107 protein-coding genes, 2 pseudogenes and 2 riboswitches (1 of these 111 cut by a window edge) are annotated in these 112,987 nt (G+C 69.4%); of the genes and pseudogenes, 65 read left to right on the top strand and 44 right to left on the bottom strand.

Annotated elements, in window-relative coordinates; genetic code table 11:
* Window positions 1-263 carry the 5' portion of a plastocyanin/azurin family copper-binding protein gene (locus tag ACFXMV_RS08860; RefSeq protein ID WP_378499630.1) on the bottom strand. It extends 85 nt beyond the left edge of the window, so the window shows 263 of its 348 coding nt (coding positions 1-263); it begins with the start codon at window positions 261-263; its stop codon lies beyond the left edge, outside the window.
* Between the two features lie 50 nt (window positions 264-313).
* Here ACFXMV_RS08860 and ACFXMV_RS08855 point away from each other — a divergent pair, with 50 nt between their 5' ends.
* The 8 genes from ACFXMV_RS08855 (at window position 314) to ACFXMV_RS08820 (ending at window position 7,309) form a co-directional block, all read left to right on the top strand.
* Complete coding sequence (locus ACFXMV_RS08855; protein ID WP_378502881.1) at window positions 314-1,780, top strand: NAD(P)H-hydrate dehydratase; 1,467 nt, start codon at window positions 314-316, stop codon at window positions 1,778-1,780.
* 94 nt (window positions 1,781-1,874) lie between these two features.
* Window positions 1,875-3,032 (top strand): alanine racemase, encoded by a 1,158-nt coding sequence (alr, locus tag ACFXMV_RS08850; protein ID WP_378500261.1) that lies wholly within the window; start codon window positions 1,875-1,877, stop codon window positions 3,030-3,032.
* On the top strand, window positions 3,029-4,102 hold the full coding sequence (locus ACFXMV_RS08845; RefSeq protein WP_378502880.1) for an alpha/beta fold hydrolase: 1,074 nt from the start codon (window positions 3,029-3,031) through the stop codon (window positions 4,100-4,102). The genes alr and ACFXMV_RS08845 overlap by 4 nt, the downstream gene beginning before the upstream one ends.
* Window positions 4,095-4,574 carry a tRNA (adenosine(37)-N6)-threonylcarbamoyltransferase complex ATPase subunit type 1 TsaE gene (gene tsaE, locus ACFXMV_RS08840; RefSeq protein ID WP_378500264.1) on the top strand — a complete coding sequence of 160 codons (480 nt, stop codon included), beginning with the start codon at window positions 4,095-4,097 and terminating at the stop codon, window positions 4,572-4,574. The genes ACFXMV_RS08845 and tsaE overlap by 8 nt, the downstream gene beginning before the upstream one ends.
* A gap of 21 nt (window positions 4,575-4,595) precedes the next feature.
* Window positions 4,596-5,240, top strand: coding sequence for a tRNA (adenosine(37)-N6)-threonylcarbamoyltransferase complex dimerization subunit type 1 TsaB (gene tsaB / locus ACFXMV_RS08835; protein WP_378500265.1), 645 nt, complete (start codon window positions 4,596-4,598; stop codon window positions 5,238-5,240).
* Entirely contained in the window at window positions 5,237-5,719 is a 483-nt protein-coding gene (gene rimI, locus ACFXMV_RS08830; protein ID WP_378500266.1) for a ribosomal protein S18-alanine N-acetyltransferase, read from the top strand. Before tsaB ends, rimI begins: the two co-directional genes overlap by 4 nt.
* Entirely contained in the window at window positions 5,716-6,768 is a 1,053-nt protein-coding gene (gene tsaD / locus ACFXMV_RS08825) for a tRNA (adenosine(37)-N6)-threonylcarbamoyltransferase complex transferase subunit TsaD (protein ID WP_378500267.1), read from the top strand. Before rimI ends, tsaD begins: the two co-directional genes overlap by 4 nt.
* Complete coding sequence (locus tag ACFXMV_RS08820) at window positions 6,758-7,309, top strand: potassium channel family protein (RefSeq protein ID WP_378500268.1); 552 nt, start codon at window positions 6,758-6,760, stop codon at window positions 7,307-7,309. The genes tsaD and ACFXMV_RS08820 overlap by 11 nt, the downstream gene beginning before the upstream one ends.
* Here the strand turns inward: ACFXMV_RS08820 and ACFXMV_RS08815 are convergent.
* The 3 genes from ACFXMV_RS08815 to ACFXMV_RS08805 form a co-directional block, all read right to left on the bottom strand.
* Window positions 7,299-7,742: an RrF2 family transcriptional regulator gene (locus tag ACFXMV_RS08815; protein ID WP_378500269.1), complete on the bottom strand. Its 444-nt coding sequence runs from the start codon at window positions 7,740-7,742 to the stop codon at window positions 7,299-7,301. The genes ACFXMV_RS08820 and ACFXMV_RS08815 overlap by 11 nt on opposite strands.
* Window positions 7,743-7,785: 43 nt before the next feature.
* On the bottom strand, window positions 7,786-9,519 hold the full coding sequence (locus ACFXMV_RS08810; protein ID WP_378502879.1) for a TIGR03767 family metallophosphoesterase: 1,734 nt from the start codon (window positions 9,517-9,519) through the stop codon (window positions 7,786-7,788).
* Window positions 9,520-9,602: 83 nt separating this feature from the next.
* Window positions 9,603-9,953, bottom strand: a complete 351-nt coding sequence (locus ACFXMV_RS08805) for a DoxX family protein (protein WP_378502391.1) — start codon at window positions 9,951-9,953, stop codon at window positions 9,603-9,605.
* A gap of 245 nt (window positions 9,954-10,198) precedes the next feature.
* Between ACFXMV_RS08805 and groES the strand changes: the two genes are divergently transcribed.
* Entirely contained in the window at window positions 10,199-10,498 is a 300-nt protein-coding gene (gene groES, locus ACFXMV_RS08800) for a co-chaperone GroES (protein ID WP_027501788.1), read from the top strand.
* An 88-nt stretch (window positions 10,499-10,586) separates the two neighbouring features.
* A complete protein-coding gene (groL, locus tag ACFXMV_RS08795) occupies window positions 10,587-12,206 on the top strand; it encodes a chaperonin GroEL (RefSeq protein WP_378502878.1) in 1,620 nt (539 codons plus the stop codon).
* A gap of 130 nt (window positions 12,207-12,336) precedes the next feature.
* On the opposite strand, the gene ACFXMV_RS08790 is transcribed toward groL, so the two are convergent.
* From ACFXMV_RS08790 to ACFXMV_RS08775, 4 genes are all read right to left on the bottom strand, one after another.
* A complete protein-coding gene (locus tag ACFXMV_RS08790; RefSeq protein WP_378502055.1) occupies window positions 12,337-13,065 on the bottom strand; it encodes an anti-sigma factor domain-containing protein in 729 nt (242 codons plus the stop codon).
* On the bottom strand, window positions 13,065-13,718 hold the full coding sequence (sigK, locus tag ACFXMV_RS08785) for an ECF RNA polymerase sigma factor SigK (RefSeq protein ID WP_378502054.1): 654 nt from the start codon (window positions 13,716-13,718) through the stop codon (window positions 13,065-13,067). Before sigK ends, ACFXMV_RS08790 begins: the two co-directional genes overlap by 1 nt.
* A 178-nt stretch (window positions 13,719-13,896) precedes the next feature.
* Window positions 13,897-14,541, bottom strand: coding sequence for a fasciclin domain-containing protein (locus tag ACFXMV_RS08780; RefSeq protein WP_378502877.1), 645 nt, complete (start codon window positions 14,539-14,541; stop codon window positions 13,897-13,899).
* A gap of 130 nt (window positions 14,542-14,671) precedes the next feature.
* Entirely contained in the window at window positions 14,672-14,965 is a 294-nt protein-coding gene (locus ACFXMV_RS08775; protein ID WP_378502876.1) for a WhiB family transcriptional regulator, read from the bottom strand.
* A gap of 474 nt (window positions 14,966-15,439) precedes the next feature.
* Here ACFXMV_RS08775 and ACFXMV_RS08770 point away from each other — a divergent pair, with 474 nt between their 5' ends.
* The 3 genes from ACFXMV_RS08770 (at window position 15,440) to ACFXMV_RS08760 (ending at window position 17,949) form a co-directional block, all read left to right on the top strand.
* Entirely contained in the window at window positions 15,440-16,264 is an 825-nt protein-coding gene (locus tag ACFXMV_RS08770; protein WP_378501918.1) for a hypothetical protein, read from the top strand.
* Between the two features lie 88 nt (window positions 16,265-16,352).
* Entirely contained in the window at window positions 16,353-16,931 is a 579-nt protein-coding gene (locus ACFXMV_RS08765) for a sigma-70 family RNA polymerase sigma factor (protein ID WP_097210408.1), read from the top strand.
* Window positions 16,924-17,949, top strand: coding sequence for an anti-sigma-D factor RsdA (locus ACFXMV_RS08760; protein WP_378501917.1), 1,026 nt, complete (start codon window positions 16,924-16,926; stop codon window positions 17,947-17,949). Before ACFXMV_RS08765 ends, ACFXMV_RS08760 begins: the two co-directional genes overlap by 8 nt.
* Window positions 17,950-18,048: 99 nt before the next feature.
* Here ACFXMV_RS08760 and ACFXMV_RS08755 read toward each other — a convergent pair whose 3' ends face one another.
* Window positions 18,049-18,453: a DUF5319 domain-containing protein gene (locus tag ACFXMV_RS08755; protein ID WP_027501780.1), complete on the bottom strand. Its 405-nt coding sequence runs from the start codon at window positions 18,451-18,453 to the stop codon at window positions 18,049-18,051.
* Between the two features lie 208 nt (window positions 18,454-18,661).
* Here ACFXMV_RS08755 and guaB point away from each other — a divergent pair, with 208 nt between their 5' ends.
* The 4 genes from guaB (at window position 18,662) to guaA (ending at window position 25,060) form a co-directional block, all read left to right on the top strand.
* Window positions 18,662-20,185: an IMP dehydrogenase gene (gene guaB, locus ACFXMV_RS08750; protein WP_378502875.1), complete on the top strand. Its 1,524-nt coding sequence runs from the start codon at window positions 18,662-18,664 to the stop codon at window positions 20,183-20,185.
* Window positions 20,186-20,214: 29 nt separating this feature from the next.
* The gene (locus ACFXMV_RS08745) at window positions 20,215-21,354 is read left to right on the top strand and encodes a GuaB3 family IMP dehydrogenase-related protein (RefSeq protein WP_378502874.1); all 1,140 of its coding nucleotides are present in this window, start codon (window positions 20,215-20,217) and stop codon (window positions 21,352-21,354) included.
* A 208-nt stretch (window positions 21,355-21,562) separates the two neighbouring features.
* Window positions 21,563-23,353 (top strand): FAD-dependent oxidoreductase, encoded by a 1,791-nt coding sequence (locus ACFXMV_RS08740; RefSeq protein WP_378502873.1) that lies wholly within the window; start codon window positions 21,563-21,565, stop codon window positions 23,351-23,353.
* Window positions 23,354-23,473: 120 nt separating this feature from the next.
* A complete protein-coding gene (gene guaA, locus ACFXMV_RS08735; RefSeq protein WP_378502872.1) occupies window positions 23,474-25,060 on the top strand; it encodes a glutamine-hydrolyzing GMP synthase in 1,587 nt (528 codons plus the stop codon).
* Between the two features lie 7 nt (window positions 25,061-25,067).
* Here the strand turns inward: guaA and ACFXMV_RS08730 are convergent, their stop codons facing one another.
* From ACFXMV_RS08730 to ACFXMV_RS08715, 4 genes are all read right to left on the bottom strand, one after another.
* Window positions 25,068-25,481 (bottom strand): PspC domain-containing protein, encoded by a 414-nt coding sequence (locus ACFXMV_RS08730; protein ID WP_378499863.1) that lies wholly within the window; start codon window positions 25,479-25,481, stop codon window positions 25,068-25,070.
* A 113-nt stretch (window positions 25,482-25,594) separates the two neighbouring features.
* On the bottom strand, window positions 25,595-26,527 hold the full coding sequence (locus ACFXMV_RS08725) for an aminoglycoside phosphotransferase family protein (protein ID WP_378499864.1): 933 nt from the start codon (window positions 26,525-26,527) through the stop codon (window positions 25,595-25,597).
* A gap of 10 nt (window positions 26,528-26,537) precedes the next feature.
* On the bottom strand, window positions 26,538-26,756 hold the full coding sequence (locus ACFXMV_RS08720) for a hypothetical protein (RefSeq protein WP_378499865.1): 219 nt from the start codon (window positions 26,754-26,756) through the stop codon (window positions 26,538-26,540).
* Complete coding sequence (locus ACFXMV_RS08715; protein ID WP_378499866.1) at window positions 26,749-28,152, bottom strand: PspC domain-containing protein; 1,404 nt, start codon at window positions 28,150-28,152, stop codon at window positions 26,749-26,751. The genes ACFXMV_RS08720 and ACFXMV_RS08715 overlap by 8 nt, the downstream gene beginning before the upstream one ends.
* Window positions 28,153-28,294: 142 nt before the next feature.
* On the opposite strand from ACFXMV_RS08715, the gene ACFXMV_RS08710 reads away from it, so the two are divergent.
* Window positions 28,295-29,662 (top strand): PspC domain-containing protein, encoded by a 1,368-nt coding sequence (locus ACFXMV_RS08710; RefSeq protein WP_378499867.1) that lies wholly within the window; start codon window positions 28,295-28,297, stop codon window positions 29,660-29,662.
* The gene (locus ACFXMV_RS08705) at window positions 29,659-30,315 is read left to right on the top strand and encodes a response regulator (RefSeq protein WP_378499868.1); all 657 of its coding nucleotides are present in this window, start codon (window positions 29,659-29,661) and stop codon (window positions 30,313-30,315) included. The genes ACFXMV_RS08710 and ACFXMV_RS08705 overlap by 4 nt, the downstream gene beginning before the upstream one ends.
* Before the next feature lie 13 nt (window positions 30,316-30,328).
* Here ACFXMV_RS08705 and ACFXMV_RS08700 read toward each other — a convergent pair whose 3' ends face one another.
* Complete coding sequence (locus ACFXMV_RS08700) at window positions 30,329-31,531, bottom strand: serine/threonine-protein kinase (protein WP_378499869.1); 1,203 nt, start codon at window positions 31,529-31,531, stop codon at window positions 30,329-30,331.
* A 208-nt stretch (window positions 31,532-31,739) separates the two neighbouring features.
* Here ACFXMV_RS08700 and ACFXMV_RS08695 point away from each other — a divergent pair, with 208 nt between their 5' ends.
* The 4 genes from ACFXMV_RS08695 to ACFXMV_RS08680 all read left to right on the top strand — a co-directional run bounded on the left by ACFXMV_RS08695 (window position 31,740) and on the right by ACFXMV_RS08680 (window position 37,159).
* Window positions 31,740-32,564 carry a hypothetical protein gene (locus tag ACFXMV_RS08695; protein WP_378499870.1) on the top strand — a complete coding sequence of 275 codons (825 nt, stop codon included), beginning with the start codon at window positions 31,740-31,742 and terminating at the stop codon, window positions 32,562-32,564.
* Window positions 32,561-34,129, top strand: coding sequence for a DNA polymerase Y family protein (locus tag ACFXMV_RS08690; RefSeq protein ID WP_378502871.1), 1,569 nt, complete (start codon window positions 32,561-32,563; stop codon window positions 34,127-34,129). The genes ACFXMV_RS08695 and ACFXMV_RS08690 overlap by 4 nt, the downstream gene beginning before the upstream one ends.
* Window positions 34,130-34,266: 137 nt before the next feature.
* Window positions 34,267-36,360, top strand: a complete 2,094-nt coding sequence (locus tag ACFXMV_RS08685) for a heavy metal translocating P-type ATPase (RefSeq protein ID WP_378502957.1) — start codon at window positions 34,267-34,269, stop codon at window positions 36,358-36,360.
* 46 nt (window positions 36,361-36,406) lie between these two features.
* Window positions 36,407-37,159 (top strand): alpha/beta fold hydrolase, encoded by a 753-nt coding sequence (locus ACFXMV_RS08680; RefSeq protein WP_378500445.1) that lies wholly within the window; start codon window positions 36,407-36,409, stop codon window positions 37,157-37,159.
* Window positions 37,160-37,192: 33 nt separating this feature from the next.
* On the opposite strand, the gene ACFXMV_RS08675 is transcribed toward ACFXMV_RS08680, so the two are convergent.
* Window positions 37,193-38,017: a DUF6597 domain-containing transcriptional factor gene (locus ACFXMV_RS08675; protein ID WP_378500444.1), complete on the bottom strand. Its 825-nt coding sequence runs from the start codon at window positions 38,015-38,017 to the stop codon at window positions 37,193-37,195.
* A 24-nt stretch (window positions 38,018-38,041) separates the two neighbouring features.
* On the opposite strand from ACFXMV_RS08675, the gene ACFXMV_RS08670 reads away from it, so the two are divergent.
* Genes ACFXMV_RS08670 through ACFXMV_RS08655 form a run of 4 tightly spaced genes read left to right on the top strand, consistent with a single transcriptional unit; the run spans window position 38,042 to window position 40,298 of the window.
* Window positions 38,042-38,557, top strand: a complete 516-nt coding sequence (locus ACFXMV_RS08670) for a hypothetical protein (protein WP_378500443.1) — start codon at window positions 38,042-38,044, stop codon at window positions 38,555-38,557.
* A gap of 50 nt (window positions 38,558-38,607) precedes the next feature.
* Window positions 38,608-39,183, top strand: a complete 576-nt coding sequence (locus ACFXMV_RS08665; RefSeq protein ID WP_378500442.1) for a YdeI family protein — start codon at window positions 38,608-38,610, stop codon at window positions 39,181-39,183.
* A 21-nt stretch (window positions 39,184-39,204) separates the two neighbouring features.
* Window positions 39,205-40,092 (top strand): sucrase ferredoxin, encoded by an 888-nt coding sequence (locus tag ACFXMV_RS08660; RefSeq protein ID WP_378500441.1) that lies wholly within the window; start codon window positions 39,205-39,207, stop codon window positions 40,090-40,092.
* A 29-nt stretch (window positions 40,093-40,121) separates the two neighbouring features.
* On the top strand, window positions 40,122-40,298 hold the full coding sequence (locus ACFXMV_RS08655) for a DUF1737 domain-containing protein (protein ID WP_378500440.1): 177 nt from the start codon (window positions 40,122-40,124) through the stop codon (window positions 40,296-40,298).
* A gap of 12 nt (window positions 40,299-40,310) precedes the next feature.
* Here ACFXMV_RS08655 and ACFXMV_RS08650 read toward each other — a convergent pair whose 3' ends face one another.
* Complete coding sequence (locus ACFXMV_RS08650) at window positions 40,311-42,308, bottom strand: SDR family oxidoreductase (protein WP_378613072.1); 1,998 nt, start codon at window positions 42,306-42,308, stop codon at window positions 40,311-40,313.
* Between the two features lie 81 nt (window positions 42,309-42,389).
* On the bottom strand, window positions 42,390-44,501 hold the full coding sequence (locus ACFXMV_RS08645) for an MMPL family transporter (protein WP_378501810.1): 2,112 nt from the start codon (window positions 44,499-44,501) through the stop codon (window positions 42,390-42,392).
* Window positions 44,502-44,623: 122 nt separating this feature from the next.
* Here ACFXMV_RS08645 and ACFXMV_RS08640 point away from each other — a divergent pair, with 122 nt between their 5' ends.
* From ACFXMV_RS08640 to ACFXMV_RS08590, 11 genes are all read left to right on the top strand, one after another.
* Window positions 44,624-45,625, top strand: coding sequence for a zinc-binding alcohol dehydrogenase family protein (locus ACFXMV_RS08640; protein WP_378503131.1), 1,002 nt, complete (start codon window positions 44,624-44,626; stop codon window positions 45,623-45,625).
* 265 nt (window positions 45,626-45,890) lie between these two features.
* Entirely contained in the window at window positions 45,891-47,351 is a 1,461-nt protein-coding gene (locus tag ACFXMV_RS08635) for a class I adenylate-forming enzyme family protein (protein ID WP_378501305.1), read from the top strand.
* Window positions 47,348-47,617: an acyl carrier protein gene (locus ACFXMV_RS08630; RefSeq protein ID WP_378501306.1), complete on the top strand. Its 270-nt coding sequence runs from the start codon at window positions 47,348-47,350 to the stop codon at window positions 47,615-47,617. Before ACFXMV_RS08635 ends, ACFXMV_RS08630 begins: the two co-directional genes overlap by 4 nt.
* Window positions 47,598-48,299, top strand: coding sequence for a dihydrodipicolinate reductase C-terminal domain-containing protein (locus tag ACFXMV_RS08625; RefSeq protein WP_378503085.1), 702 nt, complete (start codon window positions 47,598-47,600; stop codon window positions 48,297-48,299). The genes ACFXMV_RS08630 and ACFXMV_RS08625 overlap by 20 nt, the downstream gene beginning before the upstream one ends.
* Complete coding sequence (locus ACFXMV_RS08620; RefSeq protein ID WP_378501308.1) at window positions 48,296-49,423, top strand: acyl-CoA dehydrogenase family protein; 1,128 nt, start codon at window positions 48,296-48,298, stop codon at window positions 49,421-49,423. Before ACFXMV_RS08625 ends, ACFXMV_RS08620 begins: the two co-directional genes overlap by 4 nt.
* A 34-nt stretch (window positions 49,424-49,457) precedes the next feature.
* Entirely contained in the window at window positions 49,458-50,171 is a 714-nt protein-coding gene (locus tag ACFXMV_RS08615; RefSeq protein WP_378501309.1) for a class II aldolase/adducin family protein, read from the top strand.
* On the top strand, window positions 50,171-51,328 hold the full coding sequence (locus ACFXMV_RS08610; protein ID WP_378503086.1) for a hypothetical protein: 1,158 nt from the start codon (window positions 50,171-50,173) through the stop codon (window positions 51,326-51,328). The genes ACFXMV_RS08615 and ACFXMV_RS08610 overlap by 1 nt, the downstream gene beginning before the upstream one ends.
* Window positions 51,329-51,360: 32 nt before the next feature.
* Window positions 51,361-51,990, top strand: coding sequence for a hypothetical protein (locus tag ACFXMV_RS08605; protein WP_378503087.1), 630 nt, complete (start codon window positions 51,361-51,363; stop codon window positions 51,988-51,990).
* Window positions 51,987-54,209, top strand: a complete 2,223-nt coding sequence (locus ACFXMV_RS08600; protein WP_378503088.1) for an MMPL family transporter — start codon at window positions 51,987-51,989, stop codon at window positions 54,207-54,209. Before ACFXMV_RS08605 ends, ACFXMV_RS08600 begins: the two co-directional genes overlap by 4 nt.
* 164 nt (window positions 54,210-54,373) lie before the next feature.
* Window positions 54,374-57,709, top strand: a complete 3,336-nt coding sequence (locus tag ACFXMV_RS08595) for an error-prone DNA polymerase (RefSeq protein ID WP_378501130.1) — start codon at window positions 54,374-54,376, stop codon at window positions 57,707-57,709.
* Between the two features lie 132 nt (window positions 57,710-57,841).
* Window positions 57,842-59,479, top strand: a complete 1,638-nt coding sequence (locus tag ACFXMV_RS08590) for an FAD-dependent oxidoreductase (RefSeq protein ID WP_378503089.1) — start codon at window positions 57,842-57,844, stop codon at window positions 59,477-59,479.
* Between the two features lie 12 nt (window positions 59,480-59,491).
* Here the strand turns inward: ACFXMV_RS08590 and ACFXMV_RS08585 are convergent, their stop codons facing one another.
* The 13 genes from ACFXMV_RS08585 to ACFXMV_RS08525 all read right to left on the bottom strand — a co-directional run bounded on the left by ACFXMV_RS08585 (window position 59,492) and on the right by ACFXMV_RS08525 (window position 70,628).
* Entirely contained in the window at window positions 59,492-59,953 is a 462-nt protein-coding gene (locus ACFXMV_RS08585) for a type II toxin-antitoxin system RatA family toxin (protein ID WP_378502182.1), read from the bottom strand.
* Window positions 59,954-59,964: 11 nt separating this feature from the next.
* A complete protein-coding gene (locus ACFXMV_RS08580; RefSeq protein WP_378502181.1) occupies window positions 59,965-61,233 on the bottom strand; it encodes an aspartate aminotransferase family protein in 1,269 nt (422 codons plus the stop codon).
* Entirely contained in the window at window positions 61,233-62,267 is a 1,035-nt protein-coding gene (locus ACFXMV_RS08575; protein ID WP_378503090.1) for an SDR family oxidoreductase, read from the bottom strand. Before ACFXMV_RS08575 ends, ACFXMV_RS08580 begins: the two co-directional genes overlap by 1 nt.
* Before the next feature lie 58 nt (window positions 62,268-62,325).
* Complete coding sequence (locus ACFXMV_RS08570) at window positions 62,326-63,453, bottom strand: acyl-CoA dehydrogenase family protein (protein WP_378503091.1); 1,128 nt, start codon at window positions 63,451-63,453, stop codon at window positions 62,326-62,328.
* Window positions 63,454-63,561: 108 nt separating this feature from the next.
* The gene (locus tag ACFXMV_RS08565) at window positions 63,562-64,350 is read right to left on the bottom strand and encodes an SDR family oxidoreductase (RefSeq protein WP_378503092.1); all 789 of its coding nucleotides are present in this window, start codon (window positions 64,348-64,350) and stop codon (window positions 63,562-63,564) included.
* A gap of 3 nt (window positions 64,351-64,353) precedes the next feature.
* Window positions 64,354-65,469, bottom strand: a complete 1,116-nt coding sequence (locus tag ACFXMV_RS08560; RefSeq protein ID WP_378500356.1) for an isochorismate synthase MenF — start codon at window positions 65,467-65,469, stop codon at window positions 64,354-64,356.
* Between the two features lie 7 nt (window positions 65,470-65,476).
* On the bottom strand, window positions 65,477-66,268 hold the full coding sequence (locus ACFXMV_RS08555; protein ID WP_378500357.1) for a thioesterase II family protein: 792 nt from the start codon (window positions 66,266-66,268) through the stop codon (window positions 65,477-65,479).
* A complete protein-coding gene (locus tag ACFXMV_RS08550) occupies window positions 66,252-66,500 on the bottom strand; it encodes a phosphopantetheine-binding protein (protein ID WP_378503093.1) in 249 nt (82 codons plus the stop codon). The genes ACFXMV_RS08555 and ACFXMV_RS08550 overlap by 17 nt, the downstream gene beginning before the upstream one ends.
* 261 nt (window positions 66,501-66,761) lie before the next feature.
* Complete coding sequence (locus ACFXMV_RS08545; RefSeq protein ID WP_378500358.1) at window positions 66,762-67,229, bottom strand: hypothetical protein; 468 nt, start codon at window positions 67,227-67,229, stop codon at window positions 66,762-66,764.
* A 110-nt stretch (window positions 67,230-67,339) separates the two neighbouring features.
* The gene (locus tag ACFXMV_RS08540; RefSeq protein ID WP_378500365.1) at window positions 67,340-68,149 is read right to left on the bottom strand and encodes an ABC transporter ATP-binding protein; all 810 of its coding nucleotides are present in this window, start codon (window positions 68,147-68,149) and stop codon (window positions 67,340-67,342) included.
* Window position 68,150: 1 nt separating this feature from the next.
* Entirely contained in the window at window positions 68,151-68,921 is a 771-nt protein-coding gene (locus ACFXMV_RS08535) for an ABC transporter permease (RefSeq protein ID WP_378500359.1), read from the bottom strand.
* A complete protein-coding gene (locus ACFXMV_RS08530; RefSeq protein ID WP_378500360.1) occupies window positions 68,899-69,921 on the bottom strand; it encodes an ABC transporter substrate-binding protein in 1,023 nt (340 codons plus the stop codon). The genes ACFXMV_RS08535 and ACFXMV_RS08530 overlap by 23 nt, the downstream gene beginning before the upstream one ends.
* Window positions 69,918-70,628 carry a TenA family protein gene (locus tag ACFXMV_RS08525; protein WP_378503094.1) on the bottom strand — a complete coding sequence of 237 codons (711 nt, stop codon included), beginning with the start codon at window positions 70,626-70,628 and terminating at the stop codon, window positions 69,918-69,920. Before ACFXMV_RS08525 ends, ACFXMV_RS08530 begins: the two co-directional genes overlap by 4 nt.
* A riboswitch (TPP riboswitch) is annotated at window positions 70,616-70,712 on the bottom strand. It overlaps the preceding gene by 13 nt.
* Before the next feature lie 110 nt (window positions 70,713-70,822).
* Here ACFXMV_RS08525 and ACFXMV_RS08520 point away from each other — a divergent pair.
* From ACFXMV_RS08520 to ACFXMV_RS08510, 3 genes are all read left to right on the top strand, one after another.
* Complete coding sequence (locus ACFXMV_RS08520) at window positions 70,823-71,092, top strand: metal-sensitive transcriptional regulator (protein ID WP_378500362.1); 270 nt, start codon at window positions 70,823-70,825, stop codon at window positions 71,090-71,092.
* Window positions 71,093-71,102: 10 nt separating this feature from the next.
* Window positions 71,103-71,690, top strand: coding sequence for a class I SAM-dependent methyltransferase (locus ACFXMV_RS08515; RefSeq protein WP_378500363.1), 588 nt, complete (start codon window positions 71,103-71,105; stop codon window positions 71,688-71,690).
* Between the two features lie 112 nt (window positions 71,691-71,802).
* Entirely contained in the window at window positions 71,803-72,936 is a 1,134-nt protein-coding gene (locus ACFXMV_RS08510) for a hypothetical protein (RefSeq protein ID WP_378500865.1), read from the top strand.
* A 21-nt stretch (window positions 72,937-72,957) separates the two neighbouring features.
* Here the strand turns inward: ACFXMV_RS08510 and ACFXMV_RS08505 are convergent, their stop codons facing one another.
* A complete protein-coding gene (locus ACFXMV_RS08505; RefSeq protein WP_378500864.1) occupies window positions 72,958-74,046 on the bottom strand; it encodes a TDT family transporter in 1,089 nt (362 codons plus the stop codon).
* Between the two features lie 91 nt (window positions 74,047-74,137).
* On the opposite strand from ACFXMV_RS08505, the gene ACFXMV_RS08500 reads away from it, so the two are divergent.
* The 3 genes from ACFXMV_RS08500 to ACFXMV_RS08490 are packed head-to-tail and all read left to right on the top strand — an operon-like array spanning window position 74,138 to window position 76,061.
* Window positions 74,138-75,025 carry a LysR family transcriptional regulator gene (locus ACFXMV_RS08500; protein WP_378500863.1) on the top strand — a complete coding sequence of 296 codons (888 nt, stop codon included), beginning with the start codon at window positions 74,138-74,140 and terminating at the stop codon, window positions 75,023-75,025.
* A 7-nt stretch (window positions 75,026-75,032) separates the two neighbouring features.
* Complete coding sequence (locus ACFXMV_RS08495; RefSeq protein ID WP_378500862.1) at window positions 75,033-75,269, top strand: DUF167 domain-containing protein; 237 nt, start codon at window positions 75,033-75,035, stop codon at window positions 75,267-75,269.
* Window positions 75,270-75,272: 3 nt separating this feature from the next.
* Window positions 75,273-76,061, top strand: coding sequence for a class I SAM-dependent methyltransferase (locus ACFXMV_RS08490; protein WP_378500861.1), 789 nt, complete (start codon window positions 75,273-75,275; stop codon window positions 76,059-76,061).
* On the opposite strand, the gene ACFXMV_RS08485 is transcribed toward ACFXMV_RS08490, so the two are convergent.
* The gene (locus tag ACFXMV_RS08485; RefSeq protein ID WP_378500860.1) at window positions 76,058-76,522 is read right to left on the bottom strand and encodes a tRNA (cytidine(34)-2'-O)-methyltransferase; all 465 of its coding nucleotides are present in this window, start codon (window positions 76,520-76,522) and stop codon (window positions 76,058-76,060) included. The two genes, ACFXMV_RS08490 and ACFXMV_RS08485, sit on opposite strands and share 4 nt — an antisense overlap.
* 50 nt (window positions 76,523-76,572) lie before the next feature.
* Entirely contained in the window at window positions 76,573-76,980 is a 408-nt protein-coding gene (locus ACFXMV_RS08480) for a RidA family protein (RefSeq protein ID WP_378503095.1), read from the bottom strand.
* A gap of 69 nt (window positions 76,981-77,049) precedes the next feature.
* On the opposite strand from ACFXMV_RS08480, the gene ACFXMV_RS08475 reads away from it, so the two are divergent.
* Window positions 77,050-77,673 carry a TetR/AcrR family transcriptional regulator gene (locus ACFXMV_RS08475; protein WP_378500858.1) on the top strand — a complete coding sequence of 208 codons (624 nt, stop codon included), beginning with the start codon at window positions 77,050-77,052 and terminating at the stop codon, window positions 77,671-77,673.
* Window positions 77,674-77,758: 85 nt separating this feature from the next.
* Window positions 77,759-78,367, top strand: a complete 609-nt coding sequence (locus tag ACFXMV_RS08470) for a pentapeptide repeat-containing protein (RefSeq protein ID WP_378503096.1) — start codon at window positions 77,759-77,761, stop codon at window positions 78,365-78,367.
* Window positions 78,368-78,429: 62 nt separating this feature from the next.
* Here the strand turns inward: ACFXMV_RS08470 and ACFXMV_RS08465 are convergent, their stop codons facing one another.
* Both ACFXMV_RS08465 and ACFXMV_RS08460 read right to left on the bottom strand, forming a co-directional pair.
* Window positions 78,430-78,951: a GNAT family N-acetyltransferase gene (locus ACFXMV_RS08465; protein WP_378502233.1), complete on the bottom strand. Its 522-nt coding sequence runs from the start codon at window positions 78,949-78,951 to the stop codon at window positions 78,430-78,432.
* 33 nt (window positions 78,952-78,984) lie between these two features.
* Window positions 78,985-80,576: pseudogene (locus ACFXMV_RS08460) on the bottom strand (HNH endonuclease signature motif containing protein).
* A gap of 131 nt (window positions 80,577-80,707) precedes the next feature.
* Between ACFXMV_RS08460 and ACFXMV_RS08455 the strand changes: the two are divergent.
* Entirely contained in the window at window positions 80,708-81,568 is an 861-nt protein-coding gene (locus ACFXMV_RS08455; RefSeq protein WP_378502540.1) for a bifunctional methylenetetrahydrofolate dehydrogenase/methenyltetrahydrofolate cyclohydrolase, read from the top strand.
* A 9-nt stretch (window positions 81,569-81,577) separates the two neighbouring features.
* A complete protein-coding gene (locus ACFXMV_RS08450; protein ID WP_378503097.1) occupies window positions 81,578-81,886 on the top strand; it encodes a DUF3017 domain-containing protein in 309 nt (102 codons plus the stop codon).
* 13 nt (window positions 81,887-81,899) lie between these two features.
* On the opposite strand, the gene ACFXMV_RS08445 is transcribed toward ACFXMV_RS08450, so the two are convergent.
* From ACFXMV_RS08445 to ACFXMV_RS08435, 3 genes are all read right to left on the bottom strand, one after another.
* Window positions 81,900-83,051, bottom strand: coding sequence for a homoserine O-acetyltransferase (locus ACFXMV_RS08445; RefSeq protein WP_378503132.1), 1,152 nt, complete (start codon window positions 83,049-83,051; stop codon window positions 81,900-81,902).
* Window positions 83,052-83,192: 141 nt separating this feature from the next.
* The gene (locus ACFXMV_RS08440; RefSeq protein WP_378500438.1) at window positions 83,193-84,287 is read right to left on the bottom strand and encodes a homoserine O-acetyltransferase; all 1,095 of its coding nucleotides are present in this window, start codon (window positions 84,285-84,287) and stop codon (window positions 83,193-83,195) included.
* Between the two features lie 89 nt (window positions 84,288-84,376).
* Entirely contained in the window at window positions 84,377-85,690 is a 1,314-nt protein-coding gene (locus ACFXMV_RS08435; protein ID WP_378500434.1) for a bifunctional o-acetylhomoserine/o-acetylserine sulfhydrylase, read from the bottom strand.
* A gap of 135 nt (window positions 85,691-85,825) precedes the next feature.
* Window positions 85,826-85,945: riboswitch (SAM riboswitch) on the bottom strand.
* Between the two features lie 174 nt (window positions 85,946-86,119).
* On the opposite strand from ACFXMV_RS08435, the gene ACFXMV_RS08430 reads away from it, so the two are divergent.
* Window positions 86,120-87,511, top strand: coding sequence for an amino acid permease (locus tag ACFXMV_RS08430; protein WP_378500435.1), 1,392 nt, complete (start codon window positions 86,120-86,122; stop codon window positions 87,509-87,511).
* 77 nt (window positions 87,512-87,588) lie between these two features.
* Window positions 87,589-89,136 carry a histidine ammonia-lyase gene (gene hutH, locus ACFXMV_RS08425; protein ID WP_378500436.1) on the top strand — a complete coding sequence of 516 codons (1,548 nt, stop codon included), beginning with the start codon at window positions 87,589-87,591 and terminating at the stop codon, window positions 89,134-89,136.
* Window positions 89,137-89,150: 14 nt separating this feature from the next.
* On the opposite strand, the gene hutG is transcribed toward hutH, so the two are convergent.
* The 3 genes from hutG to hutU are packed head-to-tail and all read right to left on the bottom strand — an operon-like array spanning window position 89,151 to window position 92,960.
* Entirely contained in the window at window positions 89,151-90,107 is a 957-nt protein-coding gene (hutG, locus tag ACFXMV_RS08420; protein WP_378503098.1) for a formimidoylglutamase, read from the bottom strand.
* On the bottom strand, window positions 90,104-91,285 hold the full coding sequence (gene hutI / locus ACFXMV_RS08415) for an imidazolonepropionase (protein WP_378498807.1): 1,182 nt from the start codon (window positions 91,283-91,285) through the stop codon (window positions 90,104-90,106). The genes hutG and hutI overlap by 4 nt, the downstream gene beginning before the upstream one ends.
* Before the next feature lie 4 nt (window positions 91,286-91,289).
* Entirely contained in the window at window positions 91,290-92,960 is a 1,671-nt protein-coding gene (gene hutU / locus ACFXMV_RS08410) for a urocanate hydratase (RefSeq protein ID WP_378503099.1), read from the bottom strand.
* A 333-nt stretch (window positions 92,961-93,293) separates the two neighbouring features.
* On the opposite strand from hutU, the gene ACFXMV_RS08405 reads away from it, so the two are divergent.
* The 14 genes from ACFXMV_RS08405 (at window position 93,294) to yhjD (ending at window position 109,327) form a co-directional block, all read left to right on the top strand.
* Window positions 93,294-94,511 (top strand): NADP-dependent isocitrate dehydrogenase, encoded by a 1,218-nt coding sequence (locus ACFXMV_RS08405; protein WP_378498805.1) that lies wholly within the window; start codon window positions 93,294-93,296, stop codon window positions 94,509-94,511.
* Window positions 94,512-94,664: 153 nt separating this feature from the next.
* Window positions 94,665-97,640, top strand: coding sequence for a non-ribosomal peptide synthetase (locus tag ACFXMV_RS08400; protein ID WP_378498804.1), 2,976 nt, complete (start codon window positions 94,665-94,667; stop codon window positions 97,638-97,640).
* Complete coding sequence (locus ACFXMV_RS08395; RefSeq protein WP_378498803.1) at window positions 97,637-98,308, top strand: formyltransferase family protein; 672 nt, start codon at window positions 97,637-97,639, stop codon at window positions 98,306-98,308. Before ACFXMV_RS08400 ends, ACFXMV_RS08395 begins: the two co-directional genes overlap by 4 nt.
* A 58-nt stretch (window positions 98,309-98,366) precedes the next feature.
* Window positions 98,367-99,416, top strand: a complete 1,050-nt coding sequence (locus ACFXMV_RS08390) for a 3-oxoacyl-ACP synthase III family protein (protein WP_378498802.1) — start codon at window positions 98,367-98,369, stop codon at window positions 99,414-99,416.
* 5 nt (window positions 99,417-99,421) lie between these two features.
* Entirely contained in the window at window positions 99,422-100,324 is a 903-nt protein-coding gene (locus tag ACFXMV_RS08385; RefSeq protein WP_378498801.1) for a hypothetical protein, read from the top strand.
* An 8-nt stretch (window positions 100,325-100,332) separates the two neighbouring features.
* Window positions 100,333-102,012, top strand: coding sequence for a fatty acid CoA ligase family protein (locus ACFXMV_RS08380; RefSeq protein WP_378498800.1), 1,680 nt, complete (start codon window positions 100,333-100,335; stop codon window positions 102,010-102,012).
* On the top strand, window positions 102,009-102,260 hold the full coding sequence (locus tag ACFXMV_RS08375; protein ID WP_378498799.1) for a hypothetical protein: 252 nt from the start codon (window positions 102,009-102,011) through the stop codon (window positions 102,258-102,260). Before ACFXMV_RS08380 ends, ACFXMV_RS08375 begins: the two co-directional genes overlap by 4 nt.
* Entirely contained in the window at window positions 102,245-103,297 is a 1,053-nt protein-coding gene (locus tag ACFXMV_RS08370; RefSeq protein ID WP_378498798.1) for an NAD-dependent epimerase/dehydratase family protein, read from the top strand. The genes ACFXMV_RS08375 and ACFXMV_RS08370 overlap by 16 nt, the downstream gene beginning before the upstream one ends.
* Window positions 103,298-103,333: 36 nt before the next feature.
* A complete protein-coding gene (locus tag ACFXMV_RS08365; RefSeq protein WP_378498797.1) occupies window positions 103,334-104,137 on the top strand; it encodes an exodeoxyribonuclease III in 804 nt (267 codons plus the stop codon).
* 31 nt (window positions 104,138-104,168) lie between these two features.
* Window positions 104,169-106,286 (top strand): MMPL family transporter, encoded by a 2,118-nt coding sequence (locus tag ACFXMV_RS08360; RefSeq protein WP_378498796.1) that lies wholly within the window; start codon window positions 104,169-104,171, stop codon window positions 106,284-106,286.
* Entirely contained in the window at window positions 106,276-106,671 is a 396-nt protein-coding gene (locus ACFXMV_RS08355; protein WP_378498795.1) for a ribonuclease domain-containing protein, read from the top strand. The genes ACFXMV_RS08360 and ACFXMV_RS08355 overlap by 11 nt, the downstream gene beginning before the upstream one ends.
* Window positions 106,671-107,150 carry a barstar family protein gene (locus tag ACFXMV_RS08350; protein ID WP_378498794.1) on the top strand — a complete coding sequence of 160 codons (480 nt, stop codon included), beginning with the start codon at window positions 106,671-106,673 and terminating at the stop codon, window positions 107,148-107,150. Before ACFXMV_RS08355 ends, ACFXMV_RS08350 begins: the two co-directional genes overlap by 1 nt.
* A 42-nt stretch (window positions 107,151-107,192) precedes the next feature.
* Window positions 107,193-108,281, top strand: a complete 1,089-nt coding sequence (trpS, locus tag ACFXMV_RS08345) for a tryptophan--tRNA ligase (protein ID WP_378503100.1) — start codon at window positions 107,193-107,195, stop codon at window positions 108,279-108,281.
* Between the two features lie 20 nt (window positions 108,282-108,301).
* Window positions 108,302-109,327, top strand: coding sequence for an inner membrane protein YhjD (gene yhjD, locus ACFXMV_RS08340; RefSeq protein WP_378501362.1), 1,026 nt, complete (start codon window positions 108,302-108,304; stop codon window positions 109,325-109,327).
* A gap of 19 nt (window positions 109,328-109,346) precedes the next feature.
* Here the strand turns inward: yhjD and ACFXMV_RS08335 are convergent, their stop codons facing one another.
* Window positions 109,347-110,636 carry a D-alanyl-D-alanine carboxypeptidase family protein gene (locus ACFXMV_RS08335; protein WP_378501363.1) on the bottom strand — a complete coding sequence of 430 codons (1,290 nt, stop codon included), beginning with the start codon at window positions 110,634-110,636 and terminating at the stop codon, window positions 109,347-109,349.
* A 103-nt stretch (window positions 110,637-110,739) separates the two neighbouring features.
* Here ACFXMV_RS08335 and ACFXMV_RS08330 point away from each other — a divergent pair, with 103 nt between their 5' ends.
* Window positions 110,740-111,054 carry a hypothetical protein gene (locus tag ACFXMV_RS08330; RefSeq protein ID WP_378501364.1) on the top strand — a complete coding sequence of 105 codons (315 nt, stop codon included), beginning with the start codon at window positions 110,740-110,742 and terminating at the stop codon, window positions 111,052-111,054.
* A 5-nt stretch (window positions 111,055-111,059) separates the two neighbouring features.
* Here ACFXMV_RS08330 and ACFXMV_RS08325 read toward each other — a convergent pair whose 3' ends face one another.
* Window positions 111,060-112,712, bottom strand: a complete 1,653-nt coding sequence (locus ACFXMV_RS08325) for a hypothetical protein (protein ID WP_378612115.1) — start codon at window positions 112,710-112,712, stop codon at window positions 111,060-111,062.
* Window positions 112,616-112,987, bottom strand: a pseudogene (locus ACFXMV_RS08320) (hypothetical protein); the annotation flags it as partial. The pseudogene ACFXMV_RS08320 and the gene ACFXMV_RS08325, both read right to left, overlap by 97 nt.

Here is a 112,987-nt window from a genome sequence, read left to right as displayed (position 1 = left end):
AAGTAGCCCTCGGACATGTCCTCGCTGGCGAAGTTCCTGCCGGACGCCGTGGCCCACCCGGTCGCGGTGACGTTGTGCTCGGTGGCACCGTCGTTGAACCACCAGGTGACGGTGTCGCCGATGAGGATCCTGGCGGTGTGCGGCCTGAAGGCCATGTTGTTGACCTCGACGGTCCTGTCCCGCGCCTGAGCGGGACTGCCGCTTCCCACGAGTACCGATGCGACAAGCAGTCCGGTTGCGATGGTGGCGCCGAGTGCGCGCATGGATACAGGGTAGCCCCGAATGGCGACGGTCGGCGAGATACGGTGATCCGATGCGCGACTACTTCACGGTCGATCAGGTGCGAGCTGCCGAGGGCCAGCTGCTCGCCGCGCTCCCCGAGGGTGCGTTGATGCGCCGAGCCGCGTACGGGCTGTCGTGTGTCGTGGCGTCCGAACTACGTTCTCGCACAGGAGGTGTGGCGGGCAGGCGGGTGACGCTGCTCGTCGGTTCCGGCGACAACGGTGGGGACGCGCTGTGGGCCGGTGCGATGCTGCGGCGGCGGGGGGCCGCGGTGCGGGCGATTCTCCTCGACCCGGCCAGGGTCCACGCCGCGGGGCTGGCGGCGCTACGGGTCGCCGGCGGGCGGATCGACTCGGGCGCCGAGGCGGATCTCGGCGAGCCCGACCTGGTGCTCGACGGAATCGTCGGGATCTCGGGTCGTGGTCCGTTGCGCCCGCCCGCGGCAGCGCTGGTGGCCCGGATCTCCGCTCCGATCATTGCGGTCGACCTGCCGAGCGGGGTGGATCCGGACACCGGGGCCACGGCGGGGCCTGCGGTGACGGCGTCGGTCACGGTCGCCTTCGGGGCGCTCAAACCCGTGCACGCCCTCGCGGCGGCGCACTGCGGGCGGGTGGACCTCGTCGACATCGGACTCGATCTGCCTGCCGCGTCGGTGCGGACGTTGGGCGCGGCCGAGATCGGCGCCCGCTGGCCGATGCCGGGGCCTGCTGACGACAAGTACAGCCAGGGGGTCGTTGGGGTGGTCGCGGGCAGTGCGCGTTATCCCGGTGCGGGCGTGCTGTGTGCGGGAGCCGCCGTCGCCGCCACCTCGGGCATGGTGCGGTACGCGGGAACCGCGGCGCCGCAGGTTCTTTCGCGCTGGCCCGAGGTCGTCGCGGTGGACGACTTCGGCGACGCAGGCAGGGTGCAGGCCTGGGTGGTCGGTCCGGGGATGGGTGTCGACGACGGGGCCATGGCGGTGCTGCGCGCTGTTCTCGGTACCGACCTGCCGGTGCTGGTGGATGCCGATGCCCTGACGCTGGTGGCCGCGGATCCCGCGCTCGTCATGGGCAGGCGGGCGCCGACGCTGCTGACTCCGCACGCGGGCGAGTTCGCCCGGCTCACCGGGCGCGGCACCGCTTCGCAGGGATTGGCGCCGGACCGGGTGGCGGCGACCCGCGCCCTGGCAGCCGAGTGGGGGATCAGCGTGCTGCTGAAGGGCCGATGCACGGTGGTGGCCGATCCGGACGGATCGGTTCTGCTGAACGAGGCGGGTGGTTCCGCCGCTGCGACAGCCGGGGCAGGGGACGTCCTGTCCGGCATGGTCGGGGCCCTGCTGTCGACCGGCCTGGCGCCGCTGACCGCCGCGGCGATGGGTGCGCGCGCACACTCGCTTGCGGCCAGCCTGGCCGCGGGGCAGGGCTCGGGAACGGCGGCGCCGATCTCAGCCGAAACCCTGTTATCCGAGGTCAGGGCGGCAGTGAGGGTGCTTCGTGCCCAAGTGGTGCCCGAAATGTGACCTCGTGAGTGATGGGAATCATTTGGGCATTCCGTGGTCAATGGCAGGATCGGGGATCGTGACCTCCGACTTGTCCGTATGGGACGATCTGCGCATGACTTCCGCGTTGGCCCCGTCCACGCCGCAGGCGGAAGCGCTGATCGACCTCGATGCCATCGCCCACAACGTCCGTCTGCTCTGTGAGTATGCGGGCGACGCCGCCGTGATGGCCGTGGTCAAGGCCGACGCCTACAACCACGGCGCGGAGCGGGTGGCGCGTGCGGCGCTCGCCGCGGGGGCGGCCGAGTTGGGCGTCACGACCGTGGACGAGGCCCTGGCGCTGCGGGCTGCGGGCATCGAGGTGCCGATCCTGTCGTGGCTGCACACCCCGGACGCGGACTTCGGCGCCGCGATCGCCGCGGGAATCGAACTGAGCATCTCCTCTCCCCGGCACCTGCGGTCGGTGGTCGCGGCCGCGCGCGAACTCGGGACCACAGCGACCGTCACGCTCAAGGTGGACACCGGGCTGGGACGCAATGGCGTCTCGCCGTTCGAACTCGAGGACACCCTCCAGGACCTGGCCCGGGCGGAGGCCGAGGGCGCGGTGTGGCTGCGCGGGATGTTCTCCCACCTGGCGCACGCCGATCAGCCGCACCATCCGGTGATCGACACCCAGGCTGCGCGCCTGGGTCACGCCGTGGCGGAGGCCGCGCGGGTGGGTCTGCGCCCGGAGGTGGTGCACCTGGCGAACTCGGCCGCCGTGCTGACCCGGCCGGACCTGCGTTTCGACATGGTCCGCCCCGGAATCGCGATCTACGGACTTTCCCCGGTGCCGGAACTCGGCGGTTTCGGGCTGCGGCCCGCCATGACGCTGCGTGCGCGGGTGGCACTGGTGAAGAGGATCGCCGCGGGTGAGGGCGTGTCGTACGGGCACACCTGGGTAGCGAAGCGCGACACGACCGTCGCCCTGCTGCCGGTCGGCTACGCCGACGGCATCCCGCGTGCCCTCGGAGGACGCTTCGACGTGCAGATCGGTGGGCGCCGTCACCCGCAGATCGGCCGGGTCTGCATGGACCAGGTGGTCGTCGACCTCGGACCGGACTCCGCGGGGGTGACGGAGGGCGATGTCGCGGTGCTGTTCGGCAGCGGCGACGACGGCGAACCGGTGGCACAGGACTGGGCCGACGCGCTCGAGACCATCCACTACGAAGTGGTGACAGGGGTACGGGGGCGGGTCGTCCGCAGCTACACCGGTGGGGAGGACCCGCGATGAGACCGTTGGGGAAGGGCCTGATCGGAGGCGCTGTCACGGCCGCCGCGCTCGGCGCGCTCGCGGGGATCACCGTCGGTCACCGGCCGTCGTCGCGCCGCGGCGGACGACGAGACCGGTACGCCAAGGAAGACTTCCGGCTGATGAGCGCCGACCGTGCCAGCATCGTCGCCGCGGAGGACGGCACCGCCCTCGCGGTCCGTGAGGTGGGCCCAGCCGACGCCCCGCTCACGGTGGTCTTCGTGCACGGCTACTGCCTGCGCATGGAGTCCTGGCATTTTCAGCGGCGTCAGCTTGAGAAGCGCTGGGGCAAGGCGGTTCGCATGGTCTTCTTCGACCAGCGTGGGCATGGCAGGTCCGGCATTCCCGCTCCGGAGAGCTGCACCATCGGCCAGCTCGGCCGGGACCTCGACGTAGTCCTGCAGGCCGTCGCCCCACGCGGTCCGGTGGTGCTCGTCGGCCACTCGATGGGCGGCATGTCGATCCTGGCCCTGGCCCGGCAGGTGCCGGAGTTGTTCGGCACCAAGGTGATCGGCGTCGGCCTCATCGCGACCGCAGCCGAGGGGCTGAACAAGACCGGGTTGAGCAGGAACCTGCAGAACCCGGTGATCGACGCCTTCCGGCTCGCGGTCCGCACCTCGCCCGGGCTGGTGCAGCTCGGTCGCGGCGCCGCCCGCACGCTGATCTCCCCGATCCTGCGCGCCGCGTCCTACGGCACCGACGTCAGCGAGTCGCTGGAGCGGTTCTCCGACTGGATGCTCAACCAGACGTCGGTGACCACGATCGTGAACTTCCTCAAGTCCCTTGAGCTGCACGATGAATCGGCGGCGCTGCCGGTGATCGCGGAGCTGCCGTCGTTGGTGGTCTGCGGCGACGCGGACATGATCCTGCCGTTCTCTCAGTCCGAGGCGATGGCGGCCGAGCTCCCCGAGTCCGAGCTGGTCCGCGTGGTCGGCGGCGGGCACCTGGTGCAGCTCGAGTTCCCGCTCCGGGTCACGGACGCGATCGACCGGCTGGTGGGCCGCTCCATCGCCGCGAAGGGCGACGCGGAGCGGACGGTTGTCGGTGGCTGACCACGATCCGCGCACGATCCACCTGCCGACCGCCGAGGACACCGAGGCGTTCGGCAGGCGCCTCGCCCTCGAACTGAACGCGGGCGACCTCGTGGTGCTCGACGGCCCGCTCGGCGCGGGCAAGACCGCACTCTCTAGGGGGATCGCGGCTGGGCTCGGCGTGCAGGGCCGGGTCAGCTCGCCGACCTTCATCATCGCCAGGGAGCACCGGGCGGGCGAGCGCCCCGGCGGCGGTGAGCCGGTGGCCATGGTGCACGTCGACGCCTACCGGCTCGGCATTGGAGCGGATCCGGGGCAGACCTTCGACGAACTCGACGCCCTGGACCTGGACACGGACCTCGCGGGCGCCGTCGTGGTGGTCGAGTGGGGCGAGGGCGTCGTCGAGCACCTGGCCGAGCGGCATCTGCTGGTGCGGCTGCGGCGCGAACCGGAGTCGGACGTGCGCACCGCGCAGTGGTCCTGGGTTCCGTAGCGCTAGGTATCCTCGGTAACCGTGCTCGTACTCGCGGTAGATACCGCCACGCCCGCCGTGACAGCAGGGGTGGTGCTCCTCGAGGGCGACACCCCGAAGACCCTGGCCACCCGCATCACGGTCAACGCGCGGGCCCACGCGGAGGTGCTGACCCCACACATCCTCGAATGCCTGGCCGAGGCCGGTGTCGCCGTGGCGGACCTCGACGCCGTCGTGGTCGGGTGTGGTCCGGGGCCGTTCACCGGACTGCGGGTCGGCATGGCCACGGCCGCCGCGTTCGGCGATGCACTCGGCATCCCCGTGCACGGCGTGTGCAGCCTGGACGCGATCGCGGTCGAGGCCGCGCTCGGGCGGGACCTGTTGGTGGTCACCGATGCCCGTCGCCGCGAGGTGTACTGGGCGCGCTACAGCGCCGGTGTCCGGGTGCAGGGTCCGGAGGTGAACAAGCCGGCCGATCTGGAACCGACTCCCTCACAGGCGATCGCGGGATCGGCTGGTCACGTCGACCTGTTCGACCTGCCCGTCGAGCCCGTCGAGACGCCGTCGCCCGCTGGGCTGGTCGCGATGGCAGCGACCGCGCTGCGATCCGGTGCCGAGCCCGAGCCGTTGGTTCCGCTGTACCTGCGCCGCCCCGACGCGGTCGCGATCGCGGACCGGAAGAAATGACCGCGCGGATCGTCGGGATGACCGCGGCCGATGCGACCCGCTGCGAGGAACTGGAGACGGTGCTGTTCCCCGGGGACAGCCCGTGGAGCGCGGACGCCTTCCGCTCCGAGCTGACGGGGCCGTACAACCGCTACTTCGTCGCCCGCGACGACACCGACGCAATGCTCGGCTACGCGGGAATCTCGCTGCTCGGCACCGGAGTCGACGCCGAGTCCGAGGTGCACACCATCGGGGTCGATCCCGATCATCAGCGGCGGGGCCTGGGCGCGCTGCTGCTCGGCGCACTGCTGCGGGAGGCCGATGAGCACGGCGGCCCGGTGTTCCTCGAGGTGCGCACGGATAACGAACCGGCGATCGCCCTCTACCGGGGAACGGGTTTCGAGATCGTCGGAACGCGAAGGAACTACTACCAGCCCAGCGGGGCCGACGCGTACACCATGCGCAGGCCGGCCGTCAGGGTCGAGGGGCAGCTGTCATGATCGTGATGGGGATCGAGAGCTCCTGCGACGAAACAGGAGTCGGCATCGTCCGGTGGCATGCGGACGGCACCTGTGAACTCCTCGCCGACGAGGTGGCCTCGAGCGTCGACCAGCACGCCCGCTACGGGGGCGTGGTTCCGGAGGTGGCCTCGCGCGCGCACCTCGAGGCCATTGTTCCGACCATGCGACGGGCCCTCGCGCAGGCGGGGATCGCCAAACCGGACGCGCTCGCGGTGACCATCGGACCGGGGCTGGCGGGTGCGCTGCTGGTCGGCGCCGCCGCCGCGAAGGCGTACGCCGCCGCCTGGGACGTGCCGTTCTACGCACTGAACCATCTCGGCGGTCACGTCGCGGTGGACACCCTCGAACACGGTCCGATGCCCGCGTGCGTCGCGCTGCTGGTCTCCGGCGGGCACACCCACCTGCTGCACGTCGAGGACCTGGCGCGGCCGATCGTCGAGCTCGGCACCACCGTGGACGACGCTGCGGGCGAGGCGTTCGACAAGGTCGCCCGGCTGCTCGGGCTCGGATTCCCCGGCGGCCCGGCGCTGGACGCGGCCGCGCAGGACGGGGATCCGAAGGCGATCGCATTCCCGCGCGGCATGACCGGTCCACGCGACGCGCGTTACGACTTCTCCTTCTCCGGACTCAAGACCGCCGTCGCGCGGTTCGTGGAGTCGAAGGAGCGGGCGGGCGAACCGCTGCCCATCCCGGACATCGCGGCGTCGTTCCAGGAGGCGGTGGCCGACGTGCTCACCATGAAGGCGGTGCGCGCGGCCACCGACGTCGGCGTCGACACGCTGGTGCTCGGCGGCGGCGCCACCGCGAACTCGCGTATTCGATCGCTGGCCGAGGAGCGTTGCGCCGCAGCCGGATTGACCCTTCGCATCCCCAAGCCTCGGTTGTGCACCGACAATGGGGTGATGATCGCCGCGTTGGGAGCGCACGTCATCGCTGGGGGCGCGACGCCGTCGCCGCTGACGGTCGCCACGGATCCCGGTCTCTCGGTGACCGTCAGCCAGTCGCGGACGGCGAGCGATGGGCGATGACCGGCTCGAGAGCCTGTCGAGGGCGCAGCGCCGCCGCCTGATCCGTCGGGCCGCTCTCCGTCCGGCGGCCAGCGCGGTGGCGTTGGTGGTCGCGTACTTCGTCATCCCGATGCAGGACCTGGATTCGGCCTCCGCGATCGGCGGACTGGTGCTGGGGCTGGTCGCGGTCGGCGCGCTGTTCGCCTGGCAGATCTGGAAGATCGCGCGGGCGGAGTATCCGGGCCTGCAGGCGATCGAGGGTCTTGCCCTGATGTTGCCCGGGTACCTGCTGGCGTTCGCGACGCTGTATCACCTGATGTCGCTGTCGGGGGTGGAAAACTTCAGCGAGCCGCTGTCGAAGGTCGACTCGCTGTACTTCACGCTGGTGTGCTTCTCGACCGTCGGGTTCGGGGACATCACCGCGACGACCGAGGTCGCACGGGCCATCGTCGCGGTGCAGATCGTGGGGAACCTGATCCTGATCGCACTCGGCGTCCGCGTCGTGATGGCCGCGGTGCGGCTCGGACGGCGTCGCAGAGGCGACGAGGAGCTCAGGCCCTGACGGGGTCGGACAGCGTCAGCAGGGTCAGTCCGGTCGGGGCCTGGATCAGGTCGTCGACGGTGACCCCGTCGAGTGAGTCGTAGAACGCGATCTGGGCGCGGCGCAGGGCGCCGCGGAGCCTGCAGCCGCTGCGCAGTGGACACGGATGATCGCCCTCGCAGGTGACGACCTCGTCCTCGCCTTCCAGGGCGCGGGCGAGCATGCCCACCGAGGTGTGGCGACCCGCATCGGTGATCGTGAGCCCGCCGCCCCGACCGCGGCGGGCTTCGACCATGCCGAGTTCGCGCAGCCGCACAACGACCTTGGCCGTGTGCGTGTACGGAATCGTCATCTGATCCGCCACCTGACTCGTCGTCAGGCCGCCGCCTCCGGGAGAGGCGGCCAGGCGCATCATCACGCGCAGCCCAAGGTCGGTGAAACGTGTTAGCTGCACGTCCCGACCGTATAATACTTGCATCTGAGATTCAACAAAACCATCACGCCCTCGGAGAGGTCAGCACCAGTTCGGTGTTGTGGTCGGCGGACCCGCCGAGCCGATTCGGATCCGTGTGGATGTCGTTGAGCGACAACTCGCGGTACAGCGACGCCAGACCGGCCTGGGAGAAGTCGCCGTGCCGGGCCTCGTACGGACTGTCCGCCTCGATCAGCGTGGTCAGCAGCGACAGCGTGCCATCCGCGTTGTCGACGACCTCGACGATGCGCGCGTGCTGCGGGAAATCGATGTGCGAGGCGGTGTTGATCTCCCAGAAGCCCTGCGCGGCAGTGGCCCCGGGGTGCGGGGTGATCTTGTTGTCGTGGGTGTGGCCGTTGACCCAGGCCAAGACGTTCGGGAACCGGTGCAGCAGATCCAGCAACTCGAACCCGGAATGCCTACGCTCGCCGGGGTTCTCCGGGTCCGGCACGAGGTTGCCCATGCTGTCACTGGTGTGGTGACTGAAGAGCAGGAAGTAGGTGTCCGCACGCGACTGGGTGACCGGCCTGCCGCCCGCGTCGTAGTACCGGCTGCTGCCCTCCTGGAGGGTGCGCTCGATCCAGCGGAACTGCGCCTCGCCGAGCGAGCCTTCGGTGAACCCCGCCCGGTTGGTGGAGTCCATGCCGATTCCGGCCACGCCAGGCGCGATCTCGAACGTGTAGTAGCCGATGCCGGTCGCGCCGGCGTCGGGCGCGAAGCCGTGGCCGACGGGCCCGGGGCCCGTGTTCTTCGGGTCGAGGTGCGCGGCGATGTACTGCCGCGGCGTGAACGGGGCCCGGGCCGGGTCGGGTGTGACCCGGCGCGGTGGGGTGGTGATCGCCGCCAGCACGGCCGGCACGCCCGCGGGGTCGAACTTGGTGGCGATGTCCACGGCCCTGGCCTGCTCGGGGGAGCCGGGCACCTCGATCTTCAGCGATCCGGTGTACATCGCCTCGAGCGGCGGGATCCCGCTCGGCAGCGTGCCCTGCACCGAGTCGTCGTGGTTGCCGAACACGCTGAACCAGGGGGTGTTCAGGCCGGGGCTGGTGACCGGGGTCAGGGTCGCCGCACCGAGCAGGCCGGGGATCTCGGGGAACCCGGCCTTCTTGTACATGTCGTGGATCGGCGACTCGGGGTTCCAGTACAGGTCTGCTCCCGAGTTCTGCACGCCCTCATAGCGGTCCGCGGCGCCGGTGTTCGGGATGAAGGTGCCGCCGTTGAGGGCGGTCAGGAACCAGCCGAGCTCCGCGTGCTCCTTGTTGTCGGTGTTGTCTCCGGTCGAGACCACCGCATCGAACGCGCGGCTGGTGTGCGGGCCACCTGGCAGGGAGTTGACCCGCGACACCAGCGCGACCAGGCCCTGCGTCGTGAGGGTCTCCTGTGGACGGAACGCCGAACTGGCGAACGGGTGCAGGTATTCGAACCGCATCGGCGACTGGGCGTCGACGATGTGCACGTCCGTGAGCTGCACGAGGGACGCCAGGGCGGTACGGCGCTCCTCGCGACCGGACCTGGCCGCGGCGAGTTCGCCGCGGACGATCATCGGCCAGCCCTGGCCTGCGGTGAGGGTCCGGTAGCCGGACCCTCCGACCGGGGTCGCAACGGCCTCGAGGGTGGTTCCGGCAAAAGAAGCGGGCAGCGGGTCGGCCGCGGCGTACCAGGTGCCCCATGGCGCCCTTCCGAATGAGCCGACCCCGATGGTCCCCGCGGCTCCGAGCCCGGCAAGTCCGATGAACGCGCGCCTGCTGATGTGTGCCACGGCGACGACTTTAGGTCACCCGGTGGCCGCCGAAATCGGAAATTGCCCGCCTGTCGGGCATTCGTCCATGTGTGGCCGATCGGTCAACTCGACGCGAGACGCAGTAGCAGCGCGGCGACGGCGATCGCCGCGTACGTGAGCGGGACGGGGAGATTCTTCGTGTCGTGGGACCGGATGTGGAAGACGACGGCCCCGATGAAGTAGCAGATGACCCCCAGCGCGGCGGCGATTCCCAGCGGTGCCCAGATCAGGCCCAGGATCAGGCCCGCAGCGCCTGCGAGCAGGATCGCCGCCAGCGAGTTCAGGCGGTCCTCGGGGACGCCGACCCGGGCGTAGGTCTGAACCACCCGGTCCCGGTGGCTCAGCTTCCGGATGGCCGCGAACCCGAGGAGGGCGGCGAGCAGAACGGACACGATGGCGGTGGCGACGAACATGGTGGGCTCCGGTTCTGTGCTCCCCAATCTAAGCAGCAAATCTCGCATCGATCACCTACCGCTTCGGAACCGACGATCCAACCTTGAGCGCTGGCACTCGCATGTATAGAGTGCTAGTTGGCGCTGACCCAGCCCCGGCACCCGCGACGACGGGGCTTGAGTGAGATGCCGCAAGCGTACGAACAAACCATCACGTCCCGGGATCAGCCTGGGACGCACAAACCCCTGAAAGTGGAGGGCTCATCGTGGCGAGCGTGAACATCAAGCCGCTCGAGGACAAGATCCTCGTCCAGGCCAACGAGGCCGAGACGACGACTGCCTCAGGCCTGGTCATCCCCGACACGGCCAAGGAGAAGCCCCAGGAGGGCACCGTCGTCGCCGTCGGCGAAGGACGCGTGACCGACAAGGGCAACCGGATCCCGGTCGACGTCAAGGAAGGCGACACCGTCATCTACAGCAAGTACGGCGGAACCGAGATCAAGTACGCCGGCCAGGAGTACCTGATCCTCTCGGCACGTGACGTGCTGGCTGTCATCTCCAAGTAAGCCACTTGCGAACCGCCCCGGCGTCCCACTCATGGGCCCGGGGCGGATCGCGTTGCGGACCCTCCCAATCCAGGAGTAGCTGAGCAATATGTCCAAGGAAATCCAGTTCAACGAGACCTCGCGCCGGGCTCTCGAGCGCGGCGTCGACACGCTGGCGGACGCGGTCAAGGTCACCCTCGGCCCGCGCGGTCGGCACGTGGTCCTCGCCAAGGCGTTCGGCGGCCCCACGGTCACCAACGACGGGGTGAGCATCGCCCGCGAGATCGATCTCGAGGATCCGTTCGAGAACCTCGGCGCCCAGCTCGTCAAGAGCGTCGCCACCAAGACCAATGACGTGGCGGGCGACGGCACCACCACGGCGACGGTGCTGGCGCAGGCACTGATCCACGGCGGCATGAAGAACGTTGCGGCAGGCGCCAACCCGATCTCTCTCGGTGCGGGCATCGCCCAGGCTGCCGACGCCGTGTCGGAGGCATTGATCGCGGCCGCCACCCCCGTCGAGGGCAAGGATGCGATCGCTCAGGTCGCCACCGTCTCGTCTCGCGACGAGGAAATCGGTGAGCTCGTCGGCGAGGCGATGACCCGGGTCGGCGTCGATGGCGTCGTCACCGTCGAGGAGTCCTCGACCCTGCAGACCGAGCTCGTCGTCACCGAGGGCGTGCAGTTCGACAAGGGCTACCTCTCGCCGTACTTCGTCACCGACATCGACGCGCAGCAGGCGATCTTCGAGGACGCGCTGATCCTGCTCTTCCGCGAGAAGATCAGCTCGTTGCCGGACTTCCTGCCGCTGCTCGAGAAGGTCGCCGAGGCGGGCAAGCCGCTGCTGATCATCGCCGAGGACGTCGAGGGCGAGGTGCTCTCCACCCTGGTGGTGAACTCCATCCGCAAGACGATCAAGGCCGTCGCGGTCAAGGCGCCGTTCTTCGGTGACCGTCGCAAGGCGTTCCTGGACGATCTCGCGGTCGTCACCGCGGGCACCGTGATCAACTCCGACGTGGGCCTGACCCTCAAGGAGGCCGGACTGGAGCTGCTCGGCAGCGCCCGTCGCGTCGTCGTCACCAAGGACGAGACCACCATCGTCGACGGTGCTGGCACCGAGGCGGACATCGAGGCCCGGGTCGGACAGCTGCGTCGCGAGATCGAGAACAGCGACTCCGACTGGGACCGTGAGAAGCTCGAGGAGCGCCTCGCCAAGCTGTCCGGTGGCGTCGCGGTGATCAAGGTCGGCGCCGCAACCGAGACCGAGCTGAAGGAGCGCAAGTTCCGCGTCGAGGATGCCGTCAACGCGGCCAAGGCCGCGGTCGAGGAGGGCATCGTGCCCGGCGGCGGCTCCGCGCTCGTGCAGGCCGGACAGGTGCTCGGCGCATTGGCCGCGTCGCTCTCCGGTGACGAGGCGACCGGTGTCGAGGTAGTGCGCGCGGCGCTGTCGGCCCCGCTGTTCTGGATCGCCACCAATGCCGGTGTCGACGGTTCGGTCGTGGTCAGCAAGGTCGCGGACGCGCCCAAGGGCCACGGCTTCAACGCCGCCACCCTCACCTACGGCGACCTGCTCGCCGACGGTGTGGTGGACCCGGTCAAGGTCACCCGCTCCGCGGTGGTCAACGCGGCCTCCGTCGCGCGCATGGTGCTCACCACCGAGGCCTCCGTGGTGGAGAAGCCGTTCGAGGCCCCCGCGGACGCGGGCCACGGCCACGGCCACAGCCACTAGTTCCACCGGCACCCTCGGGTGACCGACGACAGGCCCTCGGACGAGATCGTCAGGGGGCCTGTCGGTTTCAGCCCAGCGGCAGCGACATTCAGCCCAGCGGCAGCGACATTCAGCCCAGTGGCAGCGACATTCAGCCCAGTGGCAGCGACGCGAACACGTCGGAGGTCGGCTGCTCCGAACCGCCGGACGGTTCCACGGTGAAGGCCAGCAACGAGGCGCCGTCGAGATCGTCGAGCACCGCGACCGTCGAGGGCGACACCTGGTCCGGCGCCATGGTGCCCGCCGACACGGGCGCTCCGGTACCCGCGATGAGCCACATCTGGTAGACGGTGTCCGAAGCGGGCGGGGTGACACTGTTCATCATCAGCACCGCCGCGTCGGCCGACCTGGAGTAGGCGACCGTGGCCGAGCCGCCGGACGGCACCGCGGTCGACGACGTCCGGACGTCAGGGGCGGTCATCACCTGTGCCGCCACCGGCTGAGGCGGGGCAGTCTCGCGCAGCTGCTGGCCGATGAACACCCCGCCCGCGAGCAGCGCGGCGGCGGCGGCCACGGCGCCGGCCGCAAGCCTCCAGCGGGCGGTGCGGGTCCGTCGGTCGGCCAGCGGGATCGGAGCACGGGCCTGGCCCTCCGCCGCGATCTGTGTCAGCAGTCGTTCGCGGAGCCCCTCGGGCGGGGCGGTGGGACGCGCGGCCGCGACCGCGGCCATCGTCTCCCAGGTCTGGCGCACCACCGTCTCGAAGTCGGCCCGCAGCTCGTCGTCGGCGGTCGCCAGCAGCTGCTCGACCGCACGGCGGTCGTCCGCGTCCAGGGTGTCCAGGGCGTAGGCGTGGGCCAGGTCGATCTGGTCGTCGTTCATCACTGCACCCCCAGGCATCCTCTGAGCCGAACCAGTCCGTCCCGGATCCGGGTCTTGACGGTCGGCAGCGCCACCCCGAGCTGCGCGGCCACCTCACGGTAGGTGCGTCCGCCGTAGTAGGCGAGCGCGACCGACTCGCGTTGCACCGGCGTGAGGGCGCCGAGGCAGTCGATCACGGCCTGCCGGTCGAGCCGCCCGGTGACCTCCTCGGCGACCTCGTCGAACTCGCTGCCGCGGTTCCGCGACTCGTAGACCACCTCGCGGTTCGAGTGCGACTGTTCCGACCGGACCCGGTCGACGGCCCTGCGGTGCGCGAGGGTCATCAGCCAGGACACCGCGGAACCCCTGGCCGCGTCGAACCCGTCCGCGGTGCGCCAGAGCTGAAGGTAGACCTCCTGGGTGGTCTCTTCCGCGAAGCCGGGATCGCGCAGCACCCGCAGCACCATTCCGTAGACCCGGACGCAGGTCCGGTCGTAGAGCTCGGCGAACGAACTCGCGTCCCCGTCGGCGGCGCGGGAGAGCAGGGCTGCCAGTTCGGCCGCCTCGGCCTGACGGGAGTCGTGCGCGTGCCCGCTGTCCGTCGGACACGTCGCCCCACCGGTGTTGTGATCGGGTGCGGCGCCGGACCCCGTCGACCCCGGGCCCGTCACCATCGTGCGATTCCGTCCATCAACGATCACCGTAGCGCCCATCGCCGTCCCCTCCCTTCGTTCTGCCCCGTGTTCTCGGTCGGCCACGTGTCCCGCGAACGGCTCCCGAATGGCGCATTCGGTCAGTCAGAGTGACCGAATGGGCCATTCGGGAATGGGCTGCCGGTGCGTCTGCGGCCCACTACCGGGGCATCAGGACCGAATCGATGAGGTAGACGGTGGCATTCGCGGTGCTCACGCCGCCGCAGATGACGTTCGCGTCGTTCACCTTGAGGGCGTCCCCGGACCCGGTCACGGTCACCGTGCCACCCTCGACGGTCGGGTGCGGCCCGGCGATCTCGCTCGGTGCGATCCGGCCCGGCACCACGTGGTACGTGAGGACCGTGGTCAGCAGCGCGTCGTCGGTCTTGAGGGTGTCGATGGTGGCCGGATCGACCTTGCCGAACGCGTCATCGACCGGTGCGAACACGGTGAACTGTCCACCGTTGAGGGTGTCCACGAGATTCACATCGGGGTTGAGCTTTCCGGAGACTGCGGACACCAGGGTGGTGAGCAGTGGGTTGTTGGAGGCTGCGACGGCAACCGGATCCTTGGCCATGCCCGAGATCGAGCCGCCGCCCTGCGGCACGGCGGCGGCGTACTCGGCGCAGCCGGGTCCGACCAGATTCGCGGCGGGATCGGCCATCGCCTCCGGTGACATGGCGTCACTGGACGGCGAGGCGGCGGGGGAGGAGTCGTTGCTGTCGGAGGAACACGCCGAGACGCCGATCAGGGTCACCGATGCGGCGACGGCGACGGCGAAGATGCGGGCGGTGTCGATACTCATGGGGCTGCCTTCCCGATTGTGGTGCGAGTGCTGTCGGGAAGGCATTCGGAGCGAGGCGTGCGATGGATTGGTGAACGATCCCGGCGCGGCCCCGGTCTTCCGGGACCGCGCCGAAATCGGGGGCGACCGTCTACACCGCGATGCGGTGGCGACCCCTACGTGCGTGCATCTCGCGTTCGGTCTCGGACATGCCGCCCCAGATCCCGTACGGCTCGCTGACACTGAGGGCGTGGCTGCGGCACTGCGTGAGCACCGGGCACTGGTGGCACATCTCCTTGGCGCGCGTCTCGCGTTGGGTGCGGGCCCGGCCCCGCTCGCCATCCGGATGGAAGAACATTGCGGAGTCGACTCCGCGGCACAGGCCGTGCATCTGCCAGTCCCAGATATCGGCGTTCGGTCCGGGGAGGTGATTCGGCTGTGGCATGCCAGCTCCTGTCCATCCATGCACCTGAAGATCGTCCAGGTCTGAAAACAATTCGTCTCGGTAACGTTAGAGGTATTGCGGAAAACGAGTCAATAGTTCTCCAAGTGGCGATTTCCATAGTCTGCGCACGAGAAATTAACGTTCCGTTCATAGACAACGACACCTCATCGTGATTGGTTCCGTCGCGGATGGCCGGGCCGCGCGCCCTCAGCCGTCGGCCGAGTGTCCCTGAAGAGCGGTTTTTGGTCGACCGTCCAGGAAGGTGGGGCCGTATGGATGCTGTCAGTGGCCATGCGGGCACCGAGATTTTTGATTAACACAAATGCCACAAACCCGACGTTGAATCAGTTGCCTGATTCGGTCTTGAATTACATTGATGCGTTGGTAACTCTCGACAAACCCGGCGCGAATGAGTATTCGGGCACGGGTGGGGTGCGCAGTGTCGACGTCGATGGGGGACCTACCCTTGGCCCGGTGGGGACACTGATCGACGCCGCTTTCGGCGAACAGCCCGGGTTGGCCCCGTTGCCTGCCGCCGCCGACCAACAGCAGCACTGGCTCAGGGCGGTGGCGCTCGGTGGGCAGGGTCGCTACGCGGCTGCCCGCACCGAACTCTCGCGCATCGGGAGCAGGCGCTTCGCGCGCGGGGAGGGCCGTCCTGCATCGCGGGACATCGCGTCGCTGGCGTTGAGTACGGAGGCGTCGTTGCTCAGGCAGCTCGGGTGGCATCGGCTGGCGGCCGGCTTCGACGGCCGCGCGCTGGCGATCCTCGGCGGCCAGGCGGGCCGAGACGAGCTGCCGACGGCGATCGCCGCCGCCCGATGTGACGCGCTGACCGGGCTGGCCGCGGACGCGCTCGGCTGCGGACGGCTCGCGCTCGGCACCGCCCTGCTCGAACGGTGTGCGCCGCTCGTCGGGAACGATCCCGGCCTGTGGCGTCAGCGCATCCGGCTGAACTGGGTGAGCGCCGAGATCGCGTTGGCGTCGGGAAACGCCGAGTTGGCGCGTCGGCACGCGAGCACCGCCGTCGAACTGGCCCTTGCCGCCGACTCGGTGCGGCACCGGGTGAAGTCGGATTTGCTGTTGGCGGCCGCCCATAGTGCGGGCCCGAACCCCTCTTCGGCGGTTGATCTGGGCGAACAGGTGCTCGATCGATGCGCGGAGCACGGGTTGTTGCCGCTGCGATGGGCGGCGGCGATGCTTGTCAACGGAGTCCGTCCCACCGCGGAGGCGGCGGCGATCCGGGACGACTGTCGACGGCAAATCACCGACCGCGGTGGCCGATTCAGGGAACTGTGAGTGACAGTCGCTATCCTTCAAGCGTTCCACCGCCGGGTGGGAGCGCTCTGGAGCGGGCGCCACTGTAACGCCAGGAATCTCTCTGACGATGACTAATACGAGCGAGGAGTTGGACTCAGCCGTCGCTGCGGCAGCGCAGGGCGATCGAGTTGCCTTGTCTCGAGTGCTGGAGAGTGTTCGACCCTTGGTTGTGCGTTACTGCCGATCACGGGTCGGAGCCGCGGAAAGGGGACAACTGTCCGCGGATGACGTGGCGCAGGAGGTGTGCCTGGCAGTGATGACCGCCTTGCCGCGGTATCAGGATCAGGGCCGACCGTTCATGGCATTCGTGTACGGCATCGCTGCGCACAAGGTGGCCGACGCGCATCGGAACGCCGGGCGTAACAAAGCGGAGTCGATGGCCGAGGTACCAGATGTCATCTCCACCGACGAGGGACCCGAGAAGCTGGCTTTGGACTCGGAGACCACCCGGCAGATGAGCGCACTACTGGGAACCCTTCCCGAGAAGCATCGGGAGATCTTGGTCTTGCGGTTGGTTGTCGGACTGTCCGCGGAGGAGACGGCGGCAGCCGTTGGAAGCACGGCCGGAGCAGTACGCGTCGCCCAACACCGGGCGCTCGCGAAATTGAAGAACGAAGTTGCGAAAGCGGGTGAGATGTATGGCTAGGGGCAGCAAGCGCGGTGGGGACCACGAGGGATCGCAGCAGGGCACGTCCGGTGCCGACCTCACCCCGGACGCGTCGTCCTTCGGAGACACCGACGCGACAGCGGTCGACTTCGCCGCCATCGCACGCGACGATGCACTGATCGACGCGATCGCCGGTGACGGTCCGGTCGCGACGAACAGCCCCGAGGAGTTCGAGCTCGCCACCCTGCTGACCGCGTGGCGTGCCGAGATCCTTGCCCCAGCGATGCCCGCCGAACCGAACCTCGACCAGGTGGCCGCCGCCGTTGACCGTGAGTTGGCGACGATCGCCCCGCTGCGCCCGCACCGGTCGGGCCTGCGGCTGCTCCGGCCGATCGCGGGCGCGGCCGCTGCCGTTGCCGTGGTGATGGCCGGGCTGACCGTCTTCTCCTACAACGCCGTTCCCGGCGACCCGCTGTGGAAGGTCAAGGAGGTCGTGTTCACCGAGCGCGCCAACTCGACCGTCGCGGGCATCGACACGACCACCAGCCTGGAGGAGGCCGAGCGCCTCATCCAGGCGGGTGACCCGGAGGCTGCGCTGACGGTGCTGGAATCCGCGAACAAGCGGGTCGGTGACGTGAGCGAGTCGGCCAAGCGGGACGAGCTGACGGCCTGGCGGGACCGGCTGATGGCCGACGTCGTCAAGACCACACCCCCGACGACGACCACGCCGCCCTCGGACCCGGGGACGATCTCCGGGCTGCCGGTGGTGCCGGGCGTGACGTTGCCGGGCACCTCGGTGACCCTGCCGGTGCTGCCGACCACGGTTCCGACGGTCCCGAGCCTGCCGACCCTCCCGCCGGAGGAGACGGTGGTGCCGCCGATCACGCTGCCGACGATCACGCTGCCGCCGATCGAGACCATCGTCCCGCCGGTGGATACGACAATCCCGCCGGTGCAGACGACCGATCCGCCTGTGCAGACCACCCCGAGGGTCGAGCCGACGACCCAGAACACGCCCGCCCCGCGGGACCTGACGTCGGACGTCGCACCCAGCTGATCTGAGCAACAACGCGCTGAGACCACACACGAACGGCCCGACAAGGTGAATCCTTGTCGGGCCGTTCGTCGGTGTATCGCGGTGTGTGTCAGTCGCGGTTCAGGCGTCGAAGCCGTCGCCGTGCAGCGCCTCGTTCATCGATGCGTCCGCGTAGCCGCGGCAGTAGTCCCACGTGACGTAGGCCTCGGGGACCGGGTCGTAGGCCGGCTCGTGCGGACGCACGGTGCCGTCCACGAGCAGCTGCAGCAGGTTGGCGCGCAGCATGTCCCAGTCGTGGTAGTGATCCTGCTGGCAGTCGTCGCAGCACACGACGAGCCCGCGGATACCGCGATGACCCAGCAGTGCCTCGTAGACGGCGAGGTCGGCGAGGTCCTCCTCCACGGCCAGTCGCTCATGGGGGTCGAGGGGCTGACCCGGCTCGATCGCGTCGAGCGCGGCCGACGGATCGGAGGGGTCACCGGCGAACGGATCCGGCGGGAGACCGGGGGGCAATTGATCACGCACAGGTCCACGGTACGCAGCGCATGCGGGTCTGCGCCAGCCGTCACACTCACCGCGTTCGCTCGCACCCGTGTGCAGCCGATACCATGGTGTGCGGGTCAAGGGAATAGTTCGCCCCTTCCCGAGCATTCACGACTTATCCGCGCCGCGGGGGATCGACGCCCCCAACCAGGTGTGCCGCAACACAGTTCCAGGAAAGGTCCCGAGCCGCATGAGTATTTCCGGAGGGCACGTGCGTACCGGCGGTGACGACCCCGACAAGGTTGCGATGCTGGGACTCACCTTCGATGACGTGCTGCTGCTGCCCGCCGCGTCGGACGTGATCCCGAGCCAGGTCGACACCTCCAGCCAGCTCACCCGCGACATCCGGCTGCGGGTGCCGCTGGTGAGTTCGGCGATGGACACCGTCACCGAGTCGCGGATGGCGATCGCGATGGCGCGGGCCGGCGGCATGGGCGTGCTGCACCGGAACCTGTCGGCGGAGGCTCAGGCAGGCCAGGTCGAGACGGTCAAGCGGTCCGAGGCGGGCATGGTCACCGACCCGGTCACCTGCAAGCCGACCGACACCCTCGCCGAGGTGGACGCCACCTGCGCGCGCTTCCGGATCTCCGGGCTCCCCGTCACCGACGACCGCGGCCAGCTGGTGGGCATCATCACCAACCGCGACATGCGTTTCGAGGTCGACCAGAACCGGCCGGTCGCCGAGATCATGACCCCGGCCCCGCTGATCACCGCCCGCGAGGGCGTCACGGCCGAGGCCGCGCTCGGCCTGCTGCGCAGGCACAAGATCGAGAAGCTGCCGATCGTCGACGGGCAGGGCAAGCTGACCGGCCTGATCACCGTCAAGGACTTCGTCAAGACCGAGCAGCACCCCGACGCCACCAAGGACCGCGACGGCCGGCTGCTGGTCGGCGCCGCTGTCGGCGTCGGCGACGATGCCTGGGCGCGCGCGATGTCCCTGACCGACGCAGGCGCCGACGTGCTGGTGGTGGACAGCGCACACGGCCACTCCATCAACGTGCTCGAGATGATCACCAAGATCAAGGCCGAGGTCGGCGACCGGGTTCAGCTCATCGGCGGCAACGTCGCGACCCGAGCGGGCGCGCTCGCGCTCATCGAGGCCGGCGCGGACGCGGTCAAGGTGGGCGTCGGACCGGGCTCCATCTGCACCACTCGCGTCATCGCGGGCGTCGGAGCCCCGCAGATCACCGCGATCCTCGAGGCCACCGCCGCGGCGAAGGCGCTCGGGGTGCCGGTGATCGCCGACGGAGGCCTGCAGTTCTCCGGCGACATCGCCAAGGCCCTCGCCGCGGGCGCCTCGACCGCCATGCTCGGCTCGCTCCTCGCCGGTACCGCCGAGTCTCCCGGCGAGCTGATCCTGGTCGGCGGCAAGCAGTTCAAGAGCTACCGCGGCATGGGTTCGCTCGGCGCGATGCAGAGCCGCGGGCAGGGCAAGTCCTATTCCAAGGACCGCTACTTCCAGGACGACGTGCTCGCCGAGGACAAGCTCGTCCCCGAGGGCATCGAGGGTCGGGTGCCGTTCCGCGGCCCGCTGACCCAGGTGATCCACCAGCTCACCGGTGGCCTGCGCGCCGCCATGGGCTACACCGGCTCCGGCACGATCGAGGAGCTGCAGAACGCGCAGTTCGTGCAGATCACCGCCGCGGGCCTCAAGGAGAGCCACCCGCACGACATCACCATGACGGTCGAAGCTCCGAACTACGCTGCCCGCTAGCACCCACACAATCGAAGAAAGGGGCGCGCGTGCGCGACCTCGTTGAGATCGGCATGGGCAGAACCGCCCGTCGCACCTACGAGCTGGACGACATCGACATCGTCCCCTCCCGCCGGACCAGGTCCTCCAAGGAGGTGTCGACGGCGTGGCAGCTCGATGCGTACCGCTTCGACATCCCGGTGCTCGCGCACCCGACCGATGCCCTGGTCTCGCCCTCGTTCGCGATCGAGCTCGGCAAGCGCGGTGGGCTCGGCGTGATCAACGGCGAGGGCCTGTGGGGTCGGCATGCCGACGTCGAGTCGAAGCTCGCCGAGTTGGTCCACCTCGCCGAGACGGACGACGACCCGGACGCGCCGATCGCCAGGCTCCAGGAGCTGCACGCGGCGCCGATCCAGCCGCACCTGCTCGCGGCGGCCGTCGCGCAGGTGCGTGACGCCGGGGTCACCACCGCGGTCCGGGTCAGCCCGCAGAACGCGCGCGCGCTGACCCCGGAGCTGGTGAAGGCCGGGATCGACCTGCTGGTGATCCACGGCACGATCATCTCGGCCGAGCACGTCGCGCACGGCGAGAGCGAGCCGCTGAACCTCAAGACGTTCATCTCCGAGCTCGACGTCCCGGTGATCGCGGGCGGTGTGAGCGATCACCGCACCGCGCTGCACCTGATGCGCACCGGCGCCGCGGGTGTCATCGTCGGCTACGGCTCCACCGAGGGCGCCACGACGACCGGCGAGGTGCTGGGCATCGGGGTGCACATGGCCACCGCGATCGCGGACGCCGCGGCCGCGCGTCGGGACTACCTCGACGAGACCGGCGGGCGCTACGTGCACGTCATCGCGGACGGCGACATCAGCACCTCGGGCGATCTGGCCAAGGCCATCGCCTGTGGCGCGGACGCCGCGGTCCTCGGCGCGCCCCTCGCGGTCGCGGCGGAGGCCCCGGGTGGCGGCTGGTTCTGGCCGTCGGCTGCCGCGCACCCGTCGGTGCCGCGTGGCGCGCTGCTGCCGGTCGCGGCGGGCGAGCGCCCGTCCCTCGACCGCGTCCTGACCGGGCCGTCGGACGATCCGTACGGGTCGCTGAACCTGGTCGGAGGCCTCCGACGCTCGATGGCGAAGTCCGGCTACTCGGACCTCAAGGAGTTCCAGAAGGTCGGACTCACCGTCCGGGCCTGACCCACCTGCGTCGTGTCCGGCGCCCATTTCTGACCGAACGGACCGTTCGGGTTCACCACGAACCCAGCGGTCCGTTCGCGTGTGGCCCCGACCCCGCTGCCGTTCCTGATACCTGTCGTTACAGTTAGGCCACCCTTGTGGCATCGGTCACATGCGGCCGGTGCATACTGGCGGGTAACCAATCCAGGTTCATGGTGGAGGTGTCCAGATGGGCAAGCGTGCAACGGACTTTGATGTCCTGATCGTCGGGTCCGGCTTCGGCGGCAGCGTGACGGCGCTGCGGCTGGTGGAGAAGGGATATCGGGTCGGGATTCTCGAGGCGGGGCGTCGGTACGGGGACGCTGATTTCGCGAAGACCAGCTGGGACCTGAAGCGGTTCCTCTGGGCACCCGCGCTCGGCTGCTACGGCATCCAGCGCGTGCACCTGCTGCGCGACGTGCTGATCCTCGCGGGCGCAGGCGTCGGCGGTGGATCGCTGAACTACGCCAATACGCTCTACAAGCCGCCCGCCTCCTTCTTCGAGGACCCGCAGTGGCGTGACATCACGGACTGGCACGACGAGCTCAGCCCGTACTACGACCAGGCCCGCAAGATGCTCGGTGTCGTGCAGAACCCGCACATGACCCCCGCCGACGAGGTCATCAAGTCGGTGGCCGAGGACATGGGCGTCGGCGACACCTTCATTCAGACCCCGGTCGGCGTCTTCTTCGGCGAGCCGGGGAAGACCGTCCCGGACCCGTACTTCGGCGGCGTGGGCCCGGACCGCACCGGATGCATCGAGTGCGGCGAGTGCATGACCGGCTGCCGGCACGGTGCCAAGAACACCCTGGTGAAGAACTACCTGGGCCTCGCCGAGAAGGCGGGGGCCACCATCATCCCGATGACCACGGTCACCGGGCTGCACGAGGCCTCTGACGGGAGCTGGGACGTGGTGACCCGGCGCACCGGTGCCAAGATCCGCAAGAACCACAAGACCTACACCGCGCAGAACGTCGTGCTCGCCGCCGGCACCTGGGGCACCCAGCACCTGATGCACAAGATGAAGGACACCGGCTCGCTGCCGCGTCTGTCCGACACGCTCGGCGAGCTCACCCGCACCAACTCCGAATCGATCGTCGGCGCGGGCAAGTTGAAGGTGGACCCGGCGATGGACCTGACCAAGGGCGTCGCCATCACCTCCTCGTTCCACCCGACCGCGGACACCCACATCGAGCCGGTGCGCTACGGCAAGGGCTCGAACGCGATGGGACTGCTGCAGACACTGATGACCGACGGCGGCGGCAGCACCCCCCGCTGGGTGAAGTTCCTCGGCATCGTCGCGAAGAACCCGATGCAGATGCTTCGCATGCTCACGGTGAAGAACTGGAGCGAGCGCACCATCATCGCCCTGGTCATGCAGAACCTGGACAACTCGATCACCACCTACACCAAGCGTGGGGTGTTCGGCCGCAAGGTGACCAGCAGGCAGGGGCACGGCGAGCCGAACCCGACGTGGATCCCGGCGGGTAACGACGCCACCCGGCGGATCGCGGAGAAGATCGACGGCGTCGCGGGCGGCACCTGGGGTGAGATCTTCAACATCCCGCTGACCGCGCACTTCCTCGGCGGCTGCGCGATCGGCAAGGACCGCGAGCACGGCGTCATCGACCCGTACCAGCGGGTGTACGGCTACCCGACGCTCAGTGTCGTGGACGGCTCCTCGGTGTCCGCGAACCTGGGCGTGAACCCGTCGCTGACGATCAGCGCGCAGGCCGAGCGCGCCGCGTCGCTGTGGCCGAACAAGGGCGAGCAGGATCTGCGCCCGGCGCAGGGCGAGGGCTACCGGCGGATCAACCCGGTCGAGCCCAACAGCCCGGTGGTGCCCGCGAGTGCGCCCGCTGCGTTGGTGCTGCCGATCGTGGAGATTCGCAGCGGCGGTGCCGCTCATGAGGTCAGCGGCGGTGCCGCTCATGAGGGCAGCGGTAAGGCGCAGGAGAAGACCGGAACCGGCGCGGCCTGACCGCAGTTCGCCCCCGGAAGCCCCCGGCCCGCGCGGTCGGGGGCTTCCGGCGTTCGGGAGCCGGTGAAGCCGGTCATGGGGTGCGCGGGGCTGGCGAGCTGGGCCGATTAGACTGAGGGCGTGGCAGATACCCAGCACTCCGGCCCCACTCAGCAGCAGCCCGTTCTCGTCGTCGACTTCGGGGCGCAGTACGCGCAGCTGATCGCTCGCCGGGTGCGGGAGGCGAACGTCTACTCGGAGGTGGTCCCGCACACGGCGACCATCGAGGAGATCGTCGAGCGCAAGCCGCTCGCGGTGATCCTGTCCGGCGGTCCGTCGAGCGTGTACGAGGACGGCGCCCCGCAGCTGGACGCCCGGCTCTTCGACCACGACATCCCGGTCTTCGGCATCTGCTATGGGTTCCAGGCGATGGCGGGGGCCCTCGGCGGCACCGTCACCCACACCGGGACCCGCGAGTACGGACGCACCCAGCTCAGCGTGGACGGCGGCGTGCTGCACGAGGGCCTGCCCACCACCCAGCCGGTGTGGATGAGCCACGGCGACGCGGTCACCGATGCGCCCAAGGGCTTCGAGGTGACCGCCACCAGCGCGGGCGCGCCCGTCGCCGCGTTCGAGGACCGTGCCCGCCGCCTCGCGGGTGTCCAGTACCACCCTGAGGTGCTGCATTCCCCGCACGGCCAGCAGGTCCTGAGCCGCTTCCTGCACGAGATCGCGGGCATCCCGTCCACCTGGACCGCCGCGAACATCGCCGAGTCGCTGATCGAGCAGGTCCGTGAGCAGGTCGGCGACGGCCAGGCGATCTGCGGGCTGTCCGGCGGCGTCGACTCCGCGGTGGCGGCGGCGCTCGTCCAGCGTGCGATCGGTGACAAGCTCACCTGTGTGTTCGTCGACCACGGCCTGCTGCGGGCGGGCGAGCGCGAACAGGTCCAGCAGGACTTCGTGGCGGCCACCGGCGCGAAGCTGATCACCGTCGACGCGGTCGACACCTTCCTCGGCGAGCTCGAGGGCGTCTCCGATCCGGAGACCAAGCGCAAGATCATCGGCCGCGAGTTCATCCGCAGCTTCGAGGGCGCCGTCTCCGAGGTGCTCGGCGAGAGTGCCGCGCACGGCGAGACGGTCGACTTCCTGGTGCAGGGCACCCTGTACCCGGACGTGGTGGAGTCCGGCGGCGGCACCGGCACCGCGAATATCAAGAGCCACCACAATGTCGGCGGCCTGCCGGAGGACCTGCAGTTCAAGCTGGTCGAGCCGCTGCGGCTGCTGTTCAAGGACGAGGTCCGCGCCGTCGGACGCGCCCTCGGTCTGCCCGAGGAGATCGTCGCCCGGCAGCCGTTCCCCGGCCCCGGACTCGCGATCCGCATCGTCGGCTCGGTCGACCGGGACCGGCTGGACACGCTGCGCCAGGCGGATTCCATTGCGCGCGAAGAGCTCACGGCCGCGGGCCTGGACGGTCAGATCTGGCAGTGCCCGGTGGTGCTGCTGGCCGACGTGCGCAGCGTCGGCGTGCAGGGCGACGGCCGCACCTACGGCCACCCCATCGTGCTGCGGCCGGTCTCCAGCGAGGACGCCATGACCGCGGACTGGACGCGGTTGCCGTACGACGTGCTCGAGCGGATCTCGACCCGCATCACCAACGAGGTGGCCGAGGTGAACCGGGTGGTGCTGGACGTGACCAGCAAGCCGCCGGGCACCATCGAGTGGGAGTGACGCACAGTTACTTTCGGCTGTCCAGGTAGAGATAGCCGCCGACGAGCAGGCCCATGCCGAGTAGGCCTGCGCCGACGGGTAGTGCGCAGCCGATCGCGGTGATCGCCGTCGCGGCGGCCAGCACGATCGCGGTGGTCTTGGACTCGCCGCCGACGCCGTTGTCGAGCAGGGTCTCGCCCATCGAGCGGGTCTCGTCGGGCTTGCGCATGAGCAGCCAGGCGGCCAGGTAGACGGGGACGCCAGCGCCTGCGAACAGCAACGAGAGCAGCAGCGCCAATCGGACACTCGACGTGCTCACGTTCAGTCGCTGCGCGACGCCCGCGCTGACGCCCGCGATCATGCCCTGCTCGGGCAGTCGCGTCGGAAGATCCTGAAGGAAGGAGTCTTTCGGCTTCGTCGTCTCGGTCTCGTGTGTGGTCATGGGATCAATGCTGTCGGAGGAACGCGGCGCGCACCATCGGGAAGCACCCCGATCTTTCGCCGGACGGACTCGGGGTTGTGTCATGGTCGGTGCGCGGGCTCCGCTCCTGTGATTCAGGGTGCGGCAAGCGCGGACGGGTCGACGCCCGGATCCTCGCGGCAGGCGAGCGCGGTCGCGACCCACAGCGAACGCTCCGCATCCGTGGTCTCGCCGCTGCTCAGGTAGTCGAGGTAGTTGTCGACCTCGCGCGCGATCGACCAGCGTCGCGACAGCTCGCGGTCGAGCCCGGCGGAGTCGGCGAGGTCGTCGCAGCGCGCCCGGAGTCCGTCGCCCCGGCGAGAGCCCAGTTCCGCCAACCGATTCCAGAGCATCGGTGCGACCGCGAACTCGCCGATCGCGGCCAGGGGTTTGGGGTCGATGGCCCGCCAGCCGTCCGGCCCGGCGAGGATGTTCTCGAAGTGTAGGTCGGTGTGCACCAGCACGGACCGGCCCGCCGGTTCCCGGCATATCGTGACGGCCTCGGCGACGAGCCATTCGGGACAGGGCCTGCCGAGTCGCCGCCACAGCTGCGGCAGGTCGGTCTCCCAGCGCGCGGCGAGTTCCGGCAGTGCGTCGAAGCCGTCCCCGGGTGCGACGCTCGACAGGCCGCGCATCAGCGCACCCCAGATCGGGATCGCCTGCGGCACCGGTACGTTCATCAGCGACCGGGTCTGATCCAGGCGTTCGAGGAGAATCACTTGATGTGCGGGGTCCGCACGCAGCATGCGGACCGCGCCGCTGCCGTCCCAGCGCTCGAGTGCCTCCGACTCCAGTTCGGACTCCGAGCTCGGGTACGAGACCTTGAGTGCGGCGGGGGTGCGGTCGGGGAGCAGAACCGGGATCACGATGGCGACGTTGCCGTGCCAGACCTGCGTTCCGTCCCTGGTGAGCCCCCACTCGTCCAGGTGGCGCGCGACGAGGGCAGGCAGCTCCCGCAACCACGCCTCGGCGTCCGGAGCGTATGACCGCACCCGGACGCCGTAGGAGGTGGGAACCGTCAGGGTCACGTGGGTGACACTACTTTCGACGGCCGGGGGCGAAGACGAGGATCACCCCGACCGCCACCGCGGCGATCACGAGGATCCACCGGAACTGGGCGTCGCCAAGGGATTCGAAGCGATCCGGTCCGATCAGGGCCCACCCGCTGACCAGCAGCGCGGCCAGACCCGCCAGCAGTAGCAGGGCGGAGGGGCGGCGCGTGCCGGCCTTCACGTCGGTTTCGGGGTTCTCAACCACGGTTCACCACCAGTTCTCCGGCACCGCCGGTCATGTTGAGCGTCAGCACGGGGCCGCCGATTCCGTCGGCGCCGCCGTCGATGCCCTCGGGAAGGCATTTCGCCTCCCCGAACGTCACCGAGCAGGTGTTCTTGACGTCCATGTTCGGGGGGACCGTGACCGTGAAGCTCCCGAGGCTGTTGTTGATGTCCACCGTCTTGTCCTTCGTGAGCGTGATGGGGCTCAGGTCGAGGGCGAAATCACCGGCCGTCGTGGAGTATTCGGACTGTACGTCGACCTCCGTGAGCGGCTTCCACTGGTGCTCTCCGACTTTCGCGCTGTCCAGGTCCACCGGCCCGATCAGCGACGCCAGCAGCACGAAACCCATCAGCGGACCCGTGATAACCAGCAGTCCGTAACCCCTGCGCAGGAAGGCCCCGATGAGCAATCCGATGCCGATCACCGCGAGCGCGACCGCCCCGATCCTGGCTGGGGAGAGCCAGTCCGCGCCGGTGGCGGAGCTGAGCGCCCAGGTGCCGGCCGCCGCGATGATGGCGAGGCCGAGCACCGTCGTGGTCAGTCGGGACTTCGGCTGCTTCGGGGGTGTGGGCGGCGCAGGGGGCGTCGGCTCGGGCAGATCCCACGCGAAGGGTGCCACGCCGAGCGGGTCCCAGGACGGTGGCTGCGGAACGTCCGTCGTGGCCGCGCCGGTGGCGGCACGTTCCTGCACGGATGCCGCCGCCGCGGAGGCCTCCGGAGTGACGGCGTCTGTGCCCGAGGTCGCTGCCTGCGCCTGCTCGGCGGCGAGGGGGTCGGACGGCGCCGGGGTGGCCGGGGCCGAGGGCTCGTAGGTCTTGGGCAGGTTCGTGTAGGCGCTCGGCATGGTGTAGCCGCCGGTGGCATACGAGGCAGGGAACGAGGTGCCCGGGTAGCCGGTGATCGGCGGCGGGTAGCCGGCATCGGCCGGGTAGGCGGCCGCGGGCAGCGGCGGCGGCACCGGCCTGCGCTGATGTAGCAGCCACAGGCCGCCGAGCATGAGCGCGAGGCTGATCAGGCCCGAGCCGCCGAGCCCGACACCGACCGGGCCGAGCGTGCTCAACGCGATGATCAGCGCCACCGCGAGGACGACCGTCTTGGTGCCGGACTCCGAGCTGCGGCCCCGGCCGACGAGCGACTCGGCTGCTGAGGTCTGGTCGCCTGCCTGTGGGAGCAGCAACCAGCAGGCGAGATAGAGGACGATGCCGACGCCCCCGAAGAAGGTCGACACGGCGAAGGCGACCCGGATCAGGACCGGATCCACGGAGTACCGGTAACCGATGCCCGCGGCCACGCCCGCGATCGGCCCCTGCTTGGGCAATCGCACCGGCCGGGTGCGCCACAACTCGTGCAGCTGTTCGTGGAAGCTCGGATTGCTCATGTGACCATCGTCGTCGGCGCGGGGCGCGGCGCCTATCGGGAAGAACCCTGATCTTTCGCCGACGACCGGGTCGGGGTGTCCGGGGGAGATCAGGGTCCGACCCTGATGCGCGCCGGGGCGTACGCGTGCCACCATCGACGTTGTGCAGCCGGTTTCGCGTGCCCTCACCCCGGGTGAGGCCTCCAGCCCCCGCCTCGAGCGCCGTGTCGGCGGTCGGGTGGTCGGCGGTGTCGCGGGCGGGATCGCCGATCATCTCGGTATCGACGTGCTCAAGGTCCGGGTGGCGTTCGTCTTCCTGGCCGCGCTGGCAGGCGCGGGCATCGTGGCGTACGGGCTGCTGTGGATCTTCACCCCGCCGGGGTCGGACACCCAGCGCCCGAGCCCCGTCGAGCGCCGCCGAGCCTTCGGCCTCGCGGTGATCGGTTTGGCGCTCTCGGCCGGGCTCACGTGGCTGCTGAGCGGCAGCGCAGCCTCGATGATCGTCCCGGTGATCGTGGTCGCCGTCGGTGCGGCGCTGGTGTGGCGTGAGTTCGATTCGGGCGGACCGCGTTCGGTGCTCGGACTTCCGCAGCGGCCCACGGTGCTGACCTGGGCGCGGGTGCTCGGTGGAGCCACCCTCATCGTCATCGGGCTCGGTGTGGTGGTGCTCGCGCGCGTCGACCTGAACTCGCTGCGATCGTCGCTGCTGGCTGTGGTGGTGACGCTGATCGGCGCCGGATTGTTGACGGTGCCACTATGGCTGCGCATGTGGCGGGATCTGAGCGAGGAGCGCGGGGCCAGGATCCGGAACGAGGAGCGCGAGGAGATCGCTTCGCACCTGCACGATTCGGTGCTGCAGACCCTGGCGCTGATCCAGAAGCAGGCCGACCGTCCGCAGGAGGTCATGCGGCTCGCGCGTGGGCAGGAGCGCGAACTGCGTAAATGGCTGTTCGACGGCGGGGAGGCCGCGCACGCCAGCCTGGCCGAGGCGCTGCGGACCATCGCGGGCGAGGTCGAGGACCAGCACGGCATCACGGTGCGTCCGGTCACCGTCGGCGACGTGCGGCTCGACGTGGACGCCGCGGAGTCGGGCCTGTCGAAGGAGAGCTTCACCGCATTGTTGGGCGCCACCCGTGAGGCCCTGGTCAACGCCGCCAAGCACTCCGGCGAGACGAACGTCGACCTGTTCGCCGAGGCGGAGGCCGACGAGGTGAATGTGTTTGTGCGCGACCGAGGTATCGGCTTCGACGTGGAGACGGTGCCGGAGGATCGGCAGGGCCTGGCCAAGTCGATCAGGGCTCGGGTCGAGCGCCGCGGCGGACGGGTGGAGGTGCGCTCCACAGTGGGGCGTGGGACCGAGATCCGGATTCAGATGCCCCGCAATGGCAATGGTCACGACACCGAACCGGGCGAGGGCGACGGCCGCGACGTACCGCAGTCGGCGGAGGAGGCCGCTGTTCTAGAGTGGTCGCAGCAGTTGATGCAACCCGATCCCGAGATCAGGCCCAGACCCGAGGAGCAGCCCAGGTGACCACTCCCGGAACCGCCTACCGCGTATTCCTGGTCGACGACCACGCCGTGTTCCGTTCCGGGGTGCGTGCCGAGCTGGGCTCGGAACCGGACATCGAGGTCGTCGGCGAGGCGGGCGGGGTGGCCGAGGCGATCGCGGGCATCAACGCCACGACGCCGGACGTGGTGCTCCTGGACGTGCACATGCCGGACGGCGGCGGGGTCGCCGTCCTCGGCGGCATCGCGTCGGGCCCGGTCTGCCTGGCGCTCAGCGTGTCCGACGCCGCCGAGGATGTCATCGCGGTGATCCGGGCGGGCGCGCGTGGCTATGTCACCAAGACCATCTCCGGATCCGAGCTCGCGGACGGGGTACGCCGGGTGGCAGGCGGCGACGCGGTGTTCGGGCCTCGGCTGGCGGGCTTCGTGCTCGACTCGTTCACGGGTAAGTCCGCTGCGCCCGAGCCGCCGCTCGATCCGGAACTGGACTCGCTCACCCCGCGCGAGCTGGAGGTGCTGCGGCTGCTCGCCCGTGGCTACACCTACCGCGAGATCGCCGAGGACCTGGTGATCTCGGTGAAGACGGTCGAGACCCACGCCTCGAACGTGCTGCGAAAGACCCAGCAGTCCAACAGGAATGCGCTCACCCGCTGGGCGCATCGACGCCAGATCGACTGAGGATCCCGATCGGCTACGCGCTGAAAAGCGCGACGGTCAGGACGACAACGGCGATGGCGGCGATCGCGATGAGCGTCAACACGAGCGCCATCGGCGGGGTGGGTACCGAGTGGCGAGCCGTCCCCGTGGACGGTTGCGGCACCTGGCCCGGCGCCTGCGGCACTCTGGGACCGGGGCGGGGGACATTGCCGAGCGGGACGTTCTGGTCGACCGCGGGCAGGCCAGCAATGGTGCTGGTGGGCAGCCGGTTCGAGCGGCGCCCGTGCCCGGTCGCGGCGCCGCGCCTGGCCCAGAACGGAACCGTGCCGTCGGCTTCCAGCAGGGGTGCGTCGAGGACGTAGGCGACGTTGCCGCCCGCACCGGCGGCGAGCGAGGCGAGCAGGTCGCGGGCCTGGGCCATGGTGGGCCGACGGGCGGGGTCCGGCTCGAGCATGTGCAGCAGCGCGTCGGTGACCTCGGCGCTCTTGACGGGCCGCATGATCTCGGCCTTTGCCACCCGGTGCAGCAGGGCGATGGAGTCCTCGTCGATCCCGAACGGCGGTTGGCCCTCGGTGGCCGTGTACAGCGTGGCGCCGAGCGAGAACACATCAGAGGCCTCGGTGGGATCGCCGCCACGAGCAACCTCCGGCGCGAAATAGGCTGGGGTGCCGGTGATCACGCCGGTCTCGGCGGGGGCGGCGTCGCTCTTGGCCCTGGAGATGCCGAAATCGCTGATCTTCACGGTGCCCGCCGCCTGCCCCCGGTCGGCGATGAGGATGTTGCCCGGCTTGATGTCACGATGCACGATGCCGGCCGCGTGCGCGTCGACCAGGGCGTCGGCCACCTGTGCCCCGATCTGCGCGACCTGGAGCGGCGGCAGCGTCTCGGTGACGTTGAGGGCCTGGGCCAGGCTGCGTGAGGGCAGATACTCCATGACCAGCCACGGGTCACCGTGCTCGAGCGCGACGTCATACATGGCGATCGCGTGGTCGTGGGACAGCTTCGCCGCGATCCGGCCCTCGCGCATGGCCCGCGCCCGGACCTCCTGCGCGGCCTCGTCGGTCAGCCTGGCCGTCGAGGTGACCTGCTTGATGGCGACCTCGCGGTGGAGCAGCGTGTCCTGCGCCAGCCAGACCGCGCCCATGCCGCCGCTGCCCAGTTTGGAGCGCAGGCGATAGCGACCCGCCACCAGGTAATCCGGTCCGACGATCCGCTGCGCCTGTTCTTGCTCCGTCACATCCGTGAGGTTAGTGGAGGGCTCGTCGAGGCGTCACGAGTGGACGCTGAACTGGCGGTTTCCCGGCGTCTTGACGGATGTCGGGGGGAGGGTCTTTACTGAAGAAGTTCGAAAGAGTGTTCGATAACCGCGTCTTCCCCGTGGGTGATCGGCCGGCCGTGAACGGCGGCTGGAATGACGGCGGGAGACGTGTGACGTGATTGGTGCGATGGCCGAGGAGGCCGAATCGGCACAGTCTGCGGGGCCCGATGGCCCGGCGGGGCTGGCCGGGTTGTCGAGGCAGGATCGGCTCGAGCAACTCCGGCGCCGGATGGCAGCCGTACCCGCGCGGGGCGAATCGGTGGCGGCCCGACCCGTGGTGTCGCAGCCTGCAGAGTCCTCGGGACTTCCGCGGCCGGCCGGTTCGTCGCCGGACGTGCTCCCGGTTCCGCCTGCGCTGGCATCGCTGCTGCCGCGCGGGGGGCTGGCGCGGGGTTCGGTGGTGTCCGTGGCGGGGGCGGGTTCGCTGCTGCTCGGCCTGCTCGCCTCGGTCACGGAGGCCGGAGGTCACGCGGCGGTGATCGGGCTGCCCCGGCTCGGTCTGCTGGCGGCAACCGAGATGGGCGCCGAACTCGGCAGGCTCGCGCTGATCCCGGACCCGGGGCCGGACCCGGTGGAGGTGGCGGCCGTTCTGCTCGACGGGCTGGACCTGGTGGTGCTGGGTCTCGGCGGGCTCGCGGTGCCGCCCTCTCGGGCGCGTGCGGTGGTGGCGCGGGCGCGGAGCAAGGGCTCGACCCTCGTGGTGACCGGCGGGCACTGGGACGGCGCCGAGATCCGGCTCGAGGCCACGGTGTGCGGGTACGACGGGATGGGGCAGGGCGCCGAACTCGGGCGCGGGCGACTGCGCGCGCTCCGGCTGGCGGTCAGTGCCAGGGGCAGGGCGTTCCAGCCCCGCACCACTCGTCTCGATCTGCGTCCGGTTCGCGGCCGGGTGGAGTGGATGGAGGCGACACCAAGGCAGCCGGGGGCGCTCCCGGACGTGGTGTCGCTGTGACCGCCACCGATTCCGCGCGGGTGTTGGCGTTGTGGTGTCCCGACTGGCCGGCGATCGCCGCCGCGGCGGCGGCGGACCTGCCCCCGACGGAACCCGTCGCGGTGACCCTGGGCAATCGGGTCGTCGCCTGCTCGGCGACCGCGCGGTCGGAGGGGGTGCGCAGGGGGTTGCGTAGGAGGGAGGCGCAGGGGCGCTGCCCGCGGCTGCACGTGTTCGCCGGTGATGCAGGCCGGGACGCTCGGCTGTTCGAGCCGGTTGCGGCGGCGATCGACGCGGCGGCGCCTGGCGTGGAGGTGCTGCGGCCCGGGCTGCTGGTGCTTGCCGCGCGTGGGGTGAGCCGCTATTTCGGCTCCGAATCGGCGGCCGCCGAGCGACTGATCGACGAGGCCTCGGCGGCGGGGGTGGAGTGTCAGGTGGGGGTCGCGGACGAGCTCTCCACCGCAGTGATCGCCGCCCGCAGGGCCGCGCTGGTCCCCCCGGGCGGGGGTGCCGGGTTCCTCGCCCCGATCCCGGTTGCCGAGCTCGCCGCGGAGCCAAGCCTCGCGGGGAAGGGCCGCGCGGACCTGGTCGACCTGCTGCACCGGCTGGGGCTGCGGACCATCGGAGACTTCGCGTCCCTGACCCCGGTGGCGGTGGCGTCCAGGTTCGGCTCCGATGCGGTGTTGGCGCACCGCAGCGCCCGCGGGGAGCCCGAGCGCCCGCCGTCGGCGGGGCGGATGCCGCCGGACCTGGAGGTCGAACAGCACTGTGATCCGGCGATCGACCGGGTGGACGCCGCGGCCTTCGCTGGGCGGGCGCTGGCCGAGCGGCTGCATGCCAAGCTGTCCGCCGCGGCGGTGGCGTGCACCCGGCTGCTGGTGCACGCGAGTACCGGTAACGGGGAACACCTTTCGCGCACCTGGCGGTGCGCGGAACCGCTCACGCCCGAGGGCACGGCGGACCGGGTGCGTTGGCAGCTGGACGGCTGGCTCACCGGGCGCAGCGAGTCGCGGCCGACGGCGGGCATCGAGGTGTTGCGCCTCGAGCCGGTGGAGGTGGTGGCGGCGGGCGCGCTGCAGCTGGGGTTGTGGGGCGGGGTCGGCGCCGAGGACGAGCGGGCCAGGCGGGCGCTGGTCCGAGTGCAGGGCCTGCTCGGGGGTGACGCGGTTCAGGTGGGCGTGCTCAGCGGCGGCAGGGGGCCGTTCGAGCGGGTCACCCTGCTGCCGCTCGGGGATGAGCTGCGGCCCGCAGCGGACCCCTCCGCACCCTGGCCTGGACGGCTACCCGAACCGTCGCCCTCGGCCGTGTTGTCGGGCAGGCCGACGGTGGCGCTGGAGGGGGCGGACGGGTCGGCGGTGCTGGTCACCGGGCGCGGCGCGTTCAGCGCGACGCCGGTCCGGCTGCGCTGGGGGCGTCGAGAGTGGGAGCTGCAGGGCTGGGCGGGGCCGTGGCCGGTGGACGAACGCTGGTGGGATCCGGCGTCGGCGCAGCGGGCGGCCCGGGCGCAGGTGCTGCTGGACGAGCCGAAGGCGTTGCTGCTGCTCTGCGCGGAGGGGGTCTGGACCGTGGAAGGCGTGTACGAGTGAGCCGGGCGCAGCGCCGCACCGCGTCGCATTACCCCTCGCCGCATACCCCCAATGGGTATATTCTTCGTGTCATGACTTCGGACCGCGGAACTCATGCCGGACATCACGCGCCCTCCGGTTCGGGGCACGATCCGGCGATGGCCCCGGATCCCGCCGGCCCAGGCGCGCACGGTCAGGGCCTGCCCATGGAACACAGCGGACATGAAGACCGAGGCGGTCACACGGGCCATGCCGGTCGCGGCGGCCATGCCGACCACGTCGGACAGTTCCGGCGACTGTTCTGGATCATGCTCGCGATCGCGGTGCCGGTGGTGCTCGCCAACGCGATGTTCGCCGACCTGATCGGGTACACGTTGCCCCACGACGGGCCGGTCACCTGGATCTCGCCGGTCCTGGGCACGGTGATGTACGTGTGGGGCGGCAAGCCGTTCCTCACCGGCGCGGTCGCCGAGATCAGGGCCCGCCAGCCGGGGATGATGCTCCTGATCGCGCTGGCCATCACGGTGGCCTTCGTCGCGTCCTGGGGCGCGAGCCTCGGGATCCTGAACCACGAGCTCGACTTCTGGTGGGAGCTCGCGCTTCTCATCGTCATCATGCTGCTCGGGCACTGGATCGAGATGCGCTCGCTCGGGCAGGCCTCGAGCGCGCTCGAATCGCTTGCCGCGCTGCTGCCAGATGAGGCAGAGCGGCTCGATGGTGACGAACCGGTCACCGTGCCCACCTCCGAGTTGACGACCGGCGACCTGGTCATCGTCCGGCCAGGCGGTCGGATCCCGGCGGACGGCACGGTCGTCTCCGGCGCGGCAGACGTGGACGAGTCGATGATCACCGGCGAATCGGCTGCGGTGCGGCGCGAGGCAGGCGACCGGGTCGTCGCGGGCACCGTCACCACCGACTCGGCACTGCGCGTGCAGATCACCGCGGTCGGAGACGACACCGCGCTCGCAGGCATCCAGCGGTTGGTGAGCGAGGCGCAGAGCTCGTCGTCGCGGGCCCAGGTGCTTGCGGACCGGGCCGCGGGCTGGCTGTTCTGGTTCGCGCTCGGCGCCGCGGTTCTCACCGCCATCGCCTGGCTGATCCTCGGTACCCCCGAATCCGCGGTCACCCGCACCATCACCGTTCTCGTCATCGCCTGCCCGCACGCGCTCGGCCTGGCGATCCCGCTGGTCGTCTCCATCGCCACCGAGCGGGCGGCCCGCGCCGGGGTGCTCATCACCGACCGCAGGGCCCTCGAGTCGATGCGGACGGTCGATGCCGTGCTGTTCGACAAGACCGGAACCCTCACCAAGGGGGAGCCAGCCGTCGTCGCGGCCGCGGCCGCGGCCGCGACCGGGTACACCGAGGACCAGGTCATCGAGTTGGCCGCCGCGGTCGAACGCGACAGCGAACACCCGCTCGGCCGGGCCATTGTCGCCGCGGCGGAGCAGCGTGGTCTCGCGGTACCGCCTGCAACCGGGTTCCAGGCGCGTAACGGGGTCGGGGTGACCGCCACCGTCGCGGGCGGCGAGGTCAGCGTCGGCGGGCCGGGGATGCTCGCCGGTCATGGGCTGGCCGCCCTGCCGCAGGCGGGCGACTGGTCCGGCCAGGGCTCGACGGTGCTGCACGTGATCCGGGACGGCGCGGTCGCCGGGGCCGTCGCGCTCGCCGACGAGATCCGCCCCGAATCGAAGCAGGCCATCGACGCCCTGCACGAGCGCGGCGTGCACGTCGCCATGATCACCGGGGACGCGGAGGCGGTCGCGCATTCCGTGGCGCAGCGCCTGGGAATCGACGAGGTCTTCGCCGGGGTCCTCCCACAGGACAAGGGCGCCAAGGTCAAGGCACTGCAGTCCGCCGGTCGCAAGGTGGCCATGGTCGGGGACGGCGTCAACGACGCGCCCGCGCTGGCGCAGGCCGACGTGGGGATCGCGATCGGCGCTGGCACCGATGTGGCCATCGCGTCCGCGGGCGTCGTGCTCGCCAGCGACGACCCCCGCTCGGTGCTGTCGGTGATCGAACTCTCCCGCGCCACCTACCGGAAGATGATCCAGAACCTGACCTGGGCGGCCGGGTACAACCTGATCTCGGTGCCGCTCGCGGCCGGCGTGCTCGCGCCATGGGGCTTCACCCTCCCGATGGAGGTCGGGGCGCTGCTGATGTCGGCATCGACGGTGGTCGTGGCGGTCAACGCACAGCTGCTGCGGCGGCTGGACCTGCGGCCCTCGGTCATTCTCGCGAAGCGGTCTGGGTAACCTCACTTCGAGGCCACAGAACTTCGAAGGGCGGTTGCCGACGGTGATGCTGATGACTGCCACGACCGCCGACGACGTCGAGCTCTCCTTCCGCGATTCCGGTGGCGACGATCCGGTGCCGGTGATCCTGGTGCACGGCATGGGCGGCGACAACCGCACCTGGGACCGGTTCGCCAGGACCCTGGTCGGCCGGGGGCGCCGGGTCATCGCCATCGACCTGCGCGGCCACGGACGCAGCGCGCACGCGCCGTCCTACCTGTTCGCCCAGTTCGGCGCCGACGTCCTGCACCTGTGCGACCACCTGCGGCTCGAACGGGTCGACCTGGTCGGGCACTCGCTCGGCGGGCACGCGGCCTCGCTGGTCGCGCAGGCGCGACCAGACCTGGTGCGGCGGCTGGTCCTGGAGGAGGCGCCGCTGCCGCTCCGGACCGGCGAGACGCTGGGCCGGATGAGCAGCCGACTGCCGACTCCGGTCGAACTCTGGCATGCGGTGACCGGGCTGGTCCGGCACCCCCGCGCGGTCATCGCCTTCGACCGGTCGATGACCCGCAGCGCGCTCGCACAGTTCCGCGAACCGAATCCGCAGTGGTGGCAGAACCTGTCCGAGATCACCGCATCCACCCTCGTGATCAGCGGAGGCCCGGGTGGGATGGTCGACCCGGGCCGGCTGGCCGCGGCCACCGCCGCGATCCCGCACTGCGATGCCGTGACGATCAAGGTCGGCCACAGCGTGCACCGCGACCGGCCGAGTCAGTTCGAGGCCGCCGTGACGGCGTTCCTCGAGACGGGCAATCGCTGACGGGCAGTCGGTCACCGACCCGGACGCCTGCACCTACCCGCGCGGCTCCGACCGGCCGCCGATCTGCCGCGCGTACGCTGCGGGCGAGGTCCCGACCGCCGCGGTGAACGCCCGGATCAGGTGCGCCTGGTCGCTGAACCCCAACCGCTCGGCCAGTTCCGTCCACACCACCGGTTGCCCGCTGTGTGCCCGCTCGGCGGCGTCGAGCAGGCGGTGGCGCTGGATCACCCACTTGGGTCCGATTCCGACGTACTCGGTGAACATCCTCTGCAGGCTGCGCACGCTGATCCCGGCCAGCGCGGCCACCTCGTCGACCCGGTGGATGTTCGGGTCGCTGTCGATCCGTTCCATCAGGGCGGCCACTGTCTCGGTGGACGGATCCGGTTCCGGTCGAACGGATTCGAGGTAGTCCTCGACGAGTGCGGTCATCTCGTCGTCGTCCACCGTGGCGAGGGCCGCCGCCGCGACCGGTGCGTCGTCGTGACCGAGGATCTGCCCGGCGGGCAGCACGGTGCCCTCGAGCGCGCCGACGCTCGAACGCAGGAACGGCCGGAACCCGCCCGCCCGGAACGCCACGCCGATCACGTGCCCGGTCCCCAACAGCTTGCGGCTGAACGGATCGCGGCTCACCCCGTGCACGAGCAGCCGACCGTCCTCGGCTGCGAGGTGGATCTTCGGTTGCGGCAGCACCTGCTGTTCGTGCGCCCCGTCGACGGACCAGTGCACGATCCAGATGTACTCGACAAAGGGGCGCAGCGACTCTCGGGGGTGCCGCCGCGCGACGGTGAATCTCCCGGCGGCCTCGTCGGGGTGCAGCACCGCCTCCGGTGTGCCGTGGGGTGGGGTCGACTTTGTCATCGCCATCGATCCTACGATCGGGATATGACAATGACTGCGCTCGACGGCAAGCTCATCGGCTGGTCCGCCGCGTATCTGCTCTCGCAGGCCAATATCGCGCGGTTGCTCGGCCCCGCCGCGCCCAAGCTCCTCAAGACCCAGACCGCGATGTCCGCGCGGGCCTACCGGGACGTCCTCGACAGCATGGACGAGGCGGAGACCGCCCGGTTCCGCAGTCATTTCGGACCCGACATGGTGCACCCGGCGATCTACGCGGTGGCGTTGTGCACTGGGGCCAAACGGCTCGGCCAGCTCACCGAGATGTCCCCGACCACCCGCCGGGTCCTGTACGCGGCACCGGTCGTCTCCGCCGCCGCGGACTACGTGGAGAACGTGGTCGACCTGTATCTGCTCGACCATCGCGACCGCATCACGGACCCGGTGGTGCGCGCGACCTCGACGGTCAGCATCACCAAGTGGGTGCTGAGTATCGGCGCGCTCGCGTACCTGTCCCAGGGCTTCGTGCGGGTGTGGGCGGGCATGGCGACCGACCGCCGGTAGCGGGCGCGTTTGTTCAAGACCCTGTCGTGGTCGCCGCCTACGGTTGGGCAATGGCAGTCGAACGCAGCATCGAGCACTTCCCGGACCAGGCGAGCTTCCGCCAGTGGCTGGCCGTGCACCACGACAGCTCACCCGGCATCTGGCTCAAGCTCGCGAAGAAGGGGTCGGCCCAGACCAGCCCCAGTTGGGACGAGGCCGTCGAGGTCGCGCTGTGCTTCGGCTGGATCGACGGTCAGGCCCGCAAGTGTGACGACGACTTCTCGCTGCGCGGTTTCACCCCTCGGCGCAGGCGCAGCCCGTGGTCGAAGCGGAACCGGGAGAAGGCCGAGCGTCTGGTCGCGGAGGGACTGGTGCATCCGTCGGGGCTGGCGGAGATCGAGGCGGCCAGGGCGGACGGCCGCTGGGAGCGGGCCTACGAGGGCCAGTCCACCGCAACCGTGCCGCAGGACTTCCTGGACGCGTTGGCTCGAGTCCCCGTCGCCGAGGAGTTCTTCGGAACCCTGAACAAGGTCAACCGCTTCGCGGTCTTCTACCGGCTACAGGACGCGAAGAAGCCAGAGACCCGCGCCCGCCGGATCGAGAAGTTCGTGCAGATGTTTGCCGAGGGCAAGAAGATCCATGAGTGACGACGCGGGCACAATGGTCGGGTGACCGACCCAGCCACCGCGCCGACCTGCTCCGCGCTGTCCGAGACGGACGAACCGCTGCCGGGGACCGCGGCGCACGTCACCGGCTGGCTGTGCCTCGAACACCCCGGTGCCTGGGGGCGCGACGTGCTCGGCGGCGAGGCGCTCGGGACCGAGCTGTCCAAGGAACTGGAGCGACGGACCGAGGCAGCCGGGGTACGGCTGCTCCTGATCCGCAGGCCCGGGCGGGTGACTGCGCCACCGAGCAGGCGCACCGTGCTGATCGGGCGCTCGGATCCGTCCGGCGCCTGGTGCGAGCGGCTCGAGGTGTCCGATCCCGCCGCGCTGCTGGACCTCGATCTCGACCTGCCCGCGTCCTCACCGGGGATCGGCAGGCCGGTGACCGATCCGGTGATCCTGGTGTGCGCGCACGGCAAGCGCGACGTGTGCTGCGCAGTGCTCGGCAGGCCGATCGCGGCGGAGCTGTCCGCGCGGTTCGGGGATTCGGTGTGGGAGTGCTCGCACACCGGTGGTCACCGGTTCGCGCCGTCGATGATCCTGCTCCCGACCGGGTACACCTATGGGCGGCTCGGTGCGCAGCAGAGCGCCGAGGCGGTGATCGCGGCCGGCCGCGGCGAGGTCCAACTCGAGGGCCTACGCGGCCGCAGTTGCTGGGACGCGCCAGGGCAGGTCGCGGAGATCGCGGTGCGGGAGCAGGTTTCGGCGAGCGACTCCGATCTCGTGGTGGACGAGTCCGGCCCGATGCCGGTGGTCCGCCATCGCGACGGGAGGGCCTGGACGGTGGAGCTGTCCCGGACCGAACTGGACCCGCGCCCGCCGAGCTGCGGCGCCGCGTCGAAGGCCGTGGTCGCGTTGGTGGCGGAATCGGTGCGGCCGCTTGCCGCGTGATCGCCGCGGGCCCTGGGACACTGGACCGCATGTCCGACAACAGTGAACTGCCGCGGTACCGCGTCCTCACCGGGCCCGACGACGCCGAGTTCTGCCTGCGGGTCAGCGCCGCCCTCGACGCCGGCTACGACCTGCACGGCTCGCCCGCGGTCACCTTCGACGGGGACCGGGTCATCGTGGCGCAGGCGTTGATCCGTCCGCGCTGACCGCGCCCCGCGTCACCAGTGGGTGCCGGGGACCAGGCGCGCGAGCCGCCTGCCGACCTTCGATGCGGTGGACCTCCGGCGGCCAGGTTGCTGGTCCCGCGCGACGGCGTCCGGCTCGGTGGTCGCCTCGTCGGACTCGCCCTTCGAGGCGGGGGAGTCCGGGTACGCCCGGTACATCTGGTGCAGCATCTGATCCTTGACGCCGGGGGCGAACATGTGCCCGAACTCGCCGAGCGTGCCCATCGGGTCGTCGATCCGTTTGGGCCGCTCGACCAGCCCCCGAACCACCATCGCGGCGGCCTTCTCCGGGCTGATCACCCTGCCGATGTTGGCCTTCCCCGACGGCGCGATCATCGGCGTCTGGACCAGCGGCATGTGGATCGTGGTGAAGGTGATACCTGCCGAGAGTGTCTCGGCGGCAACGGTGTCGGTGAACCCGTCGAGCGCGGACTTGCTCGCGACGTAGGCGGAGAAGCGCGGCGTGCGGCCCTGCACTCCGGCCGTGCTGATGTTCACGACGTGACCGAAGCCGCGCTCGCGCATCTGCGGGAGCAGCGCGAGGATCAGCCGGACCGCCCCGAAGTAGTTCACCGCCATGGTGCGCTCGTAGTCGTGGAAGCGGTCGGTCGAGGCGAACACGCCGCGGCGGATCGAGCGGCCGGCGTTGTTGACCAGCATGTCGACGTGGTCGTGTTCATCGAGGATGGTCTTGATGGTCTGGGCCACGGCGTCGCCGTCGGTGATGTCGCAGGGGTAGCCGAACGCGGCGCCGCCCTCGGCGCGGATCGCGGCCACGGTCGCCTCGAGTTCGTCGGCGCCGCGGGCCAGTAGCAGCACGGTCGCGCCCTTCGCGGCGACGGCATGCGCGGCGGCTCGTCCGATGCCCGACGACCCGCCGGTGATCATCACGTGCCTGCCGACCAGCGGACCGGCCGGGTCGGCGCGGCGATTGCGATCCGGGTCGAGGTTGCGCTCCCAGTAGGACCACAGGACGCCCGCGTAGGAACCGAAGGGCGGCACCGTGATTCCGGTGCCACGCAGCGCAGCCTGGGTCTTGGCGGAGTCGAAGACGGTCGGCAGCGTCAGGTGGTCGATGATGACCGGCGGGATGCCGAGCCGGCCCAGCACCACGTTCCTGGCGGCCTTGACGCTGCGCAGCGGCGGATGCATCACCGGCGCGGCGACCAGGCCGGGCAGGTCGGCGACCGGACGCGGGGCACCCGAGGCATCCGCGAGGGCCGCATACACCTCGCGCATCGGCTGCGGCTCGGGGTTGACCAGGTGGAACACCTCGCCATCGCGGCCAGGTGCGAGCATCAGCGCGACGATGGCCTTGGCCACGTAGTCGACCGGGACGAGGTTGGTGGCGCCCAGACGCGGCACGGCCACAGGAAGTCGGGACGGCAGCCTGGCGAGCCCGGCGATGGCGGGGAAGAGGTAGTACGGGCCGTCGATCTTGTCCATCTGGCCGGTGGTCGAGTCGCCGACGACCGCGGAGGGCCGGTAGATCCGCCAGCTCAGGCCCGGAGCCTCGCGGACGAGCCGCTCGGCCTCGAACTTGGTGCGGTGATAGGCGGTGGTGAAGCCCTGGCCGAGGTCGAAGTCGTCCTCGGTGAAGGTGCCCCGGTGATCGCCCGCGACCGCGATGGAGGAGACATGGTGCAGGGTCGCGCCGGTGTGCCGGGCGAGCTCGATGACCGACCGGGTGCCGTCGACGTTGGTGCTCGCCTGCTCCTCGCCCGCGGTCATGTCGTAGATCGCGCCGAGGTGCAGGAGGTGATCGGCGGTGGGCGGTGGCGCGTCCAGACCGAGCCCCGGTTCGGTGAGGTCGCCGATCAGCGGGTGCACGCGGTCGCCCCCGTCCCATCCGGCGGCCAGACGCTCGAGCCGGGCCGCCGAGGCCGGTCGGACCAGCACGTGCACCTGCGCGTCGGGGTCGCGGCGCAGCAACAAGGCGAGCACGTTGCGGCCGAGGAACCCGGTCCCGCCGGTCACGATGTAGGTCGACATCGGCTAGGCCTCCTGGCTAGGGCTACGCCAGTTAACTTACTCCAAAGTAAGAACGCGCGGAAGGCCTGACGCCGGGTGGGTTCAGTGCCCGATGCCGACCTTCTGGTGCACCTTGCGCATCCACGCGGGCGCCCACCAGTTCGCCTCGCCCATCAGCTTGACCAGCGACGGCACCAGCAGCATCCGCACGACGGTGGCATCGATGATCAGCGCCAGGATCATGCCGATGCCGAGGAACCGCATGATCGACAGGCCGGAGATGGTGAAGGCGCCGGTCACGACGATCAGGAGCGCCGCGGCGGTGGTGACGATCCGGCCGGTCCGCTCGGCGCTGAACCGCACGGACTCCTCGGTGCTCGCCCCGTTCGTCCTCGCCTCGACCATCCTCGACATGAGGAACACCTCGTAGTCGGTGGACAGTCCGAACACCACGGCGAGGATCAGGACCACGAAGGTCGCCTCCAGCGGGGCCGGGGTCACGCCGATCAGGTCCGCGCCGTTGCCGTCCTGGAAGATCCAGGTCAGCACCCCGAAGGTGGCGGCCATGCTGAGGCCGGCCATGGCCACCGCCTTGATCGGCAGCACCACGGATCCGAAGGCGAGGAACAGCAGCACCAGGGTGGAGCCGACCATGATCGCGAGCATCAGCGGCAGCTTCGCGGTGACCGCGGCGTTGCCGTCGTCGACGAGGGCGGTGCCGCCGCCGACCATCACGTCGACGCCGTCCGGGGCCTCGATGGCACGCAGGTCGCGCACGGTGTCGCTGGGGGAGTGCCCCTCCGCGTAGTTGGCGGTCAGGATCGCGAAATCGTCGGCGGCCGAGACCATCCGGGCCGCGGCGACGCCGTCGAGGGCCCGTACCTGTGCACCGACGTCGCTGAGCTGGGCGGTGGTGGGTGGGTTCCCGTTGTCGCCGCGCACCAGCACCGTCGCGGCCTCGCCGGTGGTGGGGAACTCGGTGGACAGGGTCTGTGCCGCGGTTCGGGCCGGATCGTCGGGCGGCAGCGCGGTGTAGGTCACCTCGCCGAGGCTCGCGCCGAGCAGCGGCGAGGCCAGCACCAGCAGCCCGGCGGTGATGGTCACCGCGACGGCGATCGGCCTGCGCATCACCTTGGTGACCACATCGCCCCAGAACCGGCGGGCCCGTTCCTCGCCGCGTTCGACGGTTCCCTGGCGCCATGCGAGCGAGTTGATCCGGTGGCCGAGGACCGCGAGCAGCGCGGGCACGGCGGTGAGGGAGAGCACCGCGGCACCGGTCACGGCGGCGATCGCCCCGAAACCGAGCGAGCGGATGATCGCCTGCGGGAACACCAGCATGCCGGCGAAGGCGCAGACCAGCAGCAACCCGGAGAACATCACGGTGCGTCCGGCCGTGTCGACCGTCCGGCGGACCGCGGCTCCTGGTTCGGCCCCCGACGCCAGCTCCTCGCGGAAGCGGCTGACGATGAACAGGCCGTAGTCGATCGCCAGGCCGAGGCCAAGCAGGGAGGCCACGTTGATCGAGAACGAACTGACCTCGGTGACCGAGGTGAGCAGCCGCAGGATGGCCAGCGCGCTGAGTACCGCGAGCATCCCGACGAAGACGGGAACGGCCGCGGCCGTGACCGTGCCGAAGATGACCACGAGCAGCAACAGGGTGATCGGCAGCGCGATCGCCTCCGCGCGCAACAGGTCCCGTTGCAGGTGGACGTTGAACGAGTGCCCGACGACGGTGCCGCCCGCGAACTCGGTGTCGATGCCGGGCGGGGTGAGTGCCTCGGTCATCTTGCCGAACTCGGAGAACTTCGCGCCCCCGTCCCAGTCGATGGTGATCGTTGCGAGGGCCTTCGTGCCGTCGTTCGAGGTCATCAGCTTCGCGGTGGCCGGGTCGACGGACCAGTACGAGGCGGTGGCGCGGGTGGGCACCTCATTGCGGAAATTCGCCAGGTTCGCCTCGACCTCGGGGCCGATGTCCGCGAGGGTCTTGCCCTCGGGCGCGGTGTAGATCGCCACGATGTCAGGAGACTGCGGGCCGAGCTTCTCGTTCACCAGCGAGGTGACCTGTGCGGCTTCACTGTTCGGGTCGATGTAGCCGCCCTGGCTGAGCTTGCCGAACACCCCGAGGCCCCAGAGGCCGCTGATCACGACGACGAGCACCGTGAGGATCAGCACCCACCATTTCCGGGAGACGACGAATCTGGCCCAGCGCGTCATAGGTGGCTCTCTCGGATCGAGGGGTCGGATGCGCCCCGACTCTACCGATGGCCCGGTGGCGGCCTCCTCTGGTGCCGGGCAGCCCAAACGCGGAGAGTGGAGCCATGGACATTCCGGATGTCATGTCGGGATGGCGGGTCCGCGAGCCGGGGCCGATCCGCAGCCGGCCGCTGGAACTCGCGGCGATGCCGGTGCCGGAGCCCGGCCCGGCGGAGCTGCTGGTTCGGGTGCGGGTGTGCGGGGTCTGCCGGACCGACCTGCACGTGGCCGAGGGCGACCTGCCGGTGCACCGCCGCAACGTGGTGCCCGGCCACGAGGCCGTGGGTGAGGTCGTCGCCTGGGGCGACGAGGCGGGCTCGGAGTTCGGTCTCGGCGACCGGGTCGGTATCGGGTGGCTCCGGCAGACCTGCGGCGAGTGCCGGTACTGCCGCCGTGGGCGGGAGAACCTCTGCCCGCACTCGCGGTACACCGGATGGGACGTCGACGGCGGGTACGCGGAGTTCGCCACCGTGCCTGCCGCGTTCACGCACCGGCTGCCCGACGGCTACCTGGACGAGGAGCTGGCGCCGCTGCTGTGCGCAGGGATCATCGGCTACCGGGCCTTGCTGTGCGCGGAGGTCCCGGCGGGCGGGCGCCTGGGCATCTACGGCTTCGGCGGCAGCGCCCACCTCGCGGCGCAGGTCGCGTTGGCTCGGGGCGTCGAGGTCCACGTGATGACGAGGGGGGAGCGCGCGCGGGCGCGGGCGCTCGAACTCGGCGCGTCCTCGGCGCAGGGCGCAACGGATCCACCGCCGGTGCCGCTGGACTCGGCGATCCTCTTCGCCCCGGCCGGGGAGTTGGTGCCGCCCGCGCTGGCGGCACTCGACCGGGGCGGCACGCTGGCCGTCGCTGGCATCCACCTGTCCGACATCCCGCGGCTGAACTATCAGCGGCACCTGTTCCAGGAGCGATCGCTGCGGTCGGTCACGTCCAACACCCGCGCCGACGCTCGCGAGTTCCTGGCCTTTGCGGGCGAGCACCGGCTCGTGGTCCAGGCGATGGGTTACGGACTCGACGAGGCCGACCGAGCGCTGACCGACCTGCGGGAGGGACGGGTGACCGGGGCCGCGGTGCTCATCGCGTGAAGCGTTGACCGGCTGACCCGGGTGTCCGATCGGCGTGTGATCACGCCCGAAAAGATTGGACTGCAACAGATTTCGGAATCGATTCTGCGGTGGACGGCGCTGCTCCGCTGGGGGTGGATCGCGACTGTTGAGCGGCGGCGGGTGTGAGGGAATCCCCTCCCAGGGGGCATATGCCCGCGGGGAATTCGCGCACAGAATTGTATTTCATCTCAGCAATTCGCCGAACCGACCTGAGTCGACCTCCCGCCCGATGCAAGGAGAACGAATGTCGCTCCACGAAAGCCTGGTCGAGGCGCTCCACCTGTTCCCGACGGCACTAATCGGCACGGCGCGAGCGCCGAGAAGCTTCGCCGAACTCGCGGTCGACGCGGAGGAGATGTCGGTGGTCGTCGAGAAAGCGATCAGGCACCCGGATGCGCGAATACTGATCGCCCTGAAAAACCGCGCGGACTACGTACCCATTCTCTTGTCGATTCTCGCGGGGGGACATCTGCCCATTCTCGCGGACCCGGCACTCACGCAGAACGAGATCGGCGTCCTGTCGGCCGGGTGTGGAATCGACTACATCGTCGGCGACCGCACCGGCGAAAACGGCACGGCGCTGGGTCTGCACGCCCAGTTGTGGGCGACCGGCCGGGATGCGACCGCCCCGCGGCCTCCCACCGACCCGGCCACCGAGATCTGCCGGCTCACCTCCGGGTCCACCAGGACGCCAGGCTGCATCGAATTCTCGGGGACGGCGGTCCTGAACGCTGCCCGAACCTGGATCGGTGCCAGCGGTACGGGCCGCCGCGACCGCATCCTCTGCTTCGCAGGCCTGTACAACGGGCTGGCTTTCAACACCGCGCTCCTTCCGGCGCTCCTGACCGGGGCCGGCCTGATCCTGCCGACAGGCCTACCCACCGCGGGCAACATCCTCCGTCACATCGCCACGGTCCGGCCGACGATCGTGACCGCGTTCCCTGCGGCGTACGAGCGACTCCTCGCCTACGCGCTCGACGACGTGCCAGCCGACACCAGAGACGCGCTGGCGAACATCAGGCTCCGCCTGTCCTCGGCCGCGCCGCTGTCCGAGGAGGTGTCCGAACACGTCAGGAGATTGTCCGGACCCATCGCCGACTACTACGGGGTAGCGGAAACCGGGCCGATCACCTTCCACGACAAAGGCGGAAGCGGAAAGTCTCAGGGTCGGCTGCTCCCGAATGTGGAAGTGCGGTCCGAACCCCGCGGACCCGGCGGCGGTTCCGTCTTCTGTGTGCATTCGACGTCGATGGGGACGAAGTACCTGAACTATCCGGGGGAATTCGAACGCCATCTCACCCCCGACGGGTACTACATCACCTCCGACACCGGCGCGATCGTCGACGGCGAGCTGTATATCCGGGGAAGGACCACTCCGATCCTGAACATCGGCGGAAAGAAGTTCAGCGTCGAGTCGGTCGAACACGCGTTGCGTGGTCACACCCGCGTCACGGACTGCTGGGTGACGCAAATCCAGGCGCCGAGCGGAAGGGACTGCGTCGGGGCGGTGATCGAAACCGAAGACGGGATCGACCCGCGTGAACTCCGTCGATATCTGTCCGGCGTGATCGCGCCGTTCAAGATCCCGGAGGTGATCGTTTCCGTCGACCGACTCCCCAGGGGAAACACAGGAAAGGTCAGGTTCGCCGAGGCGGCGGCCATCTTGACGAAGGAATTCGACAACCAGAGGAGCGCGGTGGGATGAACGCCATTGCAGAACAACACTTTGCGATCGAGATCGCCGATCTGGTCGCGGCGGCCACCGAGGGGACGATCTCCGCGGAGCTCGCCCGGTCGGGCGGAACGTTCGCCGAGCACGGAATGACCTCGCTGTCGTTTCTGCGCCTGATCGATTCGATCGAGATCAAGTACGGGGTGGAAGTCGATCTCGAAACCGAGCTGGATTCCATGACGACAGTGTCGGCCATCGCCGCCTACCTCGGGGAACGCAATGTTGCACCCCTTGTGTGACGCCCCGATCGGGATCGTCGGAGTCACCGGGCGCCTGGGTTCCGCCGTGGCGGAGCTCTGCGCCGAGGTCGGCGTCACCGTCGCGACGGTCGCAACGCGTTCCGAATGGACCGCCGGGCCGCAGGATCCGGCAGTCATCGTCGACGCGAGTTGCGTTGAGGCACTGCCCGACACGCTCGACTACTGCCGCCGGACCAGGTGCGCCCTTGTGTACTGCGCCTCCGGCCTGACCGCCGAGGACCGCCGAGAGCTCCAGCGGCTCGCGGCCGAGGTGCCCGTGGTAGTGGCCGCCAATCTCAGCCCGCTGCACTGGATTCAGGAGCAGAACGTCCGGACCGCGGTCGCCCTGATCGGTTCCATCGGCATCGACGTGGAGTCCACGGTCATCGAAAGGCATCCCACCACCAAGCGGGACGCACCGTCCGCCACCGCTGTGGTTCTGGCGGACGGACTCCCGGCATCCACCACCACCATCTCCGAGAGGTACGGCGCGCGTGTCAGCGACCATCGCGTGGTTCTGACCTGCCTGTCCGAAACATACGAGCTCTCCCACTCCGTCCGGGATCTGCGTCTCGCCGCCGTCGGCGCGATCGCGCTCGGCGGTCGCCTGGCAACCGCGGAACCGGGCATGTACACCACGGCGGAGTTGTTCGGGAGCCTCGACTCGGTGCGTGAATCATGAGCACCGAGACCGCAACGATCAGTAGTACCGCGTTCCTTGATGGCATCACCGAGGTCCTGTCCCGAGCGACTCCGCTCGTCGAACAGCACGAGGTCGATGGCACGTATCCACACGCACTCGCTCGTGAGTTGCTGGGCACCGGAATCGCACGGTTGATCCTCGATCCACCGCGGGAGCTCGAGAACCCGGCGCAGCTCTTCTGCACTTCCGTCGAGGCGATCGCGCACGAATGGGTGGCACTCGCCGAATCGATCCACCTCCAAACCCTCGCGGCCTGCGCCGTCTTCCGCTTCGGTTCGCCTGCCCTGCTGGCGACGCTGGGGCCCGGTCTGGCGGCCGGATCAGTTCTCGCCGCCAACTGCATCGGCGAGGACAATGCAGGCTCCGACATCGCTGCCATCGCGCTCACGGCCCGTCGAGAGGGCGACGGTTTCCTGATGTCGGGCACAAAGACCTGGGTTGGCCACGCACCGATCGCCGGTCTCCTCAACGTCTACGCGCGGACATCCGATGCCGGAATGGGTGGAATCACCTGCTTTCTCGTGGATGCCGACTCGCCCGGCATCGAGATCGGCCCGCCCGCCGCCAAACTCGCAGCGGGGGCGTTGCCAACAGCGGACATCACCTTCACCGACACCCCGGTGCCGGCCGAGAGGATGCTGGGCCGGCTGAACAGGGGCGCACGCGTCGCCGAACTGCTACTCACCCAGGGTCGTATCGGACTTGCGGCCTGCGCTCTCGGACTGGGGCAGGCAGCCATGGACAGGGCGGTCGAGTTCGCCAAGCGTCGCCGACAGTTCGGGTCGGAGATCATCAACTATCAGGGTGTGTCATTTCTGCTCGCAGACATGGCGACGCAGTTGCAGGCGGCCCGGCAGCTTCTGCTCCTGGCGTGCCGGGAGATCGACACGGGCGGGCCGTCCGCGACCCTGCTGTGCGCGCAAGCCAAATTGTTCGCGACCGACACCGCGATGAAGGTGACCACCGATGCCGTCCAGGTCCTCGGCGCCACGGCATACAAGCGTGGCGAGGCGGTCGAACGGTGGATGCGGGAAGCGAAGCTGCTCCAAATACTGCAGGGCACCAACCAAATACAGAGACAGACGATCGTCTCCCGACTCTGACATGAACATCCCAGGACAAGGCGGAATCGACACCATGAACGCATCACCACTTGTGATCCAGGCGTCCATCGGCTCACGAGCGCTCTCGGACGGCGGCCACGACGACTTCAACCAGGGCCAGATCTCGTGTCGTCGACCCGGGGATTCCACCTTCATGATCAAGGGTGCCACGATCGGCTTCGACGAGGCCACACCCGACACCTTTGTTCGTGCCGGCACGGGCGTGGATGCTCCTGTCGATCCCCATGCGCCCCCGGAGCTTCCACTTCACCAGGCCATCTACGCGCAGCGCGCCGACGTCGGTGCCATCGTCCATTCGCATGCCCCCGCATGCTTGGTCTTCGGAGCATTGGACGAGCCGATACGGGAGATCAACCACGAGGGAGCGCTGTTCGCGGGCTCGGTCAATCGATTTCTCCGCACAAGCAATACCGTGCTCACCCTCGACGTGGGACTCGAGATCGCCCGATGCCTCGACGACGGTATGGGGGTGTTCCTGGTCAACCACGGAAGCGTCGTCGTGGGTAAGAGCGTGCGCCATGCGGTGGTCTTCGCGCTGCTCCTCGAGCGAGTGTGCAGGCTCCACCTCGACGTTCTCGCGACGGGACGATCCTTCCGGGTGTCCGATCCGATCGACGTGGAGGCCAAACGCGAGTACATCTATGCGGACCTCTCCGTGCGGTCGTACTGGGAGCACACCCGCCGCCGGGTAGTCCGCACTCACCCCGAGGTGGGGGAGTGGTTGTGATGGAGACCTCCCTTATCCAGTGGGGCGACCTCGTCCACCCCGCGGTTCCGCACGTCACCGGACGAGCACCCCTGACAGGGCGGGTGGCGACGGCGATCGAGCACATAGAGAAGGCGATCGGCCGACGTGGTGATTCGGTTGCCCGGCACGCACCGTCGGCGGGGGCGATCTATCCATACGAAGTTCTCCTGTGCCGCAGGGACGGTGGTGTGCCCGCACTCGTGGACCTCGCCCGGCGCCGCCTGGTGGTCGGCGACGACTTTCCGACCGACGAACCGGAGTACCTGGCACTGCTGGTGGGCAGGCCCTGGCTGTCGATGCGACGGTATGGGCCGCGCGGGTTCCTGTATCACCTCGTGGACAGCGGCCACGCACTCCTCAACCTCGCGCTGCTCAGCCGACGGCACGGGTGGTGGGAATCGCCCGGCGGCGTGACCGTCGGCGCGCTCGGGCAGGGCAGGGTTCCGCTCGCGGCCGGCTTGATTGCGGCCCACGCGTCCAGCACATCCCGGCGATGGAGCCTGGTATCGACCGACACGGGTGAGCTGGAATGCCGCAGCGAGTACGAGTGGTCGGTCGACCGGACGAATCCTCCGGCGCCGCCACACCCCATTGGCGTCGACGGACTCGGACGCGAGGTCCGCGACCTCGCCGCGCACCTTCCCCAGCGGAAGTCGGCCAAGACCTTTGTTGCAGGAAGCGGAAAGCCGGATGCGCACGCGATTCTTCGCCGCGCCGTCGCGCTCGCACGGGAGGCGCTCGCGGATCTGCGTCTCGAAGTCCCCGGCATTCATGTCGTCGAGCGGAGAGCTCTCCTCGACACCGTCACCGACAATGACCTTCTGAACGGGCTCGCAGGGCAGGACAATCTTGTCGGCGCCGATGCCTTCGTCGTCATCAGCCTCCCCGAGTTCGGTGACGAGGGCGAGATCGACGCCCGGCGCCAGCGGCTGCTCATCAGTGCTGGGGTCATCGGCCAGATCGTCTACCTGGTCTGCGCGCGTCACGGACTGGGAGTCACCGGAGTCGGTGGTATCGACCCGACCTTCTGGAACACGCACATCGCGCGTTCGCAGCACGCCGTGTACCTCGTCGCCGCAGGCCGGTCAGTCGCATCGGACAAGGCCGACGTCCTGTCGGCGGGCGCCCACGGCTAGCGGATGTATGCCATGAGGAAGGTAGGAGCGATATGAACTCGACCACCGAGATTGGCCCCGAGCTGTTCGGGGAGGCCGCTCGCGTGCTCTCGGCCGCGTTCGGTGCGGACCGGATCTGGGCCGATGTGAGACCCGCGAGCGAGACCCGCGCCGCACGTGCGCTCTACAGATTCTTCCGGGGTGAGCTGACCATCGCCCGCAGACATGGCGGACTGGTGCTCGCAACCCGCAGCCACGGGCGAATCACCGGCGTGATCATTGCATATCCACACGGCGAGAAGGGATTTCCGTGGTGGTCGTGGATGGTGCGGCTACCGGCGATGGTGTTGGCGGGCCCCAGGACGTCGCTGCGGCTGCTGAACGTCCTCGAATGCGTCGAGGCACGTCACCCCAAGGATCCGTACTTCTACTTCTATTACATCGGTTCCGAGACGCTCGGGGGCGGCGCGGCACTGTTCAAGCGGATGATGAGGATTGCACGCGAACACGGAACCCCGTGTTACGGAGAGGCGAAGTCAGCGGATGTCGCCGAGATGTGCAGCATTCTCGGCTGGTCGGTCGATGACCACATCCGCTTGCCTGGCGGCCACTCGGTGGTCCCGGTCCGGTGGCATCCGTCGCGGTCGGACAATGCCGGACCCGCGCAGAGGGACATCTCATGATCGACGTGCTGCCGCGCCTGGCGATGCGTGCGCCCAAGGTCGTCCTCGCGCTCACCGCCTTGGCATTCGTCGTCTGCGGGATCGCCGGGTCACAGGTCACGTCCACGCTGTCGTCCGGCGGGTTCCTCGATCCGCATTCGGAATCCTCACGGGCGGCACAGATCATGGCCGAGGAGTTTCAGACCGGCGGCATGCAGTTGATCTTCACCGTCGAATCGCCGCGGGGGACCGACAGTCCCGCAGCGCGTGATCGGGGCGAGAGCATCACCTCGGGCCTGGCGTCCGACCCGGAGGTCGAGGGTGTCATGTCGCCGTGGGCGAACCCTGAGGTCGCGCCCCGATTGATCAGCACAGATGGGCAACTCGGGGTGGTGATCGCCTCGGTGCGCGGTGACGACAACACCGCTCCACCGGCAGCGCGTGAGCTGGCCGACCGATACGTCGGCACCTTCGGTGACGTCACCGTGACGGCAGGCGGCCAGGCGCTGGTGTTCCACGAGATCCATGAGCAGGCGGCTCGCGACCTCATGATCGCCGAGGCGGTCGCGGTGCCCATCACTCTTCTTCTGCTGTTGTGGTTCCTCAAGAGCTTTGTCGCAGCGATCATTCCGGTGATCACCGGTGCGGTCGCGATAGTAGGCACCACGGCAATCCTCACTGCATTGACCTTCGTCGTCGACCTCTCGGTCTTCGCGCTGAACCTGACGACGGCACTCGGCCTCGCCCTGGCCATCGACTACTCGCTGCTGATCATCAGCCGATTCCGCGAAGAGATCGATTCCGGTGCGGATGAGCCGACCGCGATCAGACGGGCACTACGGCACGGAGGCCGGGCCGTGGTCTTCTCGGCAGCAACGGTTGCGCTGTCGCTGATCGGCACCCTGTTCTTCCCCATGTACTTCCTTCGGTCCATGGCGTACGCGGGAGTTGCGGTTGTCGGCCTGTCGGTCCTGTTGGCGCTGACGTGTGTGCCTGCCCTACTGACACTGGCAGGCAAGCGAATCCGCCCGCGGCGCGCTGCCCGGGCACCGATCGAGACCTCGCTGCTGTACCGGTCGACTCGCGCAGCCCAACGGCGACCCGTTCTCGTGGCGCTGGCGGTGCTGGCAAGCCTGGGAGTGCTCGGGCTGCCGATCCTCGGCATCCGCATGGGGCTGCCCGACGACCGAGTGCTGCCCTCCGGCACCGATGTCCATGTCGTCGGTGACGCAGTGCGGACGAGTTTCGATGAGGACGCCACCGGTGCGGTCACCATCGTCCTTCCGGAGGTGCGGAATGTGCAGCGCGGCGGAGTCGAGGAGTACTCCGCCGCGCTCTCGCGAGTCGAGGGCGTCACCTCGGTGTCCGGGTACGCGGGCACCTTCGTCGACGGCCGCGAGATCGGGCCGGGCAATCCGGTATCGCTGGCGGGCGGCGTCGCCCACCTCACCGTGGCGACCCCGTTGGACCCGTACTCGAGCGAGGGGAAGCGGCAGCTCGAGGAGCTCAGATCGGTGCCGCCGCCTGCCGAGGTCCTGTTCGGGGGATTGGCGCAGCAGAACAATGACGCCGTCTCGGGAATCGCTCGGGCCATCCCGCCTGCGCTCGCGTGGATCGTGGTGACGACCTTCTTGCTGCTGATGCTGCTGACCGGCAGTGTCGTGCTCCCGCTGAAAGCAATCCTGCTCAACGTGCTGTCGCTGTCGGCCACATTCGGTTCGTTGGTCTGGATCTTCCAGGAAGGACACCTCGGTGGACTCGGGACCGCTGCGACCGGCGTGCTCATCGCGACGATCCCCGTCCTGCTGTTCTGCGTCGCCTTCGGATTGTCGATGGACTACGAGATCTTCCTCCTGACCCGGTTCAAGGAGGAATGGGAGAAATCCGCGAAGACGGGTGCCGACAACGACGATGCGGTCGCGATCGGGATCGCGCGGAGTGGCCGAGTGATCACGGCCGCGGCGCTGCTCATGGCCGTGGTGTTTGCCGGGATCATCACCAGCGAGGTCTCGCCGATGAGAATGCTCGGTGTTGGCCTCACCATCGCGGTGATCGTCGATGCCACCCTGGTGCGTCTGCTGCTGGTGCCTGCGGTCATGCACCTGGCCGGGCGGTGGAACTGGTGGGCGCCGCGTTCGCTGCGGAGGCCGCTGAAGAAGCTCGAACTGCGCGAGACCGACGACCCGTTGCCGGTGACACCGGTGCGGGTCCAGACGAATCTTCGTCGGGTGTCAGCATGAGCGACCCGTCTCCCCGGAGCCGTCGTCTGCAGGCGGGTTCCGTCCGGGTTGACGGAGAGCCACGCCCGGATACATAATAGAACACACGTTCGATGCGACTTCCCCGCTCGAGCATCGCCGCCGGGATTCCCCGGTGGCCGGATGCGGCAGGGAAGGTGGACGCGATGGGCTGGGGAAACGGGCCGCCGACGTGGTCGGAGATGGAGCGGGTGCTCTCCGGACGGCCGGGACGAAACCCGCCGGAGGCGATGTATCCCGGCGACGGCAGCGACAGCCCGGCCTGGAGCCGCAAGCGCGGGGAGTATCACGCGGGTTCGATCGCTCCGGCCCTGACGGCTGGGATCCCATCGGTGCCCTACGCGGAGCTGCACGCACACTCGGCCTTCAGCTTTCTCGACGGCGCGAGCCCGCCGGAGGAGTTGGTGGAGGAGGCGGTACGGCTGGGGCTCGAGGCGATCGCGTTGACCGACCACGACGGGCTCTACGGGGTGGTGCGCTTCGCGGAGGCGGCCAAGGAGCTGAACATGCGCACCGTCTTCGGCGCCGAGTTGTCCCTGCCGTCACACGATTCGGGCTCGGCGCATTCAGTGCAACCAGCGGGGCCGCGAACCGGGACTCCGGACCCGGCAGGCACCCACCTGCTGGTGCTGGCGCGCGGGCGGGAGGGATACCGGCGGCTGTCACGGCAGCTCGCGGCAGCGCACCTGGCGGGCGGCGAGAAGGGCAAGCCGCGCTACGACCTGGACGCGCTGACCGAGGCGGCCGGTGGGCACTGGCAGATCCTCACCGGCTGCCGCAAGGGGCACGTGCGAAGGGCGCTCGACTCGGGGGGCGTCTCGGCGGCCGAGGCCGAGCTGCGCGGACTGGTCGAGAGGTTCGGCAGGGACCGCGTCACCGTCGAGCTCACCCATCACGGCGTGGCCGAGGACGACGAGCGCAACGCCGCGCTGGCCGAGCTCGCCGCGGCGGCAGGTCTGCCCGTCATCGCCTCCACCGCAGCACATTTCGCCGGACCTCCGCGCAGACGCCTGGCCATGGCGATGGCTGCGGTGCGCGCCAGGCAGAGCCTGGACGAGGCGGCCGGATGGCTGGGGCCGACCGGTGGTGCGCACCTGCGGTCGGGAGCGGAGATGGCCCGGCTGTTCGCCGCGCATCCCACCGCGGTGCCGGGCGCGGTGGAGCTGGGCCGCGAGTGCGCCTTCGACCTGCGGCTGATCGCGCCCGAGCTGCCGCCGTTCGATGTGCCAGCCGGCCACGACGAGGACAGCTGGCTGCGGGAACTGACGATGGCGGGCGCCGGGCGGCGCTACGGCACCCCCGAGCAGCGTCCCGACGCCTACCGGCAGATCGAACACGAGCTGGCGATCGTCGCCCAGCTCGGGTTCCCGGGATACTTCCTGGTGGTGCACGACATCGTGTCTTTCTGCCATCGCAGCGACATCCTCTGCCAGGGGCGGGGATCGGCGGCGAACTCGGCGGTCTGCTACGCGATCGGCATCACCAACGTCGACCCGGTGGGGAACAAGCTGCTGTTCGAGCGGTTTCTCTCACCCGAGCGGGACGGCCCGCCCGACATCGACGTCGACATCGAATCGGACCGCCGCGAGGAGGCGATCCAGTACGTCTACAACCGTTACGGCCGCGCCTATGCGGCGCAGGTCGCGAACGTCATCACCTATCGCGGCAAGATGGCGGTGCGGGACATGGCTCGCGCGCTCGGTTTCTCGCAGGGCCAGCAGGATGCGTGGAGCAAGCAGGTCAGCCGGTGGACCGGGGTGAAAGACGAGACAGGGACCGACATTCCGCCTGCCGTACTGGAGCTCGCGGGTCAGATCGAGGGCCTGCCCCGGCATCTCGGCATCCACTCCGGGGGCATGGTGATCTGCGACCGGCCGATCGCCGACGTGTGCCCGGTGGAATGGGCGCGGATGGAGAATCGGAGTGTCCTGCAGTGGGACAAGGACGACTGCGCCGCGGTGGGGCTGGTCAAGTTCGACATGCTCGGGCTCGGCATGCTCTCGGCGCTGCACTACATGATCGACCTGGTCGCCGAGCACAACGGCATCGAAGTGGACCTGGCCAGGCTGGACCTGTCCGAAGAGGGGGTCTACGAGATGCTGCAGCGCGCCGACTCGGTCGGCGTGTTCCAGGTGGAATCCCGCGCCCAGATGGCCACCCTGCCGCGGCTGAAGCCGCGCACTTTCTACGACCTGGTGGTGGAGGTGGCACTGATCCGGCCAGGCCCCATTCAGGGTGGCTCCGTGCACCCGTACATCCGGCGCCGCAACGGGATCGAGCCGGTCACCTACGACCACCCGTCGCTGGAGAAGGCCCTCGAACGGACCCTGGGGGTGCCGCTGTTCCAGGAACAGTTGATGCAGATGGCGGTCGACGTGGCCGGGTTCACCGCGGCCGAGGCCGACCAGCTGCGCCGGGCGATGGGATCCAAACGGTCGCCGGAGCGGATGGAACGGCTCCGCGGCAGGTTCTACGACGGGATGCGTGAGCTGCACGGGGTCACCGGGGAGGTGGCCGATCGGATCTTCGAGAAGCTATACGCCTTCGCGAATTTCGGCTTCCCGGAGAGTCATTCGCAGAGCTTCGCCGCGCTGGTGTTCTATTCGGCCTGGTTCAAGCTGCACCATCCGGCGGCCTTCTGCGCCGGCCTGCTGCGGGCCCAGCCGATGGGGTTCTACTCCCCGCAGTCGCTGGTAGCCGACGCCCGCAGACATGGGGTGCGGGTGCACGGGCCGGACGTGAACGCCAGCCTGGCGCACGCCACCCTCGAGGGCGGCGGCCTGGAGGTCCGACTGGGCCTCGGGGAGGTGCGGCACATCGGGGCGGCGCTGGCAGAGAAGATCGTGGCAGCCAGGTGCGAGGGTGGGTCCTACACATCCCTGCTCGACCTGACCGGCAGGGTGGAGCTGACCACCCCGCAGGCGGAGTCGCTGGCCACCGCGGGCGCGCTCGGCTGCTTCGCCGGGTCCCGCCGACAGGCGCTGTGGGCGGCGGGGGCGGCCGCGGGAGAGCGGCCCGACCGGCTGCCTGGCATGGGTGCCTCGACCGCCGCGCCGACCCTGCCGGGGATGAGTGACGTGGAGCTCGCGGCCGCGGACGTGTGGGCGACCGGGGTGTCCCCGGACTCCTATCCCACCGAATTCCTGCGACCCCAGCTCGACGCGCTCGGGGTGACCCCGGCATCGGGTCTGCTGGCGGTGCCCGACGGCGACCGGGTGCTGGTCGGGGGAGCGGTCACCCACCGGCAGCGCCCGGCCACCGCGGGCGGGGTGACCTTCATCAACCTCGAGGACGAGACGGGGATGGTGAACGTGGTCTGTTCGGTGGGGCTGTGGGCCCGGTACCGCACGCTCGCGCACACCGCGCCCGCGCTCCTGGTCCGGGGGAAGGTGCAGAACGCGGAGGGCGCGGTGACGGTGGTGGCGGATCGGCTGCAGCGGATGGATCTGCGGACCGCAGGCAGATCGCGAGACTTCAGGTGACGCTTCGCGGCGGCCTGTCGCGCCTCCGCGAGGTGTGTCACAGCCGGAACAGGGCCCGCGTGCCCGGAGTTGACAGACCCGGGGCGTAGATACCCCCTAGGGTATAGTCGGACGCAACGAAGGGAGTCGTCGGTGAAGGTTGTCATCGTGGGTGGGGTCGCCGGAGGAATGTCCGCCGCGACCAGGTTGCGTCGTCTGGACGAGGAGGCGGAGATCGTCGTCTTCGAGCGCGGAGCGCACGTGTCGTTCGCGAACTGCGGGCTGCCCTACTACGCGGGCGGGGTCATCGAGGACCGGGAGTCCCTGCTCCTGCAGACCCCGGCGAGCCTCGCCGCCCGGTTCCGCCTCGACGTGCGGGTGCGCACCGAGGTGATCGCCGTCGACCCAGCGGCAAGGACGGTCACCATCCGCGACCTGCAGACCGGCGACGAGTCCACCGAGTCCTACGACGAACTGGTGCTCAGCCCCGGCGCGAGCCCCATCGTCCCCGACATCGAGGGGGCCCGGCGGGCGCTGGTGCTGCGCGATGTCGACGACGTGGACCGTCTCGTCACCGAATTGAACGCCGACGCCCGCACCGCGGTGATCGTCGGCGCCGGATTCATCGGCGTCGAGCTCGCCGAGAATCTGCGTCACCGCGGCCTCGAGGTCACCGTCGTCGAGCTCGCCGACCAGGTGTTGGCACCGCTCGATCCCGAGATGGCCGCGCCGGTGGCAGATGAGCTGCGCGGCAACGGCGTCCGGCTCGAGCTCGGCACCCAGGTGACCGGAATCGGCGTCGGCACCGTCAGTCTCGCGGACGGACGCCTGCTCCCGGCCGATGTCGTCGTCATGGCGATCGGGGTCCGCCCGGAGACCGCGCTGGCGGTCGGCGCGGGCATCGAGATCGGCCCGCGCGGCGGCATCGCGGTCGACGCCTCGATGCGCACCTCGGCCGACCACGTCTACGCGGTCGGCGACGCGGTCGAGAAGGTCGACGCGCTCACCGGCGATCCGGGACTGGTCCCGCTGGCCAACCCGGCGAACCGGCAGGGTCGACTCGTCGCGGATGTGATCGCGGGCAGGCCGGTCAGCGCACGCCCCGTCGTCGGTACCGCGATCGTCGGGGTGTTCTCGCTGATGGTGGCCGCGGTGGGCTGGAACGAGAAGCGGCTGCGTGCGGCAGGTCGCGGGTACCGGGCCATCCACACCCACCCGCAGTCGCACGCCGGCTACTACCCGGGCGCGCAGGGCATGTCGCTCAAGCTGCTCGTCGACCCGGACACCGACGCGATCCTCGGCGCACAGGGCGTCGGCGGCGACGGCGTGGACAAGCGCATCGACGTGATCGCCACCGCCATGGTCGGCGGCCTCACCGCCTCCGAACTGGCCGACCTGGAGCTGGCCTACGCGCCGCAGTTCGGTTCGGCGAAGGACCCGGTGAACATGCTCGGCTACGTCGCCGACAACCTACGCACCGGCACCACAGGCACCGTGCAGTGGCACGAGCTTGCCGCGCTGGTCGAGGCGGGCGCGGCCGTCGTGGATGTGCGCACCCCGGCCGAGTTCGCGCTCGGGTCGATCCCCGGAGCGGTCAACGTCGAGCTGGACCAGTTGCGCTTGCGTGCAGCGGAACTGCCCGACGGTGAGCTGATCGCGGTCTGCCAGGTCGGGCAGCGCGGCCACACCGCGACGCAGCTGCTGCGCCAGCTCGGGCGCAGCGTGCGCAACCTCGATGGCGGCTATCGAACCTGGCTGGCCGGTCAGGTGCCGGTCGACCAGTTCGTCTAGCAACGCCGCCGCTCAACTGGACCCGAGCGCTTCACCGGCTTTGGTCGACGACACAAAGGTGTCGATCATTTCGATGACGTTGGCTTGCAGCTCTTGCAGCGCTATCGGGTCGAGCATCGGCGCCAGACTGGGCATACCGAGATCGAACTTCGCCTCGAAGACGATGCGCGCACCGCCCTCGGGGACGTCGTGCACCGTCCAGCTGCCTCGAAACATCTCGAGGTCCCCTTCGATCTGCTCAAAGGTGAAGGCGAGGTTCTCCGTGTCGATGACGTCGGATTCGGTCCAACGCAGGACCCCGCCGCGGAAGGCGACATCCCATCGAGTGGTGCAGGTATCGCCATCACGGTCGAGGATCGCTACCTCGAGTACGCTCTCCGCGATGCGCGGATAGCTTTCGAAATCCACGATCTTTGAGAACAGTTCGCCGGCAGTGATATTTCCGGCCTCGCGTTCGATGTTGATGACAGGCATGGAGATCTCCTTCAGAAGTGGCTGGTTGATGCGGACCGAGTCGACAGCGCCGACAAGGACGTGGTGAGGGCGTCGAGGAGCTTCTCCTCCTGCGCGGGGTCGAGAATCGCCGGTGGGGTGATGCGGAGAACGGTGTGGGCGTTGAGGGAATGGTTGACGATGATCCCGTTCCGCAACATCTCGGTCGCCACCTCCGCGGTCAGGTCGGGGCGGGAGAACTCGATACCGATGAGAAGTCCGGCTCCGCGGACCGCCGTGACGCATGCCGGACGGTGCGGCTCGCAGATGCGATCGATGGATGCCAGCAGTCGGGTGCCGAGGTCGGCGGCGCGCTCGACGATCTGCTCGTCGACAATGGTTCGCACCGTCGCCGCGACGGCCGCGGACGCCAGCGGTGAGCCGCCGAACGTCGACGAGTGAAGGGCCGGATCGTCGCCGATCGGTTTGAAAACCTCGTCGGTGGCGAGGACCGCGGCGACCGGAACCACCCCACCGGACAACGCCTTGCCGACCAACAAGACGTCGGGACGCTGGATCTCGGGGGAATGGGCCCACATCCGGCCGCACCGCCCGAGACCGGTCTGGATCTCGTCGACGATGAGCAGTGCGCCGTACTTCCTGCACAGCGCTTCGGCCCCGGACAGGTACCCGTGCGGCGGGATCACCACGCCACCCTCGCCCTGAACCGGCTCGAGGATCACCGCCCCGTTGCCGCCACTGTGCACGAGCGCGCGCTCGAGGTCGCCGAGATCGCCGAAATCGACCGCGGTCGCCTCGAACAGCGGCCCAAACCTGCGCTGATACAGGGGATTGTGGGTCACGGACAACGCGCCGAGCGTCTTGCCGTGATATCCCCCGCGCATACAGATCAAGTTGGTTTTCCGCTGTGCTCGAGCCAGTTTCAGTGCGAGTTCGGTCGCTTCGGTCCCCGAGCCGACGAAGAACGCCTTGTCCAGGCACTCGGGAGCGACGGACAACAACAGTTCGGCGGCCGTGGCCACCTGCTCCTCGAGCAGTAGCCGAGTCGCCAGCGGGTGTGTCCGGACCTGCGCGACGACGGCGTCCACGATCGCGGGATGGCAATGTCCCAGGAGGAACACGGAGTAGCCGCCGCAGTCGATCAGGGACGATCCGTCCGCGGTGTACACAACCGCGCCCTCCGATCGGACCTCTACCTCAGCGCCGATGTACTCCGCCAACCTCGCCCGTCCACGCCCGAGGAAGCGGCGGTACTTGTCCACCACCACCGCGCGCGCGGAGGGGGCGGGCTTGGTGTCCATCAGGCGACCTCGGGCACGCGCGGTACCCAGTAGCGGTTCACGGTCTTCTCGACGAGGTGCCCGGACTCCTCGGCGGTGAGCCCGATGCCTGCGAACGCTCCCGTACCCAGGTCGCTGGGAAACCTGTCCTCGCACACCAGTGACGCCACCGCCAAGAGCTGTTCGAACTTGTTGCGGGCCTTACCGTCCAGCGAGCCGAAGAAGGCCGGCTGCAGGAGTCGCTGCACCGCCTCGGTGGCGAAGAATCGGGGGGTGACCGCAGTCTGGCCGGCCGCGCCGAGCGCACGGTGGACCGCGTCCATCATCTCCCGGGCGGTCACCGCATGCTCTCCCGCCGTGATCCAGTACTCGGCGCCGATGAGTTCGGAATCGATCAGTCGCGCGACCGCCCCGGCCACCACGTCCTGAGGGACGAAGTCGATTCGGGTTTCCGGTGGGAACGGAACGAAGGGCAGGACGCCCTTGGCGAAGGCGCCGAGGAAGGCGTGCAGTCCCTGGTGGCGGGCGATCTCGCCCGTCCTCGAGTCGCCGATCAGCAGCGAGGGCCGCAGGATCGCGTAGGGAACCCCGCTGGTCCGTACGACTTCCTCACCGCCGACTTTCGAACACAGGTAGGCGTCGCGGCCGTCCGCGCAGCCGGTTCCGGTCACCGAACGGGCCTGTGACCGCCGGTTCACGAAGGCGGAGCTCAGGTGGATCATCCCTGCGTTCGCGGCCCGGGCAAAGTCCACGACATGCGAGGTCCCGAGCCGATTGGTTCGATCGATGTCATGTCCGGTCGAGTCGAACTCGACGGCCGCCGCCACGTGAACGACGCGATCGACTTCGTGCGCGAGGCCCGGGTAGCTCTCCCCGAGCCCCAAGTCGGGATCGGTCACGTCGCCTTGAATCCACGTCACGTTCTCGCGCGATGCGGCCGTCGACCGATGCCTGAGGGCGTAGACCCTCTTACCTTCCAGCGCGTCGAGAACGGCGCGGCCGATCACCCCGGACGCTCCGGTCAGCAGTACCGTTCGAACTTCGTCTGTTGCCATGATTGTTGTCCAATGATCGGGGTTCTTCGTGGTCGAGGGGGCACAGCCGTGCCGATTGCTAGACGATGCGGAGGGCACCACCCGAGAGTGAATCGATGAGCGCGGGCGCGGCGCGTTGCAATCCGGGCGGATGGAACGCGAGGCAACGGGACGCCTCTGCGTAGAGGTGCACGTCGGAACCCGGACTGATGAAGGCCATTCCGCCGAGAAGCTCGACGCATTCGTCGACGACAGAGACGATCGTGCGCTGTGCGGCATACCGACAGAGCAGCACCCTGCTCAGCAGGGACTCCGATGGTCCATCCGCATCCAACTGGACCGCAACCGATTCCAAGGATGCGGCGCTGGATTCGATCGCGGCGACCAGCTGGATGCGGGAACCGGGGTCACCACGGTTGCCGTCGAGAACACGCGAAAGCAGTCCGCTGACGATGCCGAGATAGCCGGAGGTCATCAGCATTTCGAACCAGACGAATCCCGCCTGCTGGATCTTGTCGGTGGCGGCCTCTCCCGGCCGTCCGACGCGCACCAGCTGGCCGTCGGAGATGTTCACATTCTCCAGGAACACCGCGTCGCTCTCGGCGGCGCGGAGAACCGGTGCGCCCCAGAAGGGCTCCACCCGCACACCCTCTGCGCTCGCGGGTATCGCGGCCACGGCGAGCTCGGGGCCGTGCTCGCCTTCGACGGCGACACTCGCGGTCAGCAGGTCCATCGAACGGGACAGGCTGCACGGACGCTTCGCCCCGTTCAGCAGGTATCCGCCGTCGACCCTCGTCGCGGTCAGGCTCGGGGACAGGACGCTTGCTCCCGTCGTCCCCTCGGCGAAGCCCGATGCGACCAGCAGATTCTGGCTTCCGATCGCGTCCACCAACAGCGCATGCCTGCACTCACCAGCCCTGGCGGCCTCCATCAGGCTCGCCAACGAGAAGTGGTGCATCGTGCTGGCGATCGCCAGCGAGGGGGCGCGGTATCCGATCGCGCGCTGAATCCTCGTTGCCTCGAGCGCCGAGGCGCCGAGACCGCCGCTCGCCTCGGGGGCCAGCAATCGTCCGGCACCGGATGATTTGAACAGCTTGATCGCCGGTCCACCCTCGGCTTCGAGTTCATGCGTCGGTGTGTCCTCCAGGGCGTCGTGCAGCTCCGGGAGTCGATCCATCAGCGTTGACCGCTCGCTTCCGAGAAACACGTCGGTGCACCTTCTTTTCAATCGGGAGATCCGGGTACCCACAATCCTGAGTCTTGAATGCGTGCGAAACATCCTCACTAGGGCTGAATCGGGCCACACGGAGGGTGGTCAGGCATGTAATGCGGCTCCGCCGTCGACGTAGATCGTCTGCATCGTGATGTGCCGAGCGCCGTCGGAGAGCAAGAACTCGACGGCGCGCGCCACGTCATCGGCCTCGGCGATGCGCCCCAGCGGGATTCCCACCCGAAAGTCCCCTTGGCGCCCGGCGATCGACTCCCGGACCATCGATTCGCGATCCGGGTACATCGATCTGAGCATGTTTGTATCCGTGGACCCGGGGGCCACCACGTTCGCCCGGACCCCATAGGGCGCCAATTCGAGGCCAACGACTCGCACCAGCATCTCCGCGGCGGCCTTGGACGCTCCGTAGACGCCCATGTTCGCGCGCGGAACTCCCGCCGAGTTCGAACCGACGATCACCATCGATCCGGCGCGACGTCGACGCATGCGCAGCCCGACGGCCTGAGCGACATTGAGCACGCCCATGACGTTGACATCGAATGTCCTTCTGCTGTCGGCGTAGTCGGCGTCGACAATGGCGCCGGTCTGTAGGACGCCCACCGCGTGTGCGAGCGAGTCGATGGGCGCGTTGACTCGCTCCACCTCGTCGATCACGGCGCCGACCTGACCGCTGTCTGCGACATCCGCGACGTGGACGGTGACGGTCAGCGGGGCCGCTGCCGCCGCGCGGATGGCCTCGGCGACATCGTCGAGGCCGTCGCGATCACGGTCGATCAATGCCAGGTGGTGGCCACCGCCTGCCAACCGCATGGCGATCGCCCGCCCTATCCCGTTGGCTGCGCCCGTCACCACGGTGGCGCCGATGCGTTCGGTCATGACTCAGACCTCGACGTCGCCCGCGCCGAGTGCGTTGAGGATGGTCTGGAACTTGGCGGTCGTTTCGGCCAGTTCCTGTGCGGGCTCCGAATCGGCGACGATGCCGCCACCAGCCGACGCGGTGATCGTTCGTCCGTCGTCGGATATCTCGGCGCACCGGATGGTGACCATCCATTCGCCGTCTCCCTCCGCGTCACACCAGCCGACGGCCCCGGCGTAGTACCCGCGTTCGCCCTCGAGGTCGGAAATCGCCTCGCGCGCACGGTTCGTGGGGGTGCCGCAGACGGCAGGCGTCGGGTGCAGCCGGATGGCGAGCTCGAGCGCGCCGACCCCGGGGTCCCGCAGGGTTCCGGTGATCGGCGTTCCGAGGTGCCACATCTGCGGCGTGGCGATCAGCTGGGGGTGCGCAGGCACTTCCAGCCGATCGCAGACGTCGAACAGTGCCGCGCATACCGACTCGACCACGAAGGCGTGCTCGTGAAGATCCTTGGCGGAGAGCTGCAGCGACCGCCCCTGCGCTCGATCCTTCACGGGATCGGCGCTGCGCGGAGCTGACCCGGCCAGCGGCCAGCAGCTCACCACCCGCTTCGAACGCTTGACCAGGACCTCCGGGCTCGATCCGACGAGGATGGATCCGCGCGCCGACGGACCTCTCGACAGGTCGACGAGAAAGCCGTTGGACGCCGGGTCGCGGCTGACCAGCCGGTCGAGAACCCAGAGGGGGTCGATCACCTCCTCGGAGGCGAGAACGACACGACGAGCGAGCACCACCTTGTCCAGCTCGCCCGCGTGGATTCGTTCGACGGCCTTCGCGACGCGCCGTACGTGTTCATCGGGCTCGGGCACAGAGCATCGGAGGTGCATCGGCGAGACGCCCGCGGGCCGAGGCGCGGCGGGCCACGGCGTCGGATTCCGGTCGAAGGTCGCGGGTTCGATCAGTGTGCACGCGTCGGAACTCTCGAAAGGCAAAGCGCCCACGATGATCTTGCTTCGTCCGGCGCGCAGATCGGCCAGGGCCGCGTCGGCCGCATCGAAAGTCCGCACCGCCCCGCGCGCCACGAGACTCTCCAGGGGGCGCGACAGGATGAAGGAGTAGTCGTTCTCTCGTGCGCGCGTCATGCTGGGCTCAGCGGCGGGAACCGTGGTCGCCGACATGGTGTCTCACCTGCCCCTGCCGCACCAGCCCTGTGAGTAGCCGGGCGACCTCCTCCTGCCTGTCGATGAAGTAGAAGTGGCCGCCTTCGAAGATGTGCAGGTCGAATTCGCCGGTGGTGAACTGCTCCCATTCGGCGACCCGCTCGACGCGGGCTCGCGGGTCGACATTCCCGACCAGCGCGGTGATCGGGCAGGACAGCGGCTCGCCTGCGCGGTAACAGTATTCGTCCACCGCCTTGTAGTCGGCCCGCAAGGCAGGGAGGTACACGTCGAGTAGCTCCGGGTCTGCGAGGATCCGCGAGTCGGTGCCGCCGAGCGCCTGCATATCCGAGCGAACGCTGTCGTCATCCGACCGGATCGCATTGCGCCCGATTCGGGTCGGGGCCTCCGCGCCCGACACGACGAGCCGCTCGACCCTGACGTCAGAGGCCTGTTCCAGGCGCCGGGCAACTTCGTATGCAGCGATCGCGCCCATGCAGTGGCCGTGAAGCGTCAGCGCTCGAAGCCCGGATTCCCGAAGCGAATCAGAGACCGCGTCGACGATCTCGGCCAGGGAGTCGGCAGCTCTTTCCGTGGACCGATCGGCCCGGCCGGGGTATTGGACCGCCGCGACCGGGATGGTGCTCGAGAGCAACTTGGACAGGGCGAACAGGCTCGACGCCGAAGCGCCGCCATGCGGAAAGCTGATCAACATGCGATCCGGTTGCTCGGCCGGGTGCAGGGTCCGCAGCCAACCAGTGCGGAAGCTACGCGAGCCGTCCATCGTCCGCTCCCGTGCTTCGTGCCTGCCGGCTCGGGGATCCGCCGCCCGAACGGCCCGACCCGAGGATCGTCAACCAATCGGCGACGAGGTATGTACCGGTCAATGCGGGAAAGTCGGCGCGGACGCCGAACGCACGCCACCTCTCGATCAGGCTCATCAGCCGGATCGAATCCATGCCGCAATCGAGGAGGTTCGTGTCGTCCGAAATCTCGGTGGCATCGATCTCCAGCATGGTCGCGATATCCGCGACCGCCGTGGTGCGGTCGAGAGTTGAGGTGGTACCCCGCTGCTGCCGTCCGGGGAATGGTTCGGGTTCAACGAAGGGCATGATCGCGGTCCTGACGTCGTGGATGGTGGGCGCATCGGGTATTGGATTCCCGTGTCTCAAACCATCTTCGGACCGGATCGATCTCGTGAACATCACCACTGGGAGTGAGAGGGCCTGCCCCAGGGAGTGAAGAAGTAGACCCCTGGGCGTGAGGTGGTCGGCTCGTCAGCTGTCGGCGGGGTACGGCCCGGTGTCGCCGCCGACGTCCGGCTCGGTGTAATCGGTTCGTGCCGCGTCCGGGGTGTCGGAGTCGGCGGTGTTCTCGTCCAAAACGCTGACGGTCACCCCGTACGGCAGGAACCGCACCAGCCGGCGCGGATCGGTGTTGTTCTTGTGCGCCCGCAGCGCCTCGAGTTCCGTCGCGAACACCTGGTCGACGCGGGCGGAGCCGTCATCGTCGACAATGTAGATGGCCCAGACGCCGTCGCCGGTCTCGCCCGCCGTGTCCCGCCGGGACCGGGGCCGCGGCCAGGAGGTGCTGGTCCCCACGTCGAACGAGTGCGAATAGGGGATGCCCGCGTCGTCGAGGAACCGGCCGACCTTCTCGGCCGCGTCCCGCAGTCCCGCACTGGCCTCCCTGGCGATGCGGTCGATGTCCTCGGGATCGAAGCCGAACGGTCCCTTGCTGCTCATGGCGAATCTCCTGCGGTCCTGCCCTCGGTTCATCGTCGACCAGGGCTCACCTCCAGTGTGGCCGCGGCGGGTCGGCGGCGCCAGCGTTTTCGGATCGGCAGGGCGGGCGATCATCCGGGCGCGGACTCCTGCTCGGCGAGCGCGCGGCGCGACTCCTCGTGCAGCACCTCCAGCAGTTCCTGCTCCAGCGCGACGAACTCCGGCGAGGTCACCACCGACAGTTCCCGCGGACGCGGCAGCTCCACCCGCACCTCCCGGCGCACGGTGGCGGGCCGCGCCGACAGCACGATCACCCGGTCAGACAGGTACACCGCCTCGCGGATGTCGTGGGTGATCATCAGGACCATCCACCGGTACTGCTGCCACACCTGCTGCAGCCACGCCTGCATCTCGGTGCGGGTCAGCGAATCGAGGGCGCCGAACGGCTCGTCGAGCAGCAGCAGTTCGCGGTCCTGGACGACCGTGCGCAGCATCGCGGCGCGCTGGCGCATCCCGCCGGAGAGCTGGAACGGGCGGGCGTCCTCGAACCCGGACAGGCCGAAGATCGGGAAGAGCTCACGGGCGCGGCGCCTCGCCTCCCGCTTGTCGACCCCCTGCACCTCCAGCCCGAGGGCGGTGTTGTCGAGGACCGTCCGCCACGGGAACAGCAGATCCTTCTGTGGCATGTACGCGCTGTGCGGGGTTCCCGAGGTGGCGCCGTCGCCCACGAGTACGCGGCCCGAGTCGGGGGAGTCCAGGCCGGCGAGGATGTTGAACACCGTGCTCTTGCCGCAGCCGCTCGGGCCGATGACGGAGACGAATTCGCCGGGTGCCGCGTCGAAGGACACCCGGTCCAGCACCGGACGGGAACCGGCGCCCGGTAGCGGGAACGACTTGGTCAGCCCCTCCAGCGCGATCCGCGATCCCCGTGCCCCACCCATGTCACCCACGCCCGCGCTCCATCCGGGACCACGGCGCGACGACCCGCTCCACCGCGAACGTGAGCAGGTACAGCGCGATGCTGATCACCGCCGTCACCAGCACCGCCGCCAGCACCAGGTCGGTGCGGAACGAGTTCTTCTGCAGGCTCATGTAGATGCCGAGTCCCTTGCTCGCCCCGACGTACTCGGCGAACACCGCGCCGACGACGGCGTAGGTGATGCCGATCCGCAACGCGGTGAAGAACCGCGGCAACGCGGACGGCAGCCGCACGTATCGGAACACCTGCCACCGGGTGGCGCGCATGCTGCGCAGCAACGCGCCGGCCTCCCGGTCGGCCGCGGCGAAACCCTCGATCAGCCCGATGGCCATCGGGAAGAAGGTGGCCAGCGAGATCACCAGGATCTTCGGCAGCAGCCCGAACCCGAACCAGATGATCATCAGCGGGGCGATGGCAATGATCGGCAGGGTCTGGGACGCGACGAAAAGCGGCACGAACGCGCGGCGCAGCCACGGCGAGAAGTCGACCAGGATCGCCAGTGCCCACGCCAGCGTCAGCGACACCGCGAATCCGATCAGCGTCACCGCCAGCGTGGCCCCCGCGTGTACGGCGATCTCGTCGCGGTGCCCCCAACCCTGCTGCGCGACGCGCAGCGGCGACGGCAGCAGTTGCGGACGGATTCCGCTGACGGCGACGTAGATCTGCCAGGCGGCGACGAGCGCCGCCACCACCACGAACGCTGGGATCAGCCTACGAAGAGCCGAGGTAGTCATTGGTGAAGTACGTCGACCAGTCGGGTTCGGAGGTCAGCGGATTGCCGTCCGGGCCGGCCAGCAGTCCGTGTTGGTAGAGGAATCCGGAGTTGCCCGCCCACTGCTGGAGCGTCTGGGTGCCGACCTTCCCGGCCGCGTCCCTCATGTACTGCGCGGCGAGCATCTTCTGGCTCTCGAGCACCAGCGACTCGTCGTTGAAGGCGCCCGGATTGGCCTCGATGAGCAGCTTGGCGGCCTGGTCCGGGTTGTCCGCGGCGAACTGGTAGCCGCGCTGCAGCGCCTGGACGAACGCGCGCGCCTGCTCGGGGTGCGCCTCGAGCCAGTCCTCGTTGCCGTCGATCACGATGGCGTAGGCGTCAGGGAACCCGAAGTCGGTGTAACGGAAGTACTTCATCGGGGTGCCCGCGTGTTCGGCCTCGATCCCCTCCCACGCGAAGTACGAGACCGTGAAGTCCGCCTTGCCGGAGTAGACGGCCTCGTACGCGGACGTGCCGAGGGTGACCGAGTTGAAATCGCCGGTGCCGCCGTCGTTTCGGATCACCTGGCGCAGCGTCTCGTTCTCGCCGGGATCGCCGAATCCCGCATAGGTCTTACCGTCGAGGTCCTTCGGGCTCACGATGTCCGCCCGGTCGGCGCGGACGCCGATGCCCGTCGCCCAGTGCTGCAGCGGAGCCAGCACCGACACCGTGTGGGCGCCGGAGGACCGGGAGAACGTCGACGCGTCGTGGGTGCTGATCCCGAACTCGGCGTTCCCGGCGTCGATGAGGGTGTCGACCGCGGTGTTGTTGTAGGGCAACACCTCCACGTCGAGTCCGGCCTCGGCGAAGTACCCCTGCTGCTGTGCCACGAACAGGCCGCTGTGGTTGGTGTTGGGGGTCCAGTCGAGGGCGAACCGGATGGTCTCGTCGGAGCCGGTGTCGGCGCCGCACGCGGTCAGCACCGACAGTGCCGACACCGCGGCGACCACCCCGGCCAACACGCGCCGCACACCCGCGCTCACGGCGCGGGCCAGGGCTGCGGGTGGAGCGCGGTGTCCCAGAACATGAGCTCATAGCGGGTCGCGATCGTGAACGCCTCGACCATCGCCTCACGCTCGCGGTCGGTCGCGCCCGCCGCGGCCGCGTCGACCATCTCGCGGGCCGTCGCCGCCGAGGTCTGGAATTCCTCGGCGTCGTAGGTGGACACCCACTGCGCGTACGGATGCGACGGGTCGGCGGCCAGCACCTTCGCCGCGCTCGCGCCGAGGTCGCGCCCGACCTCTGCGTAGATCCAGAAGCACGGCAGGACCGCCGCCGCTGCCACCGGGTACGGCTCGGTGGCAGCGGCCGCGATCAGGTAGGACACATAGCCGAGGCAGGCCGACGAATGCTGCGGTTCCCGCTCCGCGGCCGGCAGTACGCCGCCGGAGAGCAACTCGTCGTGCAGGGCGGACTCGACCACCGCGGCGGTGGCCGACGAGGTCGCCCAGAAGGCGGCGGTCGTCGGGTCCGGGGACCGCGAGGCGAGGATCGCCAGCGCCTTCGCGTAGCCCGTCAGGTACAGCGAATCCTGCTCGACGTAGAAGCGGAAGACGTCCAGCGGAAGCGTCCCGTCGCCGAGGCGCCGGAGGAACTCCAGTTCGTCGATCGCGACGCGCAGTGCCTTCGTCCGGTCCCACAGGTGTTCAGTAAATCTATTGGTGCCCTCGATGGGCGTATGCGAAGCCATGACAATTCCTTCGTCAGCATTACCTGGCCAGGTTCTCGGGTCTGCTCTCAGCCCCGCGATTGCGGAGCACCCCGTGTCTCAACACGGCAGACTTTAGCATCTGTGCAGGCCAGGGCCGACTCCGCCGTCGCGATATACCCCGCCGGGTACCATGGGAGCCGACGAATCCGGACGCGAAAGCAGGGAGTGGCGAGATGACGGGTGACGAGGAGAGCATTGCGCTGGTGCTCAACAGGCTGCGGCGCGCACAGGGCCAACTGGCGGGCGTCATCTCGATGATCGAGAGCGGCCGCGACTGCAAGGACGTGGTGACCCAGCTCGCCGCGGTCTCCCGCGCGCTGGACCGTGCCGGCTTCAAGATCGTCGCGACCGGACTGCGCGACTGCCTTGCGGGCACCAACCGGGACAACCAGGAGCCGATGACCGAGGCGGAGCTCGAGAAGCTCTTCCTGGCGCTGGCCTGAGGGCGGCGGCGTGGACGCATCGGACTGGGATGCCAGGTACCGGGATTCGCCCGACCCGTGGGGCGCCGAGCCCGCGGAGACGATCCGCGAGCGGCTCGCCGCTGTGCCCCCGGGCCGGGCGGTCGACCTGGCCTGCGGCGACGGCAGGCACGCCCGGTGGCTGAGCCGCGTGGGCTGGACGGTCACCGCGGTCGACTACTCCGCGGTCGCGATCGACCAGGCGCGGGCCCTCGATCCGGATGGCGGGATCGATTGGGAGGTCGGTGATGTCACCGCATGGGCGCCGCGGTCGGAGGTGGACCTCGTGCTGCTGAGCTTCCTGCACCTGCCGACGGCCGAACTCGAGGCGCTGATCGCCCGCGCGGCCGGTTGGCTCGCGCCGGGCGGCCGGCTGCTCTACCTCGGGCACTCCTTCGAGAACTTCGGCCGCGGCGTGGGCGGGCCGCCGGACACGGACATCCTGCCGCGGATCACCGACCTGGCCCGGGCGTCGACCGGACTGCGCGTCGACGCACTCGAACACGTCCGCAGGCCGGCGGGCGCGGGCATCGCGATCGACATCCTGCTCGAGGTGTCGCCATGGGATCCGGAAGATTAGGCAGTGTGTCGCGCGCACACCTGAACGTCGGCATAGCAATATGTAACCCGTCCGCGCGCTGAATGATTCGGCGCGCGGACGGCGATCTGTTCATACCGAATGAGGTGTTGGCGTGTCCGTGGGAATTGGGCTCAGGGTTGGCAGCATCGTGTCGCACACGGTGATCGCGTCGAATGACGCGGGGACCCCGGACCCGATAGTGATCGTCCGCGACACGGTGCTGCATGTGCGTGCAGACGGGGGAACCGTCCTCGGCGGCTCCGGACAGGACGGCGGCGTGGAACACACGCTGTCCGGATTCCTGTCCCGGGTCGGCGATCCCGAGGGGGTCGCGGCCAGTGACGGCACCCGATATCGGGCGGAGGACGTGGTCGCGAACGCGATCAGCAGCCTGCTGCACGAATGCGAGCCGCTGCCTGATCACGGCGGGCGCGACGGCGGCACCCCGCACGTCTGGGCGACCTACCCGTCCAACTGGGCTCCCGAGACCGTGGCGGATCTCCGTGAATCGCTCAACTACGGCGGCATGCCGCAGATCACGCTGGTGTCCGACGCGGAGGCGTCGTGCGCCTGGTTCGAATCCGAGGTCGCGGAGCAGCCGGGCCAGCTGATCGGGACGTACCACGCGGACGACGCGGGAACGACGGTGAGCCTGATGCGCTCGGGTGTCCTGGTCGGCCGCTCCTTCCGGTTCCCTGCCGGCAGCGGGATGTCGTCGACCGCGCAGCTCTCCACCGCGCTCGGCGCGTTCGGTTGGTTGCCCTCGAACCTCGATGCCGTGGTCGTGACGGGGGACGGGCTGGTGGCGCGCGACGCGGTTGCGTTGAAGGGCGTCGCGACCGCGCTGGCCGACCGCCTCGGGGTGCACAGCGTGGTGGGCCCTGGCCCGGAGCAGGCCGCCGCGCTTGGTGCGGCGATCCTGGCCGCCGGATTCCAGACCCCGGCGATGGCGATCCGGCGGATCGGCCTGCCGCCGTCGTACGACGTCACCGAGGTGCTCAGCGCGATCCCGGGTTCGGTGCGCGAGGTACGCGAGGTCACCGACGCCCATGAGCGTTCGAGCTTGCTCACCGCGTCGGCGGTGGGGGCGATCCAGGCGGTCGCGGACGTCGACGCGGACGGCGAGCCGGAACCGGATGCCGAGGCGACCTCGGGTTCGGCAGGAAGGCCGCTGCTGCTGGCGGGCGGGCTCGCGCTGATCGCCGTGTTGGCCCTGATCGGTGCGGTGCTGGTGTTCCTGCTCTGACGCGGGGCGCGGCGGAGTGGATCAGGGGGCGGGGGCGAACAGCGCCCGCGTCCACACCCCGCGCGCGGTGTGCGCGGCGACCACCACCCAGATGCCGATCAGCAACGCGAACAGGGCGACGGAAAGCCACTGGACGGCAAGGGAATCGGTCGCGATTCCCAGCGTGCCCGCGCCGACGGCACAGGCGCCGAGCGGGAACGTGAAGCTCCACCAGCTCATCGAGAACCGCAGCCCGCGGCCAGCCGCGCGGACGGTGAGCAGGCAGGCGAACCCGAACGCGAGCAGGCCGATGCCCGCCACTCCGATGCCGTAGACCACTCCGAACGCCCGCAGGCCCGCGGCCGCGGCGGGCCCGACCGCGCTGTCGGAGGCCCGGCCGAGCAGGTTCGCCGCGGCGATCGACTGGCCGATCACGCCCAGCGGGATCCACACCGTCGGGATGGCTTGCACGGCGGGCAGTCCGGTGCGGGCGAGGTGTCCGATCACCACCACCATCGTCACGACGGCCGCGGTCAGTGCCATCGCGAACAGGACGTAGCAGCCGAGCAGCATGGTGAGCCGGGCCTGGCCCACGGGCAGGTGGGGGATGAGCGCGGCGCCGGTGGCGGCGGACACCATCGGCGGCACCACCGGCATCAGCCAGGCCGGGGTGGGGGCGCCGCCCGACAACATGCGCGGGGGAACGGTGATCGCCGCCGCCACCCCGGCTGCGGTGCCGACCGCCCACAGGACGGCCGCGACGGCCACGGCGGACGACCCGAGGATGTCCCCGCCCGCGACGGCGGTGCCAGCTCCGACGGTCAGCACCGCCATCGGCAGCGCGCCGTAGAACGGGGCCATCGCGGGGCTGCGGGCGTAGCCGAGCGCGTGCTCGCGGTGACGCACCCAGTGCGCGGCGAACGCGACCGAGAGCAGCACCAGTTCGAGGGCGGCCAGTGCCCAGAACCCGTGCGCGATGGCGCGCCGGCCCGGCACCTCCACCGGCAGCGATGCCGCGCCAACCGCGATGATCCCGGTGCCCATCACCACCGCGAACCAGTTCGGCGTCACGTGCGCCAGTGCGGGGCTGCGGCGTGCGGGGGTTGCGGCTGTGGGGGTGGTCGTGAGCATGAACAAAGATTGCCGCCCGGCGGTCGGCGCCGGTAGACGGCCCATCCTTGGCCTGTCACAACTTCTGATTGTGACGGCCTATCCTTGCGGTATGCCGTTGTCCCCCCGCGTCCCCGAACTCGCCGCCCTCGACGTCCTGGTCTCCGTCGCCCGGCTCGGCAGCATGGGGGCCGCGGGACGCGAACACGGGCTGAGCCAGCAGGCGGTCAGCGCGCGGATCCGCTCGGCCGAGCGGTTGCTCGGTATCAGGGTCTTCGACCGCGCCACCACCGGCGTCACCCCGACCTACGAGGGCGGGCTCGTGCTGGAGTGGGCCGCGGGCACCCTCGCCGCGGCCGAGGAATTGGCGTCGGGGATCTCCGCGCTGCGCGGGGAGCGGGAGGCCAACCTGACGGTGGCCGCGAGCATGACCATCGCCGAGTACCTGGTGCCGGGCTGGACGGTGACCATGCGGCGCAAGAACCCGACCGTGGTCACCTCGGTGCGGCTGCTGAACTCCACCGACGTCGCGGCCCAGGTGCTGGCGGGGGAGGCGGACCTCGGCTTCGTGGAGGGGCCGGAGGTGCCTGCCGGACTGCGGTCGCTGGAGGTGGCCCGGGACGAGCTGGTGGTGGTCGTCCCGCCCGGCCACCCGTGGGCAAAGGCGGCGCCGATCACCCCGATCGAGCTGGCCAGGACGCCGCTGATCCAGCGCGAATTCGGTTCGGGCACCAGGAACACGCTCGAGAACGCGGTACCGGGGTGCGTGGACCCGCTGCTCGAGCTGACCTCGTGCACCGCGGTCAAGGCGGCCGTGGTCGCGGGCAACGCGCCAGCCGTGGTGTCCTCGCTGGCGGTGGCGGCGGACCTGACCGACGGACGGCTCGTTTCCGTCGAGGTGCAGGGCCTGCGGTTGCCGCGCCGGTTGCTCGCGGTGTGGGCGGCCGATCGCGGCCTGCGCGGGCCAGCGCGCGACTTCCTCGACATCGCGGCTGGGTAGCGCCGCCATGAGCGGATCCCGCATCGTCGCGGCGCAGATCAAGCCGAACAGCAAGAAGGGTCCGCTGGTCGAGATCCTCGAGGACGGCACCGTGCTGCTGTACGTGCGCGCGCCCGCGGTGGAGGGTAGGGCCAACAAGGCCGCCGAGGAGCTGCTCGCCGAACATCTGGGCGTGTCGAAGAGCGCGGTTCGGCTCGTTTCCGGGCAAACGTCCCGCCACAAGCGCTTCGAGGTGCAGGATTGACCCGTGTCCGAATGGGACGGTGAGGGTTACGCACAGGTCAGTGGGCTGCAGCGAACGCTGGCCAAGGCATCGCTGTCCGGTCTCGAGCTGACCGGCACCGAGCGCCTGCTCGACGTCGGCTGCGGCGACGGGTTCATCACGCTGGAACTGGCCGGGCGGTTGCCGCGGGGTTCGGTGGTCGGCGTCGACGCATCCGCCGGGATGGTCGACAAGGCCCGGTCGCGGCCGGTGCCGGACGGGGCGACCGCGACGTTCCGCGTCGCCGATGCCCGAGAATTGCCGTTCGCGGACGAGTTCGACGTCGTGGTCTCGTTCAACGCACTGCACTGGGTGGTCGAGCAGCGGCGGGCGCTGTCCGGCATCGCCCGCGCCGCGCACCCCAGTGCGCGGGTGATCATCCAAATGGTGTGCGCGAGCGAGCGGCCCAGTGTCGAGGCGGTGGCCATGCGGGTGTGCCGCGCGCCGGCGTGGGCCGAGTCGTTCGCGGGTTTCGAGCCGCCGTTCACCCACCCGGACCCCGCCGGCTATCCGGAGCTGGCCGCGTCGGCCGGCCTCGTGGTGACGGACCTGCGCACCTCGGACCTCGACTGGGACTTCGGATCGCGGGAAGATTTCTCCCGGTGGTGCGCCGTGGGTTTCGCGTCCTGGACCGCCCGACTGGACGCGGGCAAGGCGTCGCGGTTCGTCGACGACGTGGTGCGCGCGTACGAGGAGGTGTCCGGCGGCCCCGGCCTGTTCCGGTTCACCCAGATGCGGGTGGCGCTCGCCGTCGCGTCCGGCCCCCGCGGCTAGCTGCCGCCCGCGAAGCCATGCTGGCGCCAGGCCTCGTACACGACGACGGCCGCGGCGTTGGACAGGTTGAGCGAGCGCCGACCCGGGACCATCGGGATCCGCAGCTTCGAGGTGATGTGCGGGTCGGCGAGGACCTCCTCGGACAGCCCGGTCGGCTCGGGGCCGAACAGCAGCACGTCGCCGGGCTGGTACGCGACGTCCGCGAACGAGGTCTGCCCGTGCGCGGTGAACGCGTAGACCCGCTCGGGTGCCAGCGCGGCCCACGCGGCCTCGAGGTTCTCGTGCACGGTCACCGAGGCCAGGTCGTGGTAGTCCAGCCCGGCCCGGCGCAGCTTCGGCTCGGAGAGGTCGAAGCCGAGCGGGCCGACCAGGTGCAGCTCACACCCGGTGCCCGCCACCAGCCGGATCGCGTTGCCGGTATTCGGTGGGATGCGAGGTTCGTGGAACATCAGTCGGAACACCGCATCAGCTTGCCACCGCCGGTGGACGCCCGTTCACTGACCCGATCGGCCTAGGGAAGCACGGCGGTTGCCTCGACCTCGACGAGCAGGTCCGGTTCGCCCAGTGCCGCCACGCCAAGCAGCGTGATCGGCTTGACCGGGTCGACCCCCAGTTTCGCCGCCGCCCGGGCAACGCCCTCGCCCAGCAGCGGCATCTTGTCCGGAGTCCAGTCCACGACGTAGATGGTCAGTTTCGCGACGTCGTCGAAAGACCCACCGATCTCGGTGAGAGCTGTGCCGATGTTCAGGTAGGCCTGCTCGACCTGGGCGGCGAAATCCCCCTCGCCGACTCGGCGGCCCTCTGCGTCGCGGGCAACCTGACCGGCGAGGAAGACGAGCCTCGAGCCGGTGGAGATCGAAAGTTGTCGGTACACATCGGGTTTCGGCAAACCTTCGGGGTTGAGCAATGTCACGGGCATGTCGCGCTCCTCTGTCTCCTCGGGCAAGCTGTCGAGGGAAACCATAGCAATGCCATGTATTGTTTCGCCATGGTGAGAACGAAGGATCCGGCGGTGCGGCGGCTGCTGGTCGAACGGGCCGCGCGGATGCTCCGCGCCAGGCAGTCGATCACGCTCCGCTCGCTGGTCGCCGGGACCGGCGTGTCCACCATGGCCGTCTACACCTACTTCGGCGGAATGGACGGCCTCTGGATGGCCGTGCGACAGGAAGGGTTCACCCGGCTCGCGGTCGTTCTCGAGAAGGTTCCGCGTTCCGACGATCCGGTTCGAGACCTGGTCGCGCTCGGGGCGGCATACGTGTCGAACGCCCTGGCGAACCCTGACCTCTATCGCGTCATGTTCGACGACACCATCGAGCTCGAAGACGCGGCGGCCGCGGACGAAACGCTGAACTACCTTGTCGAAGCCGTGGAACGAGCGCAGCTCGCCGGACGTTTCCGCGACGACGTCGTCGGGAGGGAACTCGCCACCCAGTGCTGGGTCATCGGCCACGGACTGTCCTCGCTCGTCGCAACCGGACCCCTGCCTCGGGGGGCGCTCGATCACGGCGCGCTCATGCTGACTGCCCTGCTGACCGGCGCAGGCGACGAACCTGGACAGTGCCAACGGTCCGTGACGCACGGATGGGGCAGCCTCGCCGGACCGGCGGGGTGACCGCGAGTCGAGTAGCAGACCGCGCGCGGTCGGCGTTCGCCCACCGGTGCGAGAGTCCGTCGGTGGGTGCGGGCAGGATGGCGACATGGCACCGGAACACCCCGAGGAATTCGTCGGCGAGGACTTCGCGGACGCGCGGCTGCCGCGACAGCACTGGCAGGACCGGCATTACACCGGCTGCAACTTCCGCGATGCGGACCTGAGCGAGCTGCGCACCGAACGCGTCGTGTTCACCGACTGCGATTTCACAGGCGCCGACCTGTCGGGTTCGCACCACACGGTGACCGCGTTCCGATCCTGCACCTTCACTCGGACCAGGCTGTGGCACAGCGTGTTCCGGAGCTCCAGCCTGCTCGGTTCCAGCTTTCAGGACTGCCGGATCCGGCCGATCGAGTTCAATGAGGTGGACTTCACGCTCGTCTCGCTCGGCAAGGCCGACCTGCGCGGGGTCGACCTCACCGACTGCCGGCTGCGCGAGGCCAACCTGGTCGACGCCGACCTGCGCCAGGCCGTGCTGCGGTCGGTGGACCTGCTCGGTGCGCGGACCTTCGGACTGCGACTCGAGGGCGCCGACCTGCGCGGCGCCCACGTCGACGCCGCGCTGTGGACCAGCGCCAAGCTGGACCAGACGAAGATCGAGATGACGCAGGCGATCGCGATGGCCGCCGCGCACGGGTTGATCGTCGAGCCTTAGGGGCTCTCGATCCACCGCGATTCAGGTCCCCTTGGTCGCGGTGCTGACGAACGCCGCCCGCCTCAGCGCACGAACTCGCGAGCCAGCAGGTCAAGCAGCAGCCCGTCGTCCCAGGTGCCGTCCTTGTTCTTCTCGTATTCGCGCATCACCCCGACGTCCTTGAAGCCGACCTTGCGGTAGCAGGCGATCGCGGGGGTGTTGGCAAGCTTCGGGTCGATGACCAGCCGGTGGAAGTCGTGGTCGTCGATCAGGTGCGCGCACAGCACCCGCACCACCTCGGTGCCCAGGCCGCGTCCCTGCGTCGCCGAGGACAGGAACAGGTCGAGGCCCGCATGTCGGTAGTCGGGGTCGGGCTCGAAGTACCACTGCGCGAACCCGATGACCTGATCGCCCTCCATCACCGTGTACTTGACGGTGTCCGGCTCCTCGACCTCGGGCCAGTCGTCGTCGGGTACCTGCCACCATCTGCGGACCTCCGGCTGCCGATGGATCTCGCGCAGCCGGTCGCGGTGTTCGGGGCGAACGGGGGTCAGCCGGACCCGTGGGCCTGACAGTTCGGGTGGACCTTCAGGAGTCGGTGCCATGCTCCCAGTCCTACCCGTGACTGCGCGTGAATGCTAGGCGGCGTCGGGCTTTCGGGGTTCGTCGTCCGCCGCGGAATTGTCTTCGTGGGTGAGGTATTCGCCTGGGTGGTGGTAGTGGTTGATGCGTCCGGTTCTGGTGGGGTCGATGTGTTTCGGTGGGTGCCAGAGGGTGCGGCCGGGGTAGGGGTGGTCGGGTCCGGCTTGGGTGGTGGCCCATTGGTAGTCGCCGGGGCCGACGAGGGGGTGGTGGTCCTCGCAGCCGAAGGTGGGGGTCCCTCCCTGCACGAAGTGCTCGGGGGAAGGTCGTTGGCGTTGGTCTGGCCGCCGTCGGCCCATTCTTTCCTGTGGTGAGCTTGGGATCTGCTTCCGGCGTTGGGGCAGCCGGGATAGGTGCAGCCGCGGTCCTTGGCGTACAGGATGATTCGTTGGTCTTCGGTGGCGAGGCGTTTGGTGCGGCCGAGGTAGAGGGGTCGGCCGTCGTCGTTGTCGAAGATGGCGAGGTAGTGGTGGGCGTGTGCGGCGAGCCGGATGGCGTCTCGCATGGGTATGAGGCTGCCGCTGCCGGTGATGGCGACGCCTGCGGCGGATTCGAGTTCGCGCAGGGTCATGGTGACGATGACGGTGACGGGTAGTCCGCGGTGTTGTCCGAGTTCGCCGGAGGCGAGGACGGAGCGGAGGACCTTTTTGAGGGCGTCGTGTTGGCGTCGGCCTTCGGGTCGGGTGTCGCGTCGTGTGGCGGCCTCGCTGGGTTCGAAGTCGCTTGGCGCGGTGCCGGTGGACTCATTGCTGTCGGGCCCGTTGCCGTCGGCCGCGTTGCCCTCCTCCGCGTCGCTGCCTGCCGTGCGGGTGTCGGGTTCGCTGCCGTCCTCTTCGCTGTCGGTGGTTTGGCTGGGTGTGTCGTCGGTTGGGTTGCACATGCCGGGTTTGGCGGCTTTGGCGAAGATCGCTTCGAGGTAGGCGCGGGTTTCCGGATCGACGCAGAAGCTGCCTTTGGTCATTTTGTCTTTGCCTTGCTTGCCCATTCGGAAGTAGCTCTTGCGGGCGCGGTCGGCTTCGTCGTCGAGTTTGCCGTCGGGGTCGAGGAAGTTGGCGAGTCGCTCGGCGGCGACCTTGAGTTCGTCGGGGCGCAGGGTGCGGGCGTGTTCGGCGAGGTCGCGTTCGGCCTGGTCGCGGGTGCCGGAATCTATGGCGTCGGGCAGGTGTCGCAGGAAGGTGCGGATGACGTCGACGTGGGCGGGGTTAATTTCGCCTTGGTGGGCTGCGGCGGCGGTGGCGGGCATTTCGGGGTCGAGGGGTTGGCCGTCGAAGGCGGTGCGGGTTCCGAGTTGGTGGGCGACGTGGATTCGCTCGCTCGCGGCCGTCGGGCTGATGTGCAGGGTGTTGGCGAGGAGTTCGCGGAGGTTCGTGCCGCCGAGGGTGTTGCAGGCGCGTTGTTCGACGAGTTGGTTGATGAGGGTGTGGCCGAGGGCGGGCAGGGTGCGGGCGATGGTTTCGAGGCGTGTGAGGACTCGGATGCGGTCGAGGTTGGGCAGCATCTGGTAGTTGAGGGTTCGTAGGGCGGCGGTGGCGGATTCGAGGTCGCGCAGGGCGGCGGTGATGGCGTCGGCGGTGGCGGCGTCACCGATGGGTGTCGCGTCGCTCGCATCGGACGGCATCGAATGCATGTTCTAATTGTATCGACGGGGTCCGACAACTTCGGTGAAGGAATTTCGGCCCGTTCACGCCCCGAAGGCAGCCAGCTGAAACAATGGTCGCCGTGACTGCGACGATCCTGGATGGCAAGGCAACCCGCGACGAGATCTTCATCGATCTCAAAGCCCGAGTGGATGCGCTCAAGGCCAAGGGAATCACCCCCGGGCTGGGCACCGTCCTGGTCGGGGAGGACCCCGGATCGGCCTCTTACGTGCGAGGCAAGCACAACGATTGCACGAAGATCGGTATCAACTCGATCCGGCGTGACCTGCCCGCCGACATCACCCAGGCCGAGCTCGAGGCCACCATCGACGAGCTGAACGCGAATCCCGAGTGCACCGGCTACATCGTGCAGTTGCCGTTGCCCAAGCACCTCGACGAGAACGCCGCGCTCGAGCGCATCGACCCAGACAAGGACGCTGACGGCCTGCACCCGGTGAACCTCGGCAGGCTCGTGCTCGGCAAGGAGGCAACGCTGCCGTGCACGCCGCGCGGTGTGGTGCACCTGCTGCGGCGCTACGACATCCCGATCGACGGCGCCCGCGTCACCGTGGTCGGTCGCGGTGTGACGATCGGCCGCCCGATCGGATTGCTGCTGACCCGTCGCAGCGAGAACGCAACCGTCACCCTCTGTCACACGGGCACGAAGGACCTGGCCGCCGAGGTGAGTCGAGCGGACATCGTGGTCGCCGCCGCAGGCGTCGCCGGCCTGATCACCGCGGATATGGTCAAGCCGGGCGCGGCCGTGATCGACGTGGGCGTCAGCCGGACCGCGGACGGACTGCGCGGCGACGTCGACGACAGCGTCCGCGAGGTCGCGGGCTTCGTCTCCCCGAACCCCGGCGGCGTCGGCCCGCTGACCCGAGCCTTCCTGCTGAGCAACGTCGTGGAGCGCGCGGAGCGGCTCGCGGCCGGCTCGGCGTAGGGACACCCGATGACCGCGACGTCCACCGAACCGGCGAACCGGTGGGTTCGGTTCGCCCGTAAGAACCTGCCCCTGCTGGCCGTGTTCGCGGTGGTGCTCGTCGCGGTGGTGTTCGTGCTCGCCGACCGATGGCGGCGCGGTGCCTTCGTGTTCGGGCTGGCGACGCTGCTGGCCGCCGGATTCCGGCTGTGTCTGCCCGCCGAGCGGGTGGGGCTGCTGGCGGTCCGGGGTCAGCGCTTCGACGTGGCGGCGCTGATCGCGGTCGGCGGTGCGATCGTGTGGCTGGCCGTCTCGATCGACCCGCTCGGCACCGACTGAGCGGAAACCGGTGTCACACCGTGGCGGCGCTCACGCGAGTGGCCCTGGCCAGGGCGAGGGTCTCGCCGAGCAGCGAGGTGACCCACTCGACCTCGGTGAGGAAGCCGTCGTGGCCGTCCGCGGAGCGCACCAGTCGTAGGCCGTCGCAGCCCGGCAGGTGCTGCGCCACCTCTTCGAGTTGGCGCAGCGGGAACAACCGGTCCGAGTCGACGCCGCCGACGATCGCCGGGACCGGGGTCGACGCCAACGCGGCCGCTACCCCGCCGCGCCCGCGCCCGACGTCGTGCCGATTGATGGCGTCGGTCAGTACCACGTAGGTGCCGGGATCGAAGCGGGCCACCAGCTTGTCCGCCTGGTACTCGAGATAGCTCTGCACCGCGTAGCGGCCACCGCGCCACGGATCTTCGCCCGACTGAGGGGCATTCCCGAAGTTCGCGTTCAGGCCTGCCTCGGCGCGATAGGACAGGTGGGCGATCCGCCTGGCGATGCGCAGCCCGTTGTCCGGTGACCTGCCGGTGCCGTGGTAGTCGCCGCCCTGCCAGTCGGGGTCCGCGGTGATCGCGGCGATCTGGGTGCTCTGTGTCCCGATCTGGTCCGCGGTCGCACACGCGCCGACCGCCAGGACCAGGGCCGAGCCGACGCGGTCCGGGTGGCCGACCATCCACTCGAGGGTCCGCATGCCGCCCATCGAGCCGCCGATGACGGACGCGAATCGCTCGATCCCCAGCGCGTCGGCCAGCGCGACCTCCGCTTCGACCTGGTCACGGACGGAGATGGTGGGGAAGCGGGACCCCCACGGCGCGCCGTCCGGGGCAGGCGAGCTCGGGCCGGTGGTACCGCGGCAGCCTCCGAGCACGTTGGCGGCCAGCACGCACCACACGTCGGTGTCGAGGGGCGCGCCGGGTCCGACCATGCCGTTCCACCATCCGGGGGAGAGGTGCTCGGCGTCGGCGGGGCCGGTGACGTGGGAGTCGCCGGTCAGCGCGTGCTCAATCAGCACGATGTTGTCGAGCTCCTGGCTCGGAGTGCCCCAGCACTGGACGGCAAGCGTGACGTCCGGCAGCAGGTCGCCGTTCTCCAGCCGGAGCGAGCCGATCCCGACGCTGACCTGGGATCCGTCGGGCGGCGGGAACGCCCTGATCGTCGGGGTGTCCGATGTCGACATGGCGGTCATGACGGGGATCGGCAGCGGGAGGGGAGTCGAGACGGGGTGGATCACAGACGAACGCACGGCGCCGATGCTATCGACCCGACGCCTGCGATGAGGACGATCACGAGAATCCGGCCGTCCCGGCGGGAGCAGGTGTTATCCGGCGACGGAGCCGCGACGTGCCCTGGCCATGGCCATGGTCTCGCCGAGTAGTTTGGTGACCCACTCGGCCTCGGTGAGGAAGCCGTCGTGACCGTACCTGGAGTTCACCACGCGCAGCCCGTCGCAGCCGGGCAGGTACTCGGCCAACTCCTCCTGCTGCCGCAGCGGATAGAGCCGGTCGGAGTCCACGCCGCCGACGATCACCGGGACGGGAGTCGACGCAAGGGCAGCCTCGACACCGCCGCGTCCGCGCCCCACGTCGTGACGGTTCATCGCCTCGGTGAGCAGAACGTAGGTGCCCGGGTCGAAGCGGGCGACGAGCTTGTCCGCCTGGTGCTCGAGATAGCTCTGCACCGCGTACCGGCCACCCCGACTGGGATCCTCACCCGGCTGCGTGTCGTTCGCGAACCGGGTGTCGAGTTCGTCCTCGGTGCGATAGGTCAGGTGCGCAATGCGGCGGGCGATGCCCAACCCGGTACGAGGCACCCGGCCGGTGCCGTGGTAGTCGCCGCCCAGCCAGTCGGGGTCGGCAGCGATCGCGGCCATCTGCGTGGTCTGTGTCCCGATCTGGTCCGCGGTCGCCCGCGCACCGACTGCCAGGATGAGCGCGGTGCCGACCCGTTCCGGGTAGCCGACCGTCCATTCGAGGGTCCGCATGCCGCCCATCGAGCCGCCGACGACGGCCGCGAACCGGTCGATGCCGAGAAGATCGGCCAGCGCGACCTCCGCCGACACCTGGTCGCGGATGGAGATCTCCGGAAAACGCGATCCCCACGGCTGACCGTCGGGGTCGAGGGAGGCGGGTCCGGTGGTGCCGCGGCAGCCTCCGAGGACGTTCGTGGCGAGCACACACCATTCGTCGGTGTCGATGGGGGCGCCGGGGCCGACCATCCCGTTCCACCAGCCCGGTGACGGGTGCTCGTCGTCCACCGGACCGGAGACGTGAGAGTCCCCGGTCAGGGCGTGCTCGACGAGCACCACGTTGTCGAAGGTGGCGCTCGGCTCGCCCCACGCTTGAACGGCGAGGGTGACCTCCGGCAGGACGACACCGCTCTCCAGCTCCAGCGAGCCGATACCGATGCTCGTCAGACGCCCGTTCGGCGGCGGGAACCCCGCGAGGGACGGTGTGCGTCCCTGCGGAGGCCGCGCCGAACGGGCGCCTGACTCGGAGCTGACTGTCAAGATGCCGCCGCCGTCAAACCGGTCTCGAGATCGGCCAGGATGTCGTCGATGCCCTCGATGCCGACCGCCAGCCGCACCAAGCCCGGGGTCACTCCCGATGCCAGCTGCTCCTCAGCGGACAGCTGCGAATGCGTTGTGGAGGCGGGGTGGATGACGAGCGAACGCACGTCGCCGATATTAGCGACATGGCTGTGCAGGGTGAGCGCGTTGACGAACTTCTTGCCCGCGTCGACCCCGCCTGCCAGCTCGAATGCCACGATGGCACCCGCGCCCCTCGGTGCGAGCTGCTGTCCGCGCTCGTACCACGGCGACGACGGCAGGCCGGCATACGCGACCGACACGACCTCGGGCCGGGCCTGCAGGAACTCGGCGACCCGGGTGGCGTTCTCGACGTGCCGCTCGATGCGCAGGCTCAGCGTCTCGAGCCCCTGGCTGATGAGGAAGGCGTTGAACGGCGAGACCGCGGCGCCCACGTCGCGGAGCAGCTGCACCCGGGCCTTGAGGGCGAAGGCGGGCGCGCCGAGGTCCGCGAAGACCGCGCCGTGATAGCTCGGGTCAGGGGTGGTGAAGTTCGGATGCCTGCCCTGGGTCCAGTCGAAGGCGCCGCCGTCGACGATCACGCCCGCGATCGCGGTGCCGTGGCCGCCGAGGTACTTGGTGGCCGAATGCACCACGATGTCGGCGCCGTGCGCGATCGGCTGGATCAGGTACGGCGTGGCGACCGTGTTGTCGACGATCAGCGGGATGCCGTTCTCGTGCGCAACGGCAGAGACGCCCGGGATGTCGAAGATGTCGTTCTTCGGGTTGGAGATGGTCTCGCCGAAGAAGGCCTTGGTGTTCGGCTTGATCGCCGCGCGCCACTGCTCGAGGTCATCCGGGTCCTCGACGAAGTCGACGGTGATGCCGAGCTTCGGCAGCGTGTAATGGAAGAGGTTGTAGGTGCCGCCGTACAGCCGCGGGCTGGAGACGACGTGGTCGCCTGCCTCCGCCAGGTTCAGGATCGCAAACGTCGCCGCGGCCTGTCCCGATGCGAGTAGGAGCGCGGCGACGCCGCCCTCGAGGGCCGCGATCCGCTGTTCGACCGCGTCCTGGGTCGGGTTCATGATGCGGGTGTAGATGTTGCCGGGCTCGGCGAGACCGAACAGCGCGGCGGCGTGGTCGGTGTTGTCGAAGGTGTACGAGGTGGTCTGGTAGATCGGCAGGGCGCGGGCCTTGGTGGTGGCGTCCGAGGTCTGGCCGGCATGGATCTGCTTGGTCTCGAAGCTCCAACTGGTGGTCGGATCGGCCTCGGGGCTGCTGTTCTCGCTCATGTGTTGTCTACTCCAGGATGTGGGGAGATCGGCGCCGAGCGGGCGCCAAGGGGCAACAGTTTGGGCCTATCTTCGACAACAACACATGGTGAACCTCCGGTGGGTCGTGGCCCGGTTTGTGGGTCCGTCCCAGCGGACCCGCGCTTGTCATCCGAAGACTGCTCCGCGGACAACCCGGTCATCACCCGGGGCACCCCACCGCGGATGGAGGGTTGCCGACCAGCTAGCCGGGGCTTGATGCTGGTACTCATGACCGCAGTCGAGTTTAGCGGCTGTCGTCGCGCGGCCGAAAGCGAGGGCTGTCGGCGGAGGCGTCGGCGCGGTCGGTCCGCGGGGAGTCGAGGGTGACGCGCCGCGGCGTGACCTGTGCAACAGGACTAAACTGCCTGCGTCGTTGAAGTATCAAGCACCGTTCGCAGGAGACCGATAGTGAAAGCCGCCGCCGTGGCGCTGACCCGAGGTCTCACCGCCCGGCACATCCGATTCATCGCACTGGGCTCGGCCATCGGAACGGGGCTCTTCTACGGCTCCGCCGCCGCGATCGAGCAGGCAGGGCCGTCCGTGCTGCTCGCCTACCTGATCGGCGGCGTCGCGGTGTACCTCGTGCTCCGTGCGCTCGGCGAGATGGCCGTCAGGAACCCGGTGTCCGGGTCGTTCGGCGAGTACGCGAGCAAGTATCTCGGACCACTCGCCGGGTTCATGACGGGGTGGACGTACACCTTCGAGATGATCGTCGTCTGCCTGGCGGACGTGACCGCGTTCGGCGTCTACATGGGCTTCTGGTTCCCGGACGTGCCACGGTGGATCTGGGTGCTGGCGATCGTCTTCTTCATCGGCGCGATCAACCTGCTCAGCGTCAAGGTGTTCGGCGAACTCGAATTCTGGTTCACGCTGATCAAGGTCGCCGCCATCGTGGCGATGATCGCGGCAGGAGTCGCGATCCTGATCTTCGGGTTCGGTATCCACGACACCGGCACCGGGGTCAGCCAGCTGTGGAGCGAGGGCGGGTTCTTCGCGACCGGCTTCGGCGGTTTCGTCGGCTGCTTCGCGATCGTGGTCTTCGCCTTCGGCGGGACCGAGATCATCGGCGTCACCGCGGGCGAGGCGCAGGACCCGGAGCGGACCATCCCGCGCGCGGTCAACACGGTGCCGATCCGGATCATGCTCTTCTACGTGCTGACGCTGGCCGTGATCATGGCGATCAACCCGTGGCAGAGCATCGGGACCGATGGCAGCCCGTTCGTGCAGATCTTCCAGGGGCTCGGCATCGGCCCCGCAGCGACCGTGCTGAACATCGTGGTGATCACCGCGGCTCTGTCCGCGATCAACAGCGACATCTTCGGCGCGGGCCGGATGATGTACGGGATGGCGCAGCGCGGCCAGGCGCCCGCGATCATGCTGAGGGTCTCGCGGAACGGCGTGCCGTGGATGACCGTGGTGATCATGACCGTCGCCCTGCTCGTCGGGGTGCTGCTCAACTACGCCATCCCGGACTCGGTGTTCCTCGTGATCGCCTCGATCGCCACGTTCGCCACGATCTTCGTCTGGCTGATGATCCTGCTGTCGCAGTACCGCTCCCGGCGCCAGATGAGCGCGGACGAGGAGTCGGAGCTGAAGTTCCCGGTGCCGTTCTGGCCGTACGGGCAGCTGCTGGCGATCGCATTCCTGGTCTTCGTGATCGTCGTCCTCGCCTTCTCCGCCGATACCAGGGTGGCGCTGGTGGTCGGGGCAGTGTGGCTGATCCTTCTCACCCTTGCCTACCTCCGCTTCGTCCGACCCCGGCCGGAATCCGAGCAGGAACTCGTCCGTCAGCCGTCCTGACGACGATTCCCCCGCGCCGAGCCCGCCGCGGCGGGAGGATGTGTGCAGCAGTTCGCTTCCCGACGGAGGAGCCCGCGGTGGACAACACCGGACCGGTCGTGGTCGGCGTCGGCGCCCTGACGCCAGACGAGGTGCTGCGCGTGGCGCGATCCGGCGCCCATGTGTGGCTGTCGGAGGATGCCGCGGCAGCGATGGCGGCAACCCGGGCGCGCATCGAGGAGCTCGCGCAGGATTCCGGTCCTGTGTACGGCGTGTCCACTGGTTTCGGTGCGCTGGCCACCCGTTACATCCCTCCCGAGCTGCGCGCCCAGCTGCAACGCAGCCTGATCCGCTCGCATGCCGCGGGCAGCGGTCCCGAGGTCGAGCGGGAGGTGGTGCGCGCGATGATGCTGCTGCGGCTGTCCACGCTCGCGACCGGTCGCACCGGGGTGCGACCCGAGGTGGCGCGCGCCTACGCCGCGCTGCTGTCGGCGGGGATCACGCCCGTGGTTCCCGAGTTCGGCAGCCTCGGCTGCTCGGGCGACCTCGCGCCGCTCGCACACGTGGCGATCGCGGTGACCGGGGAGGGCCTGGTCCGCGATGCCGCGGGGGAGTTGCAGCCCGCCGCAGGCGCGCTGGCCGCGGCCGGGATCTACCCCGTCGCCCTCGAGGAGAAGGAGGGCCTCGCGCTGATCAACGGCACGGACGGGATGCTCGGCATGCTGCTGCTCGCCTGCGACGACCTGCGCCGGTTGCTGCAGTTGGCAGACGTCACCGCGGCGATGAGCGTCGAGGGGCTGCTCGGCACGGATCGGGTGTTCGCTGCCGACCTCCAAGCGCTGCGCCCGCATCCCGGTCAGGCCGTCGCGGCGGCGAACATGGTCCGGCTGTTGGCGGGCTCCGAGATCGTCGCCAGCCACGCCAACCCCGACTGCCCCGTGGTCCAGGACGCCTACTCGCTGCGATGCGCGCCGCAGGTCGCAGGCGCCGCCCGCGACACCCTCGCCCACGCCGACGCGGTCGCGGCCCGCGAGCTCGCGAGCGCCATCGACAACCCCGTGGTGACCCTCGACGGCAGGGTCGAGTCGAACGGTAACTTTCACGGGGCGCCGGTGGCCTACGTGCTCGACTTCCTCGCGATCGTCATCGCGGATGTGGCGGGCATGAGCGAGCGCCGAACCGATCGGTTCCTCGACATCGCGCGCAGCCATGGGCTGCCCCCGTTCCTGGCCTACGGCCCCGGGGTCGACAGCGGGCACATGATCGCCCAGTACACCCAGGCCGCGATCGTCTCGGAGCTCAAGCGGCTGGCATCGCCTGCGAGCGTGGATTCGATTCCCTCCTCGGCGATGCAAGAGGACCACGCGTCGATGGGATGGTCGGCCGCACGCAAGCTGCGACGGTCGATCGACGGACTGACGCGGGTGCTCGCGATCGAGGCGCTCACCGCGGCACGGGCGCTGGACCTGCGGGCACCGCTGCGGCCGTCGCCCGCGACCGGTGCGGTGCGGGACGCGATCCGGGCCCGCGTCGGGGGCCCCGGCCCGGACCGGTTCCTCGCCCCCGAGATCGGGGCCGCGGTCGAGTTGGCGGCCTCGGGTGCGCTGGTCGGGGCCGCAGAGGCGGTGGTCGGGGAGCTGGGCTGAGAGGGACCGGTCGATCAGTCGACCGGAGCCCGCCACGTGACGACGCGGTGGATCAGTCGGGCCGCGGTCCGAGCCGTCCGGTTGTCGAAGTCGAGCTTCGGGTTGAGCTCGGCGACATCGAGCAGCGCGAGCCTGCCGCTGCGCGCCACGATGTCGCACACCCGCTGGACCACTTCGAGCGGTACCCCGAACGCCGCGGGGGAGCTGACGCCGGGAGCGACGGCCGCGGGCAGGACATCCAGGTCGACGCTCAGGTGCACCAGGTCCACCGAGCGCAAGAACTCGTCGACGAACGACTCGACCGCAGGCATGTTCGCTGCCGTGCACTCGTCGTCGAGGAGATATCGCACACCAAGCGACTCGGCCCGCGCGAACAGCGCCGAGGTGTTGCCGGGCTGGGAGATGCCCACGACCGCGTAGTCCAGTGAGCGCCCCTGTGCCGCTTCGCTTTCGGCCATCTGTCGGAACGGTGTCCCGGAGCTCGCCGCGGGATCGTCGCGAAGGTCGAAGTGTGCGTCCAGGTTCAGTACGCCGAGGCGCGCACCCGAATCGAAACCGGCAGAGCCGACGATCCCGAGGTAGTCGCCGTACGCCACCTCGTGCCCGCCGCCGAGCACGACGACGAAATGCCCGGCGTCGAGCAGGCCGGCCACCACCTCACCGAGCCGCCGCTGTCCTGCTTCCAGGTGGCCAACGGCGACCGCCACATCGCCTGCGTCGAACACGCGGATCGGCGCGGCAAGCGCCATCGGGGCGAGCGCATGACGCAGGGCGGTCGGGCCCCGTGCCGCGCCCGGCCTGCCTTTGTTTCGGCGCACCCCCTCGTCGCTGCGGAACCCGACCAGAACGGTTGCCCCCGGCGCGGTGTCGGCTTCGAACGGCGACACCGCCGAGTGCCAGCGCAGGTGCTCGGGCCCGGACCCGTCATCGCGTCCCGACCAGGTGCCAGGTGTCAGGTCAACCTTTGTCATCGTCGGTACCCGTCCTTCCACACCTCACGGACCAGCGGCACGCCCGGCCGGTACGCCAGGTACAGGTGCGACGGCGCGTCCAGCGCGATCAGGTCGGCCCGGGCGCCGACCCTAATGTGCCCGATGTCGGTGCGCCGCAGCGCCGCCGCGCCGCCCGCCGTCGCGGCCATCACCGCCTCGTCCGGGCTCAGGTGCGTCTCGAGCACTGCCAGGGCGATGCACAACGGAATGCTGGTCGTGTAGCTCGTGCCGGGATTGCAGTCCGATGCAAGCGCGACCGTGACGCCTGCATCGAGTAGGGCCCGCGCATCGGGATACCTGTTGCGGGTGGAGAAGTCGGCGCACGGCAGCAGCGTGGCGACCGTCCGCCCCGCCGCCAGCGCCTCGATGTCCGCGTCCGTCGTGAAATTGACGTGGTCCACGGAGGCGGCGCCCAGCTCGACGGCGAGCCGGACCCCTGGGCCGTGGCCGAGCTGGTTGCCGTGCACCCGCGGCGTGAGGCCCGCGGCGACGCCCGCCTCGAGCACGGCCCGCGACTGGTCCGCGTCGAACGCCCCCCGTTCGCAGAACACGTCGATCCATCGGGCGTTCGGTGCGCACGCCGGGACCATCTCCTCGCACACCATCCGCACGTAAGCGTCGCTGTCCCCGGCGAACTCGGGCGGCGTCAGGTGCGCGGCCAGCAGCGTCGTCTCGGGTGTGAACGTCGCCGCCACCTCGAGGCTTCGCAGCTCGTCGACGACCGTCTGCCCGTACCCCGACTTGCATTCGATCGTCGTGGTGCCCGAGCGCAGGGATTCGGCGACCAGTCGCGCGGTGTTCGCGGCCAGTTCGGCGTCGGTGGCACCACGGGTCGCCGCGACGGTGGTGCCGATGCCGCCCGCGCCGTAGGCGGCGCCGGACATCCTCGCCGCGAATTCCTCGGCCCGCTCGCCGCCGAAGACGAGATGCGCGTGGCTGTCGACGAATCCGGGTAGGGCCGCCCGGCCGTCGAGGTCCACGGCGGCGTCCGCGCTGCCCTCCGGGATGCGCGAGCGCGGGCCCACCCACTGGACGATGCCGTCGCCCAGCACGACCGCGGCGTCGTGGATCAGCCCGAGCGCGCCCTCGCCGGTCTCCTGGTCGTTGGTGACCAGGGTGCCGATGTTGTCGATCACCACCCACGGGCTGATGCTCACGGCGCTACCCCTCCCACATCGGGATGCGAACACCGCGTGCGGCGGCCACCTCGGCCGCGCGGGGGTATCCGGCGTCCACGTGCCGGATGACGCCGGTGGCGGGATCGTTGGTGAGCACCCGCTCGAGCTTGCGCGCGGCGAGTTCGGTGCCGTCGGCTATGCACACCTGTCCGGCGTGGATGGACCGTCCCATGCCGACGCCGCCGCCCTGGTGGATCGACACCCAGGACGCCCCGGAGGCCGTGTTGACCAGCGCGTTGAGCAGCGGCCAGTCGGCGATCGCGTCGGAGCCGTCGGCCATCGCCTCGGTCTCGCGGTAGGGCGAGGCGACGGATCCCGAATCGAGGTGGTCGCGGCCGATGGCGAGCGGCGCGGAGATCTCACCGGAGCCGACCATCTCGTTGAACCTCAGTCCCGCCAGGTGCCGCTGCCCGTAGCCGAGCCAGCAGATGCGCGCGGGCAGGCCCTCGAATCGGACCTTCTCGCCTGCCAAGGTGATCCAGCGACGGAGGTGCTCGTCGTCGGGGAAGAGGTCGACGATCGCCCGGTCGGTGGCCGCGATGTCCCTCGGATCGCCGGACAGCGCGACCCAGCGGAACGGGCCGCGGCCCTCCTCGAACAGCGGCCGGATGTAGGCGGGAACGAAGCCGGGGATATCGAAGGCCCGGTCGTAGCCGCCCTTTCTGGCCTCGTCGCGGATCGAGTTGCCGTAGTCGAACACCTCGGCGCCTGCGTCCAGGAATCCGACCATCGCCGCGACGTGCGCGGCCATGGACTCGCGGGCCTCGGTGGTGAACCAGTCGGGGTCCTTCTCTGCCAGCCGGTGCCAGTCCAGGACCGCGATCCCGATCGGCAGATAGCTCAACGGGTCGTGCGCGGAGGTCTGATCGGTGACGACATTGATCGGCGCTTTCATCGCGAGCAGCCGTGGCAGCACCTCCGCCGCGTTGCCGAGCAGCCCGATCGACAGCGGATGACCCTCGTCACGAGCGAGGACGGCCATCTCCAGCGCCGACTCGATGCTCTCGGTCTTCACGTCGAGATAGTGATGTGCCATGCGGCGATTGATCCGGTCCGGGTCGCACTCGACGCAGATCGCGACACCGCCGTTCATGGTCACCGCCAGCGGCTGAGCGCCGCCCATGCCGCCCAGCCCGGCGGTCAGGGTGATCGTCCCCGCCAGCGAGCCCCCGAACCGTTTCTGAGCGACCGCGCCGAACGTCTCGTAGGTGCCCTGCAGGATGCCCTGGCTGCCGATGTAGATCCACGAGCCGGCGGTCATCTGGCCGTACATCATCAACCCGAGTGCCTCGAGGCGACGGAACTTCGGCCAGTTGGCCCAGTCGCCGACCAGATTGGAGTTCGCGATGAGCACCCGCGGCGCCCATTCGTCGGTCCGCAGCACCCCGACCGGCTTGCCCGACTGCACCAGCAGGGTCTCGTCGTCCGCGAGTGTCCGCAGCGTCCGGACGATCGCGTCGTACGCCGCCCAGTTGCGGGCGGCGCGGCCGGTGCCGCCATAGACGACGAGGTCGTCGGGCCGCTCGGCGACCTCAGGGTCCAGATTGTTCATCAGCATCCGGAGGGCGCCCTCCTGCTGCCACCCGCGGCAGGTCATGGCGGTGCCGCGGGGCGCGCGGACCGGTCGGGGTCCTGCGGTTGATTCGTCGGTCATCGTCAGCTCCCGTCGACGACTTCAGCTACCCCCATCACACGCCGTCGGCAGTGGGTTGGCCAGAGCATCGAACGTGGCGAGTGATTCCGGCCTCCGAGATCACGACCTAAGTCCGCGCTGAGCTGCGCAAAGCTACCGATCGGTAGGTTCGGTGGGGGTGGGCCAGCGGTTGCGCCCGACTCGGTTAGCAGTACGCTCGTCTTGTTTGGTGCGGATCGACCAGGTCCGCTTGCGTTGTATAGATTACTGATTGAGTCGTTCGTGGTCTCGCTCACAAAGCGGGGTCCGAGCCGTGTGACCAGGGGACACTTCCTAGGAGGACGCGAATACCACATGTCCAAGATCAAGGTTGAAGGCACCGTCGTCGAACTCGACGGCGATGAGATGACCCGCATTATCTGGCAGTTCATCAAGGACAAGCTGATCCATCCGTACCTGGATGTGAATCTCGAGTACTACGACCTCGGTATCGAGTACCGCGACAAGACCGATGACCAGGTCACGATCGATGCCGCGAACGCGATCAAGAAGCACGGCGTCGGCGTCAAGTGCGCGACCATCACGCCGGACGAGGCACGCGTCGAGGAGTTCGGCCTCAAGAAGATGTGGCGTTCCCCCAACGGGACCATCCGCAACATCCTCGGTGGCACGATCTTCCGCGCGCCGATCATCATCTCGAACGTCCCGCGATTGGTTCCGGGCTGGACCAAGCCGATCATCATCGGCCGTCACGCGTTCGGTGACCAGTACCGCGCCACCGACTTCAAGGTTCCCGGCCCCGGCAAGGTGATGATCACCTACACCCCCGAGGACGGCAGCGAGCCGATCGAGCACGAGTTGGTGAACTTCCCCGAGGGCGGCGGAATCGTCCAGGGCCAGTACAACTTCACCAGGTCCATCGAGGACTTCGCACGGGCCTCGCTCAACTACGGCCTGCAGCAGAACTACCCGGTGTACCTCTCCACGAAGAACACCATCCTCAAGGCGTACGACGGTGCCTTCAAGGACATCTTCCAGAGCGTGTACGAGACCGAGTTCAAGTCCGAGTTCGACGCGGCAGGCCTCACCTACGAGCACCGCCTCATCGACGACATGGTCGCCTCCGCTCTCAAGTGGGAGGGTGGCTACGTCTGGGCCTGCAAGAACTACGACGGCGACGTCCAGTCGGACACCGTCGCGCAGGGCTTCGGCTCGCTCGGCCTGATGACCTCCGTGCTGCTGACGCCGGACGGAAAGACCTGCGAGGCGGAGGCCGCGCACGGCACCGTCACCCGGCACTACCGGCAGCATCAGCAGGGCAAGCCCACCTCGACGAACCCCATCGCGTCCATCTTCGCGTGGACCCGGGGCCTCGAGCACCGCGGCAAGCTGGACAACACCCCCGAGGTGATCGGCTTCGCTCAGCAGCTCGAGGATGTCGTCATCAAGACCGTCGAGGGTGGTCAGATGACCAAGGATCTCGCGACGCTCGTCGGCGGCGACCAGGGCTACCTCACCACCGAGGAGTTCCTCGGCGCGCTGGACGAGAACATGCAGAAGGCCTCCCGCTAACGGGAAGCCTCCGCGCTCACAGGAGGGCCGCCACGGACGTGAACACGTCCTGTGGCGGCCCTTCGTTCGTGCGGCGGCGTCAGTCGATCTGAACCGACCCGGTTGGGCCGAGGACCGGCTACTATTCCGGCATCCCACCGGCTAGGAGCGACGTTGTCTTCCGTTGTGCGCCTTTTCGAACGACCGATCTCGCCCACTGAACGCCTGTACCTGGCGATGCAGACGCTGGCACCCCCGTTCGCCATCCAGCTGGTGGTCAAGGGGACCGGCTCGATCGGGGAAGGCGAACTCTCGGCCGCGGTGGCAGGCGCATCCGAATCCTGCCCCGGCGCCCGGCTCGTGCGGCGAGGTGAGCGTTGGGTGGACAGCGGCGTCGCACCCCCGGTCGTGGTGGCCGCGGACCACACGCTGGCCGACGTCTGCCTCGACGACCATCCGATGCTGAGTCGTCCCCTTGATCCGGAGCACGGACCGACCTGTGAGGTCCTGCTACTGGGGCCTGATCGGAATACCGTGGTATTCAGGGCATTTCACGGTGTGATGGACGGCAAGGGCGTGCACCTGTGGGCGGTCGAGGTGTTCCGGCTGCTGCGCGGCGACCGGCCGGTCGGCGTGCCGGACGCGGTCGCCGACCACACCCTCGTCGAGTCTCTCGGTGTCACCGGCAAGCCGACGGCATTGATCCCGACCGCGCGCTCGCCGTTCGGGCGGGCACGACCGGCGCCAGGCGAATCGGACTTTCTCTGGCGCAGGCGCACAGTGGACGGAACCTCGCCCGCCGTGGTCGCGCGGATCGCCGAGGTGATCACCGCGGCGGTCGGGGGCAAGACCCGGATCATGGTCCCGGTCGACCTGCGCAGGCACGACAAGGACCTCCGGTCGACGGCGAACCTGGCGCTGCCGCTGTTCCTGGACACCGTGCCGGGGGACGGTTGGTCCCGCATCCACGGTCAACTGCTGCGCGGGATGGTGGAGTCGCGCGAGCTAGGCGAGATGAACAACGGTGGGCTGCAGAAGATGCCGGTGTGGACCGCGCGGGCGATCCTGCGCACCGGCATGTCCATCGGCTCCCGTACCGGTGGAAACCTGGTGTCGGCGATCGTCTCCCACACGGGCACAGTCGATCTCGACGAGCTGAGCTGCCCCGGATTCACTGCGGACGAGGCATGGGGACTGCCGGTGCACACGGGCATGGTGCCGCTCTCGATCGCGGTGCTTGAGGCGCGCGGGCGAACCGAACTCGTCGTATCCTGCCGCAACGGAGTGGGGATCGGGCCCAGGCTCGAGCGCCTGCTGAACGACATCACCGGGGCGCTCGGGACGGAGCCGTCCACCCCGGGACCGACGGTGACCAGCATCTTCGGCGACCATGTCCGCGGCACCCCGGACGCCGTGGCGGCGATCGGCCCGGACGGTCAGCTCAGCTACGCGGAACTCGACGCCCGTGCCGACGTGGTGGCCGCGGAGTTGCGCGGTCGGGGCGTGCGCCGCGGAGACGTCGTCGCGGTGCTGGCCCGGCGCACCCTCGCAGGCGTCGTGGGGCATCTGGGAATCATCAAGGCGGGCGGCGCCTTTCTCGCGCTCGACCCCAGGCACCCGGACGAGCGGATTCTGGGCATTCTCGAGGACGCAGGCGTCAGCCATTGCGTGATCGAGCGAGCGCTGGCCGATCGCGCCGCCTTCGGGGAAACGGACGTCCTCGTGGTCGACGGCCTGCCGCACGCCGGGGCCGAGCGGGCGCCGGATCTCGCGACTCCCGACGATCTGGTCTACGTCACCTACACCTCCGGCTCGACCGGGCGGCCCAAGGGCGTTCAGGTCGAACACCGGGGCATCGTGAACCTGATGCGCTCGGCCACCGACTGGTACCGGCTCGGACCCGACACCCGGTACGCGCACTATCACACGCAGGCCGCGGATATGGCCTGCGCGGCGCTGCTGCTCCCGTTGCTCAGCGGGGGAGCGGTGGTGCTGGTCCCGGACGAGATCAATCACCTGGTCCTGTCCGAGATGCTCGAAGGTCCCACGGTGAACACGATGATGGTGACGCCGAGCCTGCTCGAGGTGGTGGTCCGACTGGGACTGCGGCCGGAGGGGATGCGCACGGTCAGTATCGGCGGCGAGGCGCTGCACGGGCCGCTGGCCGCAAGTGCCCGTGACCTGTTCGGCCCGAGGTGCCGGCTGCTCAACAGTTACGGGCCGGCCGAGATGTCGATCGTGTGCACCGCCCAGGTGCTGGACGACGAGCCCTCGACGGCGCCGCGCCCGGTGCCGATCGGTGTGCCTGCCGCAGGCACCACGGCGCACCTGCTCGACGCGGAACGTCGGCCGGTGCCCGATGGCGAGATCGGCGAGCTGTACTTCGGCGGACCGCAGGTGGCGCGCGGATACCTGAACCGACCGGATGTCACCGCCGAACGCTTCGTCACGTTGGCATCCGGCGAACGCTGCTACCGGGCCGGCGACCTCGCCCGTCGACTGCCAGGGGGTGCGCTCGAGTTCGCGGGTCGCATCGACAGCCAGGTCAAGATCCGGGGCAATCGCGTCGAGCCGGGCGAGGTGCAGGCCGCCATCGAACAGCACCCGCTTGCCGCCAGGGCCGCGGTGGTGGCGGTCCGCCGCGCAGAACGCGGAGACAACATCCTGGCCGCCTACGTCGTGGGCGTCGCCGAGGAGGGTACGCCCGAGCTGGCGCAGCAACTGCGGGCGTTCCTGGCGCACAAGGTGCCCGCCTACATGGTCCCGGCCGAGATCCACCTCGTCGACGAGATCCCACTGACCGCCAACGGCAAGCTCGACGGCGCTGCGCTCCGCGCCGACGAGATCGCACCGACCGCCGACCGGAAGCGCGACAGCGTGGCACCGCGTGCCGCGGACGAGATCGCCAAGATCTGGGCGAAGGTCCTCGTGCTCGATGTGAGCACCCTGCATGCTGATTCGGACTTCTTCGCGCTGGGCGGGGATTCGCTCGCCTCGGTGGAGATGCTCTCGCAGGTCTCGCGCATTGTCGTCGGACGCGACGGGGAAGCGGCGTTCGTCGCCGAACTCGAGGACCTGGTGCACCACCTCACTCTCGGTCGGGTGTGCGCCGCCGCTCTGCACGCGCAGGCCGTGGGGGAGCGAGGATGATCCTGGTGGGAGGCGGCGCATTGCTGTGGCGCGCCGCACGATTCGCATCCGCGTCGGGCTACCCGGTGGACCTGGTCTGCACGCCAACGGGCGAGGTCGCACCTGCGGGGCTCGAGGCGCTCGCGCAGCTGGAGACCACGGACATCAACGCCGACGCCGAGACCCTGCTGGGCGGCTGTACCGACTCCGTGGTGTGGTCGATCAACAACCCGATGATCTTCGGGTCCGCACTCGTGGACTCGGACCTGCGGATCTACAACATCCACAACGGCCAGCTGCCGGAGTTCCGCGGACTGCCGGCCGCAGCCATCGTGCACGCGATTCTCCAGGGCCGCACCGAGTACGCGGCCACGCTGCATCGAGTGGATTCAGGCATCGACACCGGCGCGGTGGTCGACGTCGAGCGGTTCGAGATCGGGCCGGAGGATCGCTTCCAGGAGGTCATGATGAACGGACTGCGCGCCTGCCACGAGCTGTTCGAGCGAAACCTGCCCGCCGTGATGAGCGGACCGGAATCGTCGGTGTCCGCCGCCACGGGCTCCGTCGGCTACTACGGCGCGGCGAGCATCCGCGACCTCGCCGCCCATCGCGGTAACGAGAACTTCGAGCGGGCCACCGCGCTCGGGGTCTTTGCGCCCCGCTACCCGGCGATCGCCGCACTGATGTGAACGTCCACCCCGAGTACGCAGAACCAGCAGGATTTACCTACCCCCAAGAGGATCCACAATGACCCAGTCGAGGTTCGAATCGATAGGCGCGTACCTCCCGTCCACGGTGCTCAGCACGAAGGACCTGCTCGCCAGGCTCGCCGCGCCGCCGAGCTTCGATATCGAGGCGATCACCGGGGTCGTCGAACGTCGGGTCTACGACGCGAGCGCCGACAACTACGAGGACTCGTTCGCCTTGGCATGCAACGCCGCCCGCGATGCGCTGTCCCGCTCGAGCTACGAGGCAGGCGAGCTCGACGTGATCATCTCGACGTCGATCTCGCGGAGCAAGGACAGGGACACGATGTACCTGGAGCCCTCCTTCGCCTCGATGCTCGGCAAGGAGTTCGGCGTCAAGGGCGCCATCCATTTCGACCTGTCCAACGCCTGCGCGGGGATGCTCAGCGGCGTCTATGTGCTCGACCGGATGATCCGGTCGGGCGCGGTCCGCAACGGGATGGTCGTGAGCGGTGAGCACATCACGCCGATCTCGGAGACCGCGGTGCGGGAGATCTCGGAAAAGTACGACCTGCAGTTCGCCTCGCTGTCCGTGGGCGATTCGGGCGCGGCGGTGATCATGGACCGAGCCGTCGACGACGCAGACAAGATCGACTACATCGAACTGATGACGGCATCGGAGTACTCCAACCTGTGCATGGGCATGCCGAGCGACCGGTCGCCGGGCATCGCCCTGTACACAGACAACCGCAAGATGCACAACGAATCCCGGTTCCTGCTGTGGACGAACGCACAGCGTGAGTTCCTGGAGGCTCGCGGCCGAACCTTCGCCGACGAGGAGTTCGACTTCATCATCCATCACCAGTTCGGCGCCTCGGCCGTGCTGTACATGAACGCGCTCGGCGAGAAGGAATTCGGCACCCCGATGCCGCCCGCGCTCAACGTGGTGGAGAAGTACGGCAACACCTCCAGCACATCGCATTTCATCGTGCTGCACGACCACCTGAAGGACAAGGCGGTTCCGAAGGGGTCGAAGATCCTGATGGTGCCGGCAGCGTCCGGCATCGTCACCGGCTACGTGTCCGCCACGATCACGTCCCTGGAGGTCTGAGCAACATGGGTATCTCGATCAAATCCACCGGGATGAGCGTGGCCACCGCGACGATGAGCGCCATCGAGCATTCCGCTCGCGCGGCGCGCGGCGCCATCCGCAGTGCAGGCGTCGAGCCCGAGCAGGTGGGCGTGCTCATCAACACCGGTGTCTACCGGGACTCGAACCTGTTCGAGCCCGCCATCGCCGCGCTGATCCAGAAGGAGGCGGGGATCGGGCTCGAGTATCCGGAGGGCGTCAGCAGGTCGTTCTCGTTCGATCTGATGAACGGGGCCTGCGGGGTCCTGAACGCGGTGCAGGTGGCGACCGCGCTGCTCGAAACCGCCAGTGCGCGCTACGTGCTCGTCGTCTCCGGAGACACCCACCCCTCGCTCCAGCGCCGCAGGCCGGCCGCGGACTTCCCGTTTGTCACCGCGGGGGTGGCGATGCTCCTGGAGAAGACCGACACCCCAGCGGGATTCGGCCCTGTGCTGGTCGCGGAGGATGACGGCACCCCGGCGGCGAGGGGATTCGTGAACGTCTCCGAGATGGGCGTCCACGGGCGCTCGCTCGTGACCGTGGAACGTGAGGACGGATTCGAGGAGCGACTGCTCGGGGTGGCGGTCGCCGCAGCGGGGAAGGCGATCGGGGCCCACGAGGGCGGACTGGACCTGTCTCGGACCGCGCTGATCAGCTCGCGGCCGACCGAGGAGTTCCCGGCCCGTCTGGCGGCGCATCTCGGCGTCGCGTCGGAGGCGGTGTTCGGCAGTGGCGAGGTCGAGGGCGACGCACACACCGCCGCGCTCACGGTGGCCTATCACCAGGTGGACCGGGCGATCTTGGCGGGATACGACACCGTGCTGTTCGTCGCCGCGGGCGCAGGACCGAGCGCGGCCGCCACCGTGTACCGGCTGGCACCGACGGCGTGAGCAGGGCAATGACCACGACGGCGGTGCCGTCCCGGCCACCGGCGCACTGCGGATCCGTCGAACGGATCCGGGCAATGGCGCTGGCGCACCCGGATCTCGAGGCGGTGATCTACCCGGACGGCCCGCTCGAGGCCGGCACCCCGACGTACGGTCGGCTGACCTACCGGGAGCTCGAGGACTGGTCGGACCTGCTCGCGCAGCGGTTCGAGTCGATCGGTATCCGGCGCGGGGTGCGGACCCTGCTGCTGGTCACCCCCGGGCCCGAGTTCTACGCGATCATGATCGGGCTGCTCAAGGTGGCGGCCGTGCCGGTCGTGATCGACCCGGGGATGGGCCTGCGTCCGATGCTCACCTGCCTGAAATCCGTTTCGCCGCAGGCATTCATCGGTGTCCCGAAGGCGCACCTGCTGCGGTTGGTGTTCCGTTCGTCGTTCGGGACGGTCCGGGCCAAGGTGACGGTGGGTCGAAAGCTGTGGGGCGGCCATTCCCTTCGGGCATGGGGACGAACTCCGGACCGGCCGGTGGACGCGACCCCCGAGGCGCCGGCCGACGAGGTGATGATGATCGCGTTCACCACCGGCAGCACCGGTCCGGCGAAGGCCGTCAACCTCACCCACGGCAATCTCGCCGCGATGCTCAACCAGGTCGACGACGCCCGCAAACGGGTGCCGCCGGAGACGTCCCTGATCACGCTGCCGATCTTCGGGGTTCTCGACCTGATGCTTGGCTCCCGGTGTGTGCTGCCGCCGATCGTGCCGGGGGAGGTGGGCAGCGCGGATCCCGCGCACGTGGTCGATGCGATCCACCGATTCGACATCCGGACCATGTTCGCCTCGCCTGCCGTGCTGGTCCCACTGGTCCGGTACGCGCAGGCCCACGATGTGCGGCTGCCGTCGGTGCGATCCGTATTCTCCGGCGGCGCACCGGTACCCGATCACGCCATTGCGGCTCTGCGCACGATCCTGCCGACCGAGGCCGAGGTGAGCGCCGGGTACGGGTCGACCGAGGCGCTGCCCATGTCCGCGATCGAGTCGCGTGAGCTGCTCGGTGAGTTCGTCGCCCGCGCCCATGCGGGGGCGGGGACGTGCATCGGACGGCCGGCGCTCGGCCTTGAGGCGAGGATCGTCGGTATCAGTGACGACCCGATCCCGACCAGGTCCGACGAGACGGCCGCGGGAGGGATCGGCGAGATAGTGGTGGCAGGGCCGAACGTGAGCACCAGCTACGCCTGGCCCGAGGCGGCGAACGTCCTCGGCAAGATCAGGGACGACGACACGATCTGGCATCGGACCGGTGACCTGGGTTGGATCGACGATGGTGGCCGGATCTGGTTCTGCGGGCGCAAGAGTCAGCGCGTACGGACCGCCGAGGGGCCGCTGTTCACCGTCCAGTGCGAGCAGATCTTCAACACGGTCCCCGAGGTCTTCCGGACCGCGCTTGTCGGAGTTCGCGGTGAGGCCGACACCCGCCCGGTGCTCTGCGTCGAGCTGATGCCGGGGGTGCGGGGGAGCGAGCGGGCTCGGATCGAGGAGGAACTGCGCGAGCTCGGCGCACAGAGTCACACCACGGATCGGATCCGCGACTTCCTGTTCCATCCTGGCTTCCCGGTCGACATCCGGCACAACGCCAAGATCGGCCGCGAGAAACTGGCGGTGTGGGCGGCATCGAAACTGAAGGCGGAACGATGAGTACGAAGGTCATGCTCCTGCGCGCCATCCCGGTGATCGGGTGGATCTACCTGGTGGCCGGGCTCATCCGGCCCTCCGGAAACCGTGTCGCGCGGGCGGTCTGGTGGATCGATGTCGTGCTCAGCGTCGGCGCGCACGCAGCGCAGATCCCCGCGGCGCTGAAAGAAGGCCGCGCGCGGGGACATTCGGATACCAAGATCGCCGCGATGACGATGTTGCTCGGCGCCACCTGGTGGCGGACGCAGTGAGGGCGCTGGTGACCGGCGCCAGCGGATTCCTCGGTGGAGCGCTCGCACGCAGACTGGTCGCGGACGGCGAGCTGGACGTCTCCGTGCTGGTGCGCCGCAGCAGCAACCTGAAAGACCTCGGCGACACCTCGAAGCTCACCCTCGTCTACGGCGACCTGACCGACCGCGATTCCCTCTACGAGGCGACCCAGGGCGTCGACGTGGTGTTCCACAGCGCCGCCCGGGTCGACGAACGCGGTGTCCGCGAACAGTTTTGGAACGAGAACGTGCGGGCGACCGAGGACCTGCTGGAGGCCTCCCGCCGAAACGGGGTCTCGCGCTTCGTGTTCATCTCCAGCCCGAGCGCGTTGATGGAGTACGACGGCGGCGACCAGATCGACGTCGACGAGACGGTGCCGTACCCGGGCAGGTACCTCAACCTGTACTCCGAGACGAAGGCCGCCGCCGAGCAGCGCGTGCTGGCCGCGAACGGCCCCGACCTGGTCACCTGTGCGCTGCGGCCGCGGGCGATCTGGGGCGCCGGGGACCGGTCCGGACCGATCGTGCGGCTGCTCGCGAAGGCGTCCGCGGGCGCGCTGCCGGACATCTCCGGTGGCAGGGACGTGTACGCCTCGCTGTGCCACGTCAACAACATCGTCGACGCGTGTGTTCGGGCCGCGAACGCGGACCTGGTCGGCGGGCGGCCGTACTACATCGCGGACGACGAGACGACCAACGTGTGGGAGTTCGTCGGGGTGGTCTCGCGGATGTTCGGGTTCTCCCCGCCCAGCCGTAGGCCGAACCCTCGGGTGCTGGCCGCGGTGGTGAACGTCGCCGAGGTGATCTGGAAGGTGCCGTACATCGCGACGCGCTGGTCGCCGCCACTGTCGCGATACGTGATCGCGCTGATGACGCGCAGCGCGACCTTCGACACCGGCGCCGCGAGGCGCGACCTCGGCTACCGGCCGGTGGTGGACCGGGACACCGGGCTGGCCGGTTTCAAGGCGTGGGTGGACGAGCAGGGCGGGCTCGAGGTGCTGGCGGCCCCGCTGCGGTAGCGGCGCTGTCGGGCCCTTCGGCTACGGTTCCTACCCGTGCCGCACATCATCACCACCGTCAACGTCAACGGGATCCGGGCCGCAGCCAAGAAGGGCATGCTGGAGTGGATCGAGGCCACCGAGGCGGACGTCATCTGCCTGCAGGAGACCCGCGCCGACGACAAGCAGCTCGCCACGACCCTGGCCGCGGCCGTCGAGGCCGGCTGGCACCTCGCCTCGGCGGAGCCGTCGGCCAAGGGGCGCAACGGGGTCGCGATCCTCTCGCGCAGGCGGGCGGACGCGGTGCGGATCGGCCACGGGGACGAGGAGTTCGTGGAGGCCGGTCGGTACATCGAGGCGGACTTCGACGACCTGACGGTGGCCAGCCTGTACCTCCCGTCGGGGGAAGCGGAGACCGAACGGCAGGCGGAGAAGGAACGGTTCCTCGGCTCGTTCGGGGCGTACCTGGCCGCGACGGCTGCGGCGGCCGAGCGGGCGGACCGGCACGTGGTGGTGTGCGGTGACTGGAACATCGCGCACACCGAGCTGGACCTGAAGAACCACAAGGGCAACAAGAAGAGCTCCGGGTTCCTGCCGAACGAACGTGAATGGATGGGTTCGGTGTTCGGTGAGTTCGGCTGGGTGGACGTGATGCGCGGGCTGCATCCGGACCTGGACGGGCCGTACACGTGGTGGTCGTACCGCGGCAAGGCATTCGACAAGGACTCGGGCTGGCGGATCGACTACCAGGTGTCGACGCCGGCGCTCGCCGAACGGGCCAAGCAGGCAGTCGTCGAGCGGGCGGCGTCCTACGACCTGCGGTGGTCGGACCACGCGCCGGTCACGGTCCAGTACCGCTAAGGCAACAGCCGAATACCGCTAGTCTTCCACCGTGACGCGGTGGACATCGTTCGTGTTGGGGCGCCGTTGGACCGTGCTGACCCTCGTGGTCGGCGCGATGTTCCTCGGGGGGCTCTGGGGTTCCGGCGTGCTGGACCGGCTCAGCCAGGGCGGTGACATCGATCCGTCCAGCGAGGCCGCGCTCGTCGACGAGTTGCTGGCCGAGCACTTCGAGATCCGCAGCCCGGACATCATCGCGATCTACCGAGCCCCCGACGGCAAGACCGTCGACGAGATCGGCCCGGCAGTCACCGCGCACCTGTCGGAGGTCGACCCCGACCGGCTCGCGCAGCCGATCGAGAACTACTGGAGCGCAACGGGACCGGTGAAGGCGCTCCTGCGCAGCCCGGACGGAACCACCGCGCTGGCAGTGGTTTTCGTCGAGGGCAGCGAGAGTGAGCGGATCGCGTCGTTCGTCGAGCTCGAACCCCAGCTGACCGTGCCAGGGGTGTCGACCGACCTGTCCGGGTTCAGTGCGATCGCGGACGAGATCAACAACGAGTCCAAGCGCGATCTGGTGGTCGCTGAGTTGGTCTCGCTGCCGGTCACCCTGGCGGTGCTGGTGCTGGTCTTCGGCGGGCTGGTCGGTGCGGCGATCCCGGTGGCGATCGGCGCGTTGTCGATGTTCGGTGCGCTGGCCGCGCTGCGCCTGCTGTCGATGTTCGTCGAGGTCAGCGTGTTCTCGGTGAACATCGCCTCGCTGCTCGGACTCGGCATGGCGATCGATTACGGACTCTTCATCGTCAGCCGCTACCGCGAGGAGTTGGCGGCAGGCGCGGGCACCGACGAGGCGGTCACCGCGGCGATGGCCTCCGCGGGCCGCACGGTCGCGTTCTCCTCGGTGCTGCTGCTGTGTGCGTTCGCCGGCACCCTGGTGTTCCCGCAGCAGATGCTCAGGTCGCTCGGATTCGGCGCGATGGCCGCGGTGGCGCTGGCGGCGGTGCTGTCGCTGACGGCGCTGCCCGCATTGCTGGCGATCCTCGGCCCGCGGATCGACGCGCTGACCTGGCGCAGGGGGGCGTTCGAGCGGGGTGAGGCTCGCGCGCAACGCTTCTGGGGTGCGCTCGCGACCGCCGTGATGCGCAGGCCGGTGATCATCGCGGTCACGATCGTGGCCGGGCTGCTGCTGTTGACGCTGCCGCTGGTGGGCACCCGCTTCGGCGACGTGGACCACACCGCGCTGCCGCCGGGCAACGAGACGCGCACCACGGTGGAGCAGCTCACCGCGCAGTTCCCGATCGCGAGCAGCGGCGCCACCATCGTGGTCCGCGGCGAGGGCGGTGTGCCGCCGACCGACGCCGCGGTCGCCGAGGTGAGCCGGGCGGTCGGCGCGACCGAGGGCGTCGCGCAGGCGATCACCCTTGGCCGAGGGGGCGAGATGGCCGCGGTCCGTGCGGTCCTAGAGGATCCGGACCGGTCGGTCGCCGCGGTCGACACGGTCCGCAGGCTCGACGAGATCGCCGCGCCCGCGGGCACCGAACTGCTGCTCGGCGGGATCACTGCGCTGTCGGTCGACAGCGTCGACTCGGTGGTCCGCCACCTGCCGGTGATGATCGCGGTCATGGTGATCGCCACCCTGGTCCTGATGTTCTTTGCGTTCGGGTCGATCGTGCTGCCGATCAAGGCGGTGGTGATGGCGGCGCTGAGCCTCGGCGCGACCTTCGGCATCCTCACCTGGATCTTCTACGACGGGCACCTGACGGGCCTGCTGAACGTCACCCCTGGGCCGCTGATCTCGGGGATGGTGGTGCTGATCATCGCGATGGTGTTCGGGCTGTCCACCGACTACGAGGTGTTCCTGATCTCGCGGATGGTCGAGGCGCGGCGGGGCGGGGCAAGCACCGAGGAGGCCGTGCGCATCGGCGCGGCCAAGACGGGGCGGGTGGTGACCGCGGCCGCGACGCTGCTGATCCTGGTGACCGGCGCGTTCACCCTCTCCGACCTGTCCGTGATGCGGTTCATCGGGGTCGGGATGATCGTCGCGCTGATCATCGACGCCACCGTGGTCCGGATGCTGCTGGTGCCCGCGCTGGTGAAGCTGATGGGCGAGGCCAACTGGTGGGCGCCCGCATCGATGGTCCGGCTGAGGGAGCGCGTCAATGTCCACTAGAACCCGCGGAGTGATCGCGGCGGCGGTGTTGGTGCTGGTCGCGATCGTGGCGGCACTGCTGCTGACCGACGGCGGCGACGAACCCGGCACGTCGGCACCCGCGGGGGTGCCCGCGGCCGCCGCCCTGACCCTGCAGAAGATCGACGACGGCACCTGGCCCGATTCGGCCGACGCGCCGGGCACCAGGGGCGGCGAACGCTTCGGCAACCGGGAGCGGCAACTGCCGACCGAGGACGCGTCCGGCCGTTCCGTCAGCTATCGCGAGTGGGACGTGAACCCGAAGCAGCGCGGAAAACCGCGGGACGCGGAGCGCATCGTCACGGGAAGTGACGGCTCGGCCTGGTACACCGGTGATCACTACACAACCTTTGTGAGGATTCGCTGATGACAACGGTGGACGGATTCATCACCGATCGAAGCGGTCTGGTGGCGGGACTGCTGACCGGATCCGCGCCGGTCGGCGACACCCTCGCCTACGCGCTCTCCGAACGCGGCTACACGGTGCGGGTGGTGCGCGCGGCGAAGATGCGGACGGCGGGAGCGCTGTTCGACGAGTTCGCGGCGGCCCTGCAGTTCCCGTACTACTTCGGCGCCAACAAGGACGCCTTCGACGAGTGCCTGCGCGACGTCGACGACTGGCTGGGTGAGTCGCCCGGCCTGGTGCTGATGGTCCGCGACGCGGGGGAACTGCTCGCCGACGAGCCGGGCCAGCTGGGCTGGTTCGTCGACGCCGTCGAGGACGGTGCGAGGGACCGGACCGGCGGACTCCTGCGGGTGATCCTGCAGGCCGATCGGGCGTCGGCGAGCGCATTGGCCCGCCGCTGGACGTCGGCGGGTGGGGCGCTGGCATGGGTGGAGCCCTGATCGAATTCGAGGCGGGCGTGGGGGCATGAAAGGATCGGGGCCATGTCGAGTTCCGCATCGTCGCCGTCTGCACCGTCATCGGATACCGCCCCGGTGAGCACCGCCCCCGCCGAGCCCGGCACCGCCGCCCGGCATCGGGTGCTTTCGGGCATCCAGCCGACCGCGGACTCGTTCCACCTCGGCAACTTCCTCGGCGCGCTGGCGCAGTGGGTGCCGCTGCAGGATGAGTTCGACGCCTTCTACTTCATCCCCGATCTGCACGCGATCACGGTGCCGCAAGAGCCAAAGGAGCTGCGGCGCCGCACCAAGATCGCTGCCGCCCAGTTGCTCGCGCTCGGCATCGACCCGGACCGGTCGACGCTGTTCGTGCAGAGCCAGGTGCCCGAGCACGCGCAGCTCGCGTGGGTGCTGAACTGCATCACCGGGTTCGGCGAGGCGAGCCGGATGACGCAGTTCAAGGACAAGTCCGCCAAGCAGGGCACGGAGTCCGCGACGGTCGGCCTGTTCACCTATCCGGTGCTGATGGCCGCCGACATCCTGCTGTACCGCCCGCAGCGGGTCCCGGTGGGCGAGGACCAGCGTCAGCATCTGGAGATGGCCCGCGACCTGGCGCAGCGCTTCAACACCCGGTTCGGCAAGGCGTTCGTCATCCCCGAGGCGCAGATGATCAAGGGCACCTCGAAGATCTACGACCTGCAGGACCCGACCTCGAAGATGAGCAAGTCGGCGGCGTCGGCCGCGGGCCTGATCAACCTGCTCGACGATCCCAAGGTGTCGGCGAAGAAGATCAAGTCCGCGGTCACCGACAACGAGCGCGAGATCCGCTTCGACCGGGAGAACAAGCCGGGCGTGAGCAACCTGCTGACCATTCAGTCCGCGCTGTCCGGCACGAGCGTCGAGGACCTGGAAAAGGGCTACGAGGGCAAGGGCTACGGAGACCTGAAGTCGGACACGGCCGAGGTGCTGGTGGAGTTCGTGACCCCGCTGCGCGCGAAGGTCGACGGATACATGGCCGATCCGGCCGAGCTGGACCGCATTCTGGACGCGGGCGCGGAACGCGCCCGCGAGGTGTCCTCCCGCACTCTGGCCACGGTGTACGACAAGGTGGGATTCCTGCCCCAAAAGAGGTGACCGAGAAGAGGTGATCCACCGTGCCGGACGTCAAGCAGTTCCTCGAGCGTCAACGTGCGGAACGACCGTGGCTTGATCACCTGATCCGGGCGGGAGGGCGATACCAGGGCCAGAAGGGCGACTACTTCGCTGCCGGGATCACCTACTTCAGCGTGTTCGCGCTCTTCCCGCTGCTGATGGTCGCCTTCGCGGCCACCGGTTTCATCCTCGTCGGACACCCGGAGCTGTTGACCTCCATCCACGACGCGGTCAGCAAGGCGATGCCGGGCAACCTGGGCGAGCAGATCAACGAGCTGATCGATGCCGCGATCGCAGCGCGAACCACGGTGGGCGTCATCGGTCTGGCAGGCGCGGCGTACTCGGGCCTGGGGTGGATGGCGAACCTGCGCGAGGCGCTCAGCGCGATGTGGGACCAGCGTCATCCCAGTTCGGGGTTCCTCCGGACCAAGCTGAAGGACCTCGCGAAGCTGGTGGGCCTGGTCCTAGCCCTGATGATTTCGGTGGGTCTGTCCATGATCGGTGAGGGTAGCGCCACCGGGAGGGTCCTGGAATGGCTCGGCATCGACGACATCGGCTGGGTGGGGACCCTGGTGCGCCTCCTGTCGAGCCTGCTCGCCGTCGTCGCGACCTGGGCGCTGTTCGTCTGGGTGATCGCGCGGCTGCCCCGCGAGCCGATCACCCTGCGGAGCGCGGCGAGGGCGGCTCTGTTCGCGGCGGTCGGGTTCGAGGTGTTCAAGCGGCTCGGCGCCATCTACCTTCGGGCCGTGACGAGCGGGCCTGCCGGTTCGACGTTCGGCCCGATCATCGGTCTGCTGGTGTTCATCTACTTCACCGCGCGGCTGGTGCTCTTCTCGACGGCATGGGCCGCTACGGCGAAGGAGAACCAGGTGAAGGCGTTTGTGCCGCCGCCGGATCCGGCGATCATCGAGGTGCGGGAGGCGCCCGCGAAGGGACCGACGACGGCAGAGGCGCTGGCCCTGCTGGGTGTGGGTGCCGCGGCGGCGGTCGGGCTCGGCGGGCTGATGCGGCGGCGGCGCCGCGACTGACGTTCGGTTCGGGGCTCGCTCAGCGGCGGCGTCGAAGCCGGCCGGCCGCGACGAGCAGCATGCCGACGATCGCCGAACCAATCACCGCGACAGCGGTTTTCGAGAATCCGGGGGTGGAGTCGTCGGGCCCGGTTGCGGTGATCGGACCACCGGGACCGTCGGGCGGTGCGGCAAGGGTCACCGGTGCGGCCTGCTGTGCCTCGCCCGGGTCGATCAGCGTTCCGACCGACTCCGACGCGGGCAGCGCGAAGCCGTAGTCGAGGAGTCGGGCGGCCTGTTCCCACGGGCGAATCGGCTTGACCTCGCCCGCCATCAGGGTCACCACGAGCGTGCGGCCGTTGCGTTCGGCGGCGCCGACGAAGGTCTGGCGGGCATCGTCGGTGAACCCGGTCTTGCCGCCGAGCGCGCCGTCGTAGTTGTAGAGAAGTTTGTTGTCGTTGGCGAGGATGAACCCGGGGTGGTCCTTGTCCTCGGGGTCGGTGGGGTCCTTCGGGAATCCGGGGAAGGGCACCGATTCGGTCTGGATGAACTCGGCGAAGGTCTTGTCTCGCATGGCTTCACGGAAGATGATCGCGAGATCGTAGGCGGAACTGGACATTCCGGGCCCGTCCAGGCCGGACGGGGTGGCGGTCCGGGTGTCGAGGGCGCCGAGCGAGCGGGCCAATTCGTTCATCTTCTCGACGGTGCGTTCGTCGCCGCCGAACTGTGCGGCTAGGGCGTGCGCGGCATCGTTGCCCGACGCCATCACCAGGCCCTGCATGAGCTGGCGGTTGGTGTACCGCCCGTCCTTGCCGAGCCCGACCGCGCTGCCCTCGGCGTTCGCGTCGTCGGCCGTGGCGGTGACGGTGGTGTCCAGGTCGAGTTCGCGCAGGGCGAGGATCGCGAGGAGCAGTTTGATGGTGCTCGCGGGGCGGTAGCGGCCGTGCGGGTCCTTCGCCGCGATCACGGTGCCCGAGTCGAGGTCGGCGAGCACCCACCCGGTCGCGGAGATGTCGGCCGGGAGCGGGGGCGCGCCGTCAGGGGCGACGGCGCCGCACTCGCCGAGGCGTTTGCCGCCAACCGGTCGGGCGGGAACCGGCAGCGCGGAGGGCGCCTCCTGCCCGGGGGCAGGCACCTCGGAGAGGTCGATTGCCTTCGGCGGGGAGTTGCGATGCGGGCAGGTATCGGTGTTCGGGGTGGTGAACGGCGTGGTGGTGGTCGTGCTCGACTCCGGCAGCCCTGGGGACGGCTGTGCGACCGCGGGCGCGCCGACCAGAGCGATCGAGGCGACGGCGGCCAGTGCTGTCAGGGCTCGTGCGGGCGCGGTCATCGAAGATGCAGGGTATTCGACCGTGGTGCTCGGGTCCAAGTCCCACCCCGGCCGGTGGTCTGATCGATTCGACGGAGGTTCGTGCGGTCGGCGCCGTGCTCCAATGAGCGACATGACCACGAACCGGCACCGTGTTCGCATTGACGGCGACATACTGCTCACCCTGGACGACGAGATCGTCACCATTGCGACGCCTCGCTTCAGCCCTGGCATCTTCTTTGTGCACGTCGAACTCCTCGAGGTGCACGTCGTGCCCAAGGGGGAGGACTGGAAGGTGGCGCTCAAGACCACGGGTGTCAGCATCCCGTTTCAAGTATTGCCATTCAAGGTGCGAGCGGCGCAGATCCCTGCCTTCACTGCGTTCGTCGACAGTGTGAAGGCGGCGAAGGAGTTGTCGCTTCGGGATGTGGCTTCGTAGCGCATTCAGAACGGTGGCGGTTCCGGTGGTGTCGGCGGTGTCGGCGGCGGGGTGTAGCCGCGGCGGCCGACGATGTGCGGGGCGGGTGTGGCGATGGTGTTGTTGCCGTGCGCGCCTGCCGGGAGGGTCACGGCATTGGTGCCGGTGCTCGAGGTCCAGAGCAGGGCGTGGCCGGGGAGGGCTATCACCCGCCAGAAGCCGAGCGTCTTGAGTTGGTGATGAAACTGGCACAGGCATTGCAGGTTGGTGACGATGGTCCAGCCGCCGGAAGCCGGGTTGTAGAGCCAGTATTCGATGATGTGGTCGAGTTGGCATTGTGCTGCGGGGCGGGTGCAGTCGGGGAACCGGCAATGACCATCGCGGGCGCGGACGAGTGCGGTGGTGGCTGCGTCGGGGCGGTAGGTCAGTGCGCCGTCTGGCGGGGTGGTGAGGCCGCCGTGGCCGTCGGGGTACTGCGGGCGGGCCAGGGTGGGGTCGGCCTCGATGGCGGCGGCGATCGCGTCAATGATGGTGCCGACGCTGGTCGGCGTGGGTGTGGTTGTCGGGGTGCCCGACTCGACGGTGGTATCCCCGGCGGTGGTGTCGGTGTCGTGTGCGGAGTCGTGCGTGGTGGCCTGCGTCGGCCCGGTTGGCGACCCCTGCCCCGTGGTTCCGGGCGGTGGATTCGGGTGGCGGCGTTGGGCTCGCGGTGGTGGTGTGATGCACGGCGGCGCCGGGGGTAGCGTCCCGAATTCGGGGACGTAGCCGGCCTTGCGGCGGTTGCCGCGGGCGAGGAATGAGCGCAGGCAGAACCGTGGAGGAAGCGGCGCGGATGGTGGTGGCGGAGTGCCGGGTTCGTGCGGGTCGGGATCGGGGTTGGGTGGGTCGGGATCGGGATCGGGATCGGGGTTGGGTGGGTCGGGCTCGACCTGGGCAGACGTGTCCGCCTCCGCGTCGACGTCAGGTTCTGCCTCCGCCTCCGTGTGGGCTTCAGGTCCTGGCTCTGGCTCTGGATCGGCCTTGCGGTCGGGCTCTGATTCAGCCTCGCAGGCCGGTTCTGCCTCACGGTCCGGTTCCGGTTCTGGACCAGCGTCATCGGTCCGTTCAGGGGTCGTAGCCGATTCGGCTGTGCGGAAATCGGATTCGCTATTGCGGGTGTGCCTCTGACCGCTCCGGGTCGCACCGGTGCTGATAGTGCCGCTCTCGGGCCCAGTTTCGGCCACGGCCCCGTTATCGGCGTTTGCATCGCCTGCGTCTGCGTCGGCTCCGCTGTCGCCGGTGCCGCGACCGGTGCTGCCAGCACCCGTGTCAGCTTCTCTGTTGTCGGTGCCAGCGCCAGCGCCCGTGCGGTCTAGGCTGTCGTCGCTGCCAGCAGCAGCGCCCGCGGCGGCCGCGCTGTTGTCGGCGCCAGCATGAGCGCCGGTGCGAGTGCCGACTGCGCTGTTATCGGAATCGACATTCCCCTCGGCTGCGCTGCCGGCGTCGGTGTCAGTGTCGGTGTCCGCGCCGGCGGCGCTGTTATCGGTATCTGCGTTGCCCTCAGCGTCCGCGTTGCTTTCGCCGTCATCGTCGTCGTGGTTGATCAGGCCGAGCTCCTCGGCCAGATCCAGCGCCTCGGTGAGCAATGCCTGCCACGTCCCGTCCGCGGCCAACCTCCGCGCCAACTCCGGTGGGGGCACCTCCCTGCACGAAGTGCTTGGGGGCCGACCAGCCCGTGCCCATGCAGATACGCCGGCCGCGACAACAACCCCAACAGCGTCGCCACATCCATCGTGATCTGCGTCAACGGTGCCCGCCGACCCGGCAACGCGGTACGCCCCGCCTGCGAGCAGTCGTCCCGCTCGCAGCTGCACTCCAGGTACGGCTCGCCGTGCATGATCGCCATGATCGCGTCCACCAGCAGGTACTGCTTGCCCCGCTTGTCGTGCGGGCACACCGTCGCCGCGAACTCGGC

The sequence above is a fragment of the Rhodococcus sp. NPDC059179 genome (assembly GCF_042754885.1).
Classification (GTDB): domain Bacteria; phylum Actinomycetota; class Actinomycetes; order Mycobacteriales; family Mycobacteriaceae; genus Rhodococcus_G.
This window is presented reverse-complemented; position numbering and strand designations above follow the sequence as displayed.

What these genes read in the sequence shown, in the direction of transcription:
- ACFXMV_RS08855 (WP_378502881.1), top strand. Translation starts at nt 314, where the DNA reads ATGCGCGACTACTTCACGGTCGATCAGGTGCGAGCTGCCGAGGGCCAG.
- alr (WP_378500261.1), top strand. Translation starts at nt 1,875, where the DNA reads ATGACTTCCGCGTTGGCCCCGTCCACGCCGCAGGCGGAAGCGCTGATC.
- ACFXMV_RS08845 (WP_378502880.1), top strand. Translation starts at nt 3,029, where the DNA reads ATGAGACCGTTGGGGAAGGGCCTGATCGGAGGCGCTGTCACGGCCGCC.
- rimI (WP_378500266.1), top strand. Translation starts at nt 5,237, where the DNA reads ATGACCGCGCGGATCGTCGGGATGACCGCGGCCGATGCGACCCGCTGC.
- tsaD (WP_378500267.1), top strand. Translation starts at nt 5,716, where the DNA reads ATGATCGTGATGGGGATCGAGAGCTCCTGCGACGAAACAGGAGTCGGC.
- ACFXMV_RS08820 (WP_378500268.1), top strand. Translation starts at nt 6,758, where the DNA reads ATGGGCGATGACCGGCTCGAGAGCCTGTCGAGGGCGCAGCGCCGCCGC.
- ACFXMV_RS08805 (WP_378502391.1), bottom strand. Translation starts at nt 9,953, where the DNA reads ATGTTCGTCGCCACCGCCATCGTGTCCGTTCTGCTCGCCGCCCTCCTC.
- groL (WP_378502878.1), top strand. Translation starts at nt 10,587, where the DNA reads ATGTCCAAGGAAATCCAGTTCAACGAGACCTCGCGCCGGGCTCTCGAG.
- ACFXMV_RS08790 (WP_378502055.1), bottom strand. Translation starts at nt 13,065, where the DNA reads ATGAACGACGACCAGATCGACCTGGCCCACGCCTACGCCCTGGACACC.
- sigK (WP_378502054.1), bottom strand. Translation starts at nt 13,718, where the DNA reads ATGGTGACGGGCCCGGGGTCGACGGGGTCCGGCGCCGCACCCGATCAC.
- ACFXMV_RS08780 (WP_378502877.1), bottom strand. Translation starts at nt 14,541, where the DNA reads ATGAGTATCGACACCGCCCGCATCTTCGCCGTCGCCGTCGCCGCATCG.
- ACFXMV_RS08775 (WP_378502876.1), bottom strand. Translation starts at nt 14,965, where the DNA reads ATGCCACAGCCGAATCACCTCCCCGGACCGAACGCCGATATCTGGGAC.
- ACFXMV_RS08765 (WP_097210408.1), top strand. Translation starts at nt 16,353, where the DNA reads ATGACTAATACGAGCGAGGAGTTGGACTCAGCCGTCGCTGCGGCAGCG.
- ACFXMV_RS08760 (WP_378501917.1), top strand. Translation starts at nt 16,924, where the DNA reads ATGGCTAGGGGCAGCAAGCGCGGTGGGGACCACGAGGGATCGCAGCAG.
- guaB (WP_378502875.1), top strand. Translation starts at nt 18,662, where the DNA reads ATGAGTATTTCCGGAGGGCACGTGCGTACCGGCGGTGACGACCCCGAC.
- ACFXMV_RS08740 (WP_378502873.1), top strand. Translation starts at nt 21,563, where the DNA reads ATGGGCAAGCGTGCAACGGACTTTGATGTCCTGATCGTCGGGTCCGGC.
- ACFXMV_RS08730 (WP_378499863.1), bottom strand. Translation starts at nt 25,481, where the DNA reads ATGACCACACACGAGACCGAGACGACGAAGCCGAAAGACTCCTTCCTT.
- ACFXMV_RS08715 (WP_378499866.1), bottom strand. Translation starts at nt 28,152, where the DNA reads ATGAGCAATCCGAGCTTCCACGAACAGCTGCACGAGTTGTGGCGCACC.
- ACFXMV_RS08695 (WP_378499870.1), top strand. Translation starts at nt 31,740, where the DNA reads ATGGCCGAGGAGGCCGAATCGGCACAGTCTGCGGGGCCCGATGGCCCG.
- ACFXMV_RS08685 (WP_378502957.1), top strand. Translation starts at nt 34,267, where the DNA reads ATGGCCCCGGATCCCGCCGGCCCAGGCGCGCACGGTCAGGGCCTGCCC.
- ACFXMV_RS08680 (WP_378500445.1), top strand. Translation starts at nt 36,407, where the DNA reads ATGCTGATGACTGCCACGACCGCCGACGACGTCGAGCTCTCCTTCCGC.
- ACFXMV_RS08675 (WP_378500444.1), bottom strand. Translation starts at nt 38,017, where the DNA reads ATGACAAAGTCGACCCCACCCCACGGCACACCGGAGGCGGTGCTGCAC.
- ACFXMV_RS08670 (WP_378500443.1), top strand. Translation starts at nt 38,042, where the DNA reads ATGACAATGACTGCGCTCGACGGCAAGCTCATCGGCTGGTCCGCCGCG.
- ACFXMV_RS08665 (WP_378500442.1), top strand. Translation starts at nt 38,608, where the DNA reads ATGGCAGTCGAACGCAGCATCGAGCACTTCCCGGACCAGGCGAGCTTC.
- ACFXMV_RS08655 (WP_378500440.1), top strand. Translation starts at nt 40,122, where the DNA reads ATGTCCGACAACAGTGAACTGCCGCGGTACCGCGTCCTCACCGGGCCC.
- ACFXMV_RS08650 (WP_378613072.1), bottom strand. Translation starts at nt 42,308, where the DNA reads ATGTCGACCTACATCGTGACCGGCGGGACCGGGTTCCTCGGCCGCAAC.
- ACFXMV_RS08645 (WP_378501810.1), bottom strand. Translation starts at nt 44,501, where the DNA reads ATGACGCGCTGGGCCAGATTCGTCGTCTCCCGGAAATGGTGGGTGCTG.
- ACFXMV_RS08640 (WP_378503131.1), top strand. Translation starts at nt 44,624, where the DNA reads ATGTCGGGATGGCGGGTCCGCGAGCCGGGGCCGATCCGCAGCCGGCCG.
- ACFXMV_RS08635 (WP_378501305.1), top strand. Translation starts at nt 45,891, where the DNA reads ATGTCGCTCCACGAAAGCCTGGTCGAGGCGCTCCACCTGTTCCCGACG.
- ACFXMV_RS08630 (WP_378501306.1), top strand. Translation starts at nt 47,348, where the DNA reads ATGAACGCCATTGCAGAACAACACTTTGCGATCGAGATCGCCGATCTG.
- ACFXMV_RS08625 (WP_378503085.1), top strand. Translation starts at nt 47,598, where the DNA reads ATGTTGCACCCCTTGTGTGACGCCCCGATCGGGATCGTCGGAGTCACC.
- ACFXMV_RS08620 (WP_378501308.1), top strand. Translation starts at nt 48,296, where the DNA reads ATGAGCACCGAGACCGCAACGATCAGTAGTACCGCGTTCCTTGATGGC.
- ACFXMV_RS08615 (WP_378501309.1), top strand. Translation starts at nt 49,458, where the DNA reads ATGAACGCATCACCACTTGTGATCCAGGCGTCCATCGGCTCACGAGCG.
- ACFXMV_RS08610 (WP_378503086.1), top strand. Translation starts at nt 50,171, where the DNA reads ATGGAGACCTCCCTTATCCAGTGGGGCGACCTCGTCCACCCCGCGGTT.
- ACFXMV_RS08605 (WP_378503087.1), top strand. Translation starts at nt 51,361, where the DNA reads ATGAACTCGACCACCGAGATTGGCCCCGAGCTGTTCGGGGAGGCCGCT.
- ACFXMV_RS08600 (WP_378503088.1), top strand. Translation starts at nt 51,987, where the DNA reads ATGATCGACGTGCTGCCGCGCCTGGCGATGCGTGCGCCCAAGGTCGTC.
- ACFXMV_RS08595 (WP_378501130.1), top strand. Translation starts at nt 54,374, where the DNA reads ATGGGCTGGGGAAACGGGCCGCCGACGTGGTCGGAGATGGAGCGGGTG.
- ACFXMV_RS08585 (WP_378502182.1), bottom strand. Translation starts at nt 59,953, where the DNA reads ATGCCTGTCATCAACATCGAACGCGAGGCCGGAAATATCACTGCCGGC.
- ACFXMV_RS08580 (WP_378502181.1), bottom strand. Translation starts at nt 61,233, where the DNA reads ATGGACACCAAGCCCGCCCCCTCCGCGCGCGCGGTGGTGGTGGACAAG.
- ACFXMV_RS08575 (WP_378503090.1), bottom strand. Translation starts at nt 62,267, where the DNA reads ATGGCAACAGACGAAGTTCGAACGGTACTGCTGACCGGAGCGTCCGGG.
- ACFXMV_RS08565 (WP_378503092.1), bottom strand. Translation starts at nt 64,350, where the DNA reads ATGACCGAACGCATCGGCGCCACCGTGGTGACGGGCGCAGCCAACGGG.
- ACFXMV_RS08560 (WP_378500356.1), bottom strand. Translation starts at nt 65,469, where the DNA reads ATGACGCGCGCACGAGAGAACGACTACTCCTTCATCCTGTCGCGCCCC.
- ACFXMV_RS08555 (WP_378500357.1), bottom strand. Translation starts at nt 66,268, where the DNA reads ATGGACGGCTCGCGTAGCTTCCGCACTGGTTGGCTGCGGACCCTGCAC.
- ACFXMV_RS08550 (WP_378503093.1), bottom strand. Translation starts at nt 66,500, where the DNA reads ATGCTGGAGATCGATGCCACCGAGATTTCGGACGACACGAACCTCCTC.
- ACFXMV_RS08545 (WP_378500358.1), bottom strand. Translation starts at nt 67,229, where the DNA reads ATGAGCAGCAAGGGACCGTTCGGCTTCGATCCCGAGGACATCGACCGC.
- ACFXMV_RS08540 (WP_378500365.1), bottom strand. Translation starts at nt 68,149, where the DNA reads ATGGGTGGGGCACGGGGATCGCGGATCGCGCTGGAGGGGCTGACCAAG.
- ACFXMV_RS08535 (WP_378500359.1), bottom strand. Translation starts at nt 68,921, where the DNA reads ATGACTACCTCGGCTCTTCGTAGGCTGATCCCAGCGTTCGTGGTGGTG.
- ACFXMV_RS08525 (WP_378503094.1), bottom strand. Translation starts at nt 70,628, where the DNA reads ATGGCTTCGCATACGCCCATCGAGGGCACCAATAGATTTACTGAACAC.
- ACFXMV_RS08520 (WP_378500362.1), top strand. Translation starts at nt 70,823, where the DNA reads ATGACGGGTGACGAGGAGAGCATTGCGCTGGTGCTCAACAGGCTGCGG.
- ACFXMV_RS08505 (WP_378500864.1), bottom strand. Translation starts at nt 74,046, where the DNA reads ATGCTCACGACCACCCCCACAGCCGCAACCCCCGCACGCCGCAGCCCC.
- ACFXMV_RS08500 (WP_378500863.1), top strand. Translation starts at nt 74,138, where the DNA reads ATGCCGTTGTCCCCCCGCGTCCCCGAACTCGCCGCCCTCGACGTCCTG.
- ACFXMV_RS08495 (WP_378500862.1), top strand. Translation starts at nt 75,033, where the DNA reads ATGAGCGGATCCCGCATCGTCGCGGCGCAGATCAAGCCGAACAGCAAG.
- ACFXMV_RS08480 (WP_378503095.1), bottom strand. Translation starts at nt 76,980, where the DNA reads ATGCCCGTGACATTGCTCAACCCCGAAGGTTTGCCGAAACCCGATGTG.
- ACFXMV_RS08475 (WP_378500858.1), top strand. Translation starts at nt 77,050, where the DNA reads ATGGTGAGAACGAAGGATCCGGCGGTGCGGCGGCTGCTGGTCGAACGG.
- ACFXMV_RS08470 (WP_378503096.1), top strand. Translation starts at nt 77,759, where the DNA reads ATGGCACCGGAACACCCCGAGGAATTCGTCGGCGAGGACTTCGCGGAC.
- ACFXMV_RS08465 (WP_378502233.1), bottom strand. Translation starts at nt 78,951, where the DNA reads ATGGCACCGACTCCTGAAGGTCCACCCGAACTGTCAGGCCCACGGGTC.
- ACFXMV_RS08450 (WP_378503097.1), top strand. Translation starts at nt 81,578, where the DNA reads ATGACCGCGACGTCCACCGAACCGGCGAACCGGTGGGTTCGGTTCGCC.
- ACFXMV_RS08445 (WP_378503132.1), bottom strand. Translation starts at nt 83,051, where the DNA reads ATGTCGACATCGGACACCCCGACGATCAGGGCGTTCCCGCCGCCCGAC.
- ACFXMV_RS08435 (WP_378500434.1), bottom strand. Translation starts at nt 85,690, where the DNA reads ATGAGCGAGAACAGCAGCCCCGAGGCCGATCCGACCACCAGTTGGAGC.
- hutG (WP_378503098.1), bottom strand. Translation starts at nt 90,107, where the DNA reads ATGACAAAGGTTGACCTGACACCTGGCACCTGGTCGGGACGCGATGAC.
- hutU (WP_378503099.1), bottom strand. Translation starts at nt 92,960, where the DNA reads ATGACCGACGAATCAACCGCAGGACCCCGACCGGTCCGCGCGCCCCGC.
- ACFXMV_RS08405 (WP_378498805.1), top strand. Translation starts at nt 93,294, where the DNA reads ATGTCCAAGATCAAGGTTGAAGGCACCGTCGTCGAACTCGACGGCGAT.
- ACFXMV_RS08395 (WP_378498803.1), top strand. Translation starts at nt 97,637, where the DNA reads ATGATCCTGGTGGGAGGCGGCGCATTGCTGTGGCGCGCCGCACGATTC.
- ACFXMV_RS08390 (WP_378498802.1), top strand. Translation starts at nt 98,367, where the DNA reads ATGACCCAGTCGAGGTTCGAATCGATAGGCGCGTACCTCCCGTCCACG.
- ACFXMV_RS08385 (WP_378498801.1), top strand. Translation starts at nt 99,422, where the DNA reads ATGGGTATCTCGATCAAATCCACCGGGATGAGCGTGGCCACCGCGACG.
- ACFXMV_RS08380 (WP_378498800.1), top strand. Translation starts at nt 100,333, where the DNA reads ATGACCACGACGGCGGTGCCGTCCCGGCCACCGGCGCACTGCGGATCC.
- ACFXMV_RS08375 (WP_378498799.1), top strand. Translation starts at nt 102,009, where the DNA reads ATGAGTACGAAGGTCATGCTCCTGCGCGCCATCCCGGTGATCGGGTGG.
- ACFXMV_RS08355 (WP_378498795.1), top strand. Translation starts at nt 106,276, where the DNA reads ATGTCCACTAGAACCCGCGGAGTGATCGCGGCGGCGGTGTTGGTGCTG.
- ACFXMV_RS08350 (WP_378498794.1), top strand. Translation starts at nt 106,671, where the DNA reads ATGACAACGGTGGACGGATTCATCACCGATCGAAGCGGTCTGGTGGCG.
- trpS (WP_378503100.1), top strand. Translation starts at nt 107,193, where the DNA reads ATGTCGAGTTCCGCATCGTCGCCGTCTGCACCGTCATCGGATACCGCC.
- ACFXMV_RS08335 (WP_378501363.1), bottom strand. Translation starts at nt 110,636, where the DNA reads ATGACCGCGCCCGCACGAGCCCTGACAGCACTGGCCGCCGTCGCCTCG.
- ACFXMV_RS08330 (WP_378501364.1), top strand. Translation starts at nt 110,740, where the DNA reads ATGAGCGACATGACCACGAACCGGCACCGTGTTCGCATTGACGGCGAC.